Here is a 113,076-nt window from a genome sequence, read left to right on the forward strand (position 1 = left end):
GGAAAAGCCGAAAGGGCCCCCCCCCCCCCCCCCCCCCCCCCCCCCCCCCCCCCCCCCCCCCCCCCCCCCCCCCCCCCCGATGCGTTTCAGGGGTCCGCGAGACCTTGGCGGAATCGGCTGCGGGCGCGTACTTCGCGCTGTCACCTGCGGGTGAGTGTCTTGGCCAGGGGCACTCGGAAGGACACGGCAGGTCGTCTGCGCGAAGGTGGAAGGGTCATGACTGAGCAGAAGTCGCCTTCGGTCCTCACCGTGCCCGTGCGGGGCGCGGCCTCGGCGCTGGGGCGGCTGCCCGGTGCCGGGATGGTGAGCAGGGCCGCGGAGGGCACGCTGAACAAGGTCGGTGCCGTGTCGCCCCGTGGCCGGCGGCTGGCCGTGTACACCGGTGCCGGGGTGCTCGGTGTCGCCGGTGTGGTGGAGTGGCCGGTCGCGCTGACCGGTGCGGCGGTGGCCTGGCTGACGCAGGCGCGGCCCGGCCGGACCGTGCGGGCGGAGGGCCTGGGGCCGGCCGGGGAGTCCGGTGCGGCGACGGTCCCGGTGCCCGCGGAGCGGCCCGGCCGTGCGTCAGGTCCGGTGCCGGCCGAGCCGGACGACGAGGCCTTGGTGCGGGCCGCGACGCACGCGGGGGCGCCTGGTCATGGCAAGCCGGAACCGCCGCGGCCCACGGCTTCGGCAGGGCCCCTCGGTCCGACGGCGCGCCCCACTCGTACGACTCGTTGAGGACGGCCCATGACGTTCAATCTGCTCACTGCTCCGTCCGCGGCCGCCCGACTGCTGCCTGCGGCGCCCCGGCTGCTCGCGCGGGCGGCCGCTCCCGCTGTGGGGGCGGCCGCGGGTGCGGTGGCGGGGACGGCTCGTGCGGGGGTGCGGGGCGCGGATGCGGCGGTACGCGTGGCCCGGGTGGCGGGGAACGCGCTGCCGGGTGGTGCGGGCAGGTGGCGGGCCGGTGCCCGGCAGCACCTGGCCCTGCGGCCCGTGCACGCCGAGGCCGCGCGGCACGGCACGGCACACCTGGGTCGCCGGGTGGCCGCGGCGCTCGAGGAGCATCCGGATGTACTGCTCGCGTACTGGGACGAGGGGCTGGCGCGGCTGGTGGTGACGGCCACCGAGGAGCGGCTCGGTGATTCGGTGCTGGAGCGTGCGCAGGATCTCGCGGAGCGCCATGGGCTGATCGTGGCGGATGCGGGGGATCCCGAGGAGATTCCGCATCCGGCCGACCCGGTGGGGGTGCGGGTCGCGGCGGCCGCTCTCGCCGCCGATGTGGTCGGCAGCGGCGGGGCGCTGACGGCGTACATGCTGCGGCTGCCGCCGTCGCCTCGTGTGGTGACGGCGGCCGTGACTTTTCTGCGGGAGAATCCGCGGGTCCGTGCCGAGCTGCGGAGAAGGCTCGGCGCGTCGGGTATGGATCTGACGCTGGCGTGTGCGAACGCGGCCGCGCACGGCGCGGGTCAGAGTCCTGCTTCGCTGCTGCTCGACGGGGCGTTGCGGGTCTGTCAGCTGTCCGGGTCGGTGGCCGCGGTCGCCTCCTTCGACGCGGTGCACGACGAGCTGTGCGCTCCCGATCGGGTCAGCGTCGGCGCGGACGCCTCCGCGCGTCCGCCCCTGCGGGTGGCTCCGGCTCAGGAGTACGCGGCGCACGCGGCCACCGGCAGTGTGCTGGGTGCGGCGGCCACGCTGCTGGTGAAGCACGACACGGCGGAGACGGCGGAGGCGGTTCTGGCCGGGTCGCCGAAGGCCGCGCGTTACGGGCCGGCCGCGTTCCTGTCGGTGTTGACCGGAGCCCTCTCACGGGCCGGTGTCGTGGTGCGCGATCCGGAGCGGCTGCGGCAGCTGGAGATGGCCCGCACGATGGTTCTGCACCCGAGCGCGCTGCGCACCGGGGACGGGGAGGCCGATCCGTGGCTGGAGCCGGTGCTGGACGCTGCGCGCCGGGCGGGTCTGCAGGTCGTGCTGGTCGACGATCCGGCTCTGGAGGATTTCACCGGTCTTCCGGATCAGGTGGTGGATGCCCGGCGGCCGTTCGACGACGTCGTCTACGAGTTGCGCCAGGACGAGGGGGCGGTGATCACCGTCGCGCGGATGCGCTCCGCCGACGAGCGCGATGTCCTGGCGGGGCTGCGTGGCAGCGATCTCGCCATCGCGCTGGCGGACCGGGACGGTGCGGTGGTGTGGGGTGCGGACGTACTGGCTCTGCACGGTCTGCACGACGTGTGGCGGGTGCTTATGGCGGTTCCGGCTGCTCGGACGGTGGGCCGGCGGTCGCAGATGCTGGCCCGGTCCGGTGCCGCCCTCTCCGGGCTGCTGGTGGCGATCGGTGAGTCGAAGGGGGGCCAGGGCCGCCGTGCGGTGCTGCCCGGGTTGCGGCATGCTCCGGTCGACATCGGTGCGGCGAGTGCGCTGTTCACGGGGGCTCGGGCGGCGCTGTCGGTGGCGGTGACCCGGGCGCCGCATCCGCGCCCGCGCGTGCACTGGCACGAGTTGGGGCCGCGGGAGGCCCAGGAGCGGCTGGGGCGGGAACCGGGCGCCGCACCGCCCACCCAGTACCAGCGGATGACCGGCGGGGTGCGCCGTACGGTGCGTGCGGTCACCCGGCACCCGGTCGTCGCGCCGGCGCGGTGGAGTGTGCAGCTGGGTCAGGCCGTGCGGGGCGAACTGCACGATCCGCTGACGCCGGTGCTGGCCGTCGGCTCGGCGGCCTCCGCGATCCTCGGCTCTGTCGTGGACGCCCTGCTCGTGGTCGGTGCGCTGGATCTGAACGCGCTGGTCGGTGGCATCCAGCGGCTGCGGGCCGAGCGGGCGCTGTCCGGGCTGCTGGCCGAGCAGAAGCAGAAGGCGCGGGTGGCGCCTCCGGAGGCGGAGGCGCCGGCCGGTGGGACGCGCACGGTGGACGCCGGGAAGCTGAGGCCGGGTGACGTGATCGAGCTGAAGGGCGACGACGTGGTGCCGGCCGATGGCCGTCTGCTGTGGGAGGACGGCCTGGAGGTCGACGAGTCGGCGCTGACGGGGGAGTCGTTGCCGGTGCAGAAGCAGACCGACCCGACGCCGCACGCTCCGGTCGCGGACCGGCACTGCATGGTCTTCGAGGGCACGACGGTCGTGGCGGGGCAGGCTCGTGCCGTGGTCGTGGACACCGGTGAGCGCACCGAGGCCGCCCGTGCCGTTCACCTCGCCGCCCGTACGCCGCCGGCGGGCGGGGTGCAGGCCAGGTTGCAGGAGCTGACCCGCAAGGCACTGCCGCTGACGCTCGCGGGCGGGGCCGCGGTGACGGGCCTGGCGTTGCTGCGTGGCACCCCCATCCGTGAGGCGGTCAGTGGTGGTGTGGCCGTCGGTGTGGCGGCCGTGCCCGAGGGGCTGCCTTTGGTCGCGACGGTGGCGCAGTTGGCGGCGGCCCGGCGGCTGAGCCGTGCCGGTGTCCTCGTCCGCACTCCGCGGACGCTGGAGGCGCTGGGGCGGATGGACACCATCTGCTTCGACAAGACGGGCACCCTGACGGAGAACCGGCTGCGTCTGGTGCGGGTGTCCGACACCGGGGGCGCGGTGGGCGCGGTGGACGACGCGGCGGCCGCGGGCACGGTCCGGTCGGCCGCGCGGGCCTGCCCCCGGCTGAACGGCGGGTCCGACCGGCCGGTGCACGCGACCGACGAGGCGGTGCTGGACGCGGCCGGGCCCGATCCGGACTGGACGCAGCTCGAGGGCCTGCCGTTCGAGGCCGCCCGTGGTTATGCGGCAGCCGTGGGCCGGGCCGCGGAGGGGGCTCGTGTGCTCGTGGTCAAGGGCGCGCCGGAGACGGTGCTGCCCGCCTGCGTGGATCTTCCGCCGCATGCCTCCGACGCGGCGCAGGCCCTGGCCGGTGACGGGCTGCGGGTGCTGGCGGTGGCCGAACGCCGGCTGACCGAGGGCGAGCAGGAGGCGGACGCCCTCGAGGCGCCGCTGAGGGAGCTGGGTTTCACGGGTCTGCTGGGGTTGTCGGACGTGCCGAGGGAGACGTCCACGGCCCTGGTCGAGGGCCTGTACGAGGCCGGTGTGCGACCGGTCATGCTGACGGGTGACCATCCGCAGACAGCGCGGGCCATCGCCCGGGATCTGGGCTGGCCGGAGGAGCCGCTCGTGGTCACGGGGGACGAGCTGGGGGCGGCGGACCGTTCGGCCCGGGCCCGGATGCTGCGTGACGCGGGTGTGGTGGCGCGGGTGGCGCCGGAGCAGAAGCTCCAGGTGGTGGAGGCGTTGCGGGACGCCGGCCGGGTGGTCGGCATGGTCGGGGACGGTGCCAACGACGCCGCGGCGATCCGTGCGGCCGACATCGGTGTGGGGATCAACGCCCGTGGTTCGGCGGCCGCGCGCAACGCCGCCGACATCGTGCTGACCGACGACGATCTGACGGTCCTGATCGACGCGGTCGGTGAGGGCCGTGCGCTGTGGCACAGCGTCGCCGACGCGATCGCGATCCTGATCGGCGGCAACGCGGGTGAGGTCGGCTTCGGCCTGCTGGGCACGCTGCTGTCGGGCCGTGCGCCGCTGTCCACCCGGCAGATGCTGCTGGTGAACCTGTTCACGGACCTGTTCCCGGCGATGGCGGTGGCGGTGACGCCGAAGGCCGGCGAGGAGGCCGCCGAGCAGACGGGGCCCCGGTCGCCGGAGGACGTGGCCGGTGGCGTCCTGGGTGAGCCGTTGATCCGGCAGATCAGGCACCGTGCGCTGACCACGTCCGTGGGGGCGCTGACGGCCTGGCTGTTCGGCCGCTTCACTCCGGGTACGGCCCGCCGCTCCAGCACCATGGCGCTGTGCGGGGTGGTCGGCACCCAGCTGGCCCAGACCCTGCTGGACCGCCGTGACAGCCCGCTGGTGCGGTTCACCTCTCTGGGTTCGGCGGTGGCCCTCGTCGTCCTGATCGAGACGCCGGGCGTCAGCCGGGCGGTCGGCTGCACTCCGCTGGGTCCGCTGGCCTGGGCGGGCGTGGCCGCGGGGATCGCCGTCGCGCTGGCCGGGCAGCAAGCCCTGCCCCGTCTGGAGGAGACGGTTCTGCGCCTGGTGCCGAAGGCCGCCTAGCCGGCCGCCGGGGGTGCCGTGGAGCCGCGGACGACCAGGTCCACGGGGATGTCGCCGCCGTCGGGCGCCCGCCCCTCCAGGACCGCCATCAGGGCCTGCATGCCGCGTTCCCCGAACAGTTCGGCGTCCAGCCGTACCGTCGTCAGTTCGGGGTCGAGGGCGGTGGCCAGGGCCAGGTCGTCCAGGCCGGTCACCGAGATGTCGTCCGGCACCCCGAGGCCGAGGCGGCGCAGGGCCTTGTAGGCCCCGGCGGCCAGCTTGTCGTCGTCGCAGACCACGGCCGTGGGCCGGGGGCCGGGCGCGGTGAGCGCGGCCTCGGTGGCCGCGAGGGCGCCCTCGATGGAGATCGGCGCCGCGGCCGTGCGGATCTCCGTGCCGGGTACGGCGGCCAGGCGCGCCGCCAGCTCCCGGGCGCGCAGCTCGAACGTCCACGAGGGCACGTCGGCGGCGAGGTGCAGGATGCGGCGGTGGCCGAGACGCATCAGGTGCTCGGCGACCTGGCGGACGCCGTCGGCGATGTCCAGGTTCACCGTCGCCGCGCCCAGGCTGCCCTCGGGGTCGCTGTCGAGCATCACGAGGGGGAGCTGGTCGCCGCGGATCGCGGTGAGCGCGTCGGCGGCCATGGAGGAGGCGATGACGCCGTCCAGGGCGGCCTGTGCCGAGGCGAAGGGGTCCCGGGCGGGGCCGATGCCCTCGGGGGAGGGGTAGAGGACGACGCCGAAGCCGTGCCGTGCCGCGACCCGTGCCGCGCCGGTGTAGACGCCGGCGAAGAACTCGGTCGTCAGGGCCGGTACCACGAGCAGGACCGTGCGGGTGCGGCCCAGGCGCAGGTTGCGGGCGGCGAGGTTGGGCCGGTAGCCCAGCTCGCGCGCGGCCTCCCGGACCCGCTCGGCGGTGGCCTCCGAGACCCGGCCGCGCCACTTGTCGCCGAGCACGAGGGAGACGGCCGCCTGGGAGACCCCGGCCGCCTGCGCGACGTCGCGGCTGGTCGGGCGCGTGCTGCTGCGTGCCACCGGGGGCCTGCTCCTCTTCGTCTGGACGGGCGAACAGCGCACATGGTACGTATGACGGGCTGGGTTATACGTAACACTTGGAGGCGGGACATGGCCGCGGGATACCTGGAGATCCTCAGGGCGAGACACGCGGCCCGGCTGCTGACCGGCACCCTGGTCGGCCGGCTGCCCAACGCGACCGCCGCGATCGCCCTGGTGCTCTTCGTCCGCGCCGAGGGCGGCACCTACAGCCTGGCGGGCGCCCTCGCGGCCGTGTACGGCGTCGCCAACGCGGTGGGCCAGCCGGTGCTGGGCCGGCTCGTGGACCTCCACGGGCAGCCGCGGGTCCAGCTCCCCGCCGCCGTCCTGTCGGCCCTCGCCATGACGGCCTTCGCCTTCTGTGGCACCGACCCGCTGCCCCTCGCGTACGCCGCCGTGGCGGCCGCGGGCCTGTTCACCCCGCCCCTGGAGGGCGGCCTGCGTGCCCTGTGGCCCTCCGTGCTGCGCCGCGAGGAGCAGGTGCACACCGCGTACGCCATGGACGCCGTCGCGCAGGAGATCATGTTCACCGTCGGCCCGCTGCTGGTGACCCTGTGCGTGTCGCTGTGGTCGGAGCGTGCCGCCCTGCTGGTGCTGAACGCCGTCGGTGTCCTCGGCGCCCTCTCCGTGGTCGTCTCGCCGCCCTCGCGCGCGTGGCGCTCGGCACCCCGCGAGGCGCACTGGCTGGGCGCCCTGCGCTCGCCCGGCCTGCTCGCGCTGCTCGGCGCCTTCCTGTTCATCGGCATCGCCCTCGGTTCCATCACCGTGGCCTCCGTGCCGTACGCCGACGATCACGGCGGCGACGCGGTCTACGGCTGGCTGATGGCCGCCCTGGGCCTCGGGGCTCTCATCGGCGGCACCGTCTACGGGGCGCGCCGGTGGAGCGGGACGCCCGAACGGCGACTGCGGGTGCTCGTGGCCCTTCTGGCGGTGTGTTACCTGCCGCTGATGCTGATGCCCGGCGCGGTGGCCATGGTGCTGCTCACCGTGGTCTCCGGAGTCTTCCTCGCCCCGTGCATCGCCTGCGCGTTCATCATCGTCGACCGGCACGCGCCGAGCGGCACGGTCACCGAGGCGTTCTCCTGGCTGGTGACGACGTTCACCGTGGGGGCCTCGGTCGGAACGGGCCTCGCGGGCCCCGTGGTCCAGGCCGGTGGCGCGCTGTGGGGTTTCGCGCTGCCGGGAGTGGCGGGGGCCGTGTCCCTGCTGGTCCTGCTCGGCACCGGGCGGGTCCTCGCAGCTCCCGTGCGGGGCGGGGTCGTTGCGGCTTCATCGGAAAATGATCCAAATCGTGCTGCCGAACCCCGTTTCAGCTCAGGGGATCGGGCGTAATGTTCAGTCATGGACCGCCGCATTTTCGGGCTGGAGAACGAGTACGGCGTCACGTGCACGTTCAGGGGACAGCGCCGCCTGTCTCCTGACGAGGTGGCGCGGTACCTCTTCCGCCGTGTCGTGTCATGGGGCCGCAGCAGCAATGTCTTTCTGCGAAACGGCGCCCGGCTCTATCTCGACGTGGGCTCACATCCGGAATACGCGACACCCGAATGTGACAACGTGACCGAACTGGTCACCCACGACAAGGCCGGCGAGCGCATTCTCGAAGGACTCCTGGTGGACGCGGAACGACGCCTGCACGAGGAGGGAATCGCGGGCGACGTCTACCTCTTCAAGAACAACACCGACTCGGCGGGCAACTCCTACGGCTGCCACGAGAACTATCTGGTGGCACGGCACGGGGAGTTCTCCCGGCTCGCGGACATCCTCATCCCCTTCCTGGTGACCAGGCAGCTGCTGTGCGGCGCGGGCAAGGTCCTGCAGACCCCGCGCGGCGCCGTCTACTGCGTCAGCCAGCGCGCGGAGCACATCTGGGAGGGCGTCTCCTCGGCGACGACCCGCTCCAGGCCCATCATCAACACCCGCGACGAACCGCACGCGGACGCCGAGCGCTACCGCCGCCTGCACGTCATCGTGGGCGACTCGAACATGTCCGAGACGACCATGCTGCTCAAGGTCGGCGCCACCGACCTGGTACTGCGCATGATCGAGGCGGGCACCGTGATGCGCGACCTCACCCTGGAGAACCCGATCCGGGCGATCCGCGAGGTCAGCCACGACATCACCGGCCGGCGCAAGGTGCGCCTGGCCAGCGGCCGGGAGGCCTCCGCGCTCGAGGTGCAGCGCGAGTACTTCGACAAGGCCGTCGACTTCTGCGACCGCCGCGGCATCCGCACCGGTACCGTCGCGCAGGTCCTGGAGTTGTGGGGCCGTACCCTCGACGCGATCGAGACCGAGGAACTGGACCGCATCGGCACCGAGATCGACTGGGTCATGAAGTACAAGCTCATCGAGCGGTACCGGGCCAAGCACAACATGACCATGTCGCACCCGAGGGTCGCCCAGATAGACCTCGCCTATCACGACATCCACCGCCGTCGTGGCCTGTACTACCTGCTGGAGAAGAAGGGCCAAGCCACCCGGATCTGCAACGACTTGAAGATCTTCGAGGGTAAGTCGGTTCCCCCGCAGACCACTCGGGCCCGGCTGCGCGGTGACTTCATCCGCCGGGCACAGGAACAGCGCAGGGACTTCACGGTCGACTGGGTGCACCTGAAGCTCAACGACCAGGCGCAGCGCACTGTCTTGTGCAAGGACCCGTTCCGTTCGGTGGACGACCGGGTGGAGAAGCTGATCGCCGGAATGTAGGCGAAAGGTATGCGAGTCAAGCGTTTCCGGCTCGAAATGCCAGAACGCCACACGGGCGCCGTACGTTTCCCGTACGGCGCCCGTCCCGCGTCGTAGAGTTGCGCGCACGTCATTCACAAGATCGACCGATTACGAGGCATCTCCGTGCGCCGACGCTCACTTCTCCTTGCCGCCGTACCCGCAGGACTGGTCACGCTCGCCGGGTGCGGCGACGACAAGTCCGACTCGAGCAAGGCCGGCGCGTCACCGTCGGCCTCGGCGTCCGCCGCGCCCCCGCCCAAGATCGTCGAGGGGCCGCTGCCGGCGATCACGGCGGGCACGAAGTTCGACGAGAAGCCCACCGTCGCCAAGGGGCCGGGCGAGCCCTCCAAGGACCTCGCGGTCAAGACGGTCATCGCGGGCGGCGGCCGCACGGTCGCGGAGAACGACTTCATCCAGGCGAACTACCTGGGCCAGATCTGGAGCACCGCCAAGGTCTTCGACAACTCCTACGACCGCAAGAGCCCGCTGGTCATCCAGCTCGCCCAGGGCAGCATCATCGACGGCTGGCGGTACGCCCTCGCGGGCAAGAAGACCGGCAGCCGCGTCCAGATCGCCGTCCCGCCCACCTGGGGCTACGGCAAGTCGGGGAACGCACAGGCGGGCATCAAGGGCACCGACACCCTGGTCTTCGTCATCGACCTGCTCGACTCCTTCAACTCCAAGAGCTCCGTCAAGGGCAAGCCGGTCCCGCAGACGGACGCGGCCCTGCCGAAGGTCGGCACCAACACCGACGGCGACGCGCCCTCGATCACCGTCCCGAAGACCGACCCGCCGAAGAAGCTCGCCTCGGCCTACGTCCTCGAGGGCGACGGCCCCGAGATCAAGGCGGACCAGGCCATCCTGTGCCAGTTCAAGGGCGTCGTCTGGGACAGCGGCAAGACGTTTCAGCAGACCTATGGCTCCGGCCGGCTCAGTCAGTTCTCGCTGGAGCAGATGAAGCAGGTCGTCGCCGGCCTGCCCCAGGGGCTGACCGGGAAGAAGGTGGGCAGCAGGGTCCTGGTCGTCGTACCGCCGGACCTGGGCTACGGCGACAACCCGCCGAGCGGCGGAGTCATCAAGAAGGGCTCCACGCTGGTGTTCTCGGTGGACATCCTGGCCGCGATGTGACAGGCCCGGGTGGTGCGTCCTGGCGGGCGGCAGCCCTGCGGGGATGAAAGACTGTCCGTGTTTCGTGTCGTACACAAGCAGGAGCTTTTGACGTGAGCATCGAGAAGCCCGAGATCGACTTCCCGGGCGGCGAGCCGCCGGCGGACCTCGAGATCAAGGACATCTGGGAGGGCGACGGCGAGGTGGCGCAGGCCGGCCAGACCGTCACCGTCCACTACGTCGGCGTGGCCTTCAGCACGGGCGAGGAGTTCGACGCCAGCTGGAACCGCGGTACCCCGTTCCGCTTCCCGCTCGGCGGTGGCCGGGTCATCAAGGGCTGGGACCTGGGCGTGCAGGGCATGAAGGTCGGCGGCCGCCGCCAGCTGACCATCCCCGCCCACCTCGCCTACGGCAACCAGAGCCCGACCCCGGCGATCAAGCCCGGCGAGACCCTGATCTTCGTGGTGGACCTGGTCGCGGTCTGATCGTCATACAGGCCGCTTTCGGGATCCGACCGGACCCGATCACCTGGGGCCCATGCCTGTCCGGGCATGGGCCCTCGGCTTTGCCACGCCCCTTCGGGGCGGTACGGTCATCGTCCGTAAGCACCATAGGGAAGGTGACGGGCGTCGATGGCCATTGCCAAGGCCGAGCGGCTGATGAACCTCGCGCTGTGTCTGCTCGGGACACGGCGGCCGCTCAGCAAGCGCGAGCTGCGCGACTCCATCGAGGCCTACGTCGAGGCGTCGAGGTCGGAGAAGGGCGCGGCGGGCTCCGACGACTCCTTCAACCGGATGTTCGAGCGGGACAAGGACGACCTGCGCGAGCTGGGCCTGGTCATCGAGACCGTCGAGAACCTCGACGGCGAGGTCGGCTACCTCGCCCGCCGCGACAGCAACCGGCTGCCCCCGATCACCCTGGACGCCGAGGAGGCCGCGGCCCTGGGCCTGGCCGCCAAGGTGTGGCAGCAGGCCCGCCTGGCCGGTGCCGCCAGCGGCGCCCTGCAGAAGCTGCGCGCGGCGGGCCTGCCCGAGGACGTCGACCCCTACGAGGCGCACGGCGCCCTGGAGCCGCGCATCCCGGTGCACGAGGCCGCGTTCGAGCCGCTGATGCTCGCCTGCCGGGACCGCCGCCCGGTCGTCTTCGACTACCGCAAGGCCTCCGCCGCCCACCCCGAGCCCCGGCACGTCGAGCCGTGGGCGCTGGAGTGCTGGCGCGGCCACTGGTACCTGGCCGGCTGGGACCGCGACCGGGGCGCCGAGCGCGTCTTCCGGCTCTCGCGCATCACCGGCAGGGTCCGTTCGCGCGGGGCCGCCTTCACCGCCGTCGTCCCCGACGTCGTCACCGTCCGGGAGACCGTCGCGAGCTGGGCCGGTGAGATCGCCGACCGTACGGCGCTGATCCGGCTGCGTTCCGGCGCCGGCTACCCCCTTCGGGCGAAGGCCACCGAGGTCCGGGAACTCGGCGACGGCTGGGACGAGTTGGAGATTCCGTACGGGCACGGCCTGGATGCCTGGCTGGTGGAGTTCGGGCCGGACGTGGTGGTGGTGGAGCCGGCCGAGTTGCGGGCCGACGTGGTGGACCGGCTGCGTGCCGTGGCCAAGGGCTGATGGGGGAGCGGAGCAGAAACATGGCAGGCAAACCGGTCAGGCCGGCGAACGCCATCGACCAGACCCGGCGGATGCTCTCCCTGGTCACCTATCTCAGGGAGCGCCCCGGCGCCCGGATCGCGGACGTCGCGCGCGCCTTCGGCATCACCGAGGACGAACTGGTCTCCGACCTCGATCTGCTGCCCATGTGCGGCACCAGCTTCCGAGGCGGCGACCTGCTGGACATCGACACCGACGGCGAGCGCATCTGGTGGCACAACCCGGCGGCGCTCGGCGAGGAGGCGGCCGAACCGCTCCGGCTCGCCGCCGACGAGGCCACCGCCCTGCTGGTGGCCGCGCGCGCGGTGTCGACCCTGCCCGGCCTGCGGGAGGGCGACCGGCAGGCCCTGCTGCGGGCGACGGCCAAGGTGGAGGCGGCGGCCGGTGAGGCGGCCGGCGCCAGCTCCCGGCTCTCGGTGACCTTCGAGTCCGAGGGCGGGGTCTTCGCCGACGTCGACCGGGCGATCTCCGAGCGCCGCCGCCTGTGGATCCGCTACTACTCACCCGCGCGCGACGAGGTCACCGAGCGCGAGATCGACCCCATCCGCCTGGTCAGCGTCGGCCACACCTATGTGGAGGCCTGGTGCCGCCGCTCCGAGGCGCGCCGCACCTTCCGGCTCGACCGGGTCGCCGAGATCCGGATCCTGGACGAGCCCTCCGCACCGCCGGAGATCGAACTGCGGGACCTGTCGCAGGCCCTGGTGCAGCCGGCCGCCGAGGACCCGGAGGTCGTGATCGAGGTGGGCCCGGGCGGCCGCTGGGTCGCCGAGTACTACCCGCACGACAGCGCCGATGAGCTTTCCGACGGCGGGCTGCGTATCACTCTGCGCACCCCCGACCCGGCCTCCCTGCGCCGACTGGCCCTGCGCCTCGGCCGCGACGGCCGGATCGTCTCGCCGCCCGAGCTGGCCGACAGTGCCCGCCGGGCCGCCCGCGAGGCCCTGATGGCGTACGACGGCCCGCCGGGTGCGGGGCCCGGCGTCGAGAACGGGCAGGACGACCAGAACAAGAGGAGCTAGGGCGTTGAGCGAGTCGCCGGTGTCCGGTGCTGGGCAGATGACGGTCGCGGCCGCTTTCGCCGGGATGAAGAGAGTGGTTCCGGTGGTGTTCAGGGCCGGCTGCCCGGACTGCCGGGGTCGCTTCGAGCTCGCCGCGAGCGCCCTGCGCCTCGCCATCGGTGCCACGAGCCGGACGACGTTCTACTCCTTCACCTGTCCCGAGTGCGGTGCCTCGGTGCGCAAGCCCGCCGGCGAGCGCATCGTCGAACTGCTCACCGGTGGCGGCGTCCGGACCCTGCGGCTGCACTCCACCGTGTAGGACCGTCTAGGCTCGACGTCATGTTCTGGCCGATGTTCGCGGTAGCCATGGGTTTCCTGGGTCTCGCCGTCCTGGGGGCGCTCGCCGTCCGGGTCTTCCTCGAGGCGCGGCGCCTCGGGCTGCAGGTCGCGGACTCCGCGCGCCGTATCAACAGGGCGGCCGAGGACCTGGAGCGGGCGGCGGTCAGCACGGCCCGTGCCGTGGACACCCTGTGAAGAACGTCGCGAGACTCTGTGAGTCCGTCGTGGGCAACGATTTGCGCCACTTCGCCCTGTCATGCTGAGCCTCGGGACAGGTACGCTGCTGATCGCGGTGCGAGGAACGAGGCGCGCACCGCGGACCGGGAGTACGCACGGGGATTGCCTCACGTTCACCCCTGAGCGTTACGATCGCTGCCAGCACGTCCACTCGGACACATGTCCGACTGGTCGGACAGCACCCACCCCAGCCGCCTCGGTGAGAAGGTAAAGACTTATGTTCGGAAGGCTCGGAGCCCCCGAGATCATTCTCATCCTCGTCGTCATCATCCTGCTGTTCGGCGCGAAGAAGCTTCCGGACATGGCTCGCTCGCTCGGCAAGTCCGCGCGCATCCTCAAGAGCGAGGCCAAGGCGATGAAGGATGAGGGCAGCAGCTCCTCCGCCCAGGCCTCCGGCACGGGCGAGCAGCCTCCGGCTCAGCGCACCATCCAGGCGGCCCCCGGCGACGTGACCAGCTCGCGCCCGGTCAACGAGCCGACGGACACCACCCAGCGCTGACGCAGGGCCGGAAACCCCCGGCCCGCCGCACGAGATGAGGACGTGGGTTGCTCAAGTCTGCCCGCAAGAAGGAGAGAGATCCCGAGGGGCGGATGCCCCTTGCGGATCACCTTCGTGAGCTCCGCAACCGGCTCGCGAAGGCGATGCTCGCCATCGTCGTCGTGACGATCGTCGCAGCCTTCTTCTACAACGACATCATCAACTTCCTGACCAAGCCGATCCTCGACTCGGTCGGTTGCCAGGAGACCTTCGAACAGCTGGCGAAGTCCACGGACAAGACCACCTGTGCGGAGATCACGATCAACGGGCTGCTCGCCCCCTTCACGCTGGCCCTCCAGGTCTCGCTGATGGCGGGTGTCGTGGCCGCGTCGCCGATCTGGCTCTACCAGCTGTGGGCCTTCGTCGCGCCCGGTCTGCACCGGCACGAGAAGAAGTACGCCTACGCCTTCGTCTTCACGGGCGCCCCGCTGTTCTTCGCCGGTGCCTTCTTCGCGTACAAGGTGCTTCCCACCACCGCGAAGGTGCTGATCGACTTCACCCCGAACGGCAACATCAAGAACCTGCTGCCGCTGGACGACCTGCTCCAGCTGGTCACCCGCATGGTGATCGTCTTCGGTCTGTCCTTCGAGCTGCCCCTGCTGCTGATCATGCTCAACCTCACCGGGGTGCTGAGCGGCAAGCGCATGCTCGGCTGGTGGCGCGGCATGATCCTCGGCATCACGGTCTTCGCGGCCGTCGCCACGCCGAGCACGGACCCGCTGTCCATGCTGGCCCTCGCCGGACCGATCTGGGTGCTGTACTTCGGCGCGGTGGGCTTCTCGCTGCTCAACGACCGGCGCAAGAGCCGCCGCGAGGCCGAGGGCCCCGACGACGACGAGGCCTCCGACCTGGACCTGACGCCCGAGGACATCGGCGATGTCGAGCCCGTCCCGGCCAGGGCTCTGCCCGAACAGACGAGCACGGACCGGGTCAACGGCTACGACGACGTCACCTGAGGCGACCTGACCTGACCCGAGCCGCCCGCGCGATGCCCCCGTACCCGAGGACGGGGGCATCGGCTTGGGTGATCAGCCCACGTTCGGGATAATGATCGTCCTGTTGTCAGTGGGGCCCGGTACGCTCGAAAGCACGATGACAGAGGACCTCTCACCGGCCGAGCGGTACGCGGCAGCCCGGCGACGGGCAGCCGAGCAGGCCACCGCGCTCGCATCCTTCCGCGAGATGTACGACTTCGGCCTCGACCCCTTCCAGATCGAGGCCTGCCAGGCGCTCGAAGAGGGGAAGGGAGTGCTGGTGGCCGCCCCCACCGGCTCGGGCAAGACGATCGTGGGCGAGTTCGCCGTCCACCTCGCCCTGCAGCAGGGCAAGAAGTGCTTCTACACGACACCCATCAAGGCGCTGTCGAACCAGAAGTACGCCGACCTGTGCCGCCGCTACGGCACCGGGAAGGTCGGCCTCCTCACCGGCGACAACAGCGTGAACTCCGACGCCCCCGTGGTCGTGATGACCACGGAGGTGCTGCGGAACATGCTGTACGCCGGCTCACAGACCCTCCTCGGCCTGGGCTACGTGGTCATGGACGAGGTGCACTACCTCTCCGACCGCTTCCGCGGCGCCGTGTGGGAGGAGGTGATCATCCACCTGCCCGAGTCGGTGACCCTGGTGTCACTGTCGGCGACCGTGTCCAACGCCGAGGAGTTCGGCGACTGGCTGGACACCGTCCGCGGGGACACCGAGGTGATCGTCTCCGAGCACCGGCCCGTGCCGCTGTTCCAGCACGTGCTCGCCGGGCGCCGGACGTACGACCTCTTCGAGGAGGGCGAGGGCCAGAAGAAGGCCGTCAACCCCGACCTCGTCCGCCTCGCCCGGATGGAGGCGACCCGGCCGTCGTACCAGGACCGCAGGCGTGGCCGCGCGATGCGCGAGGCCGACCGGGAGCGGGAGCGCAGACAGCGCTCGCGGGTGTGGACGCCGGGCCGGCCCGAGGTCATCGAGCGGCTCGACTCCGAGGGACTGCTGCCCGCGATCACCTTCATCTTCAGCCGCGCCGCATGTGAGGCCGCCGTCCAGCAGTGCCTGTACGCGGGCCTCAGGCTCAACGACGACGAGGCACGGGAACAGGTCCGCGCGCTCGTCGAGGAGCGCACCGCCTCCATCCCGCACGAGGACCTGCACGTCCTCGGCTACTACGAGTGGCTGGAGGGCCTCGAGCGCGGTATCGCCGCCCACCACGCGGGCATGCTGCCGACCTTCAAGGAGGTCGTGGAGGAGCTGTTCGTACGCGGGCTGGTCAAGGCCGTGTTCGCGACCGAGACCCTGGCGCTCGGCATCAACATGCCCGCCCGTTCGGTGGTGCTGGAGAAACTCGTCAAGTGGAACGGCGAGCAGCACGCCGACATCACCCCCGGTGAGTACACCCAGTTGACGGGGCGTGCGGGCCGGCGTGGCATCGACGTCGAGGGCCACGCGGTCGTGCTCTGGCAGCGCGGCATGAGCCCCGAGCACCTCGCGGGTCTCGCGGGCACGCGCACGTACCCGCTGCGCTCCAGCTTCAAGCCGTCGTACAACATGGCGGTCAACCTGGTCGAGCAGTTCGGCAGGCACCGTTCGCGCGAGCTGCTGGAGACCTCCTTCGCGCAGTTCCAGGCCGACAAGTCGGTCGTCGGGATCTCCCGGCAGGTGCAGCGCAACGAGGAGGGGCTGTCCGGCTACAAGGCCTCCATGACCTGCCACCTCGGCGACTTCGAGGAGTACGCTCGGCTGCGCCGCGAGCTGAAGGACCGGGAGACCGAGCTGGCCCGGCAGGGTGCTGTCCAGCGGCGCGCGGAGGCCGCCGTCGCCCTGGAGCGGCTCAAGCCGGGCGACGTCATCCACGTGCCCACGGGCAAGTACGCCGGTCTGGCGCTGGTGCTGGACCCGGGGCTGCCCGCCGGCCGCTCCAACGGCCACCGTGGCTTCGACCACCACGACGGCCCGCGCCCGCTGGTGCTGACCGCCGAGCGGCAGGTCAAGCGGCTGGCGTCCATGGACTTCCCGGTGCCGGTCGAGGCGCTGGACCGGATGCGGATCCCGAAGTCCTTCAACCCGCGTTCGCCGCAGTCCCGTCGGGACCTCGCCTCGGCGCTGCGCACGAAGGCCGGGCACATCCCGCCGGAGCGGGCCCGCAAGAAGCGCTCGCAGGCCGCCGACGACCGGGAGATCGCCCGGCTGCGCACGGCGATCCGGTCCCACCCCTGCCACGGCTGCAACGACCGTGAGGACCACGCCCGTTGGGCCGAGCGGTACCACCGTCTGCTGCGCGACACCTCGCAGCTGGAACGCCGTATCGAGGGCCGTACGAACACCATCGCGCGGACCTTCGACCGGATCGTGGCGCTGCTGACCGAGCTGGACTACCTGCGCGGCGACGAGGTCACCGAGCACGGCAAGCGGCTCGCCCGGCTCTACGGCGAACTCGACCTGCTGGCCAGCGAATGCCTGCGGGAAGGGGTCTGGGAGGGGCTCGCCCCGGCCGAACTCGCCGCCTGCGTCTCGGCGCTGGTGTACGAGGCCCGGGTCGGGGACGACGCCATGGCGCCCAAGCTGCCCTCGGGCAAGGCGAAGGCGGCGCTCGGTGAGATGGTCCGGATCTGGGGCCGCCTGGACGCCCTGGAGGAGGACTTCCGGATCAACCAGACCGAGGGCGTCGGCCAGCGCGAGCCGGATCTCGGCTTCGCCTGGGCCGCCTACATGTGGGCCTCCGGCAAGGGGCTCGACGAGGTGCTGCGCGAGGCGGAGATGCCGGCGGGCGACTTCGTGCGCTGGTGCAAGCAGGTCATCGACGTCCTCGGGCAGATCTCCGCGGCTTCCCCCGTGGAGGGCTCGACCGTGACGAAGACCGCGCGCAAGGCGGTCGATCAGTTGCTGCGGGGTGTGGTGGCCTACTCGTCGGTGGGGTGATCTCGCGCCGGCGGGTGCGGGTGGTGTGTGGTCGCCCGCACACTTCCCGCGCCCCCGGCAGGATCCGAAAGAGTGGCCCTAGGCGGGCCGCCCCGGTCGGCGGTTCACGTACGCGCGCCAGCCTCCGTACGAGGTGATGTCCCCGGCATCCGCCAGTGCGCTCGGTTCGCACAGGAAGCCCGGCACGTGGGTGCCGTCGGCCAGTTCCACGCTGCCCAGGGTCATCGGGCGGGGCAGCGCGGCCAGCAGCCGACCCAGGCCTTCCGCCGGCAGCCGCCACACTTCCGCCTCGATCGCCGCGCCGCCCTCGCCCACGTGGACCAGGCCCGGCTTGGGTGGGTCGGTGCGCAGGGCGAGGAGGCGGTAGACGGGGGCCGTGGTGGTCGTGCGGTCCAGGCGGGCGCCCAGGGCGAGGAGTTGTGGGTTGAGGGGCTGACCGGTCAGGTGGGCGCCGACCACGGCCAGGCTCGTCTCCGGCGCCAGGGCGCGGGCGATCGTGGCCAGGCGGTCGTCGGTGAACGCCGGGCCGATCAGCATCACGCCGAAGGGGAGGCCGTTCACCTCGCCCGCGGGTACGGCGACCGCCGCCAGGTCGAAGAGGTTCGTGGAGTTGGTGAAGCGGCCCAGCCGGGCGTTGGCTCCCAGGGGGTCGGCGGCCACCTCGGCGAGGGTGGGGTGGCCCGGGGCGGTGGGGAGCAGCAGGGCGTCGGCGTCGGCCAGCTCGGCGAGGGCCCGGGAGCGGAGGTCCGCGAGGCGGGCCTGGTCGGTGAAGAGCCGGTGCGCCGGGATGTCACGGGCCCGGCTGATGATGCCGGCCACCGTCGGGTCCAGGCCCTCCCCGCCCTCGGCGGTCAATTTGTCGATGAAGTGACCCACCGCGGTGTAGCGCTCGGCCACGAACGCGCCGTCGTAGAGCATCGCCGCCGCCTCCGTGAACGGCGCCAGGTCGATCTGCCGCACCGACGCGCCGGACCCGGCCAGCCGCTCCACCGCGCGTGCGTACGCCCGGTCCCAGCCCTCGTCCAGTTCGCCGAGCGCGTCCCGGGACGCGACCGCGACACGCCAAGGGCCGGGGGCGCGCCGGGGGAGGGGCGGCAGGGCGCGGTCGGGCGGGGAGGCCATGACCGCGAGGGCCTGCTCGGCCTCCGGGAGCGTGCGGGCGAACACCGTCACGCAGTCCAGGGAGGCACAGGCCGGGACCACGCCCGCGGTCGGCACCGTTCCGCGCGTGGGCTTGAGGCCGACGATGCCGTTGAACGCCGCCGGCACCCGGCCCGAGCCCGCGGTGTCCGTGCCGAGCGCGAGGTCCGCGATGCCCAGGGCCACCGCGACGGCCGAGCCGGAGCTGGAGCCGCCGCCGATCCGGTCCGGGTCGTGGACGCTGCCGACCGCGCCGTAGGGGGAGCGGGTGCCGACCAGACCGGTGGCGAACTGGTCCAGGTTCGTCGTGCCGAGCACCACCGCGCCCGCCGCGCGCAGCCGCGCCACCACCGGGGCGTCGGCCGCGGGGTCGTAGGCGTACGCCGGGCAGCCCGCGGTGGTGGGCAGACCGCGCACGTCGATGTTGCCCTTGACGGCGAGCAGCCGCCCGGCGAGCGGGAGCCGCTCGCCCGCGGCGACCCGCTCGTCGACGGTGCGGGCCTCCGCCTCGACGTCCTCGCGGCTGCGCAGATCGATCCAGAGTTCCGGCCGGTCCACGGCCTCGATCCGGGCGTAGGCCGCCCGGACCCGGCTGACGCCGGTGGCAGACATGTGTGCTCCTCGTTCAGTTCGCGGGCGGCGCCAGGACGAGCAGTGCCGTCCCCGCCTCCACCTGGTCGCCGGGCTGGGCCAGGACCTCGGCCACCACGCCGTCGGCCGGTGCGGACACCCTTGACTCCATCTTCATCGCCTCCAGCGCGATCAGCGGCTGCCCCGCCGTCACCGTGTCGCCCGGGGCGACGTTCACCTGCCACACGGACGCGGCGAACTCGGCCTCGACCAGCCGCCCGCCCGCCGGTACGGCCGCCTCGGCCGGCGGCCCGGCCGGTGCGGCAGCCACCTCGGCCCGGGCGAACTCGCCCGCCGCCTCCCAGGCGTCCCGTTCCGCGGCGAAGGCGGTCCGCTGCCGGATCCTGAACTCCTCGATGGAATCGGCGTGTTCGGCGAGGAAGCCCTCGTACGCGGAGAGCGAGAAGGTGCCCTCCCCGATGCGCGGCACGAACCGGCCGGAGACGAGGTCGGCCCGCAGTTCCAGGAGTTCGTCCGCCTCCACCGGGTACCACTTGATCCGGTCGAAGAAGCGCAGCAGCCACGGCGAACCCGGCTCGAACGCGCCCCGCTGCTGCCAGGCCGACCACACCTGGGTCGTACGGCCCACGAACTGGTAGCCGCCGGGGCCCTCCATGCCGTAGACGCACAGGTACGCGCCGCCGATGCCGACCGAGTTCTCGGCGGTCCAGGTACGTGCCGGGTTGTACTTCGTCGTCACCAGGCGGTGGCGCGGGTCGAGCGGGGTGGCCACCGGGGCGCCGAGGTAGACGTCGCCGAGGCCGAGGACGAGGTACTCCGCCTCGAAGACCGTGCGGTACACCTCCTCGACCGACGCGAGACCGTTGATCCGGCGGATGAACTCGATGTTCCACGGGCACCAGGGGGCGTCGTCGCGGACGCCCGCCATGTAGCGGGCGACGGCCTCGCGGGTGGCCGGGTCGTCCCAGGACAGCGGGAGGTGGACCGTGCGGGAGGGGACGGTCAGTTCGGCCGCGGGCGGCAGCGTCGCCGTGATCCGCCGTACGGCGGCGAGGAGTTCGTGCTGGGGCGGCACACCCGGGTCCGTCTTGATCTGGAGTGAGCGGATGCCCGGCGTGAGGTCCCCGACCCCGGCCAGGCCCGCCGCCGTCACCGCCTCCATCAGGGCGTGCACCCGCATGCGCAGCGCAAGGTCGAGCTGCATCGGGCCGAACTCGACGAGCAGGTTGTCGTCGCCGCCGCGGCGGTAGGTGACGTCCCCGTCACGGGCCAGCACGCCGCCGTCGGCGATCTCCGGGCGGCGCGCGCCCGTCACGTCCACCGGCAGGAAACGGACGGTGTCGCCCGGCCGGAGCTGGCCCAGTTTCCACCGTTCGCCGCTCAGGACGGTCGCCGGGCACACGAACCCGCCGAGCGAGGGCCCGTCCGGGCCGAGCAGCACCGGCATGTCCCCGGTGTAGTCGACGGCGCCGACCGAGTACGGGGTGTCGTGGATGTTGGACGGGTGCAGGCCCGCCTCGCCGCCGTCGGCCCGGGCCCAGCGGGGCTTGGGGCCGACGAGACGGACCCCGGTGCGGGCCGAGTTGAAGTGGACCTTCCAGTCGGCCGCGTAGAAGTCGCGGATGTCGTCCTCGGTGAAGAACTCCGGTGCCGCGTGGGGTCCTTCGACGGCGCCGATGCGCCAGTGGGCGGTGAACTCGGGGCGTTCCGCCACGGGGGTGCCCTCGGCGACCGCCCCGCCGTGCAGGACGTCGCCGGTGCGCAGGGCCCGGCCGCCGTGGCCGCCGAACCGGCCCAGCGTGAAGGTGCTCGCGCTGCCCAGGAACGGCGGCACGTCGAGGCCGCCGCCGGCGAGGAGGACGTAGGTCCGCAGGCCGTGTTCCAGTGGCGCGCCGATCTCCAGGAGCCCGCCCGCCGGAACGGTGACCGGTTCCCACTGCCCGGCCGGAGTGCCGTCCACGGTGACCGGGGCCGGGGCGCCGGTCACACAGACCGTCGTGGCGTGGCTGAACCTGAGCGACGGCCCCTGGAGGGTGCACTCGAGCCCGGGCGCGCCCTCGGGGTTGCCGAGCGCCAGGTTGCCCAGGCGGAAGGAGCGGTCGTCCATGGGCCCGCACGGGGGCACGCCGACCTGCCAGTGGCCGGTGCGGCCAGGCCAGTCCTGGACCGTGGTGAGCGTCCCGCCGGAGACCACCTCGATGCGCGGGGTGGGATCGCCGATCCCGGCGAGGGTCGCCGTGCCGTGGGCGGCGGCCCGGAACTCCGGTGCGGCGAGCGCCGCCCGCACCAGGCCCAGGTTCGTCTCGATGCCGTCGACCCGGGTGCGGGCCAGCGCCTCGTCCAGCCGGCGCAGGGCGTGCGCGCGGTCGGGGCCGTGGGCGACGACCTTGGCCAGCATGGGGTCGTACGACGTGGTGACCTCGGTGCCGGTCTCCACCCAGCCGTCGACGCGCACCCCGGCGGGGAACTCCACCCGGGTCAGCAGGCCGGCGCTCGGCCGGTGGCCGCGGGAGGGGTCCTCGGCGTAGAGGCGGGCCTCGACGGCGTGGCCGCGCGGCGGCCCGGGGTCGCGGACGACGTCCGTCTCGCCGCGTGCCAAACGCAGCATCCAGGCGACCAGGTCGACGCCGTGGATCTCCTCGGTGACCGGGTGCTCGACCTGCAGGCGCGTGTTGACCTCCAGGAAGTACGCCTCCTCGCGGGCGGCGTCGTACACGAACTCGACCGTGCCGGCCGACCGGTAGCCGACGGCGGCGCACAGGTCGCGGGCGGACCGGGCGAGTTGCTCGCGGACGTGGTCGGGCAGTCCGGGTGCCGGGGCCTCCTCGACCACCTTCTGGTTGCGGCGCTGCAGGGAGCAGTCGCGGTCGCCGAAGGTGACGACCTTCCCGGCGCCGTCGCCGAAGACCTGCACCTCGACATGGCGGGCATGCTCCACCAGTCGTTCCAGGAACACCCCGGCGGAGGAGAAGGACGCGGCGGCCACCCGCTGCACCCGCTCCCACGCCTCGGTCAGCTCGGCGGCGGAGCGACATGCCGACATACCGATACCGCCGCCTCCGCCGGTGGCCTTCAGCATCAGCGGGTAGCCGATGCGTCCGGCCTCGCGAAGGGCCTGCGACAGGCCGTCGAGCAGCCCCGTCCCGGGCGCCAGCGGCACCCCGGCCGCCTCGGCCGCCGCGCGTGCCGTGTGCTTGGCGCCGAACAGCTCCAGCTGTTCGGGCGTCGGCCCCACGAACACGATCCCGGCGTCCTCGCAGCGCCGGGCGAAGGCCGCGTCCTCGGACAGGAAGCCGTACCCGGGGTGGATCCCACCGGCGCCGGTGTCCTTGGCCGCCTTCAGCACCAGGTCCGGATCGAGGTACGACTCCTTCGCGGGTGCAGGTCCGAGCCGCACCGCCACGTCGGCCAGCCGCACGTGCGGTGCCGAGCGGTCCGGGTCGGAGTGGACCGCGACCGTGCGCAGGCCCAGTTCGCGGGCCGTACGGACGATCCGCACGGCTATCTCGCCCCGGTTGGCGACCAGCAGCGTGTCGAAGGTCATCCGCGGGCTCCGATCTCCATCCGCACCGCCGTCGGCTCGAAGCCGTTGCACGGGTTGTTGATCTGGGGGCAGTTGGAGACCAGGACCAGCACGTCCCGTTCGGCGCGCAGGGCCAGGGACAGTCCGGGGGCCGAGATGCCGTCGACGATGCCGAGCGTGCCGTCCTTCTCGACCGGCACGTTCATGTACCAGTTCACGTTCGGGACCAGGTCCCGCTTGCCCAGGCCGTATCTCGCGCCCTCGGCGAGGAAGTTGTCCACGCAGGCGTGCTGCGCCCAGGTGTGGTGGCCGTAGCGCAGGGTGTTGGACTCCTTGGAGCAGGCACCGCCCACCGTGTCGTGCCGGCCGACCTCGTCGGCGACGACGGTCATCAGCGGGGTGTGCTCGTTGGACAGCAGCACACTGCCGGTGGTCAGGAAGATGCTGCCCTGTGCGTGGACGGTGTCCGGGGCGCTGTAGCGGACGGACGTGTCGTGGGCGTCGTACACGAGGAAGTCGACGGCCTGGTTGCCGTGCAGGTCGGTGACGGTCAGCGTCCCGCCGGCGCGGACGACGGAGGACCAGGCGGCGCGGGCCGGAACGACGGTCTTCATGCGAGCCCCCTCGCGGTGAGGAATTCGGCGGTGTTGAGAAAGGCACGGCGGCCCTCGGGGGTGGCGTCCCACAACGGGTCGCCGGGCGCGGTGGGCGCGGCCCGCCAGGCGAGGACCTCCAGGGGGGTGCTGACGTACTCGGGCCGCGGGTCGACCGGATGCGGCACGTTCGCGATCAGCACGGTCACGTCCTGCTCCGCGCGGAGCGTGACGCTGCACCCGGGTCCGGCCGAGCCGGTGAACTCGAGGGCGCCGTCGTCCCGCACCTCGACGCCCTGGAAGAAGGAGAGCGAGGGCGGCAGGTCGCGCGGTTCCAGGCCGTTCTTGGCGGCGGCCAGCTTCAGCAGCTCGCGGCCGGCGGGGGAGGGGCCCTGCGGGGTGCCGTCGCCGTACCGCGCGGTGTTGCGGACGAGGGTGGAGGTGCCGCACAGCGCGTCGTGGCGCCCGGAGGTGTCGGCTACGACACTGGCGAGCACCCGTCCCTGGTCGGACAGGAGCAGCCGCCCCTCGCGCACATACGCGTTCCACTGCACCTTCACCGTGTCGGCGGTGTTCAGCCGCTCCCAGGGGCGGCCGTCCACGTACAGCAGCAGATGCGCGCAGGCGTCGCCGTGCACGTCGGTCAGCCGCAGCTCGGTGCCGCGGGCCAGCACCCGGTGGGTGTAGTTGCCGCCCGCCACCGTCTCGGCCCACACCAGATGGCCGGCCTCGCAGGGGGGCGCCGGCCAGTCCCGGGCCGGTACGACGGGCATCGCCTCGGCCCGGCTGCCTTCCTGGGCGCGGGCGTGCGCACGGGCTCCATGAGTGGTGGCTGTCGCCATCGCGGGACCTCTCGCCTGAGGGAGTTGATTTCTGTCGCCCGACAGAAATTAGGGGCGGGCCGGGTCGCCGGCATTGCGCGTGCGTTGCCGGGCGGTTACCGGGCCCTCACCGGGATCGGGGGCGGACCGTCGTGCGTCCTCGGCGCGGGGCCGTCGTGCGCCGTGTGCGAGGATCGAACGCATGGGAACGGGCAGCAGCCGCCGGGTCGGCCGGCCGCGGGCCGCGCAGCGGCCGGACAGCGGCCTGGAGCCGCGCGCCGAACTGCTCACCGCGGCCGCCGAGTTGTTCACCACCCGCGGGTACGCGGCCACCACCACGCGGGCGGTCGCCGAGCGCGCGGGGATGCGGCAGGCGTCCATGTATCACTACGTCTCCGGCAAGGAGGAGCTGCTCGCCGAGCTGCTGGAGTCCACCGTCACGCCCTCGCTCAACCGGGCCCGTGAGCTGCTCGCCCAGGACGCCGAGGGCACTGCTCCGGCCGAGGATCGGCTGTGGGAGCTGTGCCGCACCGACGTGGAGCTGCTGTGCGGGGGCCCGTACAACCTCGGCGGGCTCTACCTGCTGCCCGAGGTGCGCGCCGAGCGGTTCGCCGGCTTCCACGCCGTGCGGGCCGAACTGAAGGACGCCTACCGGCAGTTGCTGGCCGCCACCGCGGCGGGCGGGGCGCTCGCCAAGGGCGAGCTGGATCTGCGCACGGATCTGGTCTTCGGTCTGATCGAGGGCGTCATCCTGGTGCACCGCTCCGAACCGGAGCGCCCCGTCCCGGAGTTCGCCCGGGCCACCGCCGACGCGGCCCTGCGGATCGCGGGCGTCTGAGGCCCACCGGAGGGCCCTTTTCACTCATCACGGTGAGTTACTTCCGTAAGCCGGTTCATCGTTACGTCACGTGTTCGAATCGCGACCGACCGTACAAATGGAGCGAGGGTACTCCTGTCGCGCGGGTGATTTCAGGTGCTCGCCGAATATGACACAGCGATGATCCGGTCGGACTAAGCTCGCCCGCGGCGCACCGGGTTGAGGTGAATTCGTGCGCCTGTTCCCAAACTTCCCGTAGATCCCGTCAGTCCATGAACCTTCCCCCCACATGCTCTCCCGACACCCAGCCGACTCGTCTCAGAAGGCATCCATGGTGAGTGTTCGAAAGCCGCCCGGTGGCCGTGAACGTCCGTATGCGCGCGTGCTGTTGCTGCCGGCCATTCTGATGGCCGCGGCGACCGGGGCCGCCGTCGCCCTGACGCCGGCCTCGGCTCGGACCGCCGTCGGCGGATGCGGGGCCGTCGCCCTCCTGCTCGTCCTCGCCACGGCCGCCGAAGCCGCCCGCCGCGGACGCAGGCTCCGGGAGGCCCAGGCCGAGCACACCCGTCACACCGCGTATCTGGAACACCGCCTCGCCACCCACGACGCGGAGATCATGCGCCTCGGCACCGAGGTGCTGTCCACCGGGCTGCACCGGCTGCGCGCCGGAGAATCGCTCAGGGAGGTGATGCGCAAGGTCGTCGACCTCGACCCCGAACTGCGCCACATGCCCGAGTCTCGGCGCACCCTGCTGTACCAAGCGCTGCGCGGCGCCGACCACGAGATCTCGATGCGCGACGCCACCGAGCGCTCCTTCGTCAGCATCGCCCGCCGCGTCCAGGCCATCGTCCATCAGCAGGCCAACGAACTGCGCGAGATGGAGGAGGACCACGGCCGCAACCCCGAGGTCTTCGACGACCTGCTGCGCATCGACCACGGCACCGCGCTGATCGGCCGCCTCGCGGACTCCATCTCCGTGCTCGGCGGCGGCCGCCCCGGCCGTCAGTGGCCCCTGCCCGTGTCGCTCTACAGCGTGCTGCGCGGCGCCATGTCCCGGATCCTGGAGTACCGGCGCATCGAGCTGAACTCCATCGTCAACATCAACATCAAGGGCACCTCCGTCGAGCCGATCATCCACGCGGCCGCCGAACTGTTCGACAACGCCACCCGCTACTCGCCGCCCTCGACGAAGGTGCACGTCACCGCCGCCGAGGTGCAGACCGGCCTCGTCATCGAGATCGAGGACGCCGGCGTCAGCCTCAGCGAGGAGTCCCGCGCCCGCATCGAGAAGGCGATCACGGACGCCATGGCGGGCGACGACGCGGAGAACCTGGGCTCGAACCCGCGCCTCGGTCTCGCCGTCGTCGGCCGGCTCTGCAAGGCCTTCGGCATGCAGGTCTCGCTGCGCGCCTCCGCCTACGGCGGTGTCCGCGCGATCCTCGTCGTACCGCGCGTCATGACCACCACCGAGCCCGGTGTCGGAGCCGCCCACGGCATCGGCGCCACCGGCGCGCCGCAGCCCGAACTCGGCGCCGTGGAAGGGCCGAAGCGGCCGCCCAAGATGCGCCGCCCCACCAGCCCGCGCATCCCCGCCGGGATCTCCATGGAGGACGACGTCCCCGAGGTCACCGAGTGGACGGCGGGCGGGCTGCCGCAGCGCCGCAGCCGGGTGAAGACCCCGCTCAGCCAGCGGTTCGCCGAGCAGGCCGCCATCGAGCGCGCCGAGCGCGAGGGCCGGCCGACCATCTGGTCCCAGACCAGGACGGAGCCGGAACCCGAGCCGGAGATCGACCCCGAGCGCAAGAAGCTCATGGACCGGCCGCCGGGCATGTGGATGGAGGCCTTCTGGGACGGCCTGCGCAAGGGCATGCCCGAGGACGCCACCGCGCCCGAACTGACCGACTTCACGCTCAACCCCACCAAGTACCTCCATCTGCTCAACGATTCGGACGACTCCGCCGAGGGCGCCACCGAGGCCGACGACGAGGGGAACCTCAAGTGATCCAGCAGCGAGCGAACCTGGACTGGATGCTCAAGCAGCTGAACGACGGCGTTCCGGGCATCGAGATGATCGTGGTCCTGTCCGCGGACGGACTGCGCATCGCCCGCTACGGCGGCGACCCCGACGCCGCCGACCGGGTGGCCGCGGCCTGCGCGGGTGTGCAGAGCCTGGCCGGCGCCATCATCCAGGAGATCCCCGGCGCAGGCGAGATGAAGGTCGTCGTCATCGAGATCGAGGGCGGCTACTTCTACCTCATGAACGCCGGCGCCAACGCCTTCCTCGCCGTGCTCGCCGACGTGACCTGCGAGCCGGGCCGGATGAGCGGCATGATGCGCGACCTCGTCGTCCGGATCGGCGCCCATCTCACCAGCCCGCCCCGGCGGAACGGGCAGACCGTATGACTCCTCCGAAACGCAAACGGCGCCAGCCTCGGCGACTGCCGCCCCCGCCCCCGCCGCCCCCCGAACCGGCGGCGGGCGAGGAGACACCCAGGAACCCCGAACGGCTCTACACGATCGCTGGCACCGCCGACGGCGGCCGGGCCGAACTCGACCTGGTCACCCTGATCGTGGCGCGCTCCGCGCCGCCGCCGTCCGCCACACCGGAGGAGGCGGCAGTGCTCCGGCTGTGCTCCGCCCCCCTGTCCGTGGCCGAGCTCTCGGCCTACCTCAACCTGCCGTTCAGCGCGATGACCGTCCTGATCACCGAGCTGATCACGACCGAACTGGTGCAGGCGCGCGCCCCGATCGTCCGCCAGGCGCTCCCCGACCGTTCACTCCTCGAAGCGGTGATGCATGGACTTCAACGGCTCTGAGGCGGTCCCCGGCCCACGCACCGAGGACCATCTCCCGCACACGGCCCAGGCCGCCGTGAAGCTCGTGATCGTGGGCGGCTTCGGCGTCGGCAAGACCACCATGGTCGGTTCCGTCAGCGAGATCAGACCGCTGACCACCGAGGAGACCATGACTCAGGCCGGCATCGGCGTCGACGACAACTACGGCTCCGACTCCAAGACGGCCACCACCGTGGCCATGGACTTCGGCCGCATCAGCATCACCGACCAGCTGGTGCTCTACCTCTTCGGCACCCCCGGCCAGGAGCGCTTCTGGTTCCTGTGGAACGGCCTGTTCGAAGGAGCCCTCGGCGCGGTCGTCCTGGTCGACACCCGGCGCCTGGAAGTCAGCTTCGACGTCATGGGCCGGCTGGAGGAGCGCGGCGTGCCCTTCGTCGTCGCCGTCAACTCCTTCCCGGACGCGCCCCGTTACCCGATCGAGGAACTGCGCACCGCGCTGGACCTGGCCCCGGGCATCCCGATCATCGAGTGCGACGTGCGCCGCCGCGCCTCCAGCAAGGACGTGCTGATGACCCTGATGCGCTTCCTGCACTCGCTGGCCCTGTCCGGCGCCCTCACCTGACCCGCATGCGCCCTCATCCGACCCGCATCCGCCCGACCCCCACACCTTCCGTTCCGGAGCGAAGACTGTGACGCCTGAACCCCAATCCCTGACCGGTACAGACCCCGTCTCCGGCCCGCCGCCGGGCTGTCCGGCGCACGGCCTCGGCCCCGGAGGACTGCACCGGCTCTACGGCCCCGACGCGGCGGACCTGGACGACCTCTACGAGCGCCTGCGGGAGGAGCACGGACCGGTCGCGCCCGTGCTGCTCCACGACGACGTTCCGATGTGGGTGGTCCTCGGACATGCCGAGAACCTCCACCTGGTGCGCAGCCCCTCCCAGTTCTGCCGCGACAGCCGGATCTGGACCCCGCTGCAGGAGGACATGGTCAAGCCCGAGCATCCGCTCATGCCGCACATCGCCTGGCAGCCCATCTGCTCGCACGCCGAGGGCGACGAGCACCAGCGGCTGCGCGCCGCGGTCACCGGCGCCATGTCGACCATCGACCACCGCAGCATGCGCCGCCACATCGGCCGCCACACCCAGGGGCTGGTCAACGCCTTCTGCGAGCGGGGCCGGGCCGACCTGGTCTCCCAGTTCGCCGAGCACCTGCCGATGGCGGTCATGTGCGAGATCCTCGGCATGCCCGAGGAGTACAACGACCGGATGGTGCAGGCCGCCCGCGACGCGCTCAAGGGCACCGAGACCGCCATCCAGAGCCATGCCTACGTCATGGAGGCGCTGAGCCGGCTCACCACCCGCCGCCGCGCCCGGCCCGACGACGACTTCACCAGCCACCTCATCACCCACCCCGTCGGCCTGACCGACGACGAGGTCCGCGAACACCTGCGCCTCGTCCTCTTCGCGGCCTACGAGGCCACCGCCAACCTGCTCGCCAACGCGCTGCGCATGGTGCTCACCGAGCCGGGCTTCCGCGCCCAGCTCAACGGCGGCCAGATGACCGTGCCGGAGGCGATCGAGCAGTCGCTGTGGGACGAGCCGCCGTTCAGTACCGTCCTCGGCTACTTCGCCAAGCAGGACACGGAGTTGGGCGGCCAGCGCATCCGCAAGGGCGACGGGCTGCTGTTCGCGCCCGCCCCGGGCAACGTGGACCCGCGGATCCGCCCCGACCTGTCCGCCAACATGCAGGGCAACCGCTCCCACCTCGCCTTCGGCGGCGGCCCGCACGAGTGCCCCGGGCAGGACATCGGCCGCGCCATCGCCGACGTCGGCGTGGACGCCCTGCTGACGCGGCTGTCGGACATCCGGCTGGACTGTCCCGAGGAGGACCTGCGCTGGCGGTCGTCCATCGCCTCCCGGCACCTGGTGGCCCTGCCGGTCCGCTTCGAACCCAAGCCCCAGCAGGACGTGGGCCTCCCACCCAGCCCCTCGCACATCCCGTCACAGCGCTCCACCTGGCAGGCCGGCACCCTCCACACGGACCCGCCCGCCACCCCGGCCCCCCAGCCGACGCCCCCGACCCAGCCCACACCGGCGACCCCGGAACCCTCCCGCCCCGGGGGCCTGTGGCGCCGCCTGCTGCGCTGGTGGCGGGGGGACTGAGCCCTCGCCCGGCGGCGGGCCGGACGCGCCCACGGCTGTCGCCGGGTTCCGGGCTCGCGGCGGCGGGCCGGACGCGCCCACGACTGCCGCCGGGCTTCGCGGCCATGGCTGTTGACCGGAGGGGTGCTCATGCCGGGGCGGGTGGTCGCGGTTGGTGCTGTCTGGTGTTCGTGGGGTGCGGTGGCTTCGTGGCCATGGCTGTTGACCGGAGGGGTGCTCATGCCGGGGCAGGTGGTCGCGGTTGGTGTTGTCTGGTGTTCGTGGGGTGCGGTGGGCTTCGCGGCCTTGGCTGTCGATCGGAGCGGTGCTCATGCCGGGCTCGGTGGTCGCGGCCGTTGCTGTCTGGCGCTAACGGCATGCGACGGGCTTCGGGGGCATGGCGGCCGCCGGGCCGCGCGCCTTCGGGTGGGGGTGGGGTTTCGCGGTCGCGGCTGAGGCCGGACGCGTGCTCTCGGTCGGCGCCGAGCCTTGGGATCATGGATGCCGATTGGCCGCGTGGTCGGGGCCGGCCCGGGTCCGGGGGGCATAGTTCGGGCCCCCGAGGCTGACAGCGGGCCTCGGCGTCTCGGGTGCCGACTGGCGGCACGTGCACGGGTGAGGCGGGGCTCGGTGGTCACGGCCGGCGCTGCCTGGCGCTCGCGGCGTGCGATGGGCCTCGAGGTCACGGTTGCCGCCCGGCCTCGCGCTCACGGGTGGGGGTGGGGCGGCTGAGGCCGGAAGCGTGTTCCCGGCCGACGCCGGGGCCTTGGGACCATGGCCGCCGATCGGACGCGTGGTTGGGGCTGGCGCCGGGTCCGATTGGTCAGGGCCGGTGCTGTCTGGTGCTCGGGGCTCCCGGGCGGACGGGCGTTCACGGGTGCGGGGCGGGCGGGCCGTTGTTCTCGGTGGGGCGCGTGGTCACCACTCGGGTCCCGGCCCGGGGCCACGGCTCCCGGGTGGTTCAGTTCTGCGGGGGCGTCCAGGCCCGCAGGGTCCGGTTGCTGGTGAACCTGTGCTCTGCCCCGGTGACCGGATCGGTGAACTCCAGTGTGCGGGCGAGCAGTTGCAGCGGGTGTCGGAAGTCGCCGGCCGGTACGGGGGCGGTCACCTCGGGGTAGAGCGGGTCGTCGAGGATGGGTACGCCCAAGGTGTTCAGGTGGACCCGCAGTTGGTGGGTCTGACCGGTCTCGGGGGTCAGCCGGTACCGGCCCAGCCCGTCCCGGTGCTCCGCCAGCTCCACCCGCGTCACCGCGTTCGGCTCGCCCTCTACCTCCCGGGCGGCCGGGATCCCGCGCTCCTTGACGATCCGGCTGCGCACGGTGCACGGCAGGGCGAGCGAGGGATCGTACGGCGCGACGGCCTCGTACTCCTTGTGCACCAGGCGGTCCCGGAACAGCGTCTGGTACGCGCCGCGCTCCTCGGGCCGCACCGTGAACAGCACGAGCCCGGCGGTGAGGCGGTCCAGCCGGTGCGCCGCGGTCAGCGTGGGGATGCCCAGCTCGTGCCGCAGCCGGGCCAGCGCGGTCTGGGCGACATGCGTGCCGCGCGGCGTCGTGGCGAGGAAGTGCGGCTTGTCGGCCACGACGATGTGCGCGTCCCGGTGGACGACCTCCACCGGGAACGGCACCGGCACCTCCGCGGGCAGCTCGCGGTGGAACCACACGAACATCCCCGGCTCGTACGGCGCGTCCGGCGCCACCGACCGCCCGTCGGCCCCGACGACCAGCCCCGCGCCGAACATCGCCTCGACCATGCCGGGCCCGGCACCTGTCAGCCGCTCCACCAGATGCTCCCGGACGGTCCCCCACACCCCGCCGAACGGCAGCCGCACCCGCACCGGGTCGACACCGTCGCGCTGCGGAAGCGGGGCGGGCGGGGGCGGGGTACGGCGTCTCATCAGGTCAAGGGTACGGGCGCCCGAGAACGGGCCCGCGGGCCGGCATCAGGCCGACTCCGCGGACACCGCCACCCCGGCTCCGCCCACCCCCATCCGCACCCGCTGTGCCCGCACGGCCCGGTACAGGACGCCGAGCAGCAGCGTGACCAGCAAAAACAGCACCGTGAACCACTGGAAGTACCAGTGCCCGCCCGCCGGGTCGTACACCGCAGCGCGCGGCCAGGCCAGGTTCACGGTCATCGCCAGGCCGTACAGGAGGGCCAGGGCGTTGACCGGGACGCCCCAGCGGCCGAGGGAGAACAGCGGTGCGCCCGTCTCGTCCGTGCCTGTCGAGGAGAACCGTCCGCGCAGGCGGCGGACCAGCAGCGGGCCGGTCACCATCGCGTACGCCAGGTACAGCATCGCGATGCACGTCGTGCCGATCGCCAGGAACGCCTCCGGCGAGGCGAAGTTCAGCAGGAGCAGCGCGGCCGCGAGGGCGCCGACCACCAGGGCGGGTGCGCCGGGCATGCCGGTGCGCGGGCCGACCCTGGCGAGGCGGCGGGCGAAGGGCAGCCGCCCGTCGCGGGCCATGGAGAACAGCATCCGGCAGGCCGCCGTCTGGATCGCGAGCGTGGCCACGGCGATCGCCACCACCACGTCGGCCAGCAGCACCCGGCCCACCCCGTCGCCCAGGCTGCTCGTGAGGACGTAGCTCAGCCCGTCCACCGCGAGCTTCCCGTCGGTCAGCCTCGGCGCGGCGAGCAGCCCGCCGAGGACGACGAGACCGCCCAGCAGGCCGGCCGCGCCGAGGGCGGTGAGGATCGTCCGGGGCGCGGTCCGGCGGGGGTTCACCGTCTCCTCGCTCATCTCGCCCGCGCTGTCGAAGCCGATCATCACGTAGGCCGCCGTGAACGAGCCGATCAGCAGCGCGCCGAACAGGCCGCTCCCGGCACCGCCGGTGGTGTGGAAGGTGATACCGGGGGAGCGCCGGGAGTGGGTCAGCAGGAGGACCACGATCAGGACCGCGCCGATGATCTCGGCGGTCACACCGACCCGGTTGACCACGGACATCACGCGGTTGTCCACCAGGTTCACCGCGGTGGTCAGGGCGAGGAGCAGCACGCCCAGCATCGCCGCGTTGGCCGCGCCGTCCGCGGAGGTGGGGGAGGGGTCGGTGCCGATCAGCTGGAAGCCGGACCAGAGCGCGGGCAGCACCATCTGCAGGGCGAGCGCGGCCGCGGCGACCACCACGATCTGCCCGATCACCATGATCCAGCCGGCGAACCAGCCGAACGCGGGGGTCGCCAGCCGCGAGGACCACTGGTAGATCGCACCGGAGAGGGGATAGCGCGCGGCCAGCTCGGCGAAGCACGCGGCGACCAGAAGCTGGCCGACCAGGACGGCGGGCCAGGCCCAGAAGAAGGCCGCTCCGCCGAAGGAGAAGCCGAAGGCGAAGAACTGGAAGACGGTCGTCAGGACGGAGATGAAGGAGAAACCGGCGGCGAAGGAGGCGTACCGGCCCAGGCTGCGGTGCAGCTCCTGGCGGTAGCCGAACTCCTCCAGGGAGCGGTCGTCGGTCGTCGTCACGGCGGCACCTGCCTAGGGGCGCGAGGAGTGAGTTCCTGTCGGGCGACAGAAATTAGGGACGCCCTGTTTCACCCGCGTCACACCGGCGTGTCCGGCTCGGGCCCAAGTCCTCACGCCCCGACGGCGCCACGTCAGCCCGTGTTCGACACGGCGCTGTGCCCGCCCCGAACGCCGAAGGCCCCGACCGTCACGGTCGGGGCCTTCGTACTGTCAGGGGTCGTGGTGGAGTGCCGCCGCGCACCCGAACGGTGCCGCAGACTTCGTCCGCTCAAGCGGCCGCCGCGCCGCCGCTCTCCTGTTCGGCCTCGATGCGGGCGTTCCACTCGCGCTTGGAGGCCTGCCAGCCGTCCTCGTTGTGGCCGAGGCGCCAGTAGCCGGAGATGGACAGGTCCTCGCGCGGGATCTCCAGCTCGACCCGGAGCAGCCGGCGCAGCTCCTTCACGAAGCCGGCCTCGCCGTGCACGAACGCGTGCGGCCGGCCCTGCGGGAAGCGAAGCCCGCGGACGGCCTCCACCAGGGCCTCGCCCACCGGCCGGTCCCCGCGGTGCAGCCAGACGACCTCCACCTCGGAGTCGATCTTCTGCTCCTCCTCGGGCCCCGAAACCTCCACGAAGGCGTGCGCCAGGGTGCCGGCGGGCAGCGTCTCCAGGGCGCGGGCGATCGCGGGCAGCGCGCTCTCGTCGCCGGCGAGCAGATGCCAGTCGGCGCTCGGGTCGGGCGCGTAGGCGCCACCGGGGCCCATGAAACGCACGGTCTCACCGGGCCGCACCCGGGTGGCCCACGGCCCGGCCAGACCCTCGTCGCCGTGGACCACGAAGTCCAGGGTCAGCTCGTGGTGTTCGGGATCCCAGGCGCGCACCGTGTACGTTCGCGTCACCGGCCACTGCTCGCGGGGGAACTCCGCGCGGATCCTCTCCAGGTCGAAGGGCTCCGGGTAGGTCACGCCCTCGGGGCCGAACAGCAGCTTCACATAGTGGTCGGTGCAGGTGTCCGCGGCGAAACCGGCCAGAGCCTCACCGCCGAGCACCACGCGCTGCATGTGCGGGGTCAACCGCTCGGTGCGCACCACCTGGGCGGTATGGGGCTTGCGCGGCTTTCGTCCCGGACGCTCTGCCATCACGGCCTCCTGCTGCATTGGTTAGGTTTACCTAAGTTAGCATCTCTCTTCAGTTGCCGGGTCGTCCATGGTGGCTCGATGAACGCCCTTTGCCGGAATATTCCGATGAGGATCAGGCCTCGAGCGTCGTCAGCAGCCGTTGCAGGGAGCCCCCCAGACCCCAGCGGGCCGCCAGCGCATCGAGTCCCGCCGGATCGCGCGGGACATGCGGCAGCGTGGTGTCCACCTCCGGCAGCGGCACGTCGTCGGCCACCCGCACCACCTTCGGCGCGACCGCGACATACGGCCGCGCCTCGGTCAGCCGCTTGCGCTGCGACGGCGTGAGCTTCGCCCGCGGGTCGTCGACCGCCGCCATGATCCCGGCCAGGTCGCCGAACTCGGCGAGCAGCTTGGCGGCCGTCTTCTCGCCGATGCCGGCCACGCCCGGCAGGCCGTCGCTCGGGTCGCCGCGCAGCAGCGCCAGATCCGCGTACCCCCGCCCGTCGACCCCATACTTCTCACGCAGCGCCGCCTCGTCGGTCAACTGCAGCGTGCCGACGCCCTTGAGCGGGTACAGCACCCGGATCTCCCGCTCGTCGTCGACGAGCTGGTACAGGTCGCGGTCGCCGGTGACGATGTCCACCGGTCCGCCGGCGCGCGCGGTGAACGTGCCGATCACATCGTCGGCCTCGTACCCCTCGACGCCGACCCGGGCGATGCCGACCGCGTCCAGCACCGCCTCGATGACCGGCACCTGCGGGGAGAGCGTGTCCGGCACCTCCTCCTCGTCCGGCGCGCCCTCGTGTTCCTCGGCGACCCGGTGGGCCTTGTAGGTCGGGATCAGGTCCACCCGCCACTGGGGCCGCCAGTCGGCGTCCATGCAGGCCACCAGCCGCTGCGGCCGGTGGTCCTTCACCAGCCGGTCGATGAAGTCCAGTAGCCCGCGCACGGCGTTCACGGGCGTGCCGTCCGGCGCCCTCACGGAGTCCGGCACGCCGAAGTAGGCGCGGAAGTACAGCGAAGCGGTGTCGAGAAGCATGAGTCGTCCGGTCACGCCCGCATCATGCCGCACCGCACCGACAGTGGCCCGGCGTACCGGAACGCGTTGCGTGCTGCGCATCGCCGTGAGCCCTGCCACTCGCGCGTTTGCGCTGGTCGGACCTGGGGAGGCGCCGCCTCGGAGCGAGGCTGGTTGCATTTTCAAGTGCCGGCGACTCTTCGTCTCCTGTTCCTGTCCCCGAGACGAGAGGCACGCGTGTCATCCAGGCTTGAGGCCGAGCACCTGTTCAAGGTGTTCGGCAGACGACCGGACCAGGCAGTGGAGCGGCTGCGGCAGGGCGCCGACCGGGAGGAGCTGCGGGCCGACGGCACCACCGCCGCCGTCATCGACGCCTCCTTCGAGGTCCGGGCCGGTGAGATCTTCGTCGTCATGGGCCTGTCGGGCTCCGGCAAGTCGACGCTGCTGCGCATGCTCAACGGCCTGCTGGAGCCGACCGCCGGCCAGGTCCGCTTCGACGGCCAGGACCTGACCGCGCTCACCGACCGCGAACTGCGCGAGCTGCGCTCGAGGAAGATCAGCATGGTCTTCCAGCACTTCGCGCTCTTCCCGCACCGCAGCGTCCGTGACAACGCCGCCTACGGCCTGGAAGTGCAGGGCGTGCCCCGCGCCGAGCGCGAGCGCCGCGCCGACGAGGCGCTCGCCCTGTGCGGCCTGGCCGGCTGGGAGACGTCCTGGCCCGACGAGCTGTCCGGCGGCATGCAGCAGCGCGTGGGCCTCGCCCGCGCCCTCGCCACCGACGCCGACCTGCTCCTCATGGACGAGTCCTTCAGCGCGCTCGACCCGCTGATCCGCCGCGACATGCAGGACCAGCTCCTGGACCTGCAGAAGACCCTGAAGAAGACCATCGTCTTCATCACCCACGACCTCAACGAGGCCATGCGCCTGGGCGACCGCGTCGCCGTCATGCGCGACGGCCGCATCGTCCAGACCGGCACCGCCGAGGACATCCTGCTGCGGCCCGGGAACGACTACGTCGCCTCCTTCATCCAGGACGTCGACCGCTCCCGCGTGCTCACCGCCGCCGCCGTGATGGACACCGAGCTCCGGGGCGACGAGGCCGACTGCGGCTGCGAGACGGCCGCACCGGACACCTCCTTCGCCGAGCTGTGCGCGATCAGCGCCCGGCTCAGCCACCCCGTCGCCGTGCTCGACGCCGGCCGGGCGCTCGTCGGCGTCGTACCCCGGCAGCGTCTCGTCGGCTTCCTCGGCGACGAGCAGGGCCCGCCCACGGCGTGCCGGGAAAACGGCGGGAAGGTGATCACCCGTGCCTAGGCTGCACCTCGGCGACTGGGTCGACTCCGGCGTCGACTGGCTGGTCGCCCATCTCTCCTGGCTGTTCGACGCGATCCGCGCGGTCGTGGAGGGCATGTACGACGGCATCGACGCGGTTCTCACCGCGCCCCAGCCGCTGCTGCTGGCCGGCATCCTCGCGGTGATCGCCTGGTGGCTGCGCGGCCTGGTCGCGGGCGTCCTCGCCTTCGCCGGGTTCGCCCTCGTCGACTCGCTCGACCTGTGGGACCGGGCCATGTCCACCCTGGCCCTGGTGCTCGTCGCCACCGTCATCGCCCTGGTGATCTCGATCCCGCTCGGCATCCGGGCCGCCCGCTCCCGGGCGGTCAGCGCGGCCGTACGGCCCGTCCTGGACCTGCTCCAGACGATGCCCTCGATGGTCCTGCTGATCCCGGCCATCCTGTTCTTCGGGCTCGGCACGGCGGCCGGTGTCGTCGCCACCCTGATCTTCGCGCTCGCCCCCGGCGTCCGCATGACCGAGCTGGGCATCCGGCAGGTCGACGCCGAACTGGTCGAGGCCGCCGAGGCGTTCGGCACCAGCCCGCGCAACACCCTGTGGCGGGTGCAGCTGCCGCTGGCCCTGCCCACCATCATGGCCGGCGTCAACCAGGTGATCATGCTGGGCCTGTCCATGGTCGTCATCGCCGGCATGGTCGGCACCGGGGGACTCGGCGGGGCGGTCAACGAGGCCATCGGGCAACTCGACATCGGCTTCGGCTTCGAGGCGGGCGTCGGCATCGTCGTCCTCGCCATCTACCTGGACCGCATGACCAGTGCCCTCGGCACCCAGCTCTCCCCGCTGGGCCGCAGGGCCGCCGCCAAGGCACGGACGACCGCCTGGTCGTACCGCCCGCGCCCGGCCGTCGCCGTCGTCGGCGTGGTCGTCCTCGCGCTCGTCGCGGGCGGGATGAACGTCTTCGGGTCCCCGGCCGGCACCTCCGAGGCCTCCGGCACGGACGTCGGCAAGGGCAAGGAGATCAGGATCGGCTACATCCCCTGGGACGAGGGCATCGCCTCGACCTTCCTGTGGAAGGAACTCCTGGAGGAGCGCGGCTTCAAGGTGACCACGACCCAGTACGCGGCCGGCCCCCTCTACACCGGCCTGGCCACCGGGCAGCTCGACTTCCAGACCGACTCCTGGCTGCCCACCACGCACGCCGAGTACTGGAAGAAGTACGGCAAGCAGCTGGACGACCTCGGCAAGTGGTACGGCCCCACCTCCCTGGAGCTGACCGTCCCCTCCTATGTCAAGGACGTGAACTCGCTGCAGGATCTGAAGGAGCACGCCTCCGAGTTCGGCGGGAAGATCGTCGGCATCGAGCCGAGCGCGGGCATGATGGGCATGCTGAAGAGCAAGGTGCTCAAGAAGTACGGCCTCCAGGGCTCGTACGACGTCGTCGACGGCTCCACGCCCGCGATGCTCGCCGAGCTCAAGCGCGACTACGCCAGGAAGCAGCCGGTCGTCGTCACCCTGTGGTCCCCGCACTGGGCGTACAGCGACTACGACCTGAAGAAGCTGAAGGACCCCAAGGGCGCCTGGGGCGAGGGCGACGGCGTGCACACCCTCGCCCGCAAGGGCTTCGCCTCCGACAACCCCCGCGTCGGCAGCTGGCTGAAGAACTTCTCGATGACCGAGAAGCAGCTCACCGGCCTCGAGGCGCAGATCCAGCAGTCCGGCAAGGGCAGGGAGCAGGACGCCGTCCGCGCCTGGCTGAAGCGCGACCCGGGGCTGGTCGACAAGTGGGCGCCGGTCGCCCAGCAGGGTGCCAAGAGCCGGGCGGCCGGATGACCTGACCGTCCCGGACCGCCGCCCGAGGGGTGGGCAGCGCCGTGCGTCCCGAGGGCGCGTGGTGCTGCCCACCCCTCCGTGCGTTCCCGGCACCCCCGCGGACCCGACTCGTGCCCGCGTCCGACTACGGCAAGGATCCGGCCAACCACGGAGCGCCATGGAGCCCGCCCCGGCGGGAACACGGACGCGCCCTTCGGCCTTGAACCAGGGGAGACCCGTCCCGCGCGGCCGGCCGGCGCACTGGCCCGAACCGTGGGGGTGCGGGCCCCCCGGCGTGTCAGGGATGTGACAGGCGCGTGAAACGGTTTGCCGAACATGCGTAGGGTGCAGAGAACTCATCAGGGGTGTGCCCGGCGACGGGCACCCGGTCGGCGGCACGACGAGTGAAGGAGGGAGCCGGAGCGATGGGCGACCACAAAGAGCAACAGCCCGTGCGGGTGGGCGCGGCCGTCCGGCGGCGTCGCCGTGCGCTGGAACTCACCCTCGCCGTCGTGGCCGAGCGCACGGGCCTCTCGGTGCCCTTCCTCAGCCAGGTCGAGAACGACAAGGCCCGTCCGAGCCACACCTCCCTGGAGAAGCTGGCCGACGCCCTGCGCACGACGGCCGTGGAACTCCTCGCCGCCGCCGACCCGGCGGCCAGCGTGGACGTCGTACGCGCCGAGGTGGCCGCCGAGGGCGACTTCACGCCCCGCACCCGCTCCTTGGTGCGCGGTCATCACCAGCTGCACGCCTCCGAGTTCACCGGTGACCACGACGCCGGCCGCGAGTTCCAGCACCGCAACGACGAGCTGATGTACGTCGTCGACGGCGCCGTCGAGATCGAGGCCGAGGGCCGCGCCTACCGCCTCGGCCGCGGCGACACCCTGTACCTGACCGGCGGGGTCCGCCACCGCTGGCGGGCGACGGTCCCGGACACCCGGATCATCATCGTGGCGGTCGCCGAACACATCGAGGCGGTCAAGGACCGGTCGCGCTAGTGAGGGTCGTCTCCCTCGTCCCGTCCCTGACGGAGGCGGTGGCCGTGACGCTGCCCGGCGTGCTCGTCGGCGCCACGGACTGGTGCGGCCATCCGGCGGACCTGGACGTCGGCCGGATCGGGGGCACCAAGAACCCGAAGGTGGACCGGATCCTCGCCCTCGCGCCCGACCTCGTGATCGCCAACGAGGAGGAGAACCGCGCCCCCGACCTGGACGCCCTGCGCGCGGCAGGCCCGGAGGTACTGGTCACCGAGGTGCGGACCGTGCCCCAGGCCCTTTCCGAGCTGGACCGGGTGCTGACCGCGTGCGGCGCGCGGACGCGGCCCGGCTGGCTGGACGAGGCGGAGGCCGCGTGGAGCGCGCTGCCCGAGCCCGCGAGCCGCACGACGGCTGTCGTGCCGATCTGGCGCCGCCCGTGGATGGTCCTGGGCCGTGACACCTTCGCGGGCGACGTGCTGGCCCGCCTGGGCGTGCACCACCTGTACGCCACCCACGCCGACCGCTACCCCCGCGTACCCCTCGAGGAACTGCGGGCGGCGGCCCCGGACGTCGTCGTCCTCCCCGACGAGCCCTACCGCTTCACCGCCGACGACGGCCCCGAAGCGTTCGCCGGCCTGCCCTGCGCCCTGGTCAGCGGACGGCACCTGACCTGGTACGGCCCCTCACTGGCCGCGGCGCCACGGGTGCTGGCGAAGGCCCTGCGAGCAGCTCACCGCTGAGCAGGCCGCGCACGGTCCCGGCGGCAGCCGCCAGCCAGGCGGCGGCCAGGACGCCGTACAGACCCACGGCCAGCGCGGCGTACACCGCGAGACCGGTGTGCCGGGCGAGCGCGGCGGCGCCGGTGACACAGGTGCCCACCGGGAAGGTGAACGCCCACCAGGTCAGCGCGAAGCCCATGCCCCGGCGCCTGGCCCGCACCACGTGCGCGGTCGCGAGCCCCAGCCACAGCAGTGCGAACCCCATGACCGGCACCCCGTACAGCACGGCGAACACGTCGAGACCACGGTCGTACGGAGCCGGTACGACCCCGCCGGCCGTGTCGGCGATCAGGCCGACGGCGGTGGTGGACTGGCCGAGCGGGCCGAGGACCAGGAACAGGGCCGGGGTGAGCGCGAGCGGCAGCGGGCCGGAGGCGATCAGCCGGGTGAAGAGCAACGGGAGCAGCAGGAGTGTCCCGAGCAGGCTCAGCCCGAACAGTACGAAGCACGCCAGCAGCAGGGTCTCCCGGGGCTGCCCCGGCGGCAGGTGCGGCACCAGCAGCGGGCCGAGCGCGGCCGAGACCATCGGCGCGACGAGCGGCAGCAGCCAGACCGGGGTGGCGTCGGCGGCCCGGACGCGATGGTGCACGGCCATCAGGTACGGCACGGCCACGGCGGCCGCGAGCCCCACTCCCGTGCCGGCCGTGAACAGGACCGCGTCGAGCGCGACGGCGGGACCGGTGCCGATCCAGTCCCGGCCGACGGTCAGGGCACCGCCGCCCACCGCCAGCAGGGCCATGGACAGGCAGCCGTAGAAGGGGGCCACGGCCGGGTCGAGGAGGTGGGCGCGGGCCTGGTCGCGGTGGTGGGCCCAGTGCCGGGCGCGGGCGCTCAGCAGGGTCACCAGCAGGACGAGGGACAGGGCCCAGACGGCCGTGCAGACTCCGCGCAGTCCGGGCAGGTGCACGGGGAGCGCGGCGCCGGCGGTGCCGACGACAGAGGTACCCATCACGGAGGCGTACCAGTTGGGGCCGAGGTGCCGGACGCGAGCGAACCGTGGAACGGCCAGGGAATGGGCTGCGGTGACCATGACCCCACGGTTCCGCCCTGGGCGGCCACTGACCAGGGAGTTCGCGTCTATGAGGGCATAAGCTGGTCTTATGAGTGAGCAGTACGCGACGGATGACGGCGGCCCCGGCGGCTCGCTGGCGCACCGGGTGCCGGACCTCGGTGCGCTGGAACTGCTGCTGGCCGTGGCGCGGCTGGGCAGTCTCGGGGCGGCGGCCCGGGAGGTCGGCATCACCCAGCCGGCCGCCAGCAGCCGCATCCGCTCCATGGAGCGGCAGTTGGGTGTCGCCCTGGTGGACCGCTCTCCGCGCGGCTCCCGGCTCACGGACGCCGGCGCCCTGGTGACGGACTGGGCCCGGCGGGTGGTGGAGGCGGCGGCGGCATTCGACGCGGGCGCGCGGGCCCTGCGCGACCGGCGGGACTCGCGGCTGCGGGTCGCGGCGAGCATGACCATCGCCGAGTACCTGCTCCCGGGCTGGCTCCTCGCCCTGCACGCCGAGCGCCCCGACACCGCGGTGTCCCTGCTCGCGGGCAACTCGGCGAAGGTCGCGGAACTCCTGCTGGCCGACGAGGCGGACCTGGGCTTCGTGGAGGGGCTCACGGTCCCGTCGGGTCTGGACTCCGCGGTGATCGCCCATGACCGCCTGATCGTCGTCACGGCTCCCGGCCACCCCTGGGCCCGCCGCCGACGCCCCCTGACGCCGGAGGAACTGGCGGCCACGCCCCTGATCCTCCGCGAGCGCGGCTCCGGCACCCGCCAGGTCCTGGACAAGGCCCTGGGCGGCCTGGCCCGCCCGCTGATCGAACTCTCCTCGACCACGGCGGTGAAGGCCTCTGCGGTCAGCGGCGCGGGCCCCTCGGTGCTGAGCGAACTGGCGGTGGGGGAGGAGCTGGCGATGCGCCGCCTGGTGAGCATCCCGGTGGACGGCGTCTCCCTCCGCCGTGCCCTGCGCGCGGTGTGGCCCACAGGCCACCGCCCCACAGGCCCGGCCCGCGAACTCCTGTCCCTCACCCGAGGCTCTTGAGGAAGCCACCCCCAGCTCCCGAGGGGCGCGGGGAACTGCGCGCCCGGCCACGACGGCCCGGCACGAGGCAGCGGTCCGCGCCGAAGGCGGCCCTGATTGCGGCGAAGCCGCAGCTCCCGAGGGGCGCGGGGAACTGCGCGCCCGGCCACGACGGCCCGGCACGAGGCAGCGGTCCGCGCCGAAGGCGGCCCTGATTGCGGCGAAGCCGCAGCTCCCGAGGGGCGCGGGGAACTGCGCGCCCTCCCACGAAGACCCGGCACCAGCCAGCGGTCCGCGCCCAAGGTGGCGCCGAGCGCGGCGAAGCCGTGGCTCTTCAGGGGCGCGGGGAACTGCGCGACCGGCCACAACGAACCCGCACCGGACAGCGGACCGCAAGTTCAACCCGCTCGGCCCGCCGCAGCGACCACCGCTCGCATGACCCGCACGTCCTCCCCCATCTCCGGATGCCACTGCACACCCAGGACCCACCCCTCCTCCGGCGGCAGCTCGACCGCCTCCACGGTCCCGTCCGCCGCGTAGGCGGACGGGACCAGCCGCTCCCCGAGCCGCTCCACCGCCTGATGGTGATACGTCGGCACCGTCAGCTCCTCCGGGACGATCCCGGCGTACAGCGTCCCCGGCACCGGCTTCACCGGATGCCCGCCGAACACGCCGACCACCTCCGCGTGCCCGTCCAGATGCTGTACGAGCGTGCCCCCGAGGGCCACGTTCAGCAGCTGCATGCCCCGGCAGATCCCCAGCAACGGGACGCCCGCGGCCAGCGCCGCCTCGATCAGGGCCAGTTCCCAGGCGTCCCGCTTTGGCGCGGGCGGCCCCGTACGGGGAGAGCGCTCGGCGCCGTAGCGCGCCGGATCGACGTCCGGGCCACCGGCGATCACGAGCCCGTCCAGCCGGGCCACCGTGGCCGCCGCGTGCTCCGGGGCGTCAGGCGGCAGCATCGCCGCCAGCCCCCCGGCCCGCTGCACCAGCCGGGGATACCCGGCCGGCAGCAGCGCCGCGTCGAGCTCCCAGACGCCCCAGCGCGCACCGGCCTCCAGATACGTGCTCACACCGATCAGCGGTCGTACACTCACGCTGCCCTCCCGGGATAGCAAAGGTCCACGTTCACACCTTTGCGGGGCCGGCTCATGTCAGGAACCCCCGCAGCAGCGCCGCCGTACCCGCACAGTGCTCCCGCATCATCTCCCGTGCGCCGTCCGCGTCCCCGTCCAGCACCGCCTCCACCAGTGCGGTGTGCTGACGCTGCGAGTGCTCCAGGTTGCGCACCAGCAGCGGGATGCAGTCCAGCAGGTCGTTCACGGTCGCCCGGACCGCCGCGTACTGCGCGGTGAGCGACGGCGAACCGCACAGCTCGGCCAGCGTCAGATGCAGCAGCGTGTCCAGCCGCCGGTAGTCCGGGAGGGGGGCCTCACGGGTGCGGTCCAGCGCCTCCCGCAACCGGTCGGCCTGCTCCTTCGTCAGCCCGTGCGCCGCGCACAGCCCCGCCGCCCCCACCTCCAGCACCTCGCGGAAGCGCAGCACGTCCTCGATGTCGACCTCGGCGATCCGTCGCCGCAGCTCGTCCTCGCCCCCCGCGTCCGCGCGCGGCAGCACGAACGTTCCGCCGTAGCGTCCGCGCCGCGACTCCACCAGGCCCTGGTCCTGCAGCACCTTCAGCACCTCGCGCAGCGTCACCCGGCTGATCCCGAGCCGCTCCGCCAGCTCCCGCTCGGCCGGCAGCCGCTCGCCACCCGGCACCAGGCCGAGGCGTACGACCTGCAGGATCTGCTCCAGCGCCTCCTCGAAGCCGTTGCCCGCGCGCACCGGCCGCAGCACCGGAGCGAGCCGGTCGTCCACTCCGCGCGCGGGCGCCCCGTGCGCATCCGTCTCCCGCGGCATCCGGCCGTACCCCCTTCCCAAGCAATGGTTCTCGGCAATACCTTATGGCTCCCGGCCCCGCCGCAAAACGCGAAGAAGCCGAAGGAGGCTCTCCCGTGGCAGACCGCACACCCCCGCTGAGCGTCGAGGAGCTGCACGCCCTCGTCGCCGGCGGTGAGATCGACACTGTCGTCCTGGCCTTCCCCGACATGCAAGGGCGGCTCCAGGGCAAGCGGTTCGCCGCCCGGTTCTTCCTCGACGAGGTCCTGCACCACGGCACCGAGGGCTGCAACTACCTCCTCGCCGTCGACACCGAGATGAACACCGTCGACGGCTACGAGATGTCCTCCTGGGACCGCGGCTACGGCGACTTCGCCATGCATCCCGACCTCGCCACCCTGCGCCGCGTCCCCTGGCACCCCGGCACCGCGCTGCTCGTCGCCGACCTCGCCTGGGAGGACGGCACCCCGGTCGTCGCCGCCCCGCGCCAGATCCTGCGCCACCAGCTCGAGAGGCTCGCCGAACTCGGCCACACCGCCCAGGTCGGCACCGAGCTGGAGTTCATCGTCTTCAAGGACAGCTACGAGCAGGCCTGGGACGCGGGCTACCGCGGTCTGACCCCGGCCAACCAGTACAACATCGACTACTCCATCCTCGGCACCGGCCGCATCGAACCCCTGCTGCGCCGCCTGCGCAACGACATGGCCGGCGCCGGCCTCACCGTCGAGTCCGCCAAGGGCGAGTGCAACCCCGGCCAGCACGAGATCGCCTTCCGCTACGACGAGGCCCTCGTCACCTGCGACCAGCACGCCCTGTACAAGACCGGCGCCAAGGAGATCGCCGCCCAGGAGGGCGTCTCGATCACCTTCATGGCCAAGTACAACGAGCGCGAGGGCAACTCCTGCCACATCCACCTCTCGCTCGCCGACGCCGACGGCGGCAACGCGATGGCCGGGCCTGACGGCATGTCCGAGGTCATGCGGCACTTCCTCGCCGGACAGCTGGCCGCCCTGCGCGACTTCTCCCTCCTCTACGCGCCCAACATCAACTCCTACAAGCGGTTCCAGCCCGGCTCCTTCGCCCCCACCGCCGTCGCCTGGGGCCACGACAACCGCACCTGCGCCCTGCGCGTCGTCGGCCACGGCCGCTCCCTGCGCTTCGAGAACCGCCTCCCCGGCGGCGACGTCAACCCCTACCTCGCCGTCGCCGGACTCGTCGCGGCCGGCCTGTACGGCATCGAGCAGAAGCTGGAACTGCCCGAGCCCTGCCCCGGCAACGCCTACACCGCCGACTTCGAGCACGTCCCGACCACCCTGCGCGAGGCCGCCGAACTCTGGGAGACGAGCCCGATCGCCAAGGCGGCCTTCGGCGACGAGGTCGTCGCGCACTACCGCAACATGGCACGCGTCGAGCTGGAGGCCTTCGACGCCGCGGTCACCGACTGGGAGCTGCGCCGCTCCTTCGAACGTCTGTGAAAGGCCGTCACGTGTCCGACCCGCACGAGCTGAAGGTCCTCAACCCCGCCACCGAAGAGGTCGTCGCCACCGTCCCCGCCGCGGACGCGGCCGACGTGGACGCCGCCGTCGCACGGGCCTCGCGGGCCCGGCCGAAGTGGGCCGCCCTCCCGCCCGCCGACCGCGCCCGGCTGCTGCGCCGCTTCGCCGACGTGGTCGACTCACACATCGAGGAACTGGCCCAGCTGGAGGTGCGCGAGGCCGGCCACACCGTCGGCAACGCCCGCTGGGAGGCCGGCAACGCCCGCGACCTGCTGCTCTACGCGGCCGGCGGCGCCGAACGCCTGCTCGGCAGACAGATCCCGGCCCCCGGCGGCTGGGACGTCACCTTCCACGAACCCATGGGCGTCATCGGCGTGATCGCGCCCTGGAACTTCCCGATGCCCATCGCCGCCTGGGGCTCCTTCCCGGCCCTCGCCGCGGGCAACGCGGTCGTCCTCAAGCCCGCCGAGACCACCCCGCTCACCGCCCTGCGCCTCGCCGAACTCGCCCTGGAGGCAGGGCTGCCCGAGCACCTCTTCCAGGCGCTCCCTGGCTACGGCCACACCGCCGGACGCGCCCTGGTGGACCACCCGGACGTCGCCAAGATCGTCTTCACCGGGTCCACGAGCACCGGCCGCGAGGTCATGGAGCGCTGCGCCCGCCTGGTCAAGCCGGTCACCCTGGAACTCGGCGGCAAGAGCCCCAACGTCGTCTTCGCGGACGCCGACCTCAAGGCCGCCCTCGACCCCTTCTCCTTCCTGGACAACGCCGGCCAGGACTGCTGCGCCCGCACCCGTGTCCTCGTCCAGCAGGCGGTGTACGAGGAGGCCCGCGACTTCCTCGGGGACGCGCTGGCCGCGGTCGTCGTGGGCGACCCGGCCGACGAGAGGACCCGGATGGGTCCACTGATCTCCCGTCAGCAGCTCGACCGCGTACGGTCCTACGTCCCCGACGACGCACCGGCCCTGCGCGGCGAAGCGCCCGACGGCCCCGGCTTCTGGTTCCCGCCGACCGTCCTCACCGGCGAGCGGCACGACAGCCGGGCGGCCCGCGAGGAGATCTTCGGCCCCGTCGCCGTCCTGCTCCCCTTCACCGACGAGGAGGACGCGATCCGCCTCGCCAACGACACCCCCTACGGACTCTCCGGCTCCATCTGGACCAGGGACGTGGGCCGCGCCCTGCGCGTCTCCCAGGCCGTCCGCGCGGGCAACCTGTCCGTCAACTCCCATTCCAGCGTCCGCTACTGGACCCCGTTCGGCGGCTTCAAGCAGTCCGGCCTCGGCCGCGAACTCGGCCCCGACGCCCTGACCGCCTTCACCGAAACCAAGAACGTCTTCATCAGCACGGAGGGCCCCGCACAGTGACCGACTCCATCGTCTGCCGCCGCCTGGTCGGCCGTACCGCCGTCGTCACCGGAGCGGGCAGCGGCATCGGCCTCGCCGCCGCCCGCCGCCTCGCCGCCGAAGGCGCCCATGTGGTCTGCGGCGACATCGACGACACCGCGGGCAAGGCCGCCGCCGACGAGGTCGGCGGACTCTTCGTGAAGGTCGACGTCACCGACCCCGAGCAGGTCGAGGCGCTGTTCAAGGCGGCGTACGACACCTACGGCAGCGTCGACGTCGCCTTCAACAACGCCGGTATCTCGCCGCCCGACGACGACTCCATCCTGGAGACCGGCCTGGAGGCCTGGAAGCGCGTCCAGGAGGTCAACCTCACCTCCGTCTACCTGTGCTGCAAGGCGGCGATCCCCTACATGCGCCGCCAGGGCAGGGGCTCCGTCATCAACACGGCGTCCTTCGTGGCCCGGATGGGCGCGGCCACCTCCCAGATCTCGTACACCGCGTCCAAGGGCGGCGTACTCGCCATGTCCCGCGAACTGGGCGTGCAGTTCGCCCGTGAGGGCATCCGGGTGAACGCCCTGTGCCCCGGCCCGGTCAACACCCCGCTCCTGCGGGAGCTGTTCGCCAAGGACCCGGAGCGGGCCGCCCGCCGCCTCGTCCACATCCCGGTCGGCCGGTTCGCCGAGGCCGAGGAGATCGCCGCCGCCGTGGCCTTCCTGGCCAGTGACGACTCCTCCTTCGTCAACGCCACCGACTTCCTGGTGGACGGCGGGATCTCGGGCGCGTACGTCACTCCCCTGTAGGGGCAAAGGTGTACGGTCCGCGCATATGCGACAGCTTCTCGCGTGGACCCTGGCAGCGGCCGCCGTCCTGGCGGCCGCACCCACCGCACCGGCCGCCGCCCCCGACTGCCCGCAGCTGAGCGGCGGCTGGCACGGCGACCACCGCGCCCGCCTCCAGCGGGTCATCGACGCCTACGGCACCTGCTCAGGACGCACGGGCGCGGTCGCCGCGTTCGACTGGGACAACACCGTCACCAAGAACGACGTCACCGACGCCACCCTCTCCTGGGCCCTGCGCCACGACCGGCTGCTGCGCCCCGCCCGCTGGAAGGACACCAGCGCCTGGCTCACCGACGCCGCCGACCGGGCCCTCACCGCAGCCTGCGGCACCGGCGCGGGCGCGCCCCTGCGCACCTCCACCCAGCCCCGCTGCACGGACGAGATCGTGCGGATCCGCGAGGACGGCACCACGATGAGCGGCGCCCCGGCCTTCGCGGGCCGCTGGAACCACCGGCGCACGGTCCCGCAGTACGCCTGGGTCCCCCAGCTCTTCGCGGGCCGCACCCCCGCCGAACTCGCCGGCTACGCACGCGCCGCCCGCCGCGAGGCCCTGGCCGCCCCCGTCGGCTCGACCCGCACCCTCGGCACCCACACGGTCCCCGCCTACGTCCGCTACTACGACCAGCAGCGCGATCTGATCCTCACCTTGCGGCGGGCCGGCTTCCGGATCTACGTCGTCTCGGCGGGCTCCGAGCCCATCACCGAGGTCTGGTCCCGGGCGGTCGGCGTCGACGCGGCCCACACCATCGCCATCCGCTCGGTCCTGGACCGCCGGGGCCGGATCACCCCGCGCAACGAGGGCTGCGGCGGCGCCCCGGCGTCCCGGGGAGCGGTCATCCCGTACATCGAGGGCAAGCGCTGCTGGATCAACCAGGAGGTCTACGGCGTCCACGGCGCCGCCGCCTGGAGGCAGCAGCCCCGGGAGAACCGGCCGGCGGTCGCGGCCGGTGACGCCGACACCGACGTCACCTTCGTCGGTGACGCCACCGGCGCCCACCTCGTGATCAACCGCAACAAGCCCGAGCTGATGTGCCGGGCCTACGACGACGCCGACCGCCGCTGGCTGGTCGAGCCGATGTTCATCGACCCGCTGCCGCGCAGGGCACGGCCGTACCCGTGCGCGACCAGCGCCTACACCGCCCCGGACGGCACGCCACGACCGCTCCGGCGCGCCGACGGCTCGGTGGTGCCGGACCAGGCGGACGCCGTCCACCGAGCCCGGCTCACAGGAAGGTCTGCCCCTCGCCCCGGTAGGTGGGCACGGTCGCCGTCACCGTGTCCCCCTCGATCAGGTGCAGCGCGTCGAACCGCTCGCACAGCTCGCCCGCCTTGGCGTGCCGGAACCACACCTTGTCGCCGATGAGCAGGTCGTCGGCGGGCGAGCCGAGCAACGGGGTCTGCACCTCGCCGGGACCCTCCTGCGGGTCGTACTTCAGCCCCTCCGGCAGGTACGGCACCGGCAACCGGTCCGGGCCGGCCGCGCCGGAGGCCGGGTAGCCGCCGCCGAGCACGGTGACGACACCCACGCCCGGCCGCCGTACGACGGGCTGGGCGAACAGGGCGGCCGGACGGCCGGAGAAGGACGTGTAGTTGTCGAAGAGCCGGGGCACGTACAGGCCCGAGCCGGCCGCTATCTCCGTGACCGCGTCCTCGGCGGCTGTGTGCTGCACGCTGCCCGTGCCACCGCCGTTGACGAACTCCAGGTCGGGCGCCACGGCCCGTACCGCCCGCACCACGGCACCGCGCCGCTCGGCCAGCTCGCGCCGGGCGGTGGCCTGCATCAGCCGGATGGCACGCGACCGCAGCGGCCGCCCGGCCAGCGCGTCCCCGACCCCGGCGACGTGCCCCTCGTACGCCATGATCCCCACCAGCCGGAACCCCGGCCGCCGGGCCACGGCCCTTGCCAGCTCCGCGAGTTGGGCGGGCGAGTGCAGCGGGGACCGGCGCGCGCCGACGCGCATCCGGCCGCCCAGCAACCTCAGCGAGGTGTCCAACTCCAGGCAGACCCGCACCACTTCGCGCCCGCCGTCGCGTGCCGCGTCGATGAGGTCGAGGTGGGCGACGTCGTCGATCATCACGGTGACGGCGCCGGCGAGCTTGGGATCGGCGGCCAGCTCCGCGAAACCGGACCGGTCGGCGGACGGGTAGGCCAGCAGGATGTCCTCGAACCCCGAGCGCGCGAGCCACAGCGACTCGGCGAGGGTGAACGACATGATGCCCTGGAAGCCGTCCCTGGCCAGGACGCGTTCCAGCAGGGCCCGGCAGCGGACCGATTTGCTGGCGACCCGGACGGGCTTGCCCGCGGCACGGCGGACCAGGTCGTCCGCGTTGGCGTCGAAGGCGTGCAGATCCACGATCGCGAGAGGGGCGTCGAGATGGGCGGTGGCCCGGTCGTAACGGGCCCGGTCGGCGGCGCGCGCAGTCATGACGGAAGCCTGCCAGAGACGATTACCGCAGGGTAGGGGGACGTTCCGGGCAGATGCCCCCCGGCGCGTGGACTGGTTCTCCCTCACTCTCGGACAACCCGTAGAGTGACGCGCACGTACGGCGGAACGCACTCGGCCGCATCGGCTGAACCGGGATGCCGGTCCAGCCGTACGGGTATGCGTGCCCGGACGGAGTCTCCGCACCGGGCGCGGCCGCTGATGGAACGGCCCGCGTGCGAGAAACGGCCCGGGCATGAGGAAACGGGGGGTGCATGAGCACGGAAGCGCGCCGCGCCCCGATCCCTCCACGCCCGACGACCCCGCCGCCCGGCCACCCGAAGGACACCCACACGGAACCGCAGGCACCGGGACGCGCGGGAGCCGGTCAGGACGCGGCCACGACGGGATCGTCGGCGTCCGGGGCCGCGGCCGAGCCGCCCGCGCGTCGCGACGCGCCCGTGTCCATGTGGCGAGACGGCGACCCCGACGACGAGCCCTCGGTGTTCGCGCCGCGCGCCTCCCGGACGCCGGCCGGCCGGCCGACGGGTGAGGGGCCGCACCGGACCGACGGCTCCCGCTTCCCCGGGCTCCGTCCCTTCGCCGTACCCGAGGCCACCGACCCCACGAGCCCACCCCCACCCCCCGCCTCCGCCCGCTTCCCCGACGCCCCACCGGCCCCGCCCCGCGACGGCGCCGCCGGCGATGTGCCGCCGCGCCCGGCTCACGGCCCCGGCGCCCAGGCCCGCCGCGGTGAGGCCGGTACGTCTGTGCCGCCGCGTCCGGTCCACGGCTCCGCCCCGCAGGCCCGCAGCGACGAGTCCGTCACGGCCGTGCCCCAACAGCCCGCCTCGGCCCGTTTCCCCGACGCCCCGCCGGCCTCGCGCCGCGACGGCGCCGCCGGCGATGTGCCGCCGCGCCCGGCTCACGGCCCCGGCGCCCAGGCCCGCCGCGGTGAGGCCGGTACGTCTGTGCCGCCGCATCCGGTCCACAGTCCTGGCCTGCAGCCCCGCCGCGATGAGGCCGGTACGTCTGTGCCGCCGCGTCCGGTCCACGGCTCCGCCCCGCAGGCCAGCAGCGACGAGTCCGTCACGGCCGTGCCTCAACAGCCCGTCTCGGCCCGTTTCCCCGACGCCCCACCGGCCTCGCGCCGCGACGGCGCCGCCGGCGATGTGCCGCCGCGCCCCGCTCATGGCCCCGGCCGGCAGGCCCGCCGCGATGAGGCCGGTACGCCCGTGCCGCCGCGCCCGGCCCACGGCCCTGGCGCCCAGGCCCGCAGCGGTGAGGCCGGTACGCCCGTGCCGCCGCGTCCGGTCCACGGCCCTGGCGCCCAGGCCCGCAGGGGCGAGGCCGATACGGCCGTGCCCCAACAGCCCGTCTCGGCCCGCTTCTCCGACGCCCCACCGGCCCCGCCCCGCGACGAGGCCGCACCGGCCGTGCCGCCGCGCCCGGTGGACCGCCCCGGCCCGCAGACTCGCCGCGACGAGGCCGGTTCGGCCGTGCCCCAGCGGCCCGGTCCGCAGGCCGGTCGTCCGGGGGCCCCGGCGGTGTCCCTGTCGGAGACGACGGCCCGGCTCCGGCCGATTCGGTCGGCGTCGGGGCCACAGCGTTCCGGTTCCGGGTTCTCCTCCGCATCCTCCGAACGCCAGGGGGCCGCGCAAGGGACCGCTTCCGCGGAGTCCTCGCCGACGCCCGGCGGAGGCCGCGAACGGCCCGGCCGCCCGTCGGCCCCGGCGGAGTCCCCGTCGGAGACGACGACCCGGCTGCGGCCGATCCCGTCCACGCCGCGGCCGGAGCGGTCCGGTACCGCCACCGTGCCCGCCTCCCGCAGCGAGGGATCCTCCCCGACGCCCGCCTCCGGCCGCCCGGCTCCCTCGCAGCCGCCGGTTTCCGCGCGCACCGCCTGGAGCCCGGGTGGCCCCGCCCACCCCGCGAGTCCCCCGCCCACCGCCCCGGACCCGGCACTGTCCTGGAGCGCCGGTGCCGGCGCGCGACCCGTGGTGTCGTTCGGGGAGCCCGAGGGGTACGACGAGCGGATGCGGGCGCGGCCGCTGGGGTTGCGGATACGGCCCCGGACCGCCGCTGCCGCCGCCTGCCTGGTCCTCGGACTCGGCCTCATCGGCGGTGCGGTGACCGGCAGTTGGCTCACCGGCGACGACGGGCACGGCACGGCGGGGAGCGGATTCAGCGCGACCGCGACGCTGTGGCACAGCGTGCCCGTCGACCAGTTGTTCCCGCCGACCGTCCAGGGCACCGGTGCCGGACCCGGCGGTGCCGACCGGTCCTGGACGCGGATCGCCGTCGCCCAGGACAGCGGCTGCGCCGACGCCCTCGACCCGCTGCTGCACAAGGCGCTCGCCCCCGTCGGCTGCCGGCGGCTCCTGCGTGCCACCTACACCGACGCCACCCAGAGCTACGTCACCACCGTCGGCCTGCTGTTCACCAAGGGCGACTCCGCCGCCATGTCCGCGCTCGCCGCCCGCTTCCGCGACGAGCACCTGGACCGCCGCAGCGACCTGATGCCCCGGCCGTACGCCGCCAAGGGCACCGCGGCGGCCGGCTTCGGCGACAAGCAGCGCGCCACCTGGACCCTCTCCGTCCTCACCGACGCTCCCGTCGTCGCCTACGCCGTCTCCGGCTGGGCCGACGGCCGCACCGTCGACTCGCCCCAGCCCTCCGCTGAAGCCGTCCGCTCCGGCGCCACCACGGCTCCCGCCCAGGCCGGCCTCGGCAACGAGGCCCAGGGCCTGGCCGACCGCATCGAGCGGCGGCTGCGGCAGACCGCCGGCTCGGCCACGGAGAAGCCCTCATGATGCGACCGATGCGCGGCCGTCGCCGCGCGGGCGTCACCGGCTCGGCGGTGAGCGTCCTGCTGGCCGGCGCCCTCGTCCTGCTGCCGTCCGCCGAGGCCCACGCCGACGGCATCCGCGCCCAGCAGTGGGGCCTGTCCGCGCTCCACCTCGACGAGGCGTGGCGCACCACCAAGGGCCGGGGCGTCACCGTGGCCGTCCTGGACACCGGCGTCGAGGCCGACCACCCGGACCTGACCGGAAACGTCCTGCACGCCAAGGACATGATCGGCTTCGGCGCGGGGCCCGGCGACCGCACCTGGGCCCGGCACGGCACCGCCATGGCCGGCATCATCGCCGGGCACGGCCACGGACCCGGCAACACCGCCGGCGTCATGGGCGTCGCGCCCGAGGCGAAGATCCTGCCCGTGCGGGTCATCCTGGAGGACGGCGACTCCGCGCGCGCCAAGGCCCGCACCACCCGCGGCAACGCCCTCGCCGACGGCATCCGCTGGGCCGCCGACCACGGCGCCGACGTCATCAACCTCTCCCTCGGCGACGACTCCGACTCCGCCCACCCGGAGCCGAGCGAGGACGAGGCCGTGCAGTACGCCCTGAAGAAGGGCGTGGTCGTCGTGGCCTCCGCGGGCAACGGCGGCGACAAGGGCGACCACGTCTCCTACCCGGCCGCCTACCCGGGCGTCGTCGCCGCCACCGCCGTGGACAAGTTCGGCACCCGTGCCTCCTTCTCCACCCGCCGCTGGTACGCCGCGGTGAGCGCGCCCGGCGTGGACGTCGTGATCGCGGACCCCGACCACAAGTACTACGAGGGCTGGGGCACCTCGGCCGCCTCGGCGTTCGTCTCGGGCGCCGCGGCCCTCATCAAGGCGGCCCACCCCACGCTGGCCCCGGCCCAGATCAAGAGGCTCCTGGAGGACACGGCCCGCGACGCCCCGGTGAGCGGCCGCGACGACTCCCGCGGCTTCGGCATGATCGACCCGGCCGCCGCCCTGAAGGCCGCGGCACGCCTCAAGCCGCGGGCACTGCGCCCGGCGTCGTACCGGGAGAAGTACTTCGGCCCGGGCCCGGACACCGTCACGTCCAGCGGCTCCGCCTCCGACTGGGCGGGCCCCCTGGCGGGCAGCGTCGGCGGAGTCCTGCTGGTCGCGGGCCTGGTCCTGTGGAGAAGCCGGAAGGCGACTCGCTGACAACCCGCCGTACCGGCCGGACACGACCCGCACCCACCGGACGGCACACCCTTACGACGCCGAGGCGAACCCCGACACCGCCGCCTTCGCGGCCTCTTCCACCAGCGAGATCCCCTTCGCCTGGCTGACGGTCCCGTTCGACAGCACCGCCACCAGGTAGTCGGCCCCGTCCACGGTCACCCGCCCGATGCTGTTGACGTCCCACAGCCCGGTCGTACTGCGCGGCAGCCACCCGTTCTTCAGCGCCCAGGACGAGCCCACGGCCGCCGCCGAGACCCCCCACTGCTGATCGGCCTCCACGGACTTCATCAGCCCCTGGACGTACGTGCGGGACGCCGCGCTCAGCCGGGACTCCTCCCCGAACACCTGCCGAAGCAGGACCAGTTGGTCCGCGGCGGTGGTCTGGGTCAGCCCCCACAACTCGCCGGAGCCACCGGAGGTCGACGTCAGCCCGAACCGTTCGTTCGCCGCGTCCAGCCCCTCGGCACGGCTGATCGCGTGCCACAGCGCGGTCGCGGACGCGTTGTCGCTGTTCTCGATCATCCTGGTGGCGTACGCCTTCTCCGCGGCCGTCAGAGAGCGCCCCGCGTCCTGCGCCCGGAGCAGCAACGTGGCCAGGATGTCGACCTTGACGATGCTCGCCGTGTCGAACGCGGCCTCGCCGTACACGGCGCTCTCGCCGGAGTTCAGCTCCAGCACCGCCGCCGACACCTTCGCCCCCGACGGCACGGTCACCGACGCCATCGCCTTCGACAGCGACGCCCTCCGGTCGACGGCCGAAGGCTTCGTCACGGGTTCCACCGACGCCTCCTCGCCCGCCGCGGCCGAGGAGGCGGCCGACGGCGACGCCGCCGACGATACGGCCCCGGCACCGGAATGCGCGCGCGCCTTCACATAGACCGTGCCGCCCGCCGTGACCCCGCCCACGGCGACCACGGCGAGCGCGGTGAACAGAAACGGGCGGCGACGGGACCGGCGGGCGCGGCGACGGCCGGCTCTGGAGGACTCCATGACCGCGATGCTCGGGGCGGGGACTGTGCGCCGCGTTGGACGGAGGTTGGATCCGCGTCAGCGAATACTGAGTTTCCTGTGAATCCGGTGACGACCTGGTTTCCGGCCCCGCACAAACGCGGCGACTTCCCCCCTATAGGGTCGGTGACCGTGGCGAACAAGAACATTCCCGACCCCGGATTCTCCGACGACGACGGATCGGCCGACCCCCGGCTGAGCGCCGCGCTCGCCGCCTGGGCCGAGGACCGCACGGCAGTGGGCCCCGTCCTGGCGGCGCTCAAGGGCGCCCGGCTGCTGGTGCCCGTCGTCGCGATGCTCGGCGAGGTGGAGGAGGACGAGAACGGGCTGCGCCGCGAGAAGACCAGCGACATGGCCGTGCCCACGCTGAAGGCCGGCCACCGCACGGCCCTGCCCGCCTTCACCTCCACCGACTCCCTGGCCCGCTGGGACCCGGCGGCCCGGCCCGTCGCCGTACCGCTGCACCAGGCGCTGCAGGCCGCGGCGCACGAGAAGGCGGACACGGTCGTACTGGACATGGCCGGGCCGGTGCCCTTCGAGCTGACCGGACCCGCGCTGCTCGCCCTCGCCGAAGGCCGTACGAGCACCGACCCGCTCAGCGACCCGGCCGTGGTCGAGGCCGTCCGCGCCGCCGTGGCCGCCGAGCCCGCCGTACTGCGCGCCCACCTCGGCCCCGGAGAGGCCGACGGCACCCTCGCCCTGGTCCTCGATCCGGCCGCGCCGCCCGCCGAGACCGCCCGCTCGGTCGCCGGACGGCTGTCCGCCGACGAGACGCTGAGGGCCCGCCTGGTGCGGGGCCTCGACCTGGCACTCCTGCCGGCCGGGACCACGCCTCCGGGCGAGCCCTTGTTCGTACGGGGATGAGCGGCCGCGGAACCAGCCGTGAGCGGTCGCGGGACCAGGGCCTCTCTTTCGGATCTTGCCGGGGGCGCGCTGCCCGGCACGCGCATCTGCCGCGTTGTCGTCGGTTGCCGACTCCCGCACGCTCGGCTTCGCTCGCGCGGGGGCGCCCCCATCGCGTCGACGCCCTCCTCCGCCTTGCAGCTGCACGCACCGGACCCCGCTCGGGTCGGACGGAAGGCGCCGCCGCTCCGAGCCGGTCAGATCCGAAGGAAAGACCCTAGCCGTAGACGGGGCCGGTGTACTTCTCGCCCGGGCCCTGGCCCGGCTCGTCCGGCACGATCGACGCCTCGCGGAACGCCAGCTGCAGCGACTTCAGGCCGTCGCGCAGCGGCGCCGCGTGGAAGGAGCTGATCTCGGTCGCGCTCGCGTCCAGCAGGCCGGCGAGCCCGGAGATCAGCTTGCGGGCCTCGTCCAGGTCCTGGTACTTGTCGCCCTCCTCGCTCAGCCCGAGCTTCACGGCGGCGGCGCTCATCAGGTTGACGGCGACCGTCACGATCACCTCGACGGCGGGGACCTCGGCGATGTCCCGGGTCATCGCGTCGAAGTCGGTGTTCTCAGGAGGGGTCTCACTCATGTCCCACACCATAGGCGAGGGCGGGAGGGCGCCTTACCCAGGCCCACCCCGCCCCAATTAGCCCTTGTCAAGCGATCCTGCTAACCTGATTGGCGACCGGCCGGACACAGCTGTGCTCGGCCCACAAGTGGAGGCTCCGATCTCCCACCTGACCGTCCCGAGGGACGGCGGGTCACCCGGTCAGGCGGCCACCATCGTTCCGTACGGACGATGGAGTCGCCCGATGTGCGCCCCGCGGTTGCCGCGGCGGTGCTCCGGATGCTTTGGGAGCCCCGCCTGTGATCGTCCGGGGCATTTTTTGTGCTTCGGCGCGGTTAGGTCTAAGGAAAAGACATACGCGGCTGTCCGCCAGACCGCCGTGTGGTGCTACCGAGGAGGATCCATCAGCGCCGAGCCCCGCATCAACGACCGGATTCGCGTTCCCGAGGTGCGACTTGTCGGTCCCAGTGGCGAGCAGGTCGGCATCGTGCCGCTTGCGAAGGCACTGGAGCTTGCGCAGGAGTACGACCTGGACCTGGTCGAGGTCGCGGCGAACGCCCGTCCGCCCGTGTGCAAGCTCATGGACTACGGGAAGTTCAAGTACGAGTCGGCCATGAAGGCCCGTGAGGCGCGCAAGAACCAGGCGCACACGGTCATCAAGGAGATGAAGCTCCGGCCGAAGATCGACCCGCACGACTATGACACCAAGAAGGGTCACGTCGTCCGGTTCCTCAAGCAGGGCGACAAGGTCAAGATCACGATCATGTTCCGTGGTCGCGAGCAGTCCCGGCCGGAGCTCGGCTACCGACTGCTGCAGCGTCTGGCGGAGGACGTCCAGGAGCTCGGTTTCGTCGAGTCGAACCCGAAGCAGGACGGCCGCAACATGATCATGGTTCTCGGTCCGCACAAGAAGAAGACCGAGGCGATGGCCGAGGCGCGTCAGGCGCAGGAGGCCCGCAAGGCCGAGGCGAAGGCGAACCCCGGTCGTTCGCAGAACGCCGCCGACGCTCAGCCTGAAGAGGCCCCGGCCGAGGCTTCCGCCGAGGCGTGATCCCCGGGGACGCGAGTCCCCAAGGACGTAACCGAAACAAGAGCGACGTTCCACCGTGCCCGGTTTTCGTGACCGGGCACCGGAGCGCCACCGACGAGGAGAGAACGGCGCTATGCCGAAGAACAAGTCGCACAGCGGTGCCAGCAAGCGCTTCAAGGTCACCGGCTCCGGCAAGGTGCTCCGTGAGCGCGCCGGCAAGCGCCACCTGCTTGAGCACAAGTCGTCCCGCGTGACGCGTCGCCTCACCGGCAACGCCGAGATGGCCCCGGGCGACGCCGCGAAGATCAAGAAGCTTCTCGGCAAGTGACGTCGCGGCGCCGACCGAGCGCCGTACGTCTGGACCGGGACCCAATCGTTTCCGGGTCGTGTGAGTACCCCCACGGCCCCGCTACAAGGAGTTAACAAGTGGCACGCGTCAAGCGGGCAGTCAACGCCCACAAGAAGCGCCGGGCGATCCTCGAGCAGGCCTCCGGCTACCGCGGTCAGCGTTCGCGCCTGTACCGCAAGGCCAAGGAGCAGGTCACCCACTCGCTGGTCTACAACTACAACGACCGCAAGAAGCGCAAGGGTGACTTCCGCCAGCTGTGGATCCAGCGCATCAACGCCGCTGCCCGCGCCAACGGCATCACCTACAACCGCTTCATCCAGGGTCTGAAGGCCGCCAACGTCGAGGTCGACCGCAAGATCCTCGCCGAGCTGGCCGTCAACGACGCGGGTGCCTTCGCCGCCCTCGTCGAGGTCGCCCAGAAGGCGCTGCCGGCGGACGTGAACGCGCCCAAGGCCGCGTGACGCTGCGCTGTCTCTAGCCGACGCTCACTGGACCCGCAGGCTGTCATGGCTTGCGGGTCCTGTTGTTGGGGCCCTTGTGCGTTGTTCGGCCACGGGTCCGCGGTGGCCGGTCGCGCGGTTCCCGCGCCCCTTCGGGGGCACGACACCCCGCCGGCGTCGGAAACCAGACGACTCTCCCGAAGGTGAAGAAGAGCATGCCGCCCGTCAGCCCCGAGCTGATCTCTCCCCGGTCCGCCCGTGTGAGCGCCGCCCGTCGGCTCGCCAAGCGGAACTTCCGGGGCAAGGACCGGCTGTTCCTGGCCGAGGGACCGCAGGCCGTGCGGGAGGCCGCCGGGCACCGGGTCGCCGGGCAGCCGACCCTCGTCGAGCTGTTCGCCACCGTGGAGGCCGCGGAGCGGTACGCCGACATCGTCGGCGCGGTACGGCAGGCGGGCGCCCGGGTGCACCTCGCCTCCGAGGAGGTCGTCGCCGACATCTCCACCACCGTGACCCCGCAGGGTCTGGTCGGTGTCTGCCGGTTCCTGGACACCCCCTTCGCCGACGTGCTCGCCGCCCGGCCCAAGCTCGTCGCCGTACTCGCCCACGTCCGCGACCCGGGCAACGCAGGCACCGTGCTGCGCTGTGCCGACGCCGCCGGCGCCGAGGCGGTCGTCCTCACCGACGCCTCCGTCGACCTGTACAACCCCAAGGCCGTCCGCGCCTCCGTCGGCTCCCTCTTCCACCTGCCCGTCGCCGTCGGCGTACCCGTCGAGCAGGCCGTGCGCGGGCTGCAGGACGCCGGTGTGCGGATCCTCGCCGCCGACGGGGCCGGTGAACACGACCTCGACGAGGAACTGGACAAGGGCACGATGGGCGGGCCGACCGCCTGGGTGTTCGGCAACGAGGCCTGGGGACTGCCCGAGGAGACCCGCGCCCTCGCCGACGCCGTCGTGCGCGTCCCCATCCACGGGCAGGCCGAGAGCCTGAACCTCGCCACGGCCGCCGCCGTATGTCTCTACGCGTCGGCCCGTGCACAGCGCGCCTCCGGAGGGTGCCGCTCCGTCACCGAGAGCTAGTAGGGTGACGAGTTCGGGGCCCTGCGCCGTCTGAGAGGTGGGGTACGGGGATGAGGGTGGTCGGCACGAGCAGCGCGCCGGGGGGACGGGACGCGCGGCGCGACCCCGCGCCCGGGTGCGGCGACCTCACCGGCATCGACCCGGACCAGCTGCCCGACGGCCTGGTGATCGCCGACGAGCACGGCCGCGTCGTCTGCTTCAACGCCGCCGCCGGACGCATCACCGCCCTCCGCGCCGCCGACGCCCTCGGACAGCACCTGGAGAAGGCGCTGCCGCTGGAGGACCTGGAGGGCCGGCGCTGGTGGCTGCTCACCGACCCCTACGGCGGCCTCGCCATCCGGGTACGGCAGCCCGAGCGCAACCTGCTGCTGCCCGGCGGCCGGGAGGTCCTGGTCTCCGCCCGGTACGTGCGCGCCGAACCCCTCGGACCGGTCCACCGCGTCGTCGTCTCCCTGCGGGACACCGAGGCCCGCCGCCGCACCGAGCGCAGCCACGCCGAGCTGATCGCCACCGTGGCCCACGAGCTGCGCTCGCCGCTGACGTCCGTGAAGGGCTTCACCGCCACGCTGCTCGCCAAGTGGGAACGCTTCACCGACGACCAGAAGCGGCTGATGCTGGAGACCGTCGACGCCGACGCCGACCGGGTCACCCGGCTCATCGCCGAACTGCTGGACATCTCCAGGATCGACAGCGGCCGGCTCGAGGTGCGCCGCCAGCCCGTCGACATAGGCGCGGCCGTCGGCCGGCACATCCAGGCCTACGTCGCCGCCGGCCAGCCCGCCGACCGCTTCCTGCTGCGCATCGAGCAGCCGCTGCCCGCCCTGTGGGCCGACCCCGACAAGGTCGACCAGGTGCTGAGCAACCTGCTGGAAAATGCCGTGCGGCACGGCGAGGGAACCGTCACCATTGACGTCACGCCCTCGGCGTCCCCCCGCGAGGGAGAGGACACCGGCACGTCGGTCACGGTGAGCGACGAGGGGCCCGGCATCCCGGAGGAATCCATGAACCGCGTCTTCACCCGCTTCTGGCGGGGCAGCAAGCGCGGTGGCACGGGCCTCGGGCTCTACATCGTCAAGGGCATCGTCGAGGCCCACGGCGGTGTCATCACGGTCGGCCGCGCCACCGGCGGCGGCGCCGAGTTCCGATTTACGTTGCCCGTGAGCGCGCCGGCGTATCTCGCCTAGCGGCCCACGGGCCATTCGTCTATCTCCACCCCGTTAGACTCGGCCTTTGGCACCTTTGTGACCTTCACGCGGCCCTCACGAGTCGGTGACGGGGACCATCCGCCAGCCAATCGGAAGCACGGGAAGAGATGTCGGCACCCAATAAGTCGTACGACCCTGTCGAGGTCGAGACGTTGAAACCGGAAGAGATCGAGCGCATGCGGGACGAGGCGCTCGCCGCCTTCGCCGCCGCGGACTCCCTCGACGCGCTCCACGAGGCCAAGGTCGCCCACACCGGCCCCGCCTCCCCGCTGGCCCTCGCCAACCGCGAGATCGGCGCCCTGCCCCCGCACGCCAAGGCCGAGGCCGGCAAACGCGTCGGCATGGCCCGCGGTGCGGTGAACAAGGCCCTGGCCGGCCGCCAGACCGAGCTCGAGGCCGAGCGGGACGCCCGCGTGCTGGTCGAGGAGGACGTCGACGTCACGCTGCCGTACGACCGCGTACCGGCCGGCGCCCGGCACCCCCTGACCACGCTCTCGGAGCGCATCGAGGACATCTTCGTGGCCATGGGCTACGAGGTCGCAGAAGGCCCGCAGGTCGAGGCGGAGTGGTTCAACTTCGACGCCCTGAACATCGGCCCGGACCACCCGGCCCGCGGCGAGGCAGACACGTTCTTCGTGCAGGGCCCGGACGGTGGCACCGAGTCCGGTGTCGTGCTGCGCACCCACACCTCGCCCGTGCAGATCCGCTCGCTGCTCGACCGCGAGCTGCCGGTCTACGTGATCTGCCCGGGCCGCGTCTACCGCACCGACGAGCTGGACGCGACCCACACGCCCGTCTTCCACCAGGTCGAGCTGCTCGCCGTGGACGAGGGCCTGACCATGGCCGATCTCAAGGGCACCTTGGACCACATGGTCCAGTCCCTGTTCGGCGAGGGCATGAAGACCCGGCTGCGGCCGAACTTCTTCCCCTTCACCGAGCCGAGCGCCGAGATGGACATGCTCTGCTACGTCTGCAAGGGCGAGTCCGTCGGCAACCCCGACCGGCCCTGCCGCACCTGCTCCAGCGAGGGCTGGATCGAGCTCGGCGGCTGCGGCATGGTCAACCCGCGGGTACTGACCGCCTGCGGCGTCGACCCGGAGAAGTACAGCGGCTTCGCCTTCGGGTTCGGCATCGAGCGGATGCTGATGTTCCGCCACAACGTCGAGGACATGCGAGACATGGTCGAGGGTGACGTCCGGTTCACCCGGCCGTTCGGGATGGAGATCTGATGCGGGTCCCGCTTTCTTGGCTGCGGGAGTACGTCGACCTGCCGGCGACCGAAACCGGCCGTGACGTCCAGGCCAAGCTCATTTCGGCAGGCCTGGAGGTCGAGACCGTCGAGCAGCTCGGCGCCGACCTCAAGGGTCCGCTGGTCGTCGGCCAGGTGCTGACCATCGAGGAGCTGGAGGACTTCAAGAAGCCGATCCGCTTCTGCACCGTCGACGTCGGCCAGGCCAACGGTACCGGCGAGCCCCAGGAGATCGTCTGCGGCGCCCGGAACTTCGCCGTCGGCGACAAGGTCGTCGTGGTCCTGCCCGGCGCCACGCTCCCCGGCGGATTCTCCATCTCCGCCCGCAAGACCTACGGCAAGACGTCCCACGGCATGATCTGCTCCAGCGACGAGCTGGGCATGGGCGACGACGGCACGCACGGCATCATCGTGCTGCCGCCGGAGACCGAGGTCGGCAGGGACGCCATCGCGCTGCTGGAGCTGGTCGACGAGGTCCTGGACATCGCCGTCACCGCCAACCGCGGCGACTGCCTGTCCATCCGCGGTGTCGCCCGCGAGACCGCCATCGCCTACGGCCTGCCGCTGCGCGACCCGGCACTCATCGACGTACCGGCCCCGAACGCGTTCGGCTACCCGGTCCAGGTCTCGGACCCGATCGGCTGCGACCGCTTCACCGCCCGTACGGTCACCGGCCTGAGCCCCGAGGCGCGCTCCCCGATCTGGCTCAAGCGCCGGCTGCAGAAGGTCGGCATGCGTCCGATCTCGCTCGCCGTCGACGTCACCAACTACGTGATGATGGAGCTGGGTCAGCCCCTGCATGCCTACGACCGCAGGCTGGTCCAGGGCACGATCGGCGTGCGCCGGGCCGAGGAGGGCGAGAAGCTCGTCACCCTCGACGGCGCCGAGCGCAAGCTGCACGCCGAGGACCTCGTGATCACCGACGACCGCGGCCCCATCGGTCTCGCCGGTGTCATGGGCGGTGCCAACACCGAGGTCGCCGACCACGAGGACGTGGAGAACGCGACCACCGACGTGGTCATCGAGGCGGCCCACTTCAACGCCGTGTCGATCGCCCGTACGGCCCGCCGTCAGAAGCTGCTGTCCGAGGCGTCCCGTCGCTTCGAGCGCGGCGTCGACCCGCAGGCCGCGGCCGCCGCCGCCCAGCGCACGGTGGACCTGCTGGTGCTGCTCGCGGGCGGCACGGCCGAGGCGGGCGTCACCGAGGTCGTCGCGCCGTCCGCGCCGCACACCATCACCATCCCGGCCAACCACCCGGACCAGGTGGCGGGCGTCGACTACGGCCGTGAGACGGTCGTGCGCCGACTGCAGCAGGTCGGCTGCGACGTCTACGGGCAGGACGAGCTGGTCGTCACCGTCCCGTCCTGGCGGTCCGACCTCGTCGACCCGAACGACCTCGCCGAGGAGGTCATCCGTCTCGAGGGCTACGAGAACCTGCCCTCCACGCTGCCGAACCTCCCCTCGGGCCGCGGGCTGACCCACCGGCAGCGGCTGCACCGCCGGGCCGGCCGGGCGCTGGCCGGCGCGGGCTACGTCGAGGCGCCCAACTACCCGTTCGTCGCCGAGCAGGTCTTCGACCAGCTCGGCCTGGACGCCGACGACCCGGCCCGCCGCGTCGTCAAGCTGGTCAACCCGCTCAGCGACGAGGAGCCCGCGCTCCGTACGACGCTGCTGCCGGGCCTGCTCGGCGCGCTGCGGCGCAACGACGGCCGGGGTTCGCACGATCTGGCCCTGTTCGAGACCGGGCTGGTGTTCCACCCCCGCGAGGAGCAGCGCGCCGCCGTCCACCTGCCCGTCGACCGGCGTCCCACCGACGAGGAGATCGGCGAGCTGAACGCCGCGCTGCCCGAGCAGCCGCGGCACGTGGCCGTCGTCCTCGCGGGCGCCCGCGAGCAGGCCGGCTGGTGGGGCAGGGGCCGCCCGGCCGACTGGGCCGACGCGGTCGAGGCGGGACGCGCCGTCGCGCGTGAGGCCGGCGCCGAACTGATCGTCCGCAAGGGCCAGTACGGTCCCTGGCACCCCGGCCGCTGTGCCGAGCTGGCGGTCGCCGTGGACGGCACGGAGCAGGTCGTGGGCCACGCGGGCGAACTGCACCCGCGCGTCCTGAAGGCGCTCGGACTGCCCGAGCGCACCTGCGCCATGGAGCTGAACCTGGACGCGCTGGAGTCGGTGGGCGACGGCGTCCCGCAGGCGCCGGGCATCTCCGCGTTCCCGGTCGCCACGCAGGACGTCGCCCTCGTGGTCGACAAGCCGGTGCCGGCCGCAGAGGTCGAGGCGGCGCTGCGCGAGGGTGCGGGTGAACTGCTCGAGTCCATCCGCCTGTTCGACGTCTACGAGAACGCCGAGCAGCTGGGTGAGGGCAGCAAGTCCCTCGCCTACGCACTGCGGTTCCGGGCGGCCGACCGTACGTTGACGGTGGACGAGGCGTCTGCCGCCAGGGATGCCGCGGTGGCCCTGGCGGGCGAGCGGACGGGTGCCGTTCTCAGAGGCTGATTCCGCCCGGCCGACCTGCATAAATGCAGGTCGGCCGGAGTAGCCTCACTCATTCGGGTGGGAATCCGAAGCGATCTGACCCAGCCGGGTCATGCCGTAGAAAGATCGGACCGGCCCCTCGGGGCCGGTCCGTCTGCTCTGTCAGGGTCCATATGGGGGACCAGAGGCATGATCCGCATCAAGGCACGGGCACCCACCGCGCGGGCAGCCGTACTGCCCGGCGTCTGGGGAGCCGTGGCGGTCGGCTACAAGGTCGGCTGCCCACTCGCCCAGCAGGACGGGCTCGGCGCGCGCATCGTCACCAGCGCCGTCTTCGTCGCGGTCGGAACCGGACTGATATTCCATGTCCGGCGCACCCTGCTGCGCGAACTCCGGCAGGCCCGACGGGTGGCCGGCGCCGCGCAGAGCGTGCTGCTCCGGCCTCTTCCGCCCCGCCTCGACGGGCTGCACGTGGCGGCCGCCCAACTGTCCGCCGACCGCGGCGCGGCCGTGGGCGGCGACCTCTACGAGGCCGTCGCGACCGAGCACGGCGTCCGCGTGGTCATGGGCGACGTGCGCGGCCATGGACTCGCCGCCCTCGGCACCGTCGCCGCGCTCCTGGGCAGCTTCCGCGAGGCCGCCCACGACGAGGCCGAACTCGCCCGTGTCCTCGGGCGGTTGGAGCGGGCCCACGCCCGTCATCTGCGTGAGCGCTCCCGCGCCGACCACCCGGCGAACGGGCAGGACCCGGGCCCGCCGGTCGCCGAGGAGTTCGTCACCGTCCTGCTGCTGGAGATCGGCCGGGACGGAGAGGTGCGCGCGCTCAACTGCGGCCATCCCTGGCCCTATCTGCTCAGCGGCACCCGCGTGGAGCCCCTCACCCGTGCCGACCCCCTGCCGCCCCTCGGCCCCTTCCCGCTGCCGGCGGAGCCGGAGGCGCACCTGTGCGGCCCTCTGCTCCCCGGCGAGTCCCTGGTGCTCTTCACGGACGGCGCGGAGGACGCGAGAGACGCCCGGGGCCGGTTCTTCTCTCTGCCGACGGTGCTGCGCGAGATCGTGGGCAGCCACCCGGTGACTCCCCAGACCGTCCTCCGCACGGTCTTCACAGCCCTTCTGAACCACACCGGGGGCAGACCGGCCGACGACATCGCGCTTCTCGTGCTGCGCAACGACCGGCAACGGGGACTCGCCCCGGGGATGCGGGGAACCGCCCGACAGGCCCCCACCGACCCCCAGCCCACGACACCCCGTTGACGGCACCGCGGCAGTCCCGCCCGGCCAAGCCACCGCTTTCTGAGGGGGAGCCGGCGGCTTGGCCGGTCTCTTTCGAGGTCCTCAGTCAAGCGGCAGAACACGCTCCGCGACAGCGTGCACACAGTGCGGATGCGCGCACTCCGTTCACACCCCGTGTGAAAGCGGAGCCACTACGCTGACCGCACCAGGCCACTCGGGGGGCAACCCATGCAGCCCAACACACTGCTCGACGCGATCCTGGACGAGGCGGGGATCTCGCACGCCGGTCTCGCCGCCCATGTCAACCAGGCCGGCCGGAGACGGGGCCTCGCGCTCCGGTACGAACACACCGCCGTGGCACGGTGGCTGAAGGGGCAGCGGCCGCGCGGCCAGGTGCCCGACCTGATGTGCGAGGTGCTGGCGGGCCGGCTGCACCGGCCGGTCACCCTGGACGACATCGGCCTCGGCGTGCCCGGCCGGCCGAGCAACCCCACCACCGGCTCGCTCTCCGGCTTCGTCGAGCGCGCCACCGCGCTGTGGCGCTCCGACGAACAGCAGCGCCCACACGTGCTCGGCGCGCCGGCCGTCACGGGCACCCCCGCCGTGATGCCGGTGTGGGAGTGGGAGAACCCGCCCGAGGACCAGGACGTCTCACGGGGCGGCCGGCACCGGGTCACCCCGGCCGACCTCGAGATGCTGCGCGCCGCCCGCACCCACTACGAGCAGATGTACCGCAAGGCGGGCGGCATCGCGACCCGCACCCGGATCGTCGGCTTCCTCAACGCCGAGGCCGCCCCGCTGCTGCGCGGCAGCTACACCGACGCCACCGGCCGTCAACTGCACCGGGCCACCGGGGGGTTGGTGGCGATCGCCGGCATCTGCGCGTACGACTCCGACGCGCACGGGCTCGCCCAGCGCTACTTCCACCAGGCGCTCAGACTCGCGAAGGCCAGCGGGGACCGGGGACTCGGCGCCTATGTGATCGCGCTGCTGGTCAACCAGTCGCTGTTCATGCGGGAGTACCGGCAGGCCGTCGCCTTCGCCGAGGCCGCCCTGCGCGCCGCCGGCAAGCACATCACCCCGGCGCTGGCCTCGGATCTGTACGCGATGCAGGCCAAGGCGTACGCCCACCTCGGCGACTCGAGCAGCGCGCTGTCCTGCATACGCCGTGCGGAGACGGCCGCCGACCGCATCCGGCGCGGGTACGAGCCCGACGAGACCGGCTACGTCCAGCCCGGCCTGGTCAACGTCCAGGTGGCCGAGGCGCTGTTGAGCCTCGGCGAACTCGCCGCCGCCCGAGAGCACGCGGCGGCAGCGGTGGACAACCCGGCCCACGACCGCGGCCGGGTGCACCGGCTCGCCATGCTCAGCACGATCGAACTGCGGCAGGGCAACGCCGACAAGGCGGTGGCCACCGCCGTGCAGATGGCCGAGCAGGCCCGCGGGATGGAGTCCCAGCGGCTGCGCGACAGACTGCGCGCGGTACGCGAGCATCTGGTGCGCTGCGGCTCGGCCGGGACCGCCGAAGCCGCCGAACTCATCGACGGCGCACTGCGCGTACCGCTGTAGGCGCACTGTAGGTACACAGTCCCTGCTGCGATATTGCCACTTACTCGTCGGAAGGTGGCAGAACCGTGCAGTGGACGAAACAGAACGAACAAACTGTGTATGAAAACCGCTGGTTCAGCGTCAACCTCGCAGATGTCGAGCTGCCGGACGGCCGGCACCTCGACCACTTCCTGATCCGGCTGCGGCCGGTCGCCGTCGCCACGGTGGTCAACGAGGCCAACGAAGTCCTGCTCCTGTGGCGCCACCGGTTCATCACCGACAGCTGGGGCTGGGAACTGGCCGCCGGTGTGGTGGAGGACGGCGAGGACATCGCGAGCGCGGCCGCCAGGGAACTGGAGGAGGAGACCGGCTGGCGGCCGGGACCCCTGCACCACCTGATGAGCGTCGAGCCGTCCAACGGCCTCACCGACGCCCGGCACCACATCTACTGGTCCGACCGGGGCGAGTACGTCGGACACCCCGTGGACGACTTCGAGTCGGACCGCCGGGTATGGGTTCCCCTCAAGGTCGTCCCCGACCTGATAGCCAGGGGGGAGGTCCCGGCCGCCAACATGGCGGCCGCGTTACTCCTGCTGCACCACCTCAGGCTCGCCGACGCCTAGTGGGCCAGCGCCTGCCAGACCGTCACCACCAGGGCTCCCAGCGCCGCGAGGGCGGCGACCGAGGGCAGCGGCCAGCGCGCGTGCTCCAGCGAGGACATGCGCGAGTGCAGCTCGTCCACTTCCTTGGCGGTCTCCTCGGTGCGGTGACTGAGCAGGGCGAGTCCTCCCTCGACTCGGGCGTACGCCACGTCGAGGCGGCGCCGTAACTCTGCGAGTTCTCCATGGACCACGGGATGCTCCGGATCGGTGGTCACGGGTCCACTCCTTTCCGTAGTCGAACGTGGTTGTTCCGCATCCCTTGCATGCGCATGAAGAGTGAACTCGCCTGGTGGGCGCCTGGGGAGCGTGTGCGAAGGGCATATGCGTGCCCGGCGCGCACACGGTGTGTGAAACAGATGGGCCCGGCACCGAGTCCGGTGCCGGGCCCGTGGGCGTCGCGGCGAGTAATCAGCCGTAGGTGTAGAAGCCCGAACCCGTCTTGCGGCCGAGCCGGCCCGCCTCGACCATGCGCTGCAGCAGCGGGGGAGCGGCGTACAGCGGCTCCTTGTACTCGGCGTACATCGAGTTGGCGATGGACACGATGGTGTCCAGACCGATCAGGTCGGACAGCTTCAGCGGGCCCATCGGGTGGGCGCAGCCCATCTCCATGCCGTTGTCGATGTCCTCGCGGCTCGCGATGCCCGACTCGAACATGCGGATCGCGGACAGCAGGTAGGGCACCAGCAGCGCGTTCACCACGAACCCGGAGCGGTCCTGGGCCCGGATGGCGTGCTTGCCGAGCACCTTCTCGGCGAAGACCTGGGCGCGGCTGAGCGTGCCCTCGGACGTGGTGAGCGCCGGGATCAGCTCGATCAGCTTCTGCACCGGCGCCGGGTTGAAGAAGTGGATGCCGACCACGTGGTCGGGGCGGGAGGTGGCGACCGCCAGCTTCACCAGCGGGATCGAGGAGGTGTTGGAGGCCAGGATCGCGTCCGCACGGGTCACCACCTGGTCGAGCACCTGGAAGATCTCCGTCTTCACCTGCTCGTTCTCCACGACGGCCTCGATCACCAGATCGCGGTCGGCGAACTCGCCGAGGTCGGTGGTGAAGCTCAGCCGCGCCTGCGTGGCCTCCAGCTCCTCCTCCGTGATCTTGCCGCGCTCGGCGGCCTTGCCCAGGGAGTTGAACAGCCGGGTACGGCCGATCTCCAGGGCCTCGCCGGTGGTCTCGGCGACCTTCACGTCCAGTCCCGCGCGGGCGGCGACCTCGGCGATGCCCGCGCCCATCTGGCCGCAGCCCACGACTCCGATGCGCTCGATGTCGGTCACATCGTTCCCTTCGCTGGTTGTGGCGGCTGTGGCAGGACTCCCGGGTTCGGCGCCTGCTCCGATCGTGCACGTTACCGCCAAGTATCGATGATCGATCGTCCGGGTGGGGGCATCCTGGGGCGCGGAACGATCCGTGACGGCGCGGATCCGGAGCGTTGGGGGTATCCATATGGGGCGAATCTCGCGGCGGGCGTTCGCGATGGCAGCACTGTCGACGCTGGCGACGGCACAGGGCGCGGCGGCGGCGCCGGGCCGGCGGGGCCCGGACGGCAGGGGGCCGCGTGCGGCCGCCGAGATGCGAGGGGTGTGGCTGGCGACGGTTTCCAACCGGGACTGGCCCTCGCGCCCCGGTCTCACGCCCGCCGAGCAGCGCGAGGAACTGATCGCCCATCTGGACAGGGCGGTCCGCGACCGGCTCAACACGGTCGTCTTCCAGGTGCGGCCCACGGCGGACGCCCTGTGGCCCTCGCCGTACGAGCCCTGGTCGCAGTACCTCACCGGCACCCAGGGCGAGAACCCGGGCTGGGATCCGCTCGGCACCGCCGTGCAGGAGGCGCACGCCCGCGGCCTGGAACTGCACGCCTGGTTCAACCCGTACCGCATCGCCAACCACACCGACCCCACCCGGCTGGCCCCCTCGCACCCGGCCCGCAAGCATCCGGACTGGGTGGTGCCCTACGGCGGCAAGCTCTACTACAACCCGGGTCTGCCCGAGGTGCGCGCCTTCGTCCAGCGGGCCATGCTCGACGCGGTCGGCAAGTACCCGGTCGACGCCGTCCACTTCGACGACTACTTCTACCCGTATCCGGTCGCCGGGCAGACCTTCGACGACGACGACGCCTACGACCGGTACGGAGGCGACTTCTCCAGCCGGGCCGCCTGGCGCCGGGACAACATCGACCGCCTGGTCAAGGAGATGGCGGCCGGCATCAAGCGGGTAAGGCCCGGCACCCGGTTCGGGATCAGCCCCTTCGGGGTGTGGCGCAACGCCGCCACCGACTCGCGCGGCTCGGACACCCGGGCGGGCGTGCAGACGTACGACGATCTGCACGCCGACACCCGCACCTGGGTGCGGCGGCACTGGATCGACTACATCGTCCCGCAGCTCTACTGGCACATCGGCTTCGCCGCCGCCGACTATGCGACCCTGGTCGAGTGGTGGGCGGGGGTGGCCAAGGGCACCGGGACGCGCCTCTACATCGGCGAGGCGCTGTACAAGGCCGGGGCCGCCGGGCAGCCGTCGCAGTGGCAGGACCCGGTCGAGCTGTCCCGGCACCTCACGCTCGCGGCAAGGTATCCGCAGGTGCACGGGCACGTGTTCTTCGCCGCCAAGGATGTGGCGGTCGATCCCGTCGGGGCGATGGCGCGGGTGGTCGCCGACCACTACCGGGAGCCGGCGACGCCACCGCGCTGATCTATTGCTGTTCCTTGTCCCTGTGCTTGACCTGGCAGTCGGGGCCGGGGGACATCACGGCCTCGTGCCCGTCCGGGAACCGCACACGGTAGGGCGGGTTGCCCTCCGAGCCCAGCACCTCGACGACTTCGGAGACATGGTCGTGCTGTCCGACCACCCTGCCGTGCTGGACAAGCTTGTCGCCCACGCTTGCGCGCATCAGGCCCTCCTCACGGTCACGACCGTTGGGTGACGGCGATGCAGACGAGCACGGCGACAGCGGTCAGCGGAGCGGCCGCAGTCAGGTGCTCGCCCAGCAGCAGCGCCGACCACACCAGTGTGAGCAGCGGCTGGGCCAACTGCAACTGGCTGGCCCTGGGGATCCCGATGGCCGCCATGCCGCGGTACCAGACGACCAGTCCGAGGAACTGCGAGCCCAGCGCGACCCACAGCAGACCGGCCACGCCGTGTCCGGTGACATGGACCGGCTCGTACGACAGCGCCAGCGCGGCGGCCGGCAGGCTCAGCGGCAGGCACAGGACCAGTGCCCAGCCGATGACCTGCCAGCCCGGCATGACCCGGGCCAGTCTGCCGCCCTCGGTGTACCCGGCCGCGCACACCAGCAGCGCGGCGAAGAGGTAGCCGTCGGCGGCGGTGAGGGTGCCGCCGCTCTGGCCGACCGTGAAGGCGAGCACGGCGGTCGCACCCGCCAGCGCCGCCAGCCAGAACCGCCGCGAGGGCCGGTTGCCCATGCGCAGGGCCGAGCAGACGGCGGTGGTCAGCGGCAGCAGGCCCACCACCACGGCGGCGTGGGAGGTGGTCGAGGTCTGCAGAGCCAGCGTGGTCAGCAGCGGGAAGCCGATCACCACCCCGGCGGCCACCACGGCCAGGCCCGGCAGATGCCGGCGGTCCGGCAGCGGCACCCGCAGGATCAGCAGACATCCGCCCGCCACGAGCGCCGCGAGGACGCTGCGCACCGCCACCAGCGACCAGGGGCCGAAGCTCTCCAGGCCCCAGGCGGTGGACGGGAAGGTGAGGGAGAAGGCGATCACGCCGAGGGCGGCCTGAGCGGTGCCGTGGGACCGGCGCTCCGAGGGAGCGGGGACCGCTATCGCTGTCGGGGTAGTAGCGCTACTCTGTGCTCTCATGCATGAGCGTAGCAGTGTGGGCGAACTCGCAGAGCAGCTGAGGCGGGAACTCGACCGCTACTCACCAGGTGGAAAGCTGCCGTCGAGCAGGGCGCTGGTCGAGCGGTTCCGGGTCAGTCCGGTGACCGTCTCCCGGGCCCTGGCCCAGCTGGCCGCCGAGGGACTCGTGGTCACCCGGCCGGGCGCCGGCGCCTTCCGTGCCCGGCCGCACGCGCCCGCCGAGCCCACCGGGGACACCTCCTGGCAGGAGGTCGCGCTGAGCGCCGACGGCGCCGCCGACCTCGTACCGCGCACGGTGGACGCCTCCGGGGTCACCGTCTCGCTCGCCGCCCCGCCGCCGGGAGTGCTGGAGTTCAACGGCGGCTATCCGCACCCTTCGCTGCAGCCCGAGCGTGCGATGGCCGCGGCCCTGGCCCGGGCCGGGCGACGGCCCGGCGCCTGGGGCAGGCCGCCGCTGGAGGGACTGCCGGAGCTGCGGGAGTGGTTCGCGCGCGGCATCGGCGGGGCCGTCACCGCCGCCGAGGTGCTGATCGCCGCCGGCGGCCAGTCCGCCCTGGCCACGGCCCTGCGTGCGCTGGCACCGCCGGGTGCGCCGGTACTGGTCGAGTCGCCCACCTACCCGGGCATGCTGGCCCTGGCCCGTGCGGCCGGCCTGCGTCCGGTCCCGGTGCCCGTGGACCCGGAGGGCGTGCGTCCGGACCTGCTCGCCGACGCCTTCCGGGCCACCGGTGCCCGGGTGTTCGTCTGCCAGCCCCTCTTCCAGAACCCGACCGGCGCGGTCCTGGCCCCGGACCGCCGCGCCGAGGTGCTGCGCATCGCCCGCACGGCGGGCGCGTTCATCGTCGAGGACGACTTCGTGCGACGTCTCGTGCACGTGGACTCGGGCCCGCTGCCCCGCCCGCTGGCCGCCGACGACCCCGACGGCGTGGTCGTCCACGTCGGCTCCCTGACCAAGGCGACCTCGCCCAGTTTCCGGGTGAGCGCGCTGGCCGCACGCGGGCCCGTGCTGGAACGCCTGCGCGCCATCCAGGTCGTCGACAGCTTCTTCGTCCCCCGGCCCCTGCAGGAGGCCGCCCTGGAACTGGTCGGCTCTCCGGCCTGGCCCCGCCATCTGCGGTCCCTCTCGGCCGAGCTGAAGACCCGCCGCGACGCCATGACGGGTGCGCTCGCCCTCCACCTCCCCGAACTCTCCCTGCCGCACGTCCCGGCCGGCGGCTACCACCTCTGGCTGCGCCTTCCCGACGGGGGCGACGAGCCGTCCCTGACCGCCGCCGCCCTGCGCGCGGGCGTCGCCCTCACCCCCGGCCGCCCCTACTTCAGCGCCGAACCACCCGCGGGCCACCTCCGGCTGAGCTTCGCGGCCGTGGCCGGCACGGGGGAGATCACGGAGGGCGTGCGGCGGCTGCGGGTGGCGTGCGACGAGGTGTTCGCGCGGAAGGCACCGGCCCCCGTGCGCACCGGGCGGGGAAATCGGGTCGACTCCGGTCCGCCGGGCCTGTGAGGATCCCCGCATGAGCGACGCACCCGCCCTCCCGGAGGGCTACGAGTTCTCCGCCGACACCGCCCGCGTCGACGTCGACCGCGTGCACCGCTGGCTGTCGACCGACGCCTACTGGGCTGTCGACCGCCCACGGGAGAAGCACGAGCGGGCGATGGCGTCCTCGATCAACTTCGGGGTCTACGACACGGCCTCCGGCGACCAGGTGGCGTACGCGCGCGTGGTGACCGACCGGGCCCTGTTCGCCTGGCTCGCCGATGTGTACGTGGACCCCGCGGCGCGCGGCAAGGGCGTCGGCACGGCGTTCGTCGGCCGGGTCCGGGACCACCTGCGCCCCTTCGGGGTGCGCCGAATCGTACTCGCCACGCATGACGCGCACGGGGTCTACGAGAAGCTGGGCTTCCGGCCGCTGGACCGTCCCGACCAGTGGCTGGTCCACCCCTTCGAGTAAGCATCCGCATACCTCGGGTAACTCACAGGCAACAGCCCTTGACCTGCGCACATCCGAGGCACACCATCACCGCATGCCATTTCGGGTGACGTTCGTCGCCGCCGCGCGCAGTTCTCCGCTGCTGGCGGAGCGCTTCGAGGACGACAGGCCGCTGGACCAGGCCGGCTGGGACGAGGTGCAGCGCCTCGCAGGGGACCTGCTGCCGCTGGCGGCGGCCGAGCTGCGCTACTGCTCCCCGACCCCGCGCAGCCGTGCCACCGGAGACGCCCTGGGATACGCGCCGCTGGTGCAGCTCGCCCTGCGCGACTGCGACATGGGCCGCTGGCGCGGGCTGACACTGGGAGAGGCGATGGCCCGCGAGCCGGAGTCGGTGGACGCCTGGCTCGCCGACCCGCGCTCCACGCCGCACGGCGGCGAGTCGCTGCTGGCCTTCATCTCCAGGGTGGGCGCCTGGCTGGACACCCGCCCGGCGGACGACGGGGGCCGGATCGTCGCCGTCGCCGAGCCCTCGGTGATCCGCGCAGCGCTGGTGTACGCGCTGAAGGCACCCCCCGCGACCTACTGGAACATCGACGTCCGCCCGCTGTCGGCGACCACGGTGACGGGCCGCTCGGGCCGCTGGAACCTCCGCCTCGACGGTGTCAGCGCTCAGCCCTCGCGCACGTAGGCGGTGGTCAGGACCAGGTCCTTCGCCGGTCCGCCGACCCACCACACCGTGTGCCAGTGGTCGGCGTCGGTGACCGTGAACTCGCCGCGGTAGAGGTCGGCCGCGCAGGGGTGGTCGGCGACGTGGCGTCCCGAGGTCAGGTCCAGCTCGTGGAAGGGCCGGCCGTCCGCGAAGCGTACGTCCGCCGTGCCCGGCGTGTCCCCGGGCAGAAACCGCAGGGTACGGGTCGCGGGCCGCGCCACGCCCTGCCAGGTGAAGGTCCCGGACTCCTCGTGCAGCAGCCCGCCGCCGTCGAGCGGACGGAAGAGGGTGGCTCCCGTGAAGAGCCCCTCGTCCCCGCCCGCCAGATCCCGGACCGTCCGCTCCACGCGCCAGCGCCCGGCAAGATGGGCCAGTACATCGGCCACGGGCCACATTCCGTTCATCGTCACCCCTTTGCGAGCCCGTGCCGAGCCTACGCGCGGCGGTCGTGCCCGCCCCATTGACGTGCTCATACCCCTTCCCTATCCTGCTGTTCGAAATACTGACCACTGTCTGATATTTCGAATATCGCCCGAGAGCACCATGGTCCAGGCCGACGACACGTCCTGGCACGACTACGACCTGCATGTGAAGGCCACCAAGAAGTCCGGCGAGGAGGGCTTCCTCGTGGCCTTCGGCGTCAAGGACACCGGCAACCACTACTGGGGGAACCTGGGCGGCTGGAACAACACCCAGAGCGCGGTCGAGCAGGCGGTGGACGGCGGCAAGTCCACGCTGATCTCCAACGCGGGCTCGGTCGAGACCGGCCGGGCCTACGACATCGACATCAAGGTCCGCGGCCGCCAGGTCACCCTCTTCCTGGACGGGCAGCAGTGGGGCAGTTTCACCGACGACAGGCCGGCCGAGCCGTTCCGCCAGGTCGTCACCCGGGACGCGAAGACCGGTGAGCTGATCGTCAAGGTCGTGGGCGCCCAGGCCTCGGCGGCCCGCACGGCGATCGACCTGGGCGGCGCGAAGGTGGCGTCCAAGGGCGGGTGGCCACCCTGGCCGCAGCGCCCGGCGCGGTGAACACCGAGACGTCCACGGCGGTCGCCCCGCGTACGTCCACGTTCACCGGAGTCGCCGGGAGGTTCACGTACACCTTCCCGGCGAACTCCGTCACCTTCCTGCGGATCAAGCAGAGGTAGCCACGGTGTCGTCCGCGGGCTGCCGTCCGAGCGGCAGCAGCCCGCGCTCGGCGAAGACCTTCTTCGCGGCGAAGGTCGCGTTCAGCGCCTTCGGTATGCCGCAGTAGACGGCGGAGTGCAGCAGCGCCTCGGTGATCTGTTCGGCCGTGAGGCCCACGTTGAGCGCCGCGTTCACATGCACGTCCAGCTGGGCCTCGCAGCCGCCGAGCGCGGTGAGCATGCCCAGGGTGACCAGCTGACGGTCGCGCGGGGCGAGCCCGGGCCGGTCGTAGATCTCCCCGAAGGCCCACGCGACGATCTGGTGCCCCAGCTCCGGGCTGATGTCGGCGAGCGAGTCGACGACCCGCTGCCCGGCCTCGCCGTCGACCTTCTTCAGAACCTCCAGGCCGTGCGCGAAACGCTCGTCACGGGTGGTGCTCTCGCTCATGTCCGGTCTTCCGTTCCCGGCTGCCCGCCGTGCAGCAGCCCTTCGTAGTGGTCGATCTTGTCGTCCAGCGCCGCCGCGTTGCGCCTGAGCGCACGGATGCGGACGGCCACTTCGGCCCGGTGCTCGCGGAGCATCGCCAGCCGGTCGGCGACCGTCGCGTCCCCCGCCGCCCGCAGCCGTGCGAACCGCTGCATGTCGGCGATCGACATGCCGGTCTCGCGCAGCCGCAGCAGGAACTCCAGCCAGGCGAGGTCCGCCGCCTGATAGCGCCGCTGGTTGCCGGTGGTCCGGCCGACCCGCTCGATCAGGCCGGCCTTCTCGTAGTAGCGCAGCGTGTCGTGCGAGAGGCCGGTGCGCTCGGCCACCTGGGCGATCGTCAAGGACGGCTCCGGGCGCCGCGGGAGGGGCTGTCCGCTGGTCATGACAAGAACCGTAGAACCTGGAGCGCGCTCCAGGTCAAGCCCGCCCGGCGAGCACCCCTCCCAGGTGCTCCAGGAGAGGCCGATTCACCTTCGAAACACCTTCCGGAAAGCCAACGTTTTCCCGTCCTTCATGAAATTCACGCGGCGTTTTCCGTATTCGGAAGACGCCGTCTCATTTTTTGGTGAGCGCACAACCAATCAGAAACGTGCCCCGTCTAAGCCGGCGAATCAGTGAACAGCACATTCCATGGGGGACGCCGAAGAATGCAGGACAGGAACCGGGCGTGAAAGTGATATCCCGACCGAGGCGCGCCGCCGCCCTGCTCGCCGCGGCCGTCACGATCGCGGCCTTCTGCGCCGCCGACGTCCTCGCCCGCAGCTACCCCTTCGGCCCCCGCACGCGCAGCGTCAACGACCTGGGCAACCAGTACGTGCCCTTCCACGCCCACCTCTGGGACCTGCTGCACGGCAGGGCCGACGGCGGCCTCCTGGTCAACTGGCAGTCCGGCTACGGCTCCAGCTTCCTGCCCGACCTCGGCACCTACCTCGGCAGCCCGTTCGCCCCGCTGGTCGCCCTCTTCCCACGGGACGAGATCGACCTCGCGGTGTACGCCGTCACCGGTCTGAAGACCGCCGCGGCCGCGGCCGCCATGGCCTGCCTGCTGCTGACCCTGCGGCCCGGCCGCTGGTGGGCGGCGGGCCTGCTCGGCGCCTCGTACGCCCTGTGCGGCTGGAGCGTCGCCGACGCCTCCTACAACCCGATGTGGCTCGACGGCCTGATCGCCCTGCCCCTGCTCTGCCTGGTCGGCGAATGGGCCATCGCCGGACGCCACCGCGTGCCCGGCGTCCTGATCGTCGCCCTCGCCTGGACCGCCAACTTCTACACCGCCTACATGGCCACCCTCGGCGCCGGCCTGGTCCTGCTGGTCCGGCTGGTGCAGGCCGGCCTGTCCCGCAGGGCGGCGCTCGCGGCGGCGGGCCGCGCCGTCCTCACCGTCGTCCTCGGCGTGGGCCTCGCCGCCCCGCTGGTGACCGTCGTCTACTTCGGCACCGAGCACGCCCACCCGGGCCGGGTCCGCCCGTTCACCCCGGTGGCGAGCGAGGACCTGCTGGCCCGGCTGCTGCCGACGACGTACGGCTTCGGCTCCCCGGCCGGCTACGTGGGCGTCACGGCCCTGCTGCTCGCCCTCGCCCTCCCGTTCCACCGCGCGGTACCCGCCCGGGTGCGCACGGGCTGGACGGTCCTCGTGCTCGCGATGACCCTGTCGATGCAGTGGGCGCCGACCCACCTGGTCTGGCACGCGTTCGCCACCCCGCAGGGCAGCCCCTACCGCCAGGCCTTCGTACTGTGCGGGCTGCTGGTGATCGCCGCCTGGCACACGCTGTCGTACGGGCCGCCCGGCCTGCGCGCGCTCGCCGCGGCCAGCGGGCTCCTAGCCCTGATCACGGCCCTCGCGAGCCGCAGCGACCTGGTGCGGGCCCACACCTGGCCGGTGCTGCTGCTCGCCACCGCGGGCGCGCTCGGCGGGCTGGCCCTGCTGCACCGCGCCGACGCCGGGCGGCGCACCCGGCTGGCCGGCCTGGCCGTCGTACTCCTGCTCGGTGCGCAGCTCGGCGAGACGGCCGCCACCTCCGCCGTGGCCACCCGGCTGCGCCTCGCGCATCTCGACGACTACGCGCCCTGGGGACAGCGGCAGCAGCGGCAGGCGGCGGCGATCGCCGAGGCCGACGGCTGGCCCCGGTACCGCACCGACCCCGGACGCGAGCAGACCGTCGGCAACGACCCGATGCTGGTGGGCGGCCAGGGCGCCCAGTACTACAGCAGCCTGACCTCCGACGTCCTCAGCCGCACGCTCACCGCGCTCGGCGGCGGCTGGACCTCGCGCGGCCGGAGCGTGCAGAGCCTGGACAACCCCGTCACCGACGTCCTCTTCTCGGTCGGCGCCCGGGTGCACAACCCGCCGGACCCGCACCAGCGGCGCCTCCCGCAGGACGCCGGCCCGGTGACCGTCTCCCGGCAGGACGTGCCGCCCCTCGTGACGGTACGGGCCGCTCCCGACCGGGCCGCCTTCGGGCCGTCGCCGTACCGCAACCAGGAACTGCTGCTCGGCAGTCGCGTCTACACCGTGCCCACGCTCGCCGTGCACGACGACGCCGGGAAGCCCGCCCGGGGGCGCCGGGTCGGATCCGGGAACGCCCTGGCACGGCCCACGATCACGGCCCGCTGCCCGGTCGGGACCCAGGTGTACCTGTGGGCCCCGCACTACTCCGGGACGGCGCGGCTCACGGACCCCGGGGCCGCGGCACGCTTCACCTTCGACCACCCGCGCAACCGCGCCGCCATGGAGCCGCTCGGCCCGGCCCCGGCCTCCGGGAGGCTGCGCGTCGAGCTGTCCCCGGACCGCCCCGGGCGCATCCCGGACGGCGCGGTCGGCTGCCTGGACACCGGGCGGCTGCGTGCCGCGGCCGCCCGGCTGAAGGCCGCCGGCGCCACCGGGGTGACCGTCTCCGACGGCACCCTCCGGGCCGAACTGCCCGCCGACAGCAGGGGGATCGCCGTCGTCGCCGCGCCCCGGATCGCCGGCTGGCGGTGCGCCACCGGCGGCGGACCGGCCCGGCCCGCGGGGGAGTACCACGGCCTGATCGCCGTCCCGCTGACCGGCAGCGCCGCCACCTCCACCACCTCCACCACCTCTGTATCGCTGACCTGCACCTTCCGCCCGCCCGGCCTGCGGCTGGGCACGGCCGTCGGGGCGGCCTCGCTTCTCGCGCTCGGCCTGCTCACCGCCCTCACCGCCGTCCGCCGCCGGCGTGCCCCGGCACCGTCCACGACCACGCCGCCGCGCGAGCGCGTGACCACCGTTCTCTGACCGCGCCCCTGGGGGACCGCCATGCTGATATCGATCGTCGCGCCCTGCTACAACGAGGAAGCCGTCCTGGAGCGCTTCCACGAGGAGGTCCAGAAGGTCGCCGACGAGCTGCTGCCGCTCGGCCACGACATGGAGTTCGTGTACGTCGACGACGGCAGCCGTGACCGCACGCTGGCCGTCCTCCAGCACCTCGCCGACCGCGACTCCCGGGTGCGCTACGTCTCCTTCAGCCGCAACTTCGGCAAGGAGGCGGCCCTGCTCGCGGGCCTGCGGCACGCCTCCGGGGACTCGGTCGTCGTCATGGACGCAGACCTCCAGCATCCGCCGGAACTGATCAAGCGGATGGTGCAGCTGCGCGGTCAGGGCCACGACCAGGTCGTCGCCAGGCGCAGCCGCACCGGCGACCGTCTCGTCCGCACCCTCACCGCCCGCCTGTACTACCGGCTCGTCAACCGCCTGGTGGACGTCGAACTCGTCGACGGTGTCGGCGACTTCCGCCTGCTGTCGCGCCGCGTGGTGGACGCGGTCCTGAACCTCACCGAGTACAACCGCTTCTCCAAGGGCCTGTTCGCCTGGGTCGGCTTCCCGGGCACCACCTTCGAGTACGAGAACGCGGCGCGCGAGGCCGGCCGCAGCTCCTGGTCCTTCCGCGGCCTCCTCAACTACGGCCTCGACGGCCTGCTGTCCTTCAACAACCGGCCGCTGCGCGCCGCCCTCTGGCTCGGCATGGGCCTGCTGGTGTGCGCGGGGCTGTACACCGCCTGGATCGTGGGCGCCGCGCTCGTCAACGGGGTCCAGACGCCCGGGTATGTGACCATCATCACCGCCGTCACCGCCCTCGCGGGCGTGCAGATGGTCATGCTGGGAGTCATCGGGGAGTACACCGGCCGCATCTACTACGAGGTGAAGGGGCGCCCGCACTTCCTGGTGAAGGCGACCAACGTGGAACGGACGAAAGACCTCATCCCCTGATGCCCAATCCCCTGCTGTCGAGGCAGATCCTCACCTTCGCTGTCGTCGGTGTCGTGAATACCGCCACCTACTACTGTCTTTACCTGTTGTTTCTGACCGGCCTTCCCTACCTCGCGGCGCACGTCCTGGCATTCCTGCTCAGTATGGTCGGATCCTTTTTCCTCAACGCGCGCTTCACCTATCGGACGCGGCCCACCTGGCGGAAATTCCTGCTGTTCCCGCTGACGAACGCCACCAATTTCCTGATCACCACCGTCGGCGTGTACGTGATCGTCGACGTCCTGCACGCCGGGAGCCGCTTCGCCCCACTGCTCGCCTCGGCGGCGGCGATCCCGGTCACCTTCGTGGTGTCCCGCTGGGTGATGCTTCCGAAGTCGATTGCATAAAAGTGCAGCGATACGTATAGTCATGCCATCCAGAGGAGGATGGACATGGCGGTACGTGCGGCGGTGGCCGGAGCGAGCGGATACGCGGGCGGCGAGGTCCTGCGCCTGCTCCTCGCGCACCCCGAGGTCGAGATCGGTGCCCTGACCGGCAGCTCCAACGCCGGCCGGCGGCTCGGCGCGCTCCAGCCGCATCTGCTGCCGCTGGCCGACCGCGTGCTGACCGAGACCACCCCCGAGGCCCTCGCCGGGCACGACGTCGTCTTCCTGGCGCTGCCGCACGGGCAGTCCGCCGCCGTCGCCGAGCAGCTCGGCCCGGACGTGCTCGTGGTCGACATGGGCGCCGACTTCCGGCTGAAGGACCCGGCCGACTGGGAGACCTTCTACGGCTCCCCGCACGCCGGAACCTGGCCCTACGGCCTCCCCGAACTTCCGGGTGCCCGCGCCGCGCTGGAGGGGTCCAAGCGCATCGCGGTGCCCGGTTGCTACCCGACCGCCGTCTCCCTCGCCCTGTTCCCGGCCTACGCGGCCCACATCGCCGAGCCCGAGGCGGTGATCGTCGCCGCGTCCGGCACCTCCGGCGCGGGCAAGGCCCCCAAGCCGCACCTGCTCGGCAGCGAGGTCATGGGTTCCATGTCGCCGTACGGCGTCGGTGGCGGCCACCGGCACACCCCCGAGATGATCCAGAACCTCAGCGGGGTGGCGGGGCGGCGGATCGCGGTCTCCTTCACACCGACCCTCGCGCCGATGCCGCGTGGGATCCTGGCCACGTGCAGTGCCACGGCCCTCGACGGGGTGACGGGGGACTCCGTCCGCGCCGCGTACGAGAAGGCCTACGCCGACGAGCCCTTCGTCCACCTGCTCCCCGAGGGCCAGTGGCCCACCACGGCGTCCGTCCACGGTTCCAACGCCGTTCAGGTGCAGGTCGCGTACGACGCGGCGGTGGGCCGCATCATCGCGATCAGCGCCATCGACAACCTGACCAAGGGCACCGCGGGCGGTGCCGTCCAGAGCATGAACATCGCCCTGGGTCTCGACGAGACCACGGGACTTTCCACGATCGGAGTCGCACCGTGAGCGTCACGGCAGCCAAGGGATTCACGGCGGCGGGCATCGCCGCCGGGATCAAGGAGAACGGCAACCCCGACCTGGCCCTCGTGGTCAACAACGGGCCGCGCCGTGCCGCCGCGGGCGTCTTCACCTCCAACCGTGTGAAGGCCGCGCCGGTGCTGTGGTCGGAGCAGGTTCTGGGGAGCGGCCAGGTCTCGGTCGTGGTGCTCAACTCCGGTGGCGCCAACGCCTGTACGGGCCCCAAGGGCTTCCAGGACACGCACGCGACCGCCGAGAAGACGGCCGAGGTGCTCGGCCGGGGCGCCATCGAGGTCGCCGTCTGCTCCACCGGACTCATCGGCGTGCTGCTGCCCATGGACAAGGTCCTCGCGGGAGTGGAGACGGCCGCCGGTGCCCTGAGCGAGCACGGCGGCGAGAAGGCCGCCATCGCCATCAAGACCACCGACACCGTCCACAAGACGTCCGTGGTGACCCAGGACGGCTGGACCGTCGGCGGCATGGCCAAGGGCGCGGGCATGCTCGCCCCCGGTCTTGCCACCATGCTGGTCGTGCTCACCACGGACGCCGACCTGGACGGCGACACACTGGACGAGGCGCTGCGCGCGGCGACGCGCACGACCTTCGACCGGGTCGACTCCGACGGCTGCATGTCCACCAACGACACCGTGCTGCTGCTCGCCTCCGGCTCCTCCGGCATCACGCCCGGGTACGAGGAGTTCGCCGAGGCCGTGCGCCGGGTCTGCGACGACCTCGGACGGCAGCTCATCGGTGATGCCGAGGGCGCCGGCAAGGACATCAAGGTGGAGGTGATCAACGCCGCGACCGAGGACGACGCCGTCGAGGTGGGCCGCTCCGTCGCCCGCAACAACCTCCTCAAGTGCGCCATCCACGGCGAGGACCCGAACTGGGGCCGCGTCCTCTCGGCCATCGGCACCACACGGGCCGCCTTCGAGCCCGACCAGCTGAACGTCGCCATCAACGGCGTCTGGGTGTGCAAGAACGGTTCCGTCGGCGAGGACCGCGAACTGGTCGACATGCGCTACCGCGAGGTGCACATCGTGGCCGACCTCGCGGCCGGCTCCGCGACCGCAACCATCTGGACCAACGACCTCACCGCCGACTACGTCCACGAGAACAGCGCCTACTCCTCATGAGCACCGGAACCACGCGCAAGCACACCGCCCTGCCCAAGGCCCAGATCCTCATCGAGGCGCTGCCCTGGCTGACCCGGCACCACGGCAAGACCGTCGTCATCAAGTTCGGCGGGAACGCCATGGTGAACGAGGAGCTGAAGGCCGCCTTCGCCCAGGACGTGGTCTTCCTGCGGCACGCCGGCCTCAAGCCGGTCGTGGTGCACGGCGGCGGCCCCCAGATCAGCGCCGCCCTCGACCGGCACGGCATCGTCAGCGAGTTCAGGGCGGGTCTCAGGGTCACCACCGAGGACGCCATGGACGTCGTACGGATGGTGCTGGCCGGCCAGGTGCAGCGCGAGCTGGTCGGGCTGCTCAACCAGCACGGCCCGCTCGCCGTGGGCCTGACGGGCGAGGACGCCCACACCATCACCGCCACCCGGCACCAGCCCGAGATCGACGGCGAACTCGTCGACATCGGGCGGGTCGGCGAGATCACCGCGATCGACACCGGCGCGATCGAGGCCCTGCTGGCCGACGGCCGCATCCCGGTCGTGTCCTCGATCGCCCGATCCCAGGACGACGGACATGTCTACAACGTCAATGCTGATACGGCGGCTGCGGCACTCGCTGCGGCACTGGGCGCCGAAACCCTCATGGTCCTCACCGACGTCGAGGGCCTCTACGAGGACTGGCCCAACTCCGACGAGGTGATCAGCCGCCTCACCGCGTCCCAGCTGGAGAAGCTGCTGCCGGAGCTGTCCTCCGGCATGGTGCCGAAGATGCAGGGCTGCCTGCACGCCGTGCGCAACGGCGTGCACACCGCCCGCGTCATCGACGGCCGGGTCCAGCACTCGATCCTGCTGGAGATCTTCACCGACGAGGGCATCGGCACCATGGTCGTGCCCGACGAAGCCGAGGGGGAGCAGTCATGACCGGCACCGCGAGCAACGCAGAGCTGACCGCGCGGTGGCAGGGCGCGCTCATGAACAACTACGGCACCCCGCGGCTGCCCCTCGTACGCGGCGCGGGCACCCGGCTCTGGGACGCCGACGGCAAGGAGTACCTCGACTTCGTCGGCGGTATCGCGGTCAACGCGCTCGGCCACGCCCACCCCGCCGTCGTCGAGGCGGTGAGCCGGCAGATCGCCTCGCTCGGCCATGTCTCCAACCTGTTCGTCGCCGAGCCGCCCGTCGCCCTCGCCGAACGGCTCCTGCAGCTCTTCGGCCGGGACGGCAGGGTCTACTTCTGCAACTCCGGGGCCGAGGCCAACGAGGGCGCCTTCAAGATCGGCCGGCTGACCGGCCGCACCCACATGGTCGCCACCCGGGGCGGCTTCCACGGCCGCACCATGGGTGCCCTCGCGCTCACCGGCCAGCCCGGCAAGCAGGAACCCTTCCTGCCCCTGCCCGGCGACGTCACCCACGTCCCGTACGGCGACGCCCAGGCACTGGCCGCCGCGGTGACGGAGGAGACGGCCCTCGTCGTCATCGAGCCGATCCAGGGCGAGAACGGCGTCGTGGTGCCCCCGGCCGGCTATCTGAAGGCCGCGCGGGCGATCACCGCCGCCACCGGGGCGCTGCTCGTGCTGGACGAGGTGCAGACCGGCGTAGGCCGTACCGGCAACTGGTTCGAGTACCAGGCCCACGAGGGCGTCCTGCCCGACGTCGTCACGCTCGCCAAGGGGCTCGGCGGCGGGCTGCCGCTCGGCGCCACCGTGGCCTTCGGGCGGGCCGCCGAACTGCTCCGGCCCGGCCAGCACGGCACGACCTTCGGCGGCAACCCGGTCGCCTGCGCCGCGGGGCTCGCGGTCCTCGACACCATCGCGGACGAGGGCCTGCTGGACAACGTGAAGCGGCAGAGCGGGGCACTGCGCGAGGGAATCGAGGCGCTGGACCACCCGTTGATCGATTATGTCCGGGGCGCGGGCCTCCTGCTGGGTATCGTGCTCACCGGGCCGCTCGCGCCACAGGTGCAGCAGGCGGCCCAGGAGGCCGGGTTCCTGGTGAACGCGCCCGCTCCCGACGTCGTGCGGCTCATGCCGCCGCTGAACCTGAGCGACGACGAGACCGGCGCCTTCCTCGGGGCGCTGCCCGGCATCCTCGACGCAGCGGACCCAGCGAATGGGGACGGACGATCCGGAGAATGAGACGACGATGAGCCAGGCGCAGGACCACGAGCAGGCGGCGGGGGCCGGACCGGCCGTGCCGCAGACCCGCACCGCGCGCCACCGCCGGATCGTGGACATCCTCAACCGGCAGCCGGTGCGCTCGCAGAGCCAGTTGGCCAAGCTGCTCGCCGACGACGGACTGAGCGTCACCCAGGCGACGCTCTCCCGCGACCTCGACGAGCTGAACGCGGTCAAGATCCGCAACAACGACGGCGACCTGATCTACGCGGTGCCGAGCGAGGGCGGCTTCCGCACGCCGCGCGCCCCGCTGGGGGAGTCGGCGAAGGAGGAGCGGATGCGGCGCCTGTCCCAGGAGCTGCTCATCTCCGCGGAGGCCTCCGCCAACCTCGTGGTCCTGCGGACCCCGCCCGGGGCCGCGCAGTTCCTCGCCTCGGCCATCGACCAGGCCGAACTGCACGACATCCTGGGCACGATCGCGGGTGACGACACGTTGCTGCTGATCAGCCGCGATCCCACCGGTGGACAGGCGCTCGCGGACCACTTGCTGCGACTGGCGCAGAACGGGCACTGACCCACGTGCGGGGTCCGGCACGTCGGCGGAGAATGGGTATGTGATCTTCCCCGGCGGTCGGGCAATCCGCTGGCGGCGGCCGACCGTATACAGAGGTGTGTCGGGTTTCCGGTTCCCCGTGGGCCGCCTCCCGGACGAGGCTCTCCTGTCCGGGTTGGCCACCGGTGATCCGGAACTCGCCGTCACCTTCGTACGGAGGTTCCAGCACAGGGTCTTCGGTGTGGCGATGGCCGTCACCGGAGATCCGCAGCTCGCCGAAGACATCGCCCAGCAGACGTTCGAGCGCGCGTGGCGCCACGCACAGATCTACGACTCGCGCCGCGGGTCGGTCACGACCTGGCTGACGACCATCGCGCACAACCTCGCCATCGACGCCGTCCGTGCGCGTCGGACGGAGCCGGTGGCGCCCGAGGACCTCGACGCGCTTCTGGGCGTCGTCACCGAGACCCCCGAGGAGTGGGCACTGGCCGACGAGGCCTCGACCCAGCTCCGGGCCGCGGTGGCGCGGCTGCCGCGGGAACAGGCCCGTGCCCTGGTGATGGCAGGTATCTACGGAATGACGGCCCAGCAGGTCGCCGAGGCGGAGAATATCCCGCTCGGCACCGCCAAGACGCGGATCAGGGCAGCGATGGGGAAACTGCGGATCACACTCGCGTCTCCGAAGCGAGGCGACCATGTCCAGTGACGTGACCTGCGAGAAGCTGCGGGAGATCGGCGCCGAACTGGCGCTCGGTGTGCTGCCGGGCCGCGAGCGCGCGGAGGCGGTCGCCCATCTGGACCGGTGCGCGGACTGCCGGGAGTACGTCGAGCAGCTGTGCCTGGCCGGTGAGAAGCTCATCGGCCTGCTGCCGGACCGTGAGCCTCCGCTCGGGTTCGAGACCCGAGTGGCTCGCAGTCTGGCCCACGACGTGGCGCACGAGGCGCGCCCGCAGGCGCGTGCCTCCGCGCAGCAGGGCGTGCGCAGCCGCGCACGCCGGGCCCGGCTGCGCATCGCGTCCGTCGCGGCCACCGTCGCGGTCGCCGTCGGTTTCGCGGGCTGGGCGGTCGGGACCGCCATCCAGGAGGTCACGGCCTCGCCGCCCGCCGCCGTGTCCTCCGAACCCGTACTGGTCGGAGACATGACCACGGCACAGGACGGCGGACAGCCCGCGGGCGAGATGTACGCCCACCCCGGCGCCCCCGGCTGGATCTTCATGACCGTCGCTCTCACCGGGCCCGGCACGCCGTACAACGGTCAGGTCAACTGCCTCCTCGAGCGCCCGGACGGCACGACCGTCCGCGTCGGGGACTTCCGCCTGCGCGACGGACACGGCCAGTGGGGCGGGGCGGCCCCCGTCGACCCGGCGGTGGTCTCGGGCGCCCGGATCACCGCACCGGACGGCACGGTCCTCGCCACGGCCCATCTGCAGACGGGGCACGTCGTCACCCCCGTGGAGTGAACCCGGCGGCCTGATCTCAGGGGCGCTGCGGGCCGCCCAGCGCCGTCTCCAGGGCGGCGGACAGTTCGGCGACCGTGGGCCGGGACGACGCGTCGGCCCGCAGACAGCCGTCGACGGCGGCGGCGAGAGCCGGTGGCAGGCGCCGCCGGGACGTGACCGGTGGGGCGTTCCGCTCCAGCTGCGGATACCGCTTCTGCGGACGGTCCGTGTCGTCGTCGCCCTCGTCACGGAGCCCGGCAGGTGCCTGGTCGCAGGCGAACGGCAGCTCACCACAGGCCACTTCGAACAGCGTCACGCCGACGCCCCACACATCGGCGGCGGCTGTGAGCGGCCCGCCCCGGGCCTGCTCGGGGGCGAGATAGCAGAACGTGCCCAGCCCCGCGGGCGCCGGCCCGGGAGGCCGCGCGACGCTCAGGTCGAGCACCTTCGCGTGACCGCGGTCCACCACCACGTTGGACGGCTTGACGTCCAGGTGCAGCAGCCCCTGACCGTGCAGGTAGTGGATCGCCGAACACAACTGCACCCCGAGGAGCGCCACGTCGGCGGCGGCCGGCCGGTGCCGCAGCCGGTCCAGGAGATGGGACAGCGTCTCCCCGGTCAGCGTCTCCAGGACGACCAGCGGCTCGGGCGACTCGAAGGTCTCGTAGGCGCGCACCAGGTGCGGATGCGTGAACTCCCGCAGCCAGCGGCCCTCCCGCAGCAGCCGCTCGGTCAGCCGCTCCTCGCCCCGGCGGTCGGGACGCACCGTCTTGATCACGCAGCGGCACTCACGCTCCTCGCTCCAGGCGTCGTAGACGTCGAGCCAGCCCGTGCGCGCCAGATGAGCCAGGACCTCGTAGCCCGTGACCGGCTTCGTGCCCGGTGCCAGGGGCGGCGGGACCGTCCGGGCCGCGGGGGCGCTCACGACAACACCTTCCCCGAGGCGGTGGATCCGGTCGTGCCGTTCAGCCGGTGGAGCCGGGCGTACGGTCCCTCGCGCCGCAGCAGTTCATCGTGGACGCCGGTCTCGACGACCCGGCCGTGGTCCAGCACCACGATGTGCCCGGCGTCCCGGACGGTGAGCAGGTTGTGGGAGATGACGATGGTCGTCCGCCCGGCCATGAGGCGGCGCAGCGGATCCATGATCCGCCTGCCCGAGCCGACGTCGAGCCCGGTGGTCGGCTCGTCGAGGAGCAGCACGGGAGCGTCCCTGACCATCGCGCGGGCGATCGCCAGCCGCTGGCACTGGCCGCCGGAGAGCGTCCGGCCGCGCTGGCCGACCAGCGTGTCGTAGCCCTCCGGGAGCAGCTCGATGAACTCGTGCGCGTCCGCGGCGCGGGCCGCCGCGACGATCTCCGCCTCCGTAGCCTCCGGGCGGCCGTAGGCGATGTTCTCCCGCACGGTCCCGTGGAAGACGAGCGTCTCCTGGAGCACCACGGCGACACTGTCCCGCACGTCCGACAGGCGCAGGGTGCGCAGGTCGCTGCCGTCGAGGCGGACGGCTCCCCGGTCGGGGTCGTAGAAGCGCAACTGCAGCTTCGCGACAGTCGACTTGCCGGCCCCGCTCGCCCCGACCAGCGCCAGCGTCTCCCCGGGTGCCACATGGAAGGACACGTCCGACAGCGACCAGGCCCCGGTCTCCGGATAGCGGAACCAGACGCCGTCGAACTCCACGTCGCCCCGCGCCCGGGTGATCCGCCGGGCGTCTGCCGCCTCGACCACCTGCGGCCGCTGGTCCAGCAGCTCGATGATCCGTTCGGCCGAGGCGGAGGCCGCGTAGAAGGTGGTGCCGAGCCGGGAGAGGCCGCGGACCGGGGTGTAGAGCTTGCCGATCAGCGCCAGGAAGACCAGCAGCCCGCCCAGCGTGAGTTCGCCTTGGGCCAGTTTCCAGGTGCCGAGGCCCATGACCGCGAGGCCGCCGGTCACCTCGATGACCTCGACGACGGGTCCGTAGACGGCACGGATCCGTGCCGAGGCCATCGCCGCCCGGAACCGGCCGGCGCTCTCCCGCTCGAACCGGCGCGACTCCCACCCCTGGCGGTTGTACGCCTGCACGAGGGCGACATTGCCCAGCGACTCCTCGGCGATCGCACTGATCGAGCCGCTCAGCCGCCTGCGCTCCCGCGAGGCCTGCTTGATCAGCCGTGAGAAGTGCAGGCCGGCGGCCCAGAACAGCGGCACGATGACCAGGGCGAGCAGGGTCAGGTCCCAGCGCAGGTAGAACAGCAGGCCGAGGAAGACGCCGAGCCGGATCACGTAGTAGAGGGCGTCGGCCACTCCCGAGAGCAGGAACGTCTCGACCGAGTCGACGTCGCCCGTGACCCGCGAGAGCACGTCGCCGAGCCGCCGGCGTTCGAAGAAACCGAGTGAGAGGCCCTGGACGTGCCGGAACACATCGGCGCGCAGGGACAGCAGGAACCGTTCGCTGACCCAGGTGGACGTCACGTTGTCGGCGAACCCCAGGATGCCGGAGAAGAGGACCAGCCCCAGATAGGCCGGTGCGATCCACAGGAACGGCCGGAGATCCCGGGGGACGAGCACGTCGTCCACGACGATCTTGAACAGCCAGATCTCGGCGGCGTCGACGGCCGGGCCGACCAGGCTGAAGAAGACGATGGGCACGAGCCAGCGCCGCCAGCCGCGGGTGTAGGGCCAGAATCGCCGGAACACGGCCGCCGGGGGCACCGGGGGCGCGGCCGGGACCACGGCGTCGGAGGCCTCACCCACCGTCAGCAGACGCCGCAGGAGATGCGCCATGACACGCGTTCCTCGGGGATCGGCGAAGCGGACCGGGTCCTCCGGTCCCCGGTCCGCTCAGCCCTCGGGTGTGCTCAGTAGCCGCCGTGGCCGCCGTGGTCGCCGTGGCCGCCGTGGTCACCGTGGCCGTGGTCGCCGTGGCCGTGGTCGCCGTGGCCGTGGTCGCCGTGGTCGCCGTGGTCGCCGTGGCGGAAGCCGTGCCCTGAACCGTCGTTGTTCGACGAGTCGTCGCCGCCCCGGCGCATGGCAGGCATGAGACTGCTGAAGATGGCCATATCGTTCCTCCCGAAACTTGTCTGCGTAGGGGATACGTCTCAGGACGGAACTTGGATGGCGTTTCGGCGCAATACGTGACAAAAACTCCACACTTCAACCGAGTCGGGCCGCCAGGCCCCCGGTGCACCGCACCTCGTCCCCGGCCGTGATCAGCAGCGCCTCCACGCCGGGCAGCGACTCCAGCCACGCAAGCCCCGCCCGCGACCCCATCGCGAACGCGGCCGTGGCCCAGCAGTCCACCCAGGTCAGCCGGGGCCCCACCACCGTCACCGACACCAGGTCGGTCACCGCCGAGCGGCCCGTGCGCGGATCCACGATGTGCGCGCCCCGCTCGGCCGTGCCGGACGTGGCCACGGACAGTTCGTCCACGCCTGCCGCCGAGATCACCGCCGCCAGGCCGCCGGGGCGCAGTGGATCGGACACCCCGACCCGCCACGGCCGCTGGGCTTCCGGGGCGCCCAGCATCTGGACGTCGCCGCCCCCGTTCACGCTGACCCCGCACACCCCGTCCACCGCCGCCAGCAGCCGCGCCGCTCGCTCCGCCGACCAGCCCTTCACGATCCCGGTCGGATCCAGCACCCCCCGGTACCGGGGGCTGAACCACCCCTCGCTCACCCGCTCCGCCTCGGCCGCCAGCTCCAGCACCTCGGCCACCTCCGGAGCGCACTCCGCCACGGTCAGCTCTTCCCGGGCCAGCCGCGACACCTCGCTGTCCTCGCGGTAGGTGGAGAAGAGCTCGTCGACGCGGTGCAGGCCCGCGACCGCCTCCTGAAGTGCCCTCCGTACGGCACGGGGTTCCCCGCCGCGGACGTCGAAGGAGAAGACGGTCCCCATGACCTCCTCCGCGTGACGCACCGCGGCGGGAGCTTCAGCCGGCTCCGCCACCGCGTCAGCCACCGGCCTGGTCCAGCGCCGACTGCAGCGACTGCTTGTAGCCGGTACTGGTGTAGGTGGCCCCGGAGACCGCGTCGATGGTCGCGTTCCCGGCGGCCACGGCCTCCTGGTTGAGCTTGGGCACGGCCAGCTGTGTCTTCTGGTCGCTGAGGCCGCCCTTGGGCGCCTGCACCGCCTCAGCCTTGGTGATCTTCCCGCTGCTGACCGTGATCCGCACCTGCACCGGTCCGTACTGCGTCTGGGCGACCTTGCCGGTGACCGTGCGCGCCTGGGTCGAACCGGAGGAGCCCGAAGAGCCGGAGGAGCCCGAGGAGCCGGCCGAGGACGCCTTCACCTTGTCCAGCGCCGACTGCAGCGACTTCTTGTAGCCGGTACTCGTGTACGTCGCGCCGGACACCGCGTCGATCTGCGCGCTCTGCGCCGCCACGGCCTCCTGGTTGAGCTTGGGCACGGCCAGCTGTGTCTTCTGGTCGCTGAGGCCGCCCTTGGGCGCCTGCACCGCCTCAGCCTTGGTGATCTTCCCGTCGGCCACGGTCAGCCGTACCTGCACGGTCCCGTACTGGGTCTGCGCCGCGTCGCCGGTCACCGTGCCGGAGCCGGTGGAGGCCTGCGCGCCGCCCTGCTGACCGCCCTGGGGCGACTCCTGTCCCGGCGCCGACTGCTGCGCCGCCGCGCCCGCCGCCGACGCGGCGGCCGGATCCGACGCGGGCTTCAGCGACAGCAGCAGCACGACACCGGACACGGTGGCGGCGGTGGCCAGCACGACGCGCCGAATGGGGTGGCTCTTCCTCATCGCTTCAGCAGCTCCCGCTCACATCTCGAACGACTCGTGGTGGATACGGCGCGCGGGGACCCCCGCGCCGCGCAGTGCCTCGTACACCGTCTGCGCGAACCCGGGCGGACCGCACATGAAGACGTCGTGGTGGTCGATGTCCGGGATCTTCCGCTCCAGGTTCTCCGCGGAGATGTCCGGCCGCTCGCCGTCGGGGCTGTTGACCGCGTACATCAGCCGGGCGCCCCGCTCGTCGGCGATCGCGGCCAGCTCGTCCCACAGTGCCAGGTCCTGGGTGGTGTTGGCCCGGTAGAGCAGGGTGATGTCACCGGCCGCGCCGGGCAGCGTCTCGAACAGCGCCCGCATCGGCGTGATGCCGACCCCGCCCGCGACCAGCAGCACCTTGCCCCGGCTGCGCCGCTGCGCGGTGAGCGCGCCGTACGGGCCCTCCGCCCACACCCGGGTGCCGGGCGTCAGCTCGCGCAGCCGGGCGCTGTGGTCGCCGATCGCCTTCACCGTGATCCGCAGCATGTCGGGGCGCGGCGCCGCCGACAGCGAGTACGGGTGCGAGCTGAACCGCATCCCGGGCGCCAGGAACCGCCAGCGGAAGAACTGGCCCGCCTCCGCGCCCATCCGGTGCAGCTTCCGCCCGCCGATCAGCACCGACACGATGCCGGGCGTCTCCTCGATGACCGCTTCCACCCGCATCCGGTGGCGGACGTTCAGCCGGATCGGGGTGAGGATCCGGTACCAGACCACCAGCGCGGTGACGGTGCCGTACAGCGCGTACCAGAAGGTCTTGGCCGTGGGCTCGACCGCGAAGTCGTTCCCGGTGGTGATCTGGTGCCAGAACGTGAGGAAGACCGCCGCGTACGTGAGCAGGTGGACGTGGTACCAGGCGTCGTACGGCAGCCGGCGGCGGATCCCGCCGACCGACGTCACGCCGATGACCACGAACAGGCCCGTGCCGAGGGCGGCCTTGCCCATGTCGGGCAGCTGGTTGATGGAGTCGATGGTCTGCTGGACGATGTCGCCGAGCGACTTGCCCGCCTGCAGCGCGTACCCCCACATGGTGAGGAAGACGTGCGCGACGATCAGACAGAGCGTGTAGCGGCCGCTCATCGCGTGCCAGCGGGCCACCCGGTCGGAGCCGACGCGCCGCTCCAGCGCGGGCACCCGAGCCATCTGCAGCACGACCAGCGCCATGAGGTATCCGGCCAGCAGCCCGGTGATCCGGCCCGCGTTGAGGATCCTGCCGTTGTTGTCCGCGATGGACGGGGTGTTGTGCCACCAGAGCCACAGCACGGCCGCCGCGCCCGCCCAGACCGCCAGCAGCAGCGGGACGGCCGGGGAACGGCGCGGGCGGATGCGGCGCATCGTCTGGCGGCGGGCGGCACGTCCGCCTGCGAGCGTGGTGGTCACGGTTCCTCCGTGGGGACTTGACCGTTGGCCCACAGATACGTGCCGCATGCGCTGAGTGTTCAGAGGCCCGCGGAGTCGAGCGCGGACTGGAGCGACTGGCGATAGCCGTCACTCGTGTACGTGGCCCCGGACACCGCGTCGATCTGCGCGCCCTGCGCCGCCAGGGCCTCGCGCCGCAGCTGCGGGAGGGCGTAGCTGTTGATCTCCTGGTCGCGCGGGTTGTCCTGCGGGTAGGCGACCGCGGTCACGTCGGTGAGCTTGCCGCTCCTGATCGTGACCCGGACCTGGACCGGACCCCAGCGGGTCTGGACCGTGTCGCCCGTGACGGTCTTGCTCACGCGGGTCCCGGGTCCGCTCGACGAGCCACCGGACCCGCCGGACGACCCGCTCGACCCGCTCGACTCGGCCGGGGCACCGGCGCTGCTGGACGGCGCGGGGGAGGCGGCGCCCACCTCGATACCGGGGCTGGTGTGGGGCTTCAGGGACAGCAGCAGCACCATCCCGGAGACGGTGACGGCGCTCGCGAGCACGATGCGGCGCAGGGGGCGGTTCTTCTTCAGGGCGTGCACTTCTGATGCCTCACAGCTCGAACGACTCGTGGTGGATACGGCGGTCCGGGACCCCGGCCGCCCGCAGCGCGCCGTACACGTCCTGCGCGAAGCCGTGCGGACCGCATATGTAGACGTCGTGGCCGGCCAGGCCGGGGAAGGTCGCGCGCAGCGACTCGGCGGTGATGCCCGGACGCTCTCCCCGCGGCCCGTTCAGCGCGTACAGCACCCGCGCGTTCCGCCGGCGGGCGATCGCCTCCAGCTCGCCGCCGAGCGCCAGGTCCTCGGCACCGCGCGCCCGGTAGAGCAGGGTGACGTCGCCGGGCAGCGTCTCGAACAGGGCCCGCAGCGGGGTGATGCCGACACCGGCGGCGATCAGCAGCGAGCGGTGGCTGGTGGCCCGGTCCGCGGTCAGGGAGCCGTACGGACCCTCCGCCCACACCCGGGTGCCCGGCCTGAGCAGCGGGACGGCCGCGCTGTGGTCGCCGAGCGCCTTCACCGTGATCCGCAGCAGGTCCGGGCGGGGCGGCGCCGACAGGGAGTACGGCGTCGACGTCCAGCCCATGCCCTCGCCGAGGAACCGCCAGCGGAAGAACTGACCCGGCCGCGCACCCAGCTCGTCCAGGTTCCGCCCGCGCACGACGACCGAGTACACGCCCGGTGCCTCCTTGTGCACCGACTCCACGCGCAGCCGGTGCCGCAGGTTGAGCCGGACCGGGGCGAGGACCCGGAACCACAGCACCAGGGCCGCCACCCCCAGGTACAGCGCGTACCAGACGGCGGTGGCCACGGGCTTGCCGTTGAACTCCTCGCCCAGCGTCAGCTGGTGCCCGAAGGCGAGGAAGACGGCCGCGTAGGTCAGGAGGTGGACGTAGTACCAGAACTCGTAGCTCGTACGGCGGCGCACCGCCCGCGCCGAGGTGATGCCGACCGCGAAGAGGATCACCGTGCCGGCGGTGGCCTTCAGCATCTCCGGGTAGTCCAGGACGACGGTGACCGCCTCGTGCCACAGCGAGGCCCGGTCCTGGGCGGCGTACCCGGCCAGGACCAGCGCGACGTGCGCGACGAGCAGACAGACCGTGTACCGGCCGGCCATCGCGTGCCAGCGCGCCACCCGGTCGGAGCCGATCCGCACCTCCAGCAGCGGCACCCGCGCCATCAGACCGACCAGCACCGCGCAGGCGTAGCCGCACAGCAGCCCGGCGATCCGCCCGGCCCCGGTCAGCCAGCCCGCGGTGCCGACCACGGCGCCCGTGTCCGCCCACCACAGGGCCACCACGGCCGCCGCCCCGGCCCACAGCACGGCCGGCACGAGCCCCGCGAGGGAGCGGCGTGCGGCCGGCGGCACGGGCGGGGCCGCGCGTCGCTCGTCCACGGTGGTCATGAGTGTCGTCCCTTCGTCGGTCGTGCCAGGCCACTGTGCGTGCCGAAGCTCTGAGGCACCTCTGAGCGGCCCCCGTGACCGGCCTTCTGAGAGGGAACTCAGAGCCGTTCCTCATCCGGGCCTCACAGGGGAGTGGGGGGACTCAGAGAAAACTCAGAGCCCCCCGGGCGTCCGGTCGCCCTTTGCAGGGGCGATGCTGGAAGGCGCGATGAACACGACCCGCTCCGGCCGCCCCGCCCTCACCAGACCCGACGGCACCCCGCTGCGCGTGCTCGTCGTCGACGACGACCCCGACCTCGCCGAGGTGCTCACCGGCGCCCTGCGCTACGAGGGCTGGGAGGTGCGCGCGGCCGGCGACGGCGCCTCCGCGGTCGCCGCCGCGCGCGAGCTGCTGCCCGACGCCGTCGTCCTGGACGTGATGCTCCCGGACACCGACGGCTTCGCCGTGCTGCGCCGGCTGCACGGGGTGAAGCCCGAGGTGTGCGTGCTGTTTCTGACCGCGCGGGACGCGGTCGAGGACCGGATCGCCGGTATCACAGCGGGCGGCGACGACTACGTCACCAAGCCGTTCAGCCTGGAGGAGGTCGTCGCCCGGCTGCGCGGGCTGCTGCGCCGCGCGGGCATGGCCCGCCAGCTGGAGGAGGGGCCCCGGCTGACCGTCGGCGACCTGGTCATGGACGAGGAGGCCCGCGAGGTGACCCGGAACGGCGAGCTGATCGATCTCTCGCCGACCGAGTTCGAACTCCTCCGCTTCCTCATGCGCAACCCGCGCCGCGTCCTCAGCAAGGCGCAGATCCTCGACCGGGTGTGGTCCTACGACTTCGGCGGCCGGGCGCACGTGGTCGAGCTGTACATCTCCTACCTGCGCAAGAAGCTGGACGCGGGCCGCGAACCGATGATCCACACGGTCCGCGGGGCCGGATACGTCCTGAAGCCGGTGCCCCGGTGAGGTCCGTACGGCAGCTGCCCCGCCCCCGCACCCTGCGCGCCCGCCTCATCTTCGGCCTGGTGGTCCTGCTCGCGGTGAGCTGCGCGGCCGTGGGACTCGCCGCGGTCGTGGAACTGAACGGCTTCCTCACCCAGCGCCTCGACGAACAGCTCGCCCAGGTCGGCACCCGGTTCCCGGAGAGCCTGGAGCACAAGGGCCTGGTGCCGGACGACCACGACGGCGACGAGCACGGCGACACCCGCCGCCTGGCCACCGGCACCTTCGGCGCCCGCCTGCTGAACGGCCAGGTCACCCACAAGGGCCTGATCCGCTCCGGCGACCCGTCCGCCGACCTGAACGTGGACCTGACCGCCACGGACCGCGAGCGGCTGGCCTCGGTGCCGGCCGACGGCAGACCCCACACCGTCGACCTCTCCGCCCTGGACGACTACCGCGTCGTGGCCTCCGCGGGCCGGGACGGTGACGTCCTGATCGTCGGCCTGCCGCTGGAGCCCGTCCAGGCCACCGTCCGCCGTCTCGAACTGGTCGCGGGGATCGTCTTCGGCCTGGCCCTGGTGGTGACCGGCGTGGCCGGGGCGTTCTGGGTGCGCTGGTCGCTGCGTCCGCTCAGCCGGGTGGCCGCCACCGCCACCCGGGTCAGCGAGCTCCCGCTGGCCAGCGGCGAGGTGGCACTGCCTCCCCGGGCACCGCGGTCGGACCCGCGCAGCGAGATCGGCCAGGTGGCCGGCGCCTTCAACCGGATGCTGGGGCACGTCGAGGACGCCCTGACCAAACGCCACGCAAGCGAGGAGCGGCTGCGCCGGTTCGCCGCCGACGCCAGCCACGAACTGCGCACCCCGGTCGCCTCGGTGCGCGGCCACGCGGAACTGGCTCTGCTCCACCCGGGTCCGGTGCCCCCGGAGGTGACCCGCGCCCTGGAGCGCATCGCCGCCGAGTCCTCCCGGATGGGCGAGATGGTGGACGACCTGCTGCTGCTGGCCCGGCTCGACGCGGGCCGCCCGCTGGAGCGCCGTCCGGTCGACCTGACCCACCTGGTCCTGGACGCGGTGACGGACGCCCGGGCCGCGGGCCCCGAGCACCGCTGGAGCCTGGACCTGCCGGAGGAGCCGGTGACGGTGCCGGGCGACACCCACCGCCTGCAGCAGGTGCTGGCCAACCTGCTGGCCAACGCGCGGCTGCACACGCCCGAGGGCACCAAGGTGACGGTGACCCTGGGGACCGAGGGGGACATGGCCTGCCTGTCCGTCCACGACGACGGCCCCGGCGTTCCCGAGGAGGTACAGCCGGGGGTCTTTGAACGCTTCACCCGGGCGGAACACCGCCGCCGCCCGGACGCCTCCGGCGGCGGGGCGGGACTGGGCCTGTCGATCGTGGCCGCGGTGGCGGAGGCGCACGGGGGCGGCGTGGACCTGGACAGCAGGCCGGGTGCGACGACGTTCACCGTGCGGCTGCCCCTGGGCGAGGTCAGTAGCGAGTGATCGCCGTGGTGCCGTCCACTGTCCCGATCGCGATGTGCGGCTTCTTCACGGGGTCGGCCCACGTCAGGATCCGCCGCATCGCGTCCTCCGGCACGGACACGCAGCCTGCCGTCGCCGCCGTGCCGTTCACGTGCAGGAAGATCCCGGCTCCGCGCCCCTTCACAGGCCGGTCGTAGTTGAACCCGATGACGAGTCCGTAGGCGTACTGCGTCGTGTAGGAGCTCAGCTGCTCGGACTCGGAGGCACGGCAGTCGGCCGGAAGGGGATCGACCCACCGGTTGTACGCCGTCGACCCGGTGTCCTCGCACCACCAGGAACTCGTGGTCACCGCCCGGTAGGCGACACGCGTGCCACCGGGCGCCGCCTTGATCCCGAAGGCGAACGGAAGGTCGTACAGCCCGGTCGGCGTGGTGTTCGTGCCCTGCTTGCGCGCACCACCCTCCACCAGCCCCTTCGCCCCGAACCGGGCCGGCGCCGACCCGGCCTGCACCCACTGCCCGTCGCGCAGGTCCCACCAGGTGACCGTCCCGGAGGTCGAGTCGGTGACCGGTGCCTGAGCGGTGATCAGCTGGGCACCGCCGCCGGTGTCCGCCATCCGCGCGGGCAACGGCACGGGCCCGGGGCCCGGCACGAAGCCGAGCAGGGCCAGGGAGGACACGGACACGAGGGCGACGACACCGGGGCGCATGGCTCAGACGCTAGACGGCGGAAGCGGCAACGGCAGCCCGGGTAGTCCGTCCAGGCTCGTGGCGACGTGCTCCTTCTTCGCGAAGTACGCGCCCAGCGAGATGTCGTCCTCGCGCGCGAAGCGCTTTCCGTGCAGGTCGCGGCCCTCCTCGTACGCCATGTAGGGGACGGCGTATCCACAGGTGTCCCGCACCAGTTCGGCGTGCACGACGATGATCGCACGCAGCCCGTGGGCGCTCGGGTCGATGTCCGGGAAGCGGGCGAGCAGCTCGGGGAAGCGCGGGTCGTCCCGGAAGACCGGCTCGCCCCGGCCGTGGACGCGCACGATGTTCGGCGGGCCCTGGAAGGCGCACCACATGAGGGTGATCCGGCCGTTCTCCCGCAGGTGCGCGATCGTCTCCGCGTTGGACCCGGCGAAGTCGAGGTAGGCCACAGTGAGTTCGTCGAGTACGGCGAAGGAGCCCTTGAGCCCCTTGGGGGAGAGGTTGACCGTACCGTCGCCGGAGAGGGGAGCGGTCGCGGTGAAGAAGAGGGGTTGCTCCTCGATGAACGTCCGGAGCCTGCCGTCTATGCGCTCATAGGTCTTTCCCATGTCTAACGATTATCGACGGAAGTCCTTCGTCCGTCTAACGAATTGACGCATCCGGAAGCCTCCCGGACCACCGCGGCCGCCCCGGCCGGCGTTTCCCACGGGGCGGCCACGGCTGCCTGTCAGCTCACTTGGTGAGCGTGCAGGCCGCCAGCGAGTCCAGACCGCTCGTCCTGGCCGAGGTGCGGCCGATGGCGAGGAGGGCGAGGTTGCGGTCGACATCGGCCTGCGCGGACGCGGGGACCGCGGGCAGCCGGGAGGCGACGTCCGGGCAGGTGATGGTGCCGGGGTCCGCCAGGGTGCGCGCGCTGCGGGCGTCGCCGCCCTTGGGCGACTCCCCGGCGAGGGCGGAACCGGCGATCAACGCGCCGGAGAGCACCACGGCGGCGGCGCCGCCGATGATCGCCACGCGACGCTGGTTGTACTTCGGAAGTGCCCTGGACATGCGACTGCCTCACTCGGGTCGTGGTGGTGTGGTCAATGTGGCGCCGGCGTTCGGTGGCGGGTGCGAGAAAGCGGTTGCTGCCGTTCAGGCGGACCGCCGATTGACGAATCATGCAGTGTTCTGCATACTCATGCATGACAGCAAGTGCAGTGTGAGGAGAAACCCGTGACCGAGCGCGTCGTACTCGCCTATTCGGGCGGTCTGGACACCTCCGTCGCCATCGGCTGGATCGCCGAGGAGACGGGCGCCGAGGTCATCGCCGTAGCGGTGGACGTCGGCCAGGGAGGCGAGGACCTGGACGTCATCCGCAAGCGCGCCCTCGCCTGCGGTGCCGTCGAGGCCGAGGTCGCCGACGCCAAGGACGAGTTCGCCGACGAGTACTGCCTCCCGGCGATCAAGGCCAACGCCCTCTACATGGACCGCTATCCGCTGGTCTCCGCCCTCTCCCGGCCGACGATCGTCAAGCACCTCGTCGCCGCCGCCCAGAAGCACGGGGCCACCACGGTCGCCCACGGCTGCACCGGCAAGGGCAACGACCAGGTCCGCTTCGAGGCCGGCATCGTCGCCCTCGCCCCCGACCTGAAGTGCATCGCCCCGGTCCGCGACTACGCGATGACCCGGGACAGGGCGATCGCCTTCTGCGAGGAGAAGCAGCTCCCGATCGCCACCACCAAGAAGTCCCCGTACTCCATCGACCAGAACGTCTTCGGGCGCGCCGTCGAGACGGGGTTCCTGGAGGACATCTGGAACGCCCCGATCGAGGACATCTACGAGTACACCTCCAACCCGGCCACGCCGCGCGAGGCCGACGAGGTGATCGTCACCTTCAAGGAGGGCGTCCCGGTCGCGATCGACGGCAGGCCCGTCACCGTCCTGCAGGCCGTCCAGCAGCTCAACGAGCGCGCGGGCGCCCAGGGCATCGGCCGGATCGACATGGTCGAGGACCGCCTCGTCGGCATCAAGTCCCGCGAGGTGTACGAGGCTCCCGGCGCGATCGCCCTGATCACCGCCCACCAGGAGCTGGAGAACGTCACCGTCGAGCGCGAACTCGCCCGCTACAAGCGGCAGGTCGAGCAGCGCTGGGGCGAACTGGTCTACGACGGCCAGTGGTTCTCCCCGCTCAAGCGCGCCCTGGACGGCTTCATCGACGAGGCCAACCAGCACGTCTCCGGCGACGTCCGGATGACCCTGCACGGCGGCCGCGCGGTCGTCACCGGCCGGCGCTCGGAGTCGTCCCTGTACGACTTCAACCTCGCCACCTACGACACCGGCGACACCTTCGACCAGGCGGCGGCCAAGGGCTTCATCGACATCTACAGTCTGTCGTCGAAGATCGCGGCCAAGCGGGACCTGGCGTAGGCCGAGTCCCGGCGCAAGAACGGTTCGTACCCACCACACCCTCTCTAGGAGCAGCGCAAGTGAGCAGCAACAGCGGTGACGTACGGCTCTGGGGCGGCCGTTTCGCCGACGGTCCCGCCGAGGCCCTGGCCAAGCTGTCCGCGTCCGTCCACTTCGACTGGCGGCTCGCGCCCTACGACATCGCCGGTTCGCGTGCCCACGCACGCGTGCTGCACAAGGCGGGACTGCTCACCGAGGACGAGCTGACGCGCATGATCGCCGGCCTCGACCGGCTGGAGGCGGACGTCGCCGACGGCTCGTTCGTCGGCACCATCGCCGACGAGGACGTCCACACCGCCCTGGAACGCGGCCTGCTGGAGCGCCTCGGCCCGGACCTCGGCGGCAAGCTGCGCGCCGGCCGTTCCCGCAACGACCAGGTCGCCACCCTCTTCCGCATGTACCTGCGGGACCACGCCCGGATCGTCGGCGGCCTGATCGCCGACCTGCAGGACGCCCTGATCGGCCTCGCCGAGGCCCACTCGGACGTGGCGATGCCCGGCCGCACCCACCTCCAGCACGCCCAGCCGGTGCTCTTCGCGCACCACGTCCTGGCCCACGTCCAGTCCCTGTCCCGGGACGCGGAGCGCCTGCGCCAGTGGGACGAGCGCACGGCCGTCTCGCCGTACGGCTCGGGCGCCCTCGCGGGCTCCTCCCTCGGCCTGGACCCGGAGGCGGTGGCCGAGGACCTCGGCTTCGAGCGCGGCAGCGTCGGCAACTCCATCGACGGCACGGCGTCCCGCGACTTCGTGGCGGAGTTCGCCTTCATCACCGCGATGATCGGCGTCAACCTCTCCCGGATCGCCGAGGAGATCATCATCTGGAACACGAAGGAGTTCTCCTTCGTGACCCTGCACGACGCGTTCTCCACGGGCTCGTCGATCATGCCGCAGAAGAAGAACCCGGACATCGCCGAGCTGGCGCGCGGCAAGTCCGGCCGCCTGATCGGCAACCTCACCGGGCTCCTGGCCACCCTCAAGGCCCTGCCCCTCGCCTACAACCGCGACCTGCAGGAGGACAAGGAGCCGGTCTTCGACTCCTGCGACCAGCTGGAGGTCCTGCTCCCCGCCTTCACCGGCATGATCGCCACGCTCACCGTCAACCGGGAGCGCATGGAGGAACTGGCCCCGGCGGGCTTCTCGCTCGCCACCGACATCGCCGAGTGGCTGGTCAAGCAGGGCGTGCCGTTCCGCGTCGCGCACGAGGTCGCCGGTGAGTGCGTGAAGGTCGCCGAGGCCGAGGGCAAGGAGCTGGACGACCTCACGGACGAGCAGTTCGCGAAGATCTCCGCCCACCTCACCCCCGAGGTCCGCACGGTCCTCAACGTCCCCGGCGCCCTCGCCTCCCGCGACGGCCGCGGCGGCACGGCCCCCAGCGCGGTCGCCGTCCAGCTGACGGAGGTCAAGGCGGACGTGGCGGCGCAGCACGATTGGGCCACGGCCAAGAAGGGCTGACCGCCCGCCGCGCAGCAGACCGAAGGGCCCGGACATCGCGTCCGGGCCCTTCGCGCCGCCCGGACCGCTCGGTGGCCCCTTTGGTAACGGATGGGATTCGGCCACTGACCGATTCCTTGACTTGCCGCCACCCGGAGGTAAGCATTCCGGTTATTCGGCATTGCCGAACACCGGTCGGTCGCAGCCGAGCACGAAGGGGACGCCATGCGCGCACGACGTACGAGACGAACGGCCCGCCTTTTCGCCGTCACCGCCGTGGCAGCACTGTGCGCCCTCGGCCTCACGGCCCCCGCGGGCGCCGCCGACACCCCGCCACCCGGCGCCAACGACTGGTCCTGCAAGCCGGACTCCGCTCACCCTCAGCCCGTGGTCCTGGTGAACGGCACCTTCAAGACCTCGTACGAGAACTGGCTGACCCTCTCGCCCGCGCTGGCGGACGCCGGTTACTGCGTCTTCTCCTTCGAGTACGGCGACCTGGAGACCGCTCCGATCCCCGACTCGGCGGCCGAACTGCGCGACTTCGTGAACGCCGTGCTCGGCGCGACCGGCGCCAGGAAGGTCGACATCGTCGGGCACAGCCAGGGCGGCATGATGCCCCGCTACTACGTCAAGTTCCTCGGCGGTGCCACCAAGGTCGACGACCTCGTCGGCATCGTTCCCTCCAACCACGGCACCAGCAACCCGCTCGCCCTCGCCGCCGGTGCCACCGTCTGCCCGTCCTGCGTCGACCAGACCGCGGGCTCGGACTTCCTGCAGAAGCTCGACTCCGACCCGGAGACCCCGGTCGGCCCCGACTACACGGTCGTCGCGACCCGCTACGACGAGGTCGTGGTGCCCTACACCAGCGCCTTCCTCGACGGCCCGCACTCGTACGTGACCAACGTGCTGCTCCAGGACCGCTGTCCGCTCGACGTCACCGAGCACGACCAGGCGCCCAAGTCGCCGCTGGTCGAGCAGTGGGTGCTCAACGCCCTGAAGCGGGACGGGCCGGCCGACCCGGCCTTCGTCCCGCGCTGCGTCAGCGCGGGCTGAACCGCACGCGGCTGGGTAGATTGGTGCGAGATCCCCGCCCCTGGCGGGGAGCTGCCCCTCAGCCGATCGTGCAGGGAGTTCGTATGCCCTTCAGCCGCCTGGCCGCCGCGACCACGCCCACCGCGCACCTCGGACTCGGTCTCGCCGCCGTCGGCCGACCCGGCTACATCAACCTCGGCCGGGAGGGCGACCTGCCCGCCGAGCGCACCGTCGGCGCGCTGCGTGAGCGTACCCACGAGCTCCTCGACGCCGCCTACGCCCAAGGTGTGCGCTACTTCGACGTCGCCCGTTCCTACGGCCGCTCGGAGGAGTTCCTCGCCGACTGGCTGAACACCCGCCCGGACATCGACGACGTGGTCGTCGGCAGCAAGTGGGGCTACACCTACACCGCCGGCTGGTCCACCGACGCCGAGCAGCACGAGGTGAAGGACCACGGCCTGGCCACGTACGAGCGGCAGCGCGCGGAGACCGACGCGCTGCTCGGCGACCGGCTCGACCTCTACCAGATCCACTCGGTGACCCCGGACAGCCCCGCCCTCACCGACAAGGAACTCCACGCCAGGCTCGCCGAGGCCGCCGCTGCGGGTCTGACCGTCGGCTTCTCCACCAGCGGTCCCGCCCAGGCCGACGCGATCCGCGCCGCCCTGGAAGTGACGGTCGAGGGCGAACCCCTCTTCCGTACCGTCCAGTCCACGTACAACGCCCTGGAGACCTCGGCGGGAACCGCGCTCGCCGAGGCGCACGACGCCGGACTGACCGTCATCGTCAAGGAGGGCATGGCCAACGGCAGGCTCGCCGCCCCGCACGCGCCCGACGTGCTCAAGGCGGTGGCCGAGGAGACCTCCCTCGGCTGCGACGCCGTCGCCCTCGCCCTGGTCCTGCGCCAACCGTGGGCGGGTGTTGTCCTCTCCGGCGCCGCGACCCTCACCCAGCTCGCCTCCAACCTGCACGCCCCCGTCGTGGACCTGGACGTCGACCAGCTGACCCGTCTGGCCACGCTGGTGGAGGACCCGGGCACGTACTGGGAGCGGCGCGGACAGCTGCCCTGGCACTGAGGGCCACTTTCACCTGGGTCCACCCACCTCGCTGACCAGCGGGTGTGAGGCAAGCATGCCCAATATGAGACATCATTGTCTCACTTGCGCTACGCTTGTCTCATGGCCCTGGACCGTGACCACGTGCTGCGCAGCGCAGCCGCCCTGCTGACCCGTAAGTCCACCGCGACCATGGACGAGGTCGCCAAGGCCGCCGGGATCAGCCGGGCCACGCTGCACCGCCACTTCGCCGGGCGCGACGCGCTCGTACGGGCGCTGGAGGCGCTGGGCATCGCGGAGTGCGAGGCCGCGCTGGACACGGCCCGCCTGGACGAGGGCCCGGCGGGCGAGGCCGTACACCGCCTGGTCCGGGCGATCGAACCGTCGGCCGGCCTGCTCGCCTTCCTCTACACCGAGAACCAGCTGTTCGAGGGCGAGCAGCAGAACCAGGGCTGGGCCCGCATCGACGAACGCCTCACCGGCCTCTTCCGGCGCGGCCAGGAGAGCGGCGAGTTCCGCATCGACCTCACCCCGGCCTGGCTCACCGAGGCGCTGTACGGCCTGCTGGCCTCCGGCGCCTGGGCGGTGGCGGAGGGCCGGGTCGCGCCCAAGGACTTCACCCACATGGTCGTCGAGCTGCTGCTCGGCGGCGCACGACGCACACAGACACCACGAAGAGAGGAATCATGACCAGCACCCTGCAGCCGGCTCGCGCGGCGGCGGTGGAGAAGCGCCCGGGCCGCTGGCTCGCGCTCTCCGTCCTCGTCCTGGCCGTGCTGCTGGTGGCCGTCGACGCCACTGTCCTCGGCCTGGCAACCCCCTTCATCAGCGAAGATCTCAACCCCTCCGGCACCCAGCTGCTGTGGATCGGTGACGTCTACTCCTTCGTCATCGCCGGTCTGCTGGTCTCCATGGGCAGCCTCGGTGACCGCATCGGGCGCAAGCGGATCCTGCTCGGCGGCGCCACGGCGTTCGGCGCCGTCTCCGTCCTGAACGCCTACGCGACGACACCGGAACTCATGATCATGGCGCGGGCGCTGCTCGGCGTCGCGGGCGCGACCCTGATGCCCGCCACCCTCGCCCTGATCCGCAACCTCTTCCACGACCCGCGCGAGCGCAGCCTCGCCGTCGGCATCTGGGGCGCGACGGCCTCCGCCGGCACGGCCGTCGGACCGATCGCCGGAGGCTTCCTCCTCGAGCACTTCTGGTGGGGCTCGGTCTTCCTCATCAACCTGCCGGTGATGGCCGTCCTGGTACTCGTCGGCATCCGCACGCTGCCCGAGTCCCGCAACCCCGACCCCGGCCCCTGGGACCTGATCAGCGTCCTCCTGTCGCTCGTCGGCATGATCGCCCTCGTGTACGCGGTCAAGGAGGCAGCGACCCACGGCTTCACCTGGCTGACCCTCGCCACCGGCCTGCTGGGCGCCGGCGCCCTCCACGGCTTCGTGCACCGTCAGCTCACCATGCCGACCCCGCTGCTCGACATGCGTCTGTTCCGCCACCGCGGCTTCAGCGGGGCCGTGCTCGCCGACCTGCTGACCGTGCTGGGCATGTCCGGCCTGGTGTTCTTCCTCTCCCAGTACCTGCAACTGGTCCAGGGCAGGAGCCCGTTCGAGGCGGGCCTGGCCGAACTGCCCGCCGCCGTCGGAGCGGTGGCGGCCGGCCTGGCCGCGGGCCGCGCGGCCCGCCGCTTCTCGGTGCGTGCTGTGGTCTCGGGCGGTCTGGCCGCGGTCGGTGTGGCCCTCGCGGCGCTCACGGCCCTGGGGCAGTCGACGGGCTACCCGGTCCTCGGCGCCGCACTCCTGGTCGTCGGCATCGGCGCCGGCTTCTCCTTCACGGTGACGGCCGACGTCATCCTCTCCACCGTCCCCAAGGAGCAGGCGGGCGCCGCCTCCGCGGTCTCGGAGACGGCGTACGAACTGGGTGCGGCCCTGGGCATCGCCCTGCTGGGTTCCATCGTGACGGGCGTCTACCGCGACTTCACGAGTCCGGCCGGTACGCCGGAAAGGGCCCACGAGTCACTGGGTGCTGCGGTGGGGGCAGCGGCGCACCTGCCCCACCAGTCGGCGCAGGCCCTGCTGGACGCGGCCCGCGATGCCTTCGTCCACGGCCTCCACCTGGCTTCGGCCGCAGGAGCGGCGGTTCTGCTCGCCACGGCGCTGGCGGCCTGGTTCCTGCTGAAGGGTCAGAAACTGGAAATCCTGGAAAGCACGGAGTAGCCACAACTCCCCAGGGGCGCGGGGAACTGCGCGAGAAACCCCATCGGGCCCGCAGCCGAAGACCGGCCGGCCGCCGGAGGCGTCAGGCGGCCTTTGCCTTCGTGGCGTACATGTCCACGTACTCCTGCCCCGACAGCCGCATGACCTCGGCCATCACGGAGTCGGTCACGGCACGCAGCACGTACCGGTCCCGGTCCATCCCCTCGTACCGCGAGAACTCCATCGCCTCACCGAACCGCACGGTCACGCGGCCGGGCCGCGGCATCCCCGCGCCGCCCGGCTGCAGCTTGTCCGTGCCGATCATCGCGAAGGGAACCACGGGGGCGCCCGTCATCAGCGTGAGGCGGGCGATGCCGGTGCGGCCGCGGTAGAGACGGCCGTCGGGAGAGCGCGTGCCCTCCGGGTAGATGCCGAAGATCCTGCCCTCTTCGAGGACGCGGCGGCCGGTCATCAGCGCCGCCACACCGCCACGACCGCCGTCGCGGTCCACCGGGATCATGCCGACGCCCGTGAAGAACCAGGCCATGAGCCGCCCCTTGAGGCTCTTGCCGGTGACGTACTCGTCCTTGCCGATGAAGACGACCTGCCGGTCGCAGACCAGGGGCAGGATCATCGAGTCGATGAAGGTCAGGTGGTTGCCGGCCAGAATGACCGGGCCGTCCCCCGGGATGTGCTCCGCGCCCTCCACCTGTGGGCGGAACATCAGGCGCATGATCGGTCCGAGCACTGCCTTGATGAGCGCGAAGCGGGACAACGGGTCCTCCGATGTCGAGGGAAGCGATATGAGTCTGTGCAGGTGAGGACATTACTCGCGGCTCAGGGGGAAGCGCACATCGGGTGGGGCCGGTTCACCGAGGTCTTACGCATTGTTGACGCGGGTTTACCTGCGGTGGCGTGCCGGAGTCCGGCCGTGATGCCCCGGCGACGATGTGACGGACATCGCGCGAGTCCTCACCCTCCGGTTACCCGCCCCGCGCCTCCTGATGCCGACGGCCCGTCACATCTCGCCTCCCACCGGACATACGGCGTCACCCCCGTGTTCCAGCCGGGGTCTCCCTTCCGTCATGCGCACGCCCCTACGATCGGCGCGCGCCGGAAACAGACCCGGGTCGGACGGCAGGAGGGCGTTCATGGACAGCGACCAGGCGAACGAGCAGACGCAGGGAACGGCACGGCGGGCGCTCCTCGGCGCCGCGGTGCTCGGGGCGGGCGGAGCGGTCCTCGGACTGCCCGGAACCGCCCGGGCGGCCGACACCCGGACGGCCGGACGCGGCGGGCGCGGGCTGAAGAGCCTGCCCGTGCCGACGATCATCGGCCACCGGGGTACCAGCGGCTACCGCCCCGAGCACACCTTCGGCTCGTACGACCTGGCCCTCGACCTCGGCGCCGACGTGGTGGAGGCCGGCGACCTGGTGCCCACCAAGGACGGCCACCTCGTCTGCCGCCACGAGCCGGAGATCGGCGGCACCACCGACGTAGCCTCGCACCCCGAGTTCGCCGACCGCAGGACGACCAAGGTCCTCGACGGCGTCCCCACCACGGGCTGGTTCACCGAGGACTTCACCCTCGCCGAGCTGAAGACGCTGCGTGCCGTCGAGCGCATCCCGGCCAACCGACCGCACAACACCCTCTACAACGGGCGCTGGGAGATCCCCACGTTCGAAGAGGTCCTGAAGTGGCAGGAGGAGCAGACCCGCAAGCGCGGCAAGCAGGTCTGGATCTACCCCGAGACCAAGCACCCCACCTACTTCCGCAAGCTGGGCCTCGGCCTGGAGGAGCGGGTGGCGAAGCTGCTGCGCAAGTACGGCAAGGACGGCCGGAACGCGCCGGTCATCCTGCAGTCCTTCGAGCCCTCCAGCATCCAGAAGCTGAACCAGCTGGTCGACAACCCGCTCGTGGTCCTGCTCTCCTCGGCCACCAGCCGCCCCTGGGACTTCGTCGAGGCGGGCGACCCGCGCACCGTCGCCGACCTGATCACGCCCAAGGGCCTCAGGGAGATCGCCGGCTACGCGCAGGGCATCGGCCCGACGCTGGACCTGATCATCCCGAAGAACGCCGACGGCACCCTGGCCACGCCGACCACCCTGGTCGCCGACGCGCACAGGGTGGGCCTGATCCTGCACCCCTACACCATGCGCAACGAGAACCCCTTCCTCCCGGCCGAGTACCGCAAGGGCAGCGCGGCGGATGCCTACGGTGACGCCTTCGGCGCCTTCCAGAAGTACTTCGCGACCGGCATCGACGGGGTCTTCACCGACAACGCCGACACCGGCCTGCTCGCCCGCGCCGACTTCCTCGCCGGCTGAGCCCCGCGTCAACACCCGCGTCCGGCGCACCCCGTTCGGGGTGTCTGTGCGCCGCCCCGGCAACCTGCCGCCGGGGCGGCGCGTCGTTGCGGACATGACGCACGACCTGGTGACCGCGTTGCGCCCGCTGCTCACCGCCGAGGCCTCCGCCGAGGCAGCGGCCTCCGGAAGCGAGCCGGCCGACCTGGAGCAGGCCGTCTGGCTCCGCCTCCTGGAGCGTCTGGAGGCCGACGGGCCACCGCTGGACCCACAGGGCTGGCTGCGCAAGGCCGTCCGCGCCGAGGCGCGCCGCAGCCGCCGTGCCCACCGCATCGAACGGCCCTACGACGCCGAGCCGGCCGACGACGCCCGTCCCGGGCCCGAGCAACTGGCCCTCGCCGCGGCCCGGTACCGCGCCCTGCGCGCCGCGGTCCGCCGCCTGCCCGGCCGCTGCCCCCGTCTGATGGAGGCGCTGCTCTCCCCGAAGGACCTGACATACCGGGAAATCGCGGGGGAGTTGGGTATCTCACAGGGCAGTCTCGGACCGGAACGCTCCAGATGTCTCGGATGTCTGCGCCGATTGCTCGCCGCGGAGGTTGCGGCCCACGAAGTGCGGGGATAGGAGTGGGGGACGACAGGCGATCAGGTGAGCGGGAGGCGTGCGCACATGGGCATGAGCGTGACCATCTCGGTGGCGACCGGGCAGGACACGGAGCAGATCTTCAAGCTCCAGTACCTGTGCTTCCAGAGCGAGGCGGCGCTGTACGGCAACTACCGGATCGACCCGCTCGTCCAGAGCCTCGACTCGGTCCGCCAGGAGGTGGCCTCCGACTGCGTCTTCGTCGCCCGGCTCGGCGACGAGGTGGTCGGCTCGGTGCGCGGCAAGGTGACCGAGGACGGCGCGGCCGCCATCGGCAAGCTCTGTGTCCACCCGCGCCTACAGGGCCACGGCATCGGCGCGCGGCTGCTCCGCGCGGCCGAGACGGCACTCGCCGAACAGCGCGGCGCCACCACGTTCCGCCTCCACACCGGCCACCGCAGCGAGGGCAACCTCCGCCTGTACCGCCGGGTCGGCTACCAGGCGGTCGGCAGGTCCAAGGGCGCCGACGGCGTCGAGATGATCGTCCTGGAGAAGCCGGCGGGGGCGTACGCGACTACGGCGTGACGGTGTCCCGCGACTTCCGCAGCCAGTACATCGCCGACAGCGGCAGCAGCACCGGAATGAAGATGTAGCCCATCCCGTACTTCGACCACACGGTCGCGTCCGGGAAGGCCGAGGGCTCGACCAGGGTCCAGGTACCGACGATCAGCACACCCGCGAGTTCGGCGGCGCAGCACACCAGCGCCGCCCTGCGGGCGGTTTCCCCGCCGCGGACCAGGGTGTACGTGATGAATCCGTAGACGACGCCGGCCACGGCCGACAGCGAGTACGCCAGCGGTGCCCGCTGGAACTCCGTGGCGATCTGGTACGCCGAGCGCGACACCGCGCCGACCACCATCACGCCGTAGAACCAGACGAGCAGCATTCCGGGCCCGCTGATCAGCCGCTGCTTCGCCGGCTTCGCCTCCGTGGCCGCCATCTCAGCCTCCCCAGATGTCATAGAGCCGCACCTCGAGCACGGCCAGCACCACACCGCCGGCCGCCACCGTCACCGAACCCCAACGCGTCCGCTCCGCCAGCGACATGAAGCCCGCAGCCGGCACGCACGCGAACGCGCCCAGCAGATACGCCACGAAGATCGTCGTGCCCTGCTCCGGCTTCTCGCCCCGAGCCAGCTGCACGATCCCGACGACCAGCTGGATCACGGCCGGCAGGGACACCACGGCCATGCCGATGAAGTGCCAGTCCTTGGTCGGCTGGTCCCGGTAGGCGGCCCAGCCGCACCAGGCGGCGAGCAGCAGCGCGGCGACTCCGGTCACCAGCGTCAGGGCATTGAGCATGCGGTGACCTTATTACGGCCGAAATGGGCCGACGCCGCCGACCCCGTCGTACGCCGTAGGGTCTGGACCATGACGATCCACGCACACGCCCTCCTGTTCGACAACGACGGCACCCTCGTCTCCTCCCTCGACTCCGTCGAGCGCTGCTGGACGCGGTGGGCGGGGGAGTACGGGATCACGGCCGAGGAGTTCGGACGCGTGGAACTGCACGGACGTCCCGCGGTGGAGATAGTCGCCGACCTGCTGCCCGCCCACCTCGTCCCGGAGGCTGTCGCCCGGGTCGAGCAGCTGGAGGTGGAGGACGTGCCGAACGGGGGCGTGCGGCTGCTGCCCGGTACCCGGGACTTCCTGGACTCCCTGCCCGCCGACCGCTGGGCCGTGGTCACCTCCGCCACCGGCCGCCTCGCCGAGGCCCGCCTCGACGCCGTCGGCATCCGCCCGAAGTCCCTGGTCTCCGCCGACGACGTCAGCCGCGGCAAGCCCGACCCCGAGCCCTACCTGCTCGCAGCCCGGCAGCTCGGCGTGGACCCGGCCCGCTGTGTCGTCTTCGAGGACGCTCCCGCCGGCCTCCGGGCGGGCCGGGCGGCCGGTATGACCACCGTGGCGTTGGCCACAACCCACCGCGCGGAGGAGCTGGACGCCGACCTGGTGGTGAAGGACCTGTCGGCCCTGTCCGCACTGGTCACCCTCGCCGAGGTGGAGATCTCCGTCCGCCGCTGAGTCCGTGCCCCGGGTGTCCGCCGCTGTCCACTATGCGGACAGCGGTCACCGGTCAGCACCGTACGTCTGCTTTACTGATCGCATGACCACCACGAGCAGCCGCATCCCTGCGACCGAGGCGACCACGACGCCCGGTGCTCGTTGTATGTGTCCGTGCCGAATGTGCGCCTTCTAGAGGGCCCCTGCACCACCTGAGCCTCGCGCCCCGAAGCGAGAGCCACGGCCTGTCCCGCGCCGACTCCGAGCGCAACCGCCGGCCGCCCCGCGCACATGGCGTTCTCCCCGGTCGCACCGCCTCCGCGAGAGCCGTGCCGCGTCCCTGAACGAACGCACGCAATGCACCCGTGCCAGGGCACACCCATGCCCCGCGCACTCGACAGTGACGGAAACCCACGTGATCACCACCTCGGGCCTGACGAAGATCTACCGGGCCAACCGCTCCCGCGGCCATGAGGTCATCGCCCTCGACGGCGTCGATCTCCATGTCCGCGAAGGCGAGGTCTACGGCGTCATCGGCCAGTCCGGCGCCGGCAAGTCCTCGCTCATCCGCTGCGTCAACCTGCTGGAGCGACCCACCTCCGGCACCGTGACCGTCGCCGGGCAGGACCTCACGGCCCTCGCCGGCCGCGGTCCGCGCGCCGGCACGGAACTGCGCCGGGCGCGCAGCCGGATCGGCATGGTCTTCCAGCACTTCAACCTGCTCTCCTCGCGGACCGTGCAGGACAACGTCGAACTGCCGCTGGAGATCCTCGGCAAGTCCGGCAAGGAGCGCTCCCGCAAGGCGCTGGAGCTGCTCGACCTGGTGGGCCTCGCCGACAAGGCCAAGGCTCACCCGGCCCAGCTCTCCGGCGGCCAGAAGCAGCGCGTCGGCATCGCCCGCGCCCTCGCCGGCGACCCCAAGGTGCTGCTCTCCGACGAGGCCACCAGCGCCCTCGACCCGGAGACCACCCGCTCCATCCTCCAGCTGCTGCGCGACCTGAACCGGCAGCTGGGCCTCACCGTCCTGCTCATCACGCACGAGATGGACGTCGTGAAGTCGATCTGCGACTCCGCCGCCCTCATGGACAAGGGCCGGATCGTCGAGTCCGGCACCGTCGCCGAGCTGCTGGGCACCCCGGGCTCCGAGCTGGCCGCCGCGCTGTTCCCGGTGGGCGGCGAGGCCACCGGCGCCGACCGGACCGTCCTCGACGTCACCTTCCACGGCGAGGCCGCCACCCAGCCGGTCATCTCCCAGCTCTCGCGTACCTACAACATCGACATCTCGATCCTCGGCGCCGCCATCGACACCGTCGGCGGCCTCCAGATCGGCCGCATGCGCATCGAACTGCCAGGCCGCTACGAGGACAACGTGGTGCCCATCGGGTTCCTGCGCGAGCAGGGCCTGCAGATCGATGTCGTCGGGCGCGAGGGCGAGCGGCCCGTGCTCGTCGGGGAGGGTGCGAAGTGACCTGGTCCGAGATGCAGCCGCTGCTGTCGCAGGCGTGTTCCGAGACGCTGTCGATGGTGCTGTGGTCCACCCTCGTCGCCGTCGCCGTCGGCCTTCCGCTCGGCATCCTGCTCGTGCTCACCGACCGCGGCGGCCTGCTGCAGAACGTCGTCGCCAACAAGGTGATCGGCCAGGTCGTGAACGTCGGCCGGTCGA

Annotated in this window: 103 protein-coding genes and 2 pseudogenes (1 of these 105 running past the window's edge); 70 read left to right on the forward strand and 35 right to left on the reverse strand. The window is 72.3% G+C overall.

Features of this window, described 5'->3' with window-relative positions; translation table 11 throughout:
* The first annotated feature begins 216 nt into the window (after positions 1–216).
* Both AC07CM_RS13965 and AC07CM_RS13970 read left to right on the forward strand, forming a co-directional pair.
* Positions 217–717: a hypothetical protein gene (locus AC07CM_RS13965; RefSeq protein ID WP_478876611.1), complete on the forward strand. Its 501-nt coding sequence runs from the start codon at positions 217–219 to the stop codon at positions 715–717.
* Between the two features lie 9 nt (positions 718–726).
* Positions 727–5,043 (forward strand): cation-translocating P-type ATPase, encoded by a 4,317-nt coding sequence (locus AC07CM_RS13970; RefSeq protein ID WP_478876612.1) that lies wholly within the window; start codon positions 727–729, stop codon positions 5,041–5,043.
* On the opposite strand, the gene AC07CM_RS13975 is transcribed toward AC07CM_RS13970, so the two are convergent.
* Positions 5,040–6,056: a LacI family DNA-binding transcriptional regulator gene (locus tag AC07CM_RS13975; RefSeq protein ID WP_478876613.1), complete on the reverse strand. Its 1,017-nt coding sequence runs from the start codon at positions 6,054–6,056 to the stop codon at positions 5,040–5,042. The genes AC07CM_RS13970 and AC07CM_RS13975 overlap by 4 nt on opposite strands.
* A 90-nt stretch (positions 6,057–6,146) precedes the next feature.
* On the opposite strand from AC07CM_RS13975, the gene AC07CM_RS13980 reads away from it, so the two are divergent.
* The 11 genes from AC07CM_RS13980 (at position 6,147) to AC07CM_RS14030 (ending at position 17,566) form a co-directional block, all read left to right on the forward strand.
* The gene (locus AC07CM_RS13980; RefSeq protein WP_478876614.1) at positions 6,147–7,406 is read left to right on the forward strand and encodes an MFS transporter; all 1,260 of its coding nucleotides are present in this window, start codon (positions 6,147–6,149) and stop codon (positions 7,404–7,406) included.
* Between the two features lie 9 nt (positions 7,407–7,415).
* Complete coding sequence (gene pafA, locus AC07CM_RS13985; RefSeq protein WP_020938995.1) at positions 7,416–8,777, forward strand: Pup--protein ligase; 1,362 nt, start codon at positions 7,416–7,418, stop codon at positions 8,775–8,777.
* Positions 8,778–8,921: 144 nt separating this feature from the next.
* Positions 8,922–9,926 carry an FKBP-type peptidyl-prolyl cis-trans isomerase gene (locus tag AC07CM_RS13990; RefSeq protein ID WP_478876615.1) on the forward strand — a complete coding sequence of 335 codons (1,005 nt, stop codon included), beginning with the start codon at positions 8,922–8,924 and terminating at the stop codon, positions 9,924–9,926.
* 92 nt (positions 9,927–10,018) lie between these two features.
* Positions 10,019–10,390: an FKBP-type peptidyl-prolyl cis-trans isomerase gene (locus AC07CM_RS13995; RefSeq protein WP_478876616.1), complete on the forward strand. Its 372-nt coding sequence runs from the start codon at positions 10,019–10,021 to the stop codon at positions 10,388–10,390.
* Positions 10,391–10,537: 147 nt separating this feature from the next.
* Positions 10,538–11,515 (forward strand): helix-turn-helix transcriptional regulator, encoded by a 978-nt coding sequence (locus AC07CM_RS14000; RefSeq protein ID WP_478876617.1) that lies wholly within the window; start codon positions 10,538–10,540, stop codon positions 11,513–11,515.
* Positions 11,516–11,535: 20 nt separating this feature from the next.
* Positions 11,536–12,573 (forward strand): helix-turn-helix transcriptional regulator, encoded by a 1,038-nt coding sequence (locus AC07CM_RS14005; protein WP_478876618.1) that lies wholly within the window; start codon positions 11,536–11,538, stop codon positions 12,571–12,573.
* A 37-nt stretch (positions 12,574–12,610) separates the two neighbouring features.
* Positions 12,611–12,871: a hypothetical protein gene (locus AC07CM_RS14010; RefSeq protein ID WP_478876741.1), complete on the forward strand. Its 261-nt coding sequence runs from the start codon at positions 12,611–12,613 to the stop codon at positions 12,869–12,871.
* Between the two features lie 20 nt (positions 12,872–12,891).
* Positions 12,892–13,086 (forward strand): hypothetical protein, encoded by a 195-nt coding sequence (locus AC07CM_RS14015; protein WP_478876619.1) that lies wholly within the window; start codon positions 12,892–12,894, stop codon positions 13,084–13,086.
* A gap of 259 nt (positions 13,087–13,345) precedes the next feature.
* Positions 13,346–13,627 (forward strand): Sec-independent protein translocase subunit TatA, encoded by a 282-nt coding sequence (tatA, locus tag AC07CM_RS14020; protein WP_478876620.1) that lies wholly within the window; start codon positions 13,346–13,348, stop codon positions 13,625–13,627.
* 47 nt (positions 13,628–13,674) lie between these two features.
* Positions 13,675–14,622 (forward strand): twin-arginine translocase subunit TatC, encoded by a 948-nt coding sequence (gene tatC / locus AC07CM_RS14025; RefSeq protein WP_478876621.1) that lies wholly within the window; start codon positions 13,675–13,677, stop codon positions 14,620–14,622.
* A 91-nt stretch (positions 14,623–14,713) separates the two neighbouring features.
* Positions 14,714–17,566 carry a DEAD/DEAH box helicase gene (locus AC07CM_RS14030; RefSeq protein ID WP_478876622.1) on the forward strand — a complete coding sequence of 951 codons (2,853 nt, stop codon included), beginning with the start codon at positions 14,714–14,716 and terminating at the stop codon, positions 17,564–17,566.
* A gap of 78 nt (positions 17,567–17,644) precedes the next feature.
* Here the strand turns inward: AC07CM_RS14030 and atzF are convergent, their stop codons facing one another.
* From atzF to AC07CM_RS14050, 4 genes are read right to left on the reverse strand one after another with little or no spacing between them, the layout of a single operon-like run.
* Positions 17,645–19,318 carry an allophanate hydrolase gene (gene atzF, locus AC07CM_RS14035; protein WP_478876623.1) on the reverse strand — a complete coding sequence of 558 codons (1,674 nt, stop codon included), beginning with the start codon at positions 19,316–19,318 and terminating at the stop codon, positions 17,645–17,647.
* A 13-nt stretch (positions 19,319–19,331) separates the two neighbouring features.
* A complete protein-coding gene (locus AC07CM_RS14040) occupies positions 19,332–22,841 on the reverse strand; it encodes a 5-oxoprolinase/urea amidolyase family protein (protein WP_478876624.1) in 3,510 nt (1,169 codons plus the stop codon).
* A complete protein-coding gene (locus AC07CM_RS14045) occupies positions 22,838–23,434 on the reverse strand; it encodes an urea amidolyase associated protein UAAP2 (protein WP_478876625.1) in 597 nt (198 codons plus the stop codon). Before AC07CM_RS14045 ends, AC07CM_RS14040 begins: the two co-directional genes overlap by 4 nt.
* Positions 23,431–24,255, reverse strand: a complete 825-nt coding sequence (locus AC07CM_RS14050; RefSeq protein ID WP_478876626.1) for an urea amidolyase associated protein UAAP1 — start codon at positions 24,253–24,255, stop codon at positions 23,431–23,433. Before AC07CM_RS14050 ends, AC07CM_RS14045 begins: the two co-directional genes overlap by 4 nt.
* 181 nt (positions 24,256–24,436) lie before the next feature.
* On the opposite strand from AC07CM_RS14050, the gene AC07CM_RS14055 reads away from it, so the two are divergent.
* The 6 genes from AC07CM_RS14055 to AC07CM_RS14080 all read left to right on the forward strand — a co-directional run bounded on the left by AC07CM_RS14055 (position 24,437) and on the right by AC07CM_RS14080 (position 30,011).
* Positions 24,437–25,072, forward strand: a complete 636-nt coding sequence (locus AC07CM_RS14055) for a TetR/AcrR family transcriptional regulator (RefSeq protein WP_478876627.1) — start codon at positions 24,437–24,439, stop codon at positions 25,070–25,072.
* Between the two features lie 310 nt (positions 25,073–25,382).
* Complete coding sequence (locus AC07CM_RS14060; RefSeq protein ID WP_478876628.1) at positions 25,383–27,053, forward strand: sensor histidine kinase; 1,671 nt, start codon at positions 25,383–25,385, stop codon at positions 27,051–27,053.
* Positions 27,050–27,454 carry a roadblock/LC7 domain-containing protein gene (locus AC07CM_RS14065; RefSeq protein WP_478876629.1) on the forward strand — a complete coding sequence of 135 codons (405 nt, stop codon included), beginning with the start codon at positions 27,050–27,052 and terminating at the stop codon, positions 27,452–27,454. The genes AC07CM_RS14060 and AC07CM_RS14065 overlap by 4 nt, the downstream gene beginning before the upstream one ends.
* The gene (locus tag AC07CM_RS14070; protein WP_478876630.1) at positions 27,451–27,867 is read left to right on the forward strand and encodes a DUF742 domain-containing protein; all 417 of its coding nucleotides are present in this window, start codon (positions 27,451–27,453) and stop codon (positions 27,865–27,867) included. Before AC07CM_RS14065 ends, AC07CM_RS14070 begins: the two co-directional genes overlap by 4 nt.
* Positions 27,848–28,468: a GTP-binding protein gene (locus AC07CM_RS14075; protein WP_478876631.1), complete on the forward strand. Its 621-nt coding sequence runs from the start codon at positions 27,848–27,850 to the stop codon at positions 28,466–28,468. Before AC07CM_RS14070 ends, AC07CM_RS14075 begins: the two co-directional genes overlap by 20 nt.
* 67 nt (positions 28,469–28,535) lie before the next feature.
* On the forward strand, positions 28,536–30,011 hold the full coding sequence (locus tag AC07CM_RS14080) for a cytochrome P450 (RefSeq protein WP_478876632.1): 1,476 nt from the start codon (positions 28,536–28,538) through the stop codon (positions 30,009–30,011).
* A gap of 940 nt (positions 30,012–30,951) precedes the next feature.
* Here AC07CM_RS14080 and AC07CM_RS14085 read toward each other — a convergent pair.
* From AC07CM_RS14085 to AC07CM_RS14100, 4 genes are all read right to left on the reverse strand, one after another.
* Positions 30,952–31,887, reverse strand: coding sequence for an RluA family pseudouridine synthase (locus AC07CM_RS14085; protein ID WP_478876633.1), 936 nt, complete (start codon positions 31,885–31,887; stop codon positions 30,952–30,954).
* A gap of 45 nt (positions 31,888–31,932) precedes the next feature.
* Positions 31,933–33,456 (reverse strand): amino acid permease, encoded by a 1,524-nt coding sequence (locus AC07CM_RS14090; protein WP_478876634.1) that lies wholly within the window; start codon positions 33,454–33,456, stop codon positions 31,933–31,935.
* 268 nt (positions 33,457–33,724) lie between these two features.
* Positions 33,725–34,573, reverse strand: coding sequence for a siderophore-interacting protein (locus AC07CM_RS14095; RefSeq protein ID WP_478876635.1), 849 nt, complete (start codon positions 34,571–34,573; stop codon positions 33,725–33,727).
* A gap of 112 nt (positions 34,574–34,685) precedes the next feature.
* Complete coding sequence (locus AC07CM_RS14100) at positions 34,686–35,606, reverse strand: 5'-3' exonuclease (protein ID WP_478876636.1); 921 nt, start codon at positions 35,604–35,606, stop codon at positions 34,686–34,688.
* Between the two features lie 201 nt (positions 35,607–35,807).
* Here AC07CM_RS14100 and AC07CM_RS14105 point away from each other — a divergent pair, with 201 nt between their 5' ends.
* From AC07CM_RS14105 to AC07CM_RS14120, 4 genes are all read left to right on the forward strand, one after another.
* Positions 35,808–36,884, forward strand: coding sequence for a quaternary amine ABC transporter ATP-binding protein (locus tag AC07CM_RS14105; protein WP_478876637.1), 1,077 nt, complete (start codon positions 35,808–35,810; stop codon positions 36,882–36,884).
* A complete protein-coding gene (locus AC07CM_RS14110) occupies positions 36,877–38,691 on the forward strand; it encodes an ABC transporter permease/substrate binding protein (RefSeq protein WP_478876638.1) in 1,815 nt (604 codons plus the stop codon). Before AC07CM_RS14105 ends, AC07CM_RS14110 begins: the two co-directional genes overlap by 8 nt.
* Positions 38,692–39,095: 404 nt before the next feature.
* The gene (locus AC07CM_RS14115; RefSeq protein ID WP_478876639.1) at positions 39,096–39,668 is read left to right on the forward strand and encodes a helix-turn-helix domain-containing protein; all 573 of its coding nucleotides are present in this window, start codon (positions 39,096–39,098) and stop codon (positions 39,666–39,668) included.
* The gene (locus AC07CM_RS14120; RefSeq protein WP_478876640.1) at positions 39,668–40,387 is read left to right on the forward strand and encodes a helical backbone metal receptor; all 720 of its coding nucleotides are present in this window, start codon (positions 39,668–39,670) and stop codon (positions 40,385–40,387) included. The genes AC07CM_RS14115 and AC07CM_RS14120 overlap by 1 nt, the downstream gene beginning before the upstream one ends.
* Here the strand turns inward: AC07CM_RS14120 and AC07CM_RS14125 are convergent.
* Positions 40,299–41,456 (reverse strand): TDT family transporter, encoded by a 1,158-nt coding sequence (locus AC07CM_RS14125; RefSeq protein WP_478876641.1) that lies wholly within the window; start codon positions 41,454–41,456, stop codon positions 40,299–40,301. The genes AC07CM_RS14120 and AC07CM_RS14125 overlap by 89 nt on opposite strands.
* Positions 41,457–41,526: 70 nt before the next feature.
* Here AC07CM_RS14125 and AC07CM_RS14130 point away from each other — a divergent pair, with 70 nt between their 5' ends.
* The gene (locus AC07CM_RS14130; protein WP_478876642.1) at positions 41,527–42,459 is read left to right on the forward strand and encodes a LysR family transcriptional regulator; all 933 of its coding nucleotides are present in this window, start codon (positions 41,527–41,529) and stop codon (positions 42,457–42,459) included.
* A gap of 377 nt (positions 42,460–42,836) precedes the next feature.
* On the opposite strand, the gene AC07CM_RS14135 is transcribed toward AC07CM_RS14130, so the two are convergent.
* Together AC07CM_RS14135 and AC07CM_RS14140 are read right to left on the reverse strand one after the other, a co-directional pair.
* A complete protein-coding gene (locus AC07CM_RS14135; protein ID WP_478876643.1) occupies positions 42,837–43,532 on the reverse strand; it encodes a gamma-glutamyl-gamma-aminobutyrate hydrolase family protein in 696 nt (231 codons plus the stop codon).
* Between the two features lie 52 nt (positions 43,533–43,584).
* Positions 43,585–44,337 (reverse strand): FadR/GntR family transcriptional regulator, encoded by a 753-nt coding sequence (locus tag AC07CM_RS14140; protein WP_478876644.1) that lies wholly within the window; start codon positions 44,335–44,337, stop codon positions 43,585–43,587.
* Positions 44,338–44,432: 95 nt separating this feature from the next.
* On the opposite strand from AC07CM_RS14140, the gene AC07CM_RS14145 reads away from it, so the two are divergent.
* The 4 genes and pseudogenes from AC07CM_RS14145 to AC07CM_RS14160 form a co-directional block, all read left to right on the forward strand.
* Positions 44,433–45,791, forward strand: a complete 1,359-nt coding sequence (locus tag AC07CM_RS14145) for a glutamine synthetase family protein (RefSeq protein ID WP_478876645.1) — start codon at positions 44,433–44,435, stop codon at positions 45,789–45,791.
* Positions 45,792–45,802: 11 nt separating this feature from the next.
* The gene (locus AC07CM_RS14150; protein ID WP_478876646.1) at positions 45,803–47,176 is read left to right on the forward strand and encodes an aldehyde dehydrogenase family protein; all 1,374 of its coding nucleotides are present in this window, start codon (positions 45,803–45,805) and stop codon (positions 47,174–47,176) included.
* Positions 47,173–47,955 (forward strand): 3-oxoacyl-ACP reductase, encoded by a 783-nt coding sequence (locus AC07CM_RS14155; RefSeq protein WP_478876647.1) that lies wholly within the window; start codon positions 47,173–47,175, stop codon positions 47,953–47,955. The genes AC07CM_RS14150 and AC07CM_RS14155 overlap by 4 nt, the downstream gene beginning before the upstream one ends.
* Before the next feature lie 25 nt (positions 47,956–47,980).
* Positions 47,981–49,207: pseudogene (locus AC07CM_RS14160) on the forward strand (HAD family hydrolase); the annotation flags it as partial.
* Between the two features lie 10 nt (positions 49,208–49,217).
* On the opposite strand, the gene AC07CM_RS14165 reads toward AC07CM_RS14160, so the two are convergent.
* Positions 49,218–50,420 (reverse strand): amino acid deaminase/aldolase, encoded by a 1,203-nt coding sequence (locus AC07CM_RS14165; RefSeq protein ID WP_478876648.1) that lies wholly within the window; start codon positions 50,418–50,420, stop codon positions 49,218–49,220.
* Positions 50,421–50,692: 272 nt separating this feature from the next.
* On the opposite strand from AC07CM_RS14165, the gene AC07CM_RS14170 reads away from it, so the two are divergent.
* Positions 50,693–53,230 carry a hypothetical protein gene (locus AC07CM_RS14170; protein WP_478876649.1) on the forward strand — a complete coding sequence of 846 codons (2,538 nt, stop codon included), beginning with the start codon at positions 50,693–50,695 and terminating at the stop codon, positions 53,228–53,230.
* Positions 53,230–54,414 carry a type VII secretion-associated serine protease mycosin gene (gene mycP, locus AC07CM_RS14175; protein ID WP_478876742.1) on the forward strand — a complete coding sequence of 395 codons (1,185 nt, stop codon included), beginning with the start codon at positions 53,230–53,232 and terminating at the stop codon, positions 54,412–54,414. Before AC07CM_RS14170 ends, mycP begins: the two co-directional genes overlap by 1 nt.
* Positions 54,415–54,465: 51 nt before the next feature.
* On the opposite strand, the gene AC07CM_RS14180 is transcribed toward mycP, so the two are convergent.
* Positions 54,466–55,425 (reverse strand): serine hydrolase, encoded by a 960-nt coding sequence (locus AC07CM_RS14180; protein ID WP_478876650.1) that lies wholly within the window; start codon positions 55,423–55,425, stop codon positions 54,466–54,468.
* 150 nt (positions 55,426–55,575) lie between these two features.
* On the opposite strand from AC07CM_RS14180, the gene AC07CM_RS14185 reads away from it, so the two are divergent.
* Complete coding sequence (locus AC07CM_RS14185; RefSeq protein ID WP_478876651.1) at positions 55,576–56,307, forward strand: SseB family protein; 732 nt, start codon at positions 55,576–55,578, stop codon at positions 56,305–56,307.
* Positions 56,308–56,563: 256 nt separating this feature from the next.
* On the opposite strand, the gene AC07CM_RS14190 is transcribed toward AC07CM_RS14185, so the two are convergent.
* Positions 56,564–56,920 (reverse strand): DUF1844 domain-containing protein, encoded by a 357-nt coding sequence (locus AC07CM_RS14190; RefSeq protein ID WP_478876652.1) that lies wholly within the window; start codon positions 56,918–56,920, stop codon positions 56,564–56,566.
* A gap of 358 nt (positions 56,921–57,278) precedes the next feature.
* Between AC07CM_RS14190 and infC the strand changes: the two genes are divergently transcribed.
* The 10 genes from infC (at position 57,279) to AC07CM_RS14240 (ending at position 68,124) form a co-directional block, all read left to right on the forward strand.
* Positions 57,279–57,950, forward strand: a complete 672-nt coding sequence (infC, locus tag AC07CM_RS14195; RefSeq protein ID WP_450584295.1) for a translation initiation factor IF-3 — start codon at positions 57,279–57,281, stop codon at positions 57,948–57,950.
* Between the two features lie 112 nt (positions 57,951–58,062).
* The gene (rpmI, locus tag AC07CM_RS14200) at positions 58,063–58,257 is read left to right on the forward strand and encodes a 50S ribosomal protein L35 (RefSeq protein ID WP_004933563.1); all 195 of its coding nucleotides are present in this window, start codon (positions 58,063–58,065) and stop codon (positions 58,255–58,257) included.
* 98 nt (positions 58,258–58,355) lie between these two features.
* Positions 58,356–58,739 carry a 50S ribosomal protein L20 gene (rplT, locus tag AC07CM_RS14205; protein ID WP_055492778.1) on the forward strand — a complete coding sequence of 128 codons (384 nt, stop codon included), beginning with the start codon at positions 58,356–58,358 and terminating at the stop codon, positions 58,737–58,739.
* 194 nt (positions 58,740–58,933) lie between these two features.
* Complete coding sequence (locus AC07CM_RS14210; protein ID WP_478876653.1) at positions 58,934–59,794, forward strand: TrmH family RNA methyltransferase; 861 nt, start codon at positions 58,934–58,936, stop codon at positions 59,792–59,794.
* Between the two features lie 50 nt (positions 59,795–59,844).
* Complete coding sequence (locus tag AC07CM_RS14215) at positions 59,845–60,978, forward strand: sensor histidine kinase (protein WP_478876654.1); 1,134 nt, start codon at positions 59,845–59,847, stop codon at positions 60,976–60,978.
* Positions 60,979–61,106: 128 nt separating this feature from the next.
* Complete coding sequence (gene pheS, locus AC07CM_RS14220; RefSeq protein WP_478876655.1) at positions 61,107–62,228, forward strand: phenylalanine--tRNA ligase subunit alpha; 1,122 nt, start codon at positions 61,107–61,109, stop codon at positions 62,226–62,228.
* Positions 62,228–64,741, forward strand: a complete 2,514-nt coding sequence (gene pheT / locus AC07CM_RS14225; protein WP_478876656.1) for a phenylalanine--tRNA ligase subunit beta — start codon at positions 62,228–62,230, stop codon at positions 64,739–64,741. Before pheS ends, pheT begins: the two co-directional genes overlap by 1 nt.
* A gap of 168 nt (positions 64,742–64,909) precedes the next feature.
* On the forward strand, positions 64,910–65,974 hold the full coding sequence (locus tag AC07CM_RS14230; RefSeq protein WP_478876657.1) for a PP2C family protein-serine/threonine phosphatase: 1,065 nt from the start codon (positions 64,910–64,912) through the stop codon (positions 65,972–65,974).
* A 207-nt stretch (positions 65,975–66,181) separates the two neighbouring features.
* A complete protein-coding gene (locus AC07CM_RS14235; RefSeq protein ID WP_478876658.1) occupies positions 66,182–67,522 on the forward strand; it encodes a transcriptional regulator in 1,341 nt (446 codons plus the stop codon).
* Between the two features lie 65 nt (positions 67,523–67,587).
* Positions 67,588–68,124, forward strand: a complete 537-nt coding sequence (locus tag AC07CM_RS14240; RefSeq protein ID WP_478876659.1) for an NUDIX hydrolase — start codon at positions 67,588–67,590, stop codon at positions 68,122–68,124.
* Here the strand turns inward: AC07CM_RS14240 and AC07CM_RS14245 are convergent.
* Positions 68,121–68,378, reverse strand: a complete 258-nt coding sequence (locus AC07CM_RS14245; RefSeq protein WP_478876660.1) for a hypothetical protein — start codon at positions 68,376–68,378, stop codon at positions 68,121–68,123. The genes AC07CM_RS14240 and AC07CM_RS14245 overlap by 4 nt on opposite strands.
* Positions 68,379–68,571: 193 nt before the next feature.
* Entirely contained in the window at positions 68,572–69,432 is an 861-nt protein-coding gene (locus AC07CM_RS14250; RefSeq protein WP_478876661.1) for a 3-hydroxybutyryl-CoA dehydrogenase, read from the reverse strand.
* Between the two features lie 169 nt (positions 69,433–69,601).
* Between AC07CM_RS14250 and AC07CM_RS14255 the strand changes: the two genes are divergently transcribed.
* On the forward strand, positions 69,602–70,846 hold the full coding sequence (locus tag AC07CM_RS14255) for a glycoside hydrolase family 10-like protein (protein WP_478876662.1): 1,245 nt from the start codon (positions 69,602–69,604) through the stop codon (positions 70,844–70,846).
* Between the two features lies 1 nt (position 70,847).
* On the opposite strand, the gene AC07CM_RS14260 is transcribed toward AC07CM_RS14255, so the two are convergent.
* Together AC07CM_RS14260 and AC07CM_RS14265 are read right to left on the reverse strand one after the other, a co-directional pair.
* Complete coding sequence (locus AC07CM_RS14260) at positions 70,848–71,045, reverse strand: DUF1918 domain-containing protein (protein WP_478876663.1); 198 nt, start codon at positions 71,043–71,045, stop codon at positions 70,848–70,850.
* A 16-nt stretch (positions 71,046–71,061) separates the two neighbouring features.
* Positions 71,062–71,973, reverse strand: a complete 912-nt coding sequence (locus AC07CM_RS14265; protein WP_478876664.1) for a DMT family transporter — start codon at positions 71,971–71,973, stop codon at positions 71,062–71,064.
* Here AC07CM_RS14265 and AC07CM_RS14270 point away from each other — a divergent pair.
* The 3 genes from AC07CM_RS14270 (at position 71,972) to AC07CM_RS14280 (ending at position 74,589) form a co-directional block, all read left to right on the forward strand.
* Complete coding sequence (locus AC07CM_RS14270; protein WP_478876665.1) at positions 71,972–73,474, forward strand: aminotransferase-like domain-containing protein; 1,503 nt, start codon at positions 71,972–71,974, stop codon at positions 73,472–73,474. The genes AC07CM_RS14265 and AC07CM_RS14270 overlap by 2 nt on opposite strands.
* Positions 73,475–73,484: 10 nt before the next feature.
* Positions 73,485–73,922, forward strand: coding sequence for a GNAT family N-acetyltransferase (locus AC07CM_RS14275; protein ID WP_478876666.1), 438 nt, complete (start codon positions 73,485–73,487; stop codon positions 73,920–73,922).
* Positions 73,923–73,995: 73 nt separating this feature from the next.
* On the forward strand, positions 73,996–74,589 hold the full coding sequence (locus tag AC07CM_RS14280; RefSeq protein ID WP_478876667.1) for a histidine phosphatase family protein: 594 nt from the start codon (positions 73,996–73,998) through the stop codon (positions 74,587–74,589).
* On the opposite strand, the gene AC07CM_RS14285 is transcribed toward AC07CM_RS14280, so the two are convergent.
* The gene (locus tag AC07CM_RS14285) at positions 74,571–75,014 is read right to left on the reverse strand and encodes a DUF6314 family protein (protein WP_478876668.1); all 444 of its coding nucleotides are present in this window, start codon (positions 75,012–75,014) and stop codon (positions 74,571–74,573) included. The genes AC07CM_RS14280 and AC07CM_RS14285 overlap by 19 nt on opposite strands.
* Before the next feature lie 130 nt (positions 75,015–75,144).
* Here AC07CM_RS14285 and AC07CM_RS14290 point away from each other — a divergent pair.
* Positions 75,145–75,758, forward strand: a pseudogene (locus AC07CM_RS14290) (alpha-L-arabinofuranosidase C-terminal domain-containing protein); the annotation flags it as partial.
* Here AC07CM_RS14290 and AC07CM_RS14295 read toward each other — a convergent pair.
* Complete coding sequence (locus AC07CM_RS14295; protein ID WP_478876669.1) at positions 75,745–76,185, reverse strand: carboxymuconolactone decarboxylase family protein; 441 nt, start codon at positions 76,183–76,185, stop codon at positions 75,745–75,747. The pseudogene AC07CM_RS14290 and the gene AC07CM_RS14295 overlap by 14 nt on opposite strands.
* The gene (locus tag AC07CM_RS14300; protein WP_478876670.1) at positions 76,182–76,607 is read right to left on the reverse strand and encodes a MerR family transcriptional regulator; all 426 of its coding nucleotides are present in this window, start codon (positions 76,605–76,607) and stop codon (positions 76,182–76,184) included. Before AC07CM_RS14300 ends, AC07CM_RS14295 begins: the two co-directional genes overlap by 4 nt.
* 284 nt (positions 76,608–76,891) lie before the next feature.
* Between AC07CM_RS14300 and AC07CM_RS14305 the strand changes: the two genes are divergently transcribed.
* The 10 genes from AC07CM_RS14305 (at position 76,892) to AC07CM_RS14350 (ending at position 87,174) form a co-directional block, all read left to right on the forward strand.
* Positions 76,892–79,477, forward strand: coding sequence for a YfhO family protein (locus AC07CM_RS14305; RefSeq protein WP_478876671.1), 2,586 nt, complete (start codon positions 76,892–76,894; stop codon positions 79,475–79,477).
* Between the two features lie 21 nt (positions 79,478–79,498).
* The gene (locus AC07CM_RS14310; protein WP_478876672.1) at positions 79,499–80,449 is read left to right on the forward strand and encodes a glycosyltransferase family 2 protein; all 951 of its coding nucleotides are present in this window, start codon (positions 79,499–79,501) and stop codon (positions 80,447–80,449) included.
* Positions 80,449–80,835 carry a GtrA family protein gene (locus AC07CM_RS14315; RefSeq protein WP_478876673.1) on the forward strand — a complete coding sequence of 129 codons (387 nt, stop codon included), beginning with the start codon at positions 80,449–80,451 and terminating at the stop codon, positions 80,833–80,835. The genes AC07CM_RS14310 and AC07CM_RS14315 overlap by 1 nt, the downstream gene beginning before the upstream one ends.
* A gap of 45 nt (positions 80,836–80,880) precedes the next feature.
* The gene (gene argC, locus AC07CM_RS14320; protein WP_478876674.1) at positions 80,881–81,909 is read left to right on the forward strand and encodes an N-acetyl-gamma-glutamyl-phosphate reductase; all 1,029 of its coding nucleotides are present in this window, start codon (positions 80,881–80,883) and stop codon (positions 81,907–81,909) included.
* The gene (argJ, locus tag AC07CM_RS14325) at positions 81,906–83,057 is read left to right on the forward strand and encodes a bifunctional glutamate N-acetyltransferase/amino-acid acetyltransferase ArgJ (protein WP_478876675.1); all 1,152 of its coding nucleotides are present in this window, start codon (positions 81,906–81,908) and stop codon (positions 83,055–83,057) included. The genes argC and argJ overlap by 4 nt, the downstream gene beginning before the upstream one ends.
* Entirely contained in the window at positions 83,054–83,968 is a 915-nt protein-coding gene (gene argB, locus AC07CM_RS14330) for an acetylglutamate kinase (RefSeq protein WP_478876676.1), read from the forward strand. The genes argJ and argB overlap by 4 nt, the downstream gene beginning before the upstream one ends.
* Positions 83,965–85,182 (forward strand): acetylornithine transaminase, encoded by a 1,218-nt coding sequence (locus tag AC07CM_RS14335; protein ID WP_478876677.1) that lies wholly within the window; start codon positions 83,965–83,967, stop codon positions 85,180–85,182. Before argB ends, AC07CM_RS14335 begins: the two co-directional genes overlap by 4 nt.
* Positions 85,183–85,189: 7 nt before the next feature.
* Positions 85,190–85,735, forward strand: coding sequence for an arginine repressor (locus tag AC07CM_RS14340; protein ID WP_094216894.1), 546 nt, complete (start codon positions 85,190–85,192; stop codon positions 85,733–85,735).
* 97 nt (positions 85,736–85,832) lie between these two features.
* A complete protein-coding gene (locus AC07CM_RS14345) occupies positions 85,833–86,420 on the forward strand; it encodes an RNA polymerase sigma factor (protein WP_478876678.1) in 588 nt (195 codons plus the stop codon).
* A complete protein-coding gene (locus AC07CM_RS14350; RefSeq protein WP_478876679.1) occupies positions 86,410–87,174 on the forward strand; it encodes a hypothetical protein in 765 nt (254 codons plus the stop codon). Before AC07CM_RS14345 ends, AC07CM_RS14350 begins: the two co-directional genes overlap by 11 nt.
* A gap of 16 nt (positions 87,175–87,190) precedes the next feature.
* Here AC07CM_RS14350 and AC07CM_RS14355 read toward each other — a convergent pair whose 3' ends face one another.
* The 7 genes from AC07CM_RS14355 to AC07CM_RS14385 all read right to left on the reverse strand — a co-directional run bounded on the left by AC07CM_RS14355 (position 87,191) and on the right by AC07CM_RS14385 (position 95,206).
* Positions 87,191–88,078, reverse strand: a complete 888-nt coding sequence (locus AC07CM_RS14355) for a serine/threonine-protein kinase (RefSeq protein ID WP_478876680.1) — start codon at positions 88,076–88,078, stop codon at positions 87,191–87,193.
* On the reverse strand, positions 88,075–89,910 hold the full coding sequence (locus tag AC07CM_RS14360; RefSeq protein ID WP_478876681.1) for an ABC transporter ATP-binding protein: 1,836 nt from the start codon (positions 89,908–89,910) through the stop codon (positions 88,075–88,077). Before AC07CM_RS14360 ends, AC07CM_RS14355 begins: the two co-directional genes overlap by 4 nt.
* Before the next feature lie 369 nt (positions 89,911–90,279).
* Positions 90,280–91,020 (reverse strand): FAD:protein FMN transferase, encoded by a 741-nt coding sequence (locus AC07CM_RS14365; protein ID WP_478876682.1) that lies wholly within the window; start codon positions 91,018–91,020, stop codon positions 90,280–90,282.
* Between the two features lie 55 nt (positions 91,021–91,075).
* On the reverse strand, positions 91,076–91,873 hold the full coding sequence (locus AC07CM_RS14370) for an FMN-binding protein (RefSeq protein ID WP_478876683.1): 798 nt from the start codon (positions 91,871–91,873) through the stop codon (positions 91,076–91,078).
* An 18-nt stretch (positions 91,874–91,891) separates the two neighbouring features.
* Entirely contained in the window at positions 91,892–93,274 is a 1,383-nt protein-coding gene (locus AC07CM_RS14375) for a ferredoxin reductase family protein (protein WP_478876684.1), read from the reverse strand.
* A 59-nt stretch (positions 93,275–93,333) separates the two neighbouring features.
* A complete protein-coding gene (locus AC07CM_RS14380; RefSeq protein ID WP_478876685.1) occupies positions 93,334–93,843 on the reverse strand; it encodes an FMN-binding protein in 510 nt (169 codons plus the stop codon).
* Between the two features lie 10 nt (positions 93,844–93,853).
* Positions 93,854–95,206 (reverse strand): ferredoxin reductase family protein, encoded by a 1,353-nt coding sequence (locus AC07CM_RS14385; protein ID WP_478876686.1) that lies wholly within the window; start codon positions 95,204–95,206, stop codon positions 93,854–93,856.
* Positions 95,207–95,414: 208 nt separating this feature from the next.
* On the opposite strand from AC07CM_RS14385, the gene AC07CM_RS14390 reads away from it, so the two are divergent.
* Both AC07CM_RS14390 and AC07CM_RS14395 read left to right on the forward strand, forming a co-directional pair.
* On the forward strand, positions 95,415–96,155 hold the full coding sequence (locus AC07CM_RS14390) for a response regulator transcription factor (protein WP_478876687.1): 741 nt from the start codon (positions 95,415–95,417) through the stop codon (positions 96,153–96,155).
* Positions 96,152–97,633 carry a sensor histidine kinase gene (locus AC07CM_RS14395; protein ID WP_478876688.1) on the forward strand — a complete coding sequence of 494 codons (1,482 nt, stop codon included), beginning with the start codon at positions 96,152–96,154 and terminating at the stop codon, positions 97,631–97,633. Before AC07CM_RS14390 ends, AC07CM_RS14395 begins: the two co-directional genes overlap by 4 nt.
* Here AC07CM_RS14395 and AC07CM_RS14400 read toward each other — a convergent pair.
* The 3 genes from AC07CM_RS14400 to AC07CM_RS14410 all read right to left on the reverse strand — a co-directional run bounded on the left by AC07CM_RS14400 (position 97,620) and on the right by AC07CM_RS14410 (position 99,354).
* A complete protein-coding gene (locus AC07CM_RS14400) occupies positions 97,620–98,321 on the reverse strand; it encodes a L,D-transpeptidase family protein (protein ID WP_478876689.1) in 702 nt (233 codons plus the stop codon). The two genes, AC07CM_RS14395 and AC07CM_RS14400, sit on opposite strands and share 14 nt — an antisense overlap.
* A gap of 3 nt (positions 98,322–98,324) precedes the next feature.
* Positions 98,325–98,912: a pyridoxamine 5'-phosphate oxidase family protein gene (locus AC07CM_RS14405; RefSeq protein WP_478876690.1), complete on the reverse strand. Its 588-nt coding sequence runs from the start codon at positions 98,910–98,912 to the stop codon at positions 98,325–98,327.
* Positions 98,913–99,036: 124 nt separating this feature from the next.
* Complete coding sequence (locus AC07CM_RS14410) at positions 99,037–99,354, reverse strand: hypothetical protein (protein ID WP_478876691.1); 318 nt, start codon at positions 99,352–99,354, stop codon at positions 99,037–99,039.
* 165 nt (positions 99,355–99,519) lie between these two features.
* On the opposite strand from AC07CM_RS14410, the gene AC07CM_RS14415 reads away from it, so the two are divergent.
* The 6 genes from AC07CM_RS14415 to AC07CM_RS14440 all read left to right on the forward strand — a co-directional run bounded on the left by AC07CM_RS14415 (position 99,520) and on the right by AC07CM_RS14440 (position 106,488).
* On the forward strand, positions 99,520–100,713 hold the full coding sequence (locus tag AC07CM_RS14415; protein WP_478876692.1) for an argininosuccinate synthase: 1,194 nt from the start codon (positions 99,520–99,522) through the stop codon (positions 100,711–100,713).
* 59 nt (positions 100,714–100,772) lie between these two features.
* Entirely contained in the window at positions 100,773–102,203 is a 1,431-nt protein-coding gene (gene argH / locus AC07CM_RS14420) for an argininosuccinate lyase (RefSeq protein ID WP_478876693.1), read from the forward strand.
* Between the two features lie 204 nt (positions 102,204–102,407).
* Positions 102,408–103,235 carry an alpha/beta fold hydrolase gene (locus AC07CM_RS14425; protein WP_478876694.1) on the forward strand — a complete coding sequence of 276 codons (828 nt, stop codon included), beginning with the start codon at positions 102,408–102,410 and terminating at the stop codon, positions 103,233–103,235.
* Positions 103,236–103,318: 83 nt separating this feature from the next.
* Complete coding sequence (locus AC07CM_RS14430) at positions 103,319–104,290, forward strand: aldo/keto reductase (RefSeq protein WP_478876695.1); 972 nt, start codon at positions 103,319–103,321, stop codon at positions 104,288–104,290.
* Positions 104,291–104,392: 102 nt separating this feature from the next.
* Entirely contained in the window at positions 104,393–104,959 is a 567-nt protein-coding gene (locus AC07CM_RS14435) for a TetR/AcrR family transcriptional regulator (protein ID WP_478876696.1), read from the forward strand.
* Positions 104,956–106,488, forward strand: coding sequence for an MFS transporter (locus AC07CM_RS14440; protein ID WP_478876697.1), 1,533 nt, complete (start codon positions 104,956–104,958; stop codon positions 106,486–106,488). Before AC07CM_RS14435 ends, AC07CM_RS14440 begins: the two co-directional genes overlap by 4 nt.
* Before the next feature lie 82 nt (positions 106,489–106,570).
* On the opposite strand, the gene AC07CM_RS14445 is transcribed toward AC07CM_RS14440, so the two are convergent.
* Positions 106,571–107,242, reverse strand: a complete 672-nt coding sequence (locus tag AC07CM_RS14445) for a lysophospholipid acyltransferase family protein (protein ID WP_478876698.1) — start codon at positions 107,240–107,242, stop codon at positions 106,571–106,573.
* 376 nt (positions 107,243–107,618) lie between these two features.
* Here AC07CM_RS14445 and AC07CM_RS14450 point away from each other — a divergent pair, with 376 nt between their 5' ends.
* The 3 genes from AC07CM_RS14450 (at position 107,619) to AC07CM_RS14460 (ending at position 109,938) form a co-directional block, all read left to right on the forward strand.
* Positions 107,619–108,794, forward strand: a complete 1,176-nt coding sequence (locus tag AC07CM_RS14450; RefSeq protein ID WP_478876699.1) for a glycerophosphodiester phosphodiesterase — start codon at positions 107,619–107,621, stop codon at positions 108,792–108,794.
* A 94-nt stretch (positions 108,795–108,888) separates the two neighbouring features.
* Positions 108,889–109,395 carry a sigma-70 family RNA polymerase sigma factor gene (locus AC07CM_RS14455; protein WP_478876700.1) on the forward strand — a complete coding sequence of 169 codons (507 nt, stop codon included), beginning with the start codon at positions 108,889–108,891 and terminating at the stop codon, positions 109,393–109,395.
* Between the two features lie 45 nt (positions 109,396–109,440).
* Complete coding sequence (locus AC07CM_RS14460) at positions 109,441–109,938, forward strand: GNAT family N-acetyltransferase (RefSeq protein ID WP_478876701.1); 498 nt, start codon at positions 109,441–109,443, stop codon at positions 109,936–109,938.
* Here the strand turns inward: AC07CM_RS14460 and AC07CM_RS14465 are convergent.
* Together AC07CM_RS14465 and AC07CM_RS14470 are read right to left on the reverse strand one after the other, a co-directional pair.
* On the reverse strand, positions 109,928–110,353 hold the full coding sequence (locus AC07CM_RS14465) for a hypothetical protein (protein WP_478876702.1): 426 nt from the start codon (positions 110,351–110,353) through the stop codon (positions 109,928–109,930). The genes AC07CM_RS14460 and AC07CM_RS14465 overlap by 11 nt on opposite strands.
* Position 110,354: 1 nt before the next feature.
* On the reverse strand, positions 110,355–110,714 hold the full coding sequence (locus AC07CM_RS14470) for a hypothetical protein (RefSeq protein ID WP_478876703.1): 360 nt from the start codon (positions 110,712–110,714) through the stop codon (positions 110,355–110,357).
* A gap of 69 nt (positions 110,715–110,783) precedes the next feature.
* On the opposite strand from AC07CM_RS14470, the gene AC07CM_RS14475 reads away from it, so the two are divergent.
* From AC07CM_RS14475 to AC07CM_RS14485, 3 genes are all read left to right on the forward strand, one after another.
* On the forward strand, positions 110,784–111,434 hold the full coding sequence (locus tag AC07CM_RS14475; RefSeq protein ID WP_478876704.1) for an HAD family hydrolase: 651 nt from the start codon (positions 110,784–110,786) through the stop codon (positions 111,432–111,434).
* Positions 111,435–111,828: 394 nt separating this feature from the next.
* Positions 111,829–112,881, forward strand: a complete 1,053-nt coding sequence (locus AC07CM_RS14480) for a methionine ABC transporter ATP-binding protein (protein ID WP_478876705.1) — start codon at positions 111,829–111,831, stop codon at positions 112,879–112,881.
* Positions 112,878–113,076, forward strand: the beginning of a protein-coding gene (locus AC07CM_RS14485) for a methionine ABC transporter permease (RefSeq protein ID WP_478876706.1). The gene runs 539 nt beyond the window's last position; only the first 199 of its 738 coding nucleotides appear in the window; it begins with the start codon at positions 112,878–112,880; its stop codon lies beyond the right edge, outside the window. Before AC07CM_RS14480 ends, AC07CM_RS14485 begins: the two co-directional genes overlap by 4 nt.

This window comes from Streptomyces sp. NPDC044061, assembly GCF_056434305.1.

What these genes read in the sequence shown, in the direction of transcription:
- AC07CM_RS14140 (WP_478876644.1), bottom strand. Translation starts at nt 44,337, where the DNA reads ATGCCGCGGGAGACGGATGCGCACGGGGCGCCCGCGCGCGGAGTGGAC.
- AC07CM_RS14040 (WP_478876624.1), bottom strand. Translation starts at nt 22,841, where the DNA reads ATGACCTTCGACACGCTGCTGGTCGCCAACCGGGGCGAGATAGCCGTG.
- argB (WP_478876676.1), top strand. Translation starts at nt 83,054, where the DNA reads ATGAGCACCGGAACCACGCGCAAGCACACCGCCCTGCCCAAGGCCCAG.
- AC07CM_RS14010 (WP_478876741.1), top strand. Translation starts at nt 12,611, where the DNA reads ATGACGGTCGCGGCCGCTTTCGCCGGGATGAAGAGAGTGGTTCCGGTG.
- AC07CM_RS13965 (WP_478876611.1), top strand. Translation starts at nt 217, where the DNA reads ATGACTGAGCAGAAGTCGCCTTCGGTCCTCACCGTGCCCGTGCGGGGC.
- AC07CM_RS14370 (WP_478876683.1), bottom strand. Translation starts at nt 91,873, where the DNA reads ATGAGGAAGAGCCACCCCATTCGGCGCGTCGTGCTGGCCACCGCCGCC.
- pafA (WP_020938995.1), top strand. Translation starts at nt 7,416, where the DNA reads ATGGACCGCCGCATTTTCGGGCTGGAGAACGAGTACGGCGTCACGTGC.
- AC07CM_RS14430 (WP_478876695.1), top strand. Translation starts at nt 103,319, where the DNA reads ATGCCCTTCAGCCGCCTGGCCGCCGCGACCACGCCCACCGCGCACCTC.
- AC07CM_RS14300 (WP_478876670.1), bottom strand. Translation starts at nt 76,607, where the DNA reads ATGACCAGCGGACAGCCCCTCCCGCGGCGCCCGGAGCCGTCCTTGACG.
- AC07CM_RS14095 (WP_478876635.1), bottom strand. Translation starts at nt 34,573, where the DNA reads ATGGCAGAGCGTCCGGGACGAAAGCCGCGCAAGCCCCATACCGCCCAG.
- AC07CM_RS14405 (WP_478876690.1), bottom strand. Translation starts at nt 98,912, where the DNA reads ATGGGAAAGACCTATGAGCGCATAGACGGCAGGCTCCGGACGTTCATC.
- AC07CM_RS14315 (WP_478876673.1), top strand. Translation starts at nt 80,449, where the DNA reads ATGCCCAATCCCCTGCTGTCGAGGCAGATCCTCACCTTCGCTGTCGTC.
- AC07CM_RS14085 (WP_478876633.1), bottom strand. Translation starts at nt 31,887, where the DNA reads ATGAGACGCCGTACCCCGCCCCCGCCCGCCCCGCTTCCGCAGCGCGAC.
- AC07CM_RS14280 (WP_478876667.1), top strand. Translation starts at nt 73,996, where the DNA reads ATGCCATTTCGGGTGACGTTCGTCGCCGCCGCGCGCAGTTCTCCGCTG.
- AC07CM_RS14425 (WP_478876694.1), top strand. Translation starts at nt 102,408, where the DNA reads ATGCGCGCACGACGTACGAGACGAACGGCCCGCCTTTTCGCCGTCACC.
- AC07CM_RS14385 (WP_478876686.1), bottom strand. Translation starts at nt 95,206, where the DNA reads ATGACCACCGTGGACGAGCGACGCGCGGCCCCGCCCGTGCCGCCGGCC.
- AC07CM_RS14235 (WP_478876658.1), top strand. Translation starts at nt 66,182, where the DNA reads ATGCAGCCCAACACACTGCTCGACGCGATCCTGGACGAGGCGGGGATC.
- AC07CM_RS13970 (WP_478876612.1), top strand. Translation starts at nt 727, where the DNA reads ATGACGTTCAATCTGCTCACTGCTCCGTCCGCGGCCGCCCGACTGCTG.
- rpmI (WP_004933563.1), top strand. Translation starts at nt 58,063, where the DNA reads ATGCCGAAGAACAAGTCGCACAGCGGTGCCAGCAAGCGCTTCAAGGTC.
- AC07CM_RS14270 (WP_478876665.1), top strand. Translation starts at nt 71,972, where the DNA reads ATGCATGAGCGTAGCAGTGTGGGCGAACTCGCAGAGCAGCTGAGGCGG.
- AC07CM_RS14190 (WP_478876652.1), bottom strand. Translation starts at nt 56,920, where the DNA reads ATGAGTGAGACCCCTCCTGAGAACACCGACTTCGACGCGATGACCCGG.
- AC07CM_RS14030 (WP_478876622.1), top strand. Translation starts at nt 14,714, where the DNA reads ATGATCGTCCTGTTGTCAGTGGGGCCCGGTACGCTCGAAAGCACGATG.
- AC07CM_RS14475 (WP_478876704.1), top strand. Translation starts at nt 110,784, where the DNA reads ATGACGATCCACGCACACGCCCTCCTGTTCGACAACGACGGCACCCTC.
- AC07CM_RS14340 (WP_094216894.1), top strand. Translation starts at nt 85,190, where the DNA reads ATGAGCCAGGCGCAGGACCACGAGCAGGCGGCGGGGGCCGGACCGGCC.
- AC07CM_RS14335 (WP_478876677.1), top strand. Translation starts at nt 83,965, where the DNA reads ATGACCGGCACCGCGAGCAACGCAGAGCTGACCGCGCGGTGGCAGGGC.
- AC07CM_RS14440 (WP_478876697.1), top strand. Translation starts at nt 104,956, where the DNA reads ATGACCAGCACCCTGCAGCCGGCTCGCGCGGCGGCGGTGGAGAAGCGC.
- pheT (WP_478876656.1), top strand. Translation starts at nt 62,228, where the DNA reads ATGCGGGTCCCGCTTTCTTGGCTGCGGGAGTACGTCGACCTGCCGGCG.
- AC07CM_RS14180 (WP_478876650.1), bottom strand. Translation starts at nt 55,425, where the DNA reads ATGGAGTCCTCCAGAGCCGGCCGTCGCCGCGCCCGCCGGTCCCGTCGC.
- pheS (WP_478876655.1), top strand. Translation starts at nt 61,107, where the DNA reads ATGTCGGCACCCAATAAGTCGTACGACCCTGTCGAGGTCGAGACGTTG.
- AC07CM_RS14255 (WP_478876662.1), top strand. Translation starts at nt 69,602, where the DNA reads ATGGGGCGAATCTCGCGGCGGGCGTTCGCGATGGCAGCACTGTCGACG.
- AC07CM_RS14465 (WP_478876702.1), bottom strand. Translation starts at nt 110,353, where the DNA reads ATGGCGGCCACGGAGGCGAAGCCGGCGAAGCAGCGGCTGATCAGCGGG.
- AC07CM_RS14015 (WP_478876619.1), top strand. Translation starts at nt 12,892, where the DNA reads ATGTTCTGGCCGATGTTCGCGGTAGCCATGGGTTTCCTGGGTCTCGCC.
- mycP (WP_478876742.1), top strand. Translation starts at nt 53,230, where the DNA reads ATGCGACCGATGCGCGGCCGTCGCCGCGCGGGCGTCACCGGCTCGGCG.
- AC07CM_RS14450 (WP_478876699.1), top strand. Translation starts at nt 107,619, where the DNA reads ATGGACAGCGACCAGGCGAACGAGCAGACGCAGGGAACGGCACGGCGG.
- AC07CM_RS14265 (WP_478876664.1), bottom strand. Translation starts at nt 71,973, where the DNA reads ATGAGAGCACAGAGTAGCGCTACTACCCCGACAGCGATAGCGGTCCCC.
- AC07CM_RS14390 (WP_478876687.1), top strand. Translation starts at nt 95,415, where the DNA reads ATGAACACGACCCGCTCCGGCCGCCCCGCCCTCACCAGACCCGACGGC.
- AC07CM_RS14310 (WP_478876672.1), top strand. Translation starts at nt 79,499, where the DNA reads ATGCTGATATCGATCGTCGCGCCCTGCTACAACGAGGAAGCCGTCCTG.
- AC07CM_RS14050 (WP_478876626.1), bottom strand. Translation starts at nt 24,255, where the DNA reads ATGGCGACAGCCACCACTCATGGAGCCCGTGCGCACGCCCGCGCCCAG.
- AC07CM_RS14435 (WP_478876696.1), top strand. Translation starts at nt 104,393, where the DNA reads ATGGCCCTGGACCGTGACCACGTGCTGCGCAGCGCAGCCGCCCTGCTG.
- AC07CM_RS14410 (WP_478876691.1), bottom strand. Translation starts at nt 99,354, where the DNA reads ATGTCCAGGGCACTTCCGAAGTACAACCAGCGTCGCGTGGCGATCATC.
- AC07CM_RS14070 (WP_478876630.1), top strand. Translation starts at nt 27,451, where the DNA reads ATGACTCCTCCGAAACGCAAACGGCGCCAGCCTCGGCGACTGCCGCCC.
- AC07CM_RS14230 (WP_478876657.1), top strand. Translation starts at nt 64,910, where the DNA reads ATGATCCGCATCAAGGCACGGGCACCCACCGCGCGGGCAGCCGTACTG.
- AC07CM_RS14115 (WP_478876639.1), top strand. Translation starts at nt 39,096, where the DNA reads ATGGGCGACCACAAAGAGCAACAGCCCGTGCGGGTGGGCGCGGCCGTC.
- AC07CM_RS13980 (WP_478876614.1), top strand. Translation starts at nt 6,147, where the DNA reads ATGGCCGCGGGATACCTGGAGATCCTCAGGGCGAGACACGCGGCCCGG.
- AC07CM_RS14365 (WP_478876682.1), bottom strand. Translation starts at nt 91,020, where the DNA reads ATGGGGACCGTCTTCTCCTTCGACGTCCGCGGCGGGGAACCCCGTGCC.
- AC07CM_RS14400 (WP_478876689.1), bottom strand. Translation starts at nt 98,321, where the DNA reads ATGCGCCCCGGTGTCGTCGCCCTCGTGTCCGTGTCCTCCCTGGCCCTG.
- AC07CM_RS14005 (WP_478876618.1), top strand. Translation starts at nt 11,536, where the DNA reads ATGGCAGGCAAACCGGTCAGGCCGGCGAACGCCATCGACCAGACCCGG.
- AC07CM_RS14060 (WP_478876628.1), top strand. Translation starts at nt 25,383, where the DNA reads ATGGTGAGTGTTCGAAAGCCGCCCGGTGGCCGTGAACGTCCGTATGCG.
- AC07CM_RS14295 (WP_478876669.1), bottom strand. Translation starts at nt 76,185, where the DNA reads ATGAGCGAGAGCACCACCCGTGACGAGCGTTTCGCGCACGGCCTGGAG.
- AC07CM_RS14170 (WP_478876649.1), top strand. Translation starts at nt 50,693, where the DNA reads ATGAGCACGGAAGCGCGCCGCGCCCCGATCCCTCCACGCCCGACGACC.
- AC07CM_RS14470 (WP_478876703.1), bottom strand. Translation starts at nt 110,714, where the DNA reads ATGCTCAATGCCCTGACGCTGGTGACCGGAGTCGCCGCGCTGCTGCTC.
- AC07CM_RS14075 (WP_478876631.1), top strand. Translation starts at nt 27,848, where the DNA reads ATGGACTTCAACGGCTCTGAGGCGGTCCCCGGCCCACGCACCGAGGAC.
- AC07CM_RS14130 (WP_478876642.1), top strand. Translation starts at nt 41,527, where the DNA reads ATGAGTGAGCAGTACGCGACGGATGACGGCGGCCCCGGCGGCTCGCTG.
- argC (WP_478876674.1), top strand. Translation starts at nt 80,881, where the DNA reads ATGGCGGTACGTGCGGCGGTGGCCGGAGCGAGCGGATACGCGGGCGGC.
- AC07CM_RS14045 (WP_478876625.1), bottom strand. Translation starts at nt 23,434, where the DNA reads ATGAAGACCGTCGTTCCGGCCCGCGCCGCCTGGTCCTCCGTCGTCCGC.
- AC07CM_RS14460 (WP_478876701.1), top strand. Translation starts at nt 109,441, where the DNA reads ATGGGCATGAGCGTGACCATCTCGGTGGCGACCGGGCAGGACACGGAG.
- AC07CM_RS14360 (WP_478876681.1), bottom strand. Translation starts at nt 89,910, where the DNA reads ATGGCGCATCTCCTGCGGCGTCTGCTGACGGTGGGTGAGGCCTCCGAC.
- tatA (WP_478876620.1), top strand. Translation starts at nt 13,346, where the DNA reads ATGTTCGGAAGGCTCGGAGCCCCCGAGATCATTCTCATCCTCGTCGTC.
- AC07CM_RS14455 (WP_478876700.1), top strand. Translation starts at nt 108,889, where the DNA reads ATGACGCACGACCTGGTGACCGCGTTGCGCCCGCTGCTCACCGCCGAG.
- AC07CM_RS14055 (WP_478876627.1), top strand. Translation starts at nt 24,437, where the DNA reads ATGGGAACGGGCAGCAGCCGCCGGGTCGGCCGGCCGCGGGCCGCGCAG.
- AC07CM_RS14000 (WP_478876617.1), top strand. Translation starts at nt 10,538, where the DNA reads ATGGCCATTGCCAAGGCCGAGCGGCTGATGAACCTCGCGCTGTGTCTG.
- AC07CM_RS14350 (WP_478876679.1), top strand. Translation starts at nt 86,410, where the DNA reads ATGTCCAGTGACGTGACCTGCGAGAAGCTGCGGGAGATCGGCGCCGAA.
- AC07CM_RS14125 (WP_478876641.1), bottom strand. Translation starts at nt 41,456, where the DNA reads ATGGTCACCGCAGCCCATTCCCTGGCCGTTCCACGGTTCGCTCGCGTC.
- AC07CM_RS14215 (WP_478876654.1), top strand. Translation starts at nt 59,845, where the DNA reads ATGAGGGTGGTCGGCACGAGCAGCGCGCCGGGGGGACGGGACGCGCGG.
- AC07CM_RS14275 (WP_478876666.1), top strand. Translation starts at nt 73,485, where the DNA reads ATGAGCGACGCACCCGCCCTCCCGGAGGGCTACGAGTTCTCCGCCGAC.
- AC07CM_RS14285 (WP_478876668.1), bottom strand. Translation starts at nt 75,014, where the DNA reads ATGAACGGAATGTGGCCCGTGGCCGATGTACTGGCCCATCTTGCCGGG.
- AC07CM_RS14260 (WP_478876663.1), bottom strand. Translation starts at nt 71,045, where the DNA reads ATGCGCGCAAGCGTGGGCGACAAGCTTGTCCAGCACGGCAGGGTGGTC.
- atzF (WP_478876623.1), bottom strand. Translation starts at nt 19,318, where the DNA reads ATGTCTGCCACCGGCGTCAGCCGGGTCCGGGCGGCCTACGCCCGGATC.
- AC07CM_RS14210 (WP_478876653.1), top strand. Translation starts at nt 58,934, where the DNA reads ATGCCGCCCGTCAGCCCCGAGCTGATCTCTCCCCGGTCCGCCCGTGTG.
- AC07CM_RS14165 (WP_478876648.1), bottom strand. Translation starts at nt 50,420, where the DNA reads ATGACTGCGCGCGCCGCCGACCGGGCCCGTTACGACCGGGCCACCGCC.